This is a genomic window from Bradyrhizobium sp. 18BD (assembly GCF_054185225.1).
Genome location: NZ_JAVAYL010000005.1, coordinates 1 through 115343 on the forward strand (window position 1 = coordinate 1; position 115343 = coordinate 115343).

Genomic DNA, 115343 nt, shown 5'->3' on the forward strand with positions numbered 1-115343 from the left:
ATCGGCCGCAGCGCCTCCGCCCCGCCGGCGCGAAAAAGATCGCGCCATGCATAGAGGTCCTTACGTAACACATTCAGCTCCTGGGAAAGAGCCCTTATGCGCTCACCCGCCAGAATGCGACGGACTGTCTCGAGCTTGAACTCTCGGCTGAAAACACGGGGTGATTTGTTGGGCATACGTTCTCCGTTAGAGAACTGTCCCTAATTTCCCGTGTCTCACTTTTGGGGTGCACTCCATTAGTGGCTCGTACGACCGTCCCGGATTTCGCTCCGCTCATCCGGGCTACGAGAGTTGAGGTTGAGGCAACAAAAAGGGCGGCTGCTTTCGCAACCGCCCTTTCCTGATTGTGGCAACCCGGATTTCGCTGCGCTCCATCCGGGCTACGAGACGGTCGCCTCAACCGTTCTTCACGCGGAACGTCTCGTGGCAGCCGCCGCATTCCTTGCCGACTGCGGGAAACGCCGCCTTGAGCGAATCCAGATCCTTGATCTTGCCCTTGGCGTCGCCGACGACCTTGGCGAAGCTGGCGATCCTGGCGTCGAAGCCGGCCTTGTCCTCCCAGACCTTTGGCGACGCGCTGTAGTCGCCCTCGGGCTTGATGCCCTTGGCGCTGGCCGGAAACAGGTTCGGCAGCTTCTTGGCGGTGTCCTCGAACTGCGCCAGCGCGCTGTCCACGGTGGCCTGGTCGTAGGGCTTCTCGCCCTTGACCATCGCCGCGACCGCGCCGGCGTTCTTGCCGTTGCCCTTCATGAGGGTCTGGACCTCCTTGACGGAATCCTGCTGCGCCCAGACGGCGCCCATGCCGAGCAGCAGCGCGCCCGCAACAACCAACACTCGCTTCATTCGCAAAATCCCTTTCGCTGAGACAGGATCGTGCTGACCCCACCTGAGGCCAACACCGTTAGGCAGGTTTCATTCCATCCCGGGCGCGGCGATCAATCGTCCCACTCGGGATGTTCTGGTTCGGCTTGAACTTACAGGCTGTGACGGCGGTGGTGCTCGTTGATGGCGATCCACACCCGCTCCGGGGTCGCCGGCATGTCGATGTGGTCGATCTTGTATTCGCGCCAGAGCCCGTCGACGATGGCGTTGACGACCGCGGGACAGGAGCCGATCGCGCCGGCCTCGCCCGCGCCCTTCACGCCCATCGGATTGGTCTTGCAGGGGATGTTGTTGGTCTCGAACACGAAGGCGGGACCATCGGCTGCGCGCGGCAACGCGTAGTCCATGAAGGTCGCGGTGATGAGCTGGCCGTCGCCGGCGCCATAGACCACCTGCTCCATCAGCGCCTGGCCGATGCCCTGCATCGCGCCGCCATGCACTTGCCCAGCGAGCAGCAGCGGATTGAGCGTCTTGCCGAAATCGTCGACGATCACGTAGTTGACGATCTTGATGATGCCAGTGGCCGGATCGATCTCGACCTCCGCGACATGGGTGCCGTTGGGATAGGTGCCGTCGGCGCTGGCGAAGGTCGCGCTTGCATTCAGCTTCGACGGATCGGCGCCGGGGCGCCTGGCGAGATCGGCGAACGAAATCGAACGGTCGGTGCCGGCGACGCGCACCACGCCTTCGGAGATCTCGAGGTCGCCGGCGCTCGCTTCCAGCGCCTGCGCCGCGATCTCCTTGAGTTTCTGGCCGAGCTCGCGGGTGGCGCGCTCGACGCTGACGCCGCCCGAGGGGATCGAGGCCGAGCCGCCGGTGCCGAGGCCCGTCGCGATCATCGCGGTGTCGCCCTGGTGGATGTGCACGCGCTCGGGCGCAACGCCGAACTGCTCGGCAACGATCTGTGCATAGGCTGTCTGGTGGCCCTGCCCGCTCGACTGCGTGCCGATCAGCACGGTGATGTCGCCGTTGGGGTCCATCCGCACATTGGCGGTCTCCTCGCCCATGGTGCCGCAGACCTCGACATAGCTCGCAAGCCCAATACCGCGGATCAGGCCATTCTTCTTGGCCGCCTTGGCGCGCTTGGAAAACTCCTTCCAGTCGGCGATCTCCATCGCGCGCTTGAGATGCGCGGCGAAGTCGCCGGAATCATAGACCTTGCCCGTGGCCGTCTTGTAGGGCAGCGCCTTCGGCTGGATGAAATTCTTGCGGCGGATGGCATCCGGCGTCATGTCGAGCTTTCGCGCACAGGCGTCCACAAGGCGCTCGATGACATATGCCGCTTCAGGGCGGCCCGCGCCGCGATAGGCATCGACCGGCACGCTGTTGGTGAAGATGGTGCGCACCCGGCAGTGGAAGGCCTGGATGTCGTAGAGGCCCGGCAGCATGCCGGCGCCGCCGTGGGGAATGTAGGGCCCGAAGGTCGACAGATACGCACCCATGTCGCCCATGAGGTCGCAATCCATCGCGAGGAATTTGCCGTCCTCGGCGAGCGCCATCTTCGCGGTGGTGACGTTGTCGCGGCCCTGCGCATCGCCCATGAAATGCTCGGAGCGGTCGGCGGCCCATTTCACGGCCTTCTTCAGCTTGCGCGCCGCGACCGCCATCAGGGCGTATTCCCTGTACGGAAACAGTTTTGTGCCAAAACCGCCACCGACGTCGGGACAGATCACCCGCATCTTTTCGGTCGGGATGTTGAGCACGTTCTGGCACAGGATGTCGCGCAGGCGGTGGCTGCCCTGGCTGCCGACGGTCAGCGTCAGATGATCGTTCTTGGCGTCGTATTCGCAGACCGCCGCGCGCGTCTCCATGAAGCTCGCGACCACGCGCGGATTGACGATGGAGATCTCGGCGACCGCATGGGCTTTCGCAAAGGCGGCTTCGGTGGCGGCCTTGTCGCCGATCGCAACGTCGAACAGCACGTTGCCGGGCTTGTCCGGCCAGACCTGCGGCGCGCCTTTCTTCACGGCGTTGACGACGCCGGTCACCGACGGCAGCGGGCTCCATTTGACGTCGATCGCCTCGATCGCGTCGCGGGCCTGATCGATGGTCTCGGCAACAACGAAGGCGATGGAATCGCCGACATGCCGCACCTCGTCCTTGGCCAGGATCGGGTAAGGCGGACCGGTGAAGGGATCGGTCTCGAGGTTGAAGAGGCAGGGCAGATTGCCGAGATCCTTAACGTCATCGGCGGTGAGAATCAGCGCGACGCCGGGCAAGCCGCGAGCACGGCCGGCATCAATGGTGAATTTGGCATGCGCATGCGGCGAGCGCAGCATCAGGCAGCGCAAGGCAGCCTGCGGCGCGTAATCGTCGGTATAGCGGCCCTTGCCGCGGATGAGCGCGTCATCCTCTTTGCGCAGCACGCTTTGGCCAACGCCGAACTTGATGGGAGCCGCCATTTTCTTGTCCCGTCCTATGGTTGTTTTGCCGGCATATTGCCGTGGAAAAAGTGGCAAGGCAAACGGGTTTAGGCGGGCTCGGTCCGCGAAAAATTGTCCGGCCCCCGCGCTCAGAGCGGGATCGGACGGAAAGGCCGCAGCGCGGTCATTTCCCCGTGAAGATCGATAATCCCGTGGACGTCTCCAACGCGCTTCGCCCCTGCCAGCTGGCCGATGGCCGAATCGCCGCAGCGCACGCCTGAGAACAAGCAGCCGTACTGACCGCCGCTTGTTCTCAGAGCGCATGTCCACGTCTCGCGTTTGATCATCTACATCCCACCACGGCTCCAGAGATGCCGCGTGCTATCTCGCAGCGTATCGACCGCTCGCTGCGGCGTGAGGTAGTCGATCTCGCCGCGCGTCAAACCGATGTCCCTCAGCTCCCTGTCACTCAGGTCTTGCAGGGAGCGCTGTTGGCCCTGGCGCCGCTGCTGAAACGCACTCCAATATCGCTTGAGCAGACCGAGCACGCTTCGCGCCGCGGGGCCGGCAGCATCCTTGTCAGACAAGGCGTTGTCCAGCGCCGCAGCAGACGCCTTGAGACGTGCCGCCAACGCCTGGTCGACCGCGTCCTTGGCTTGCACGATAGAGAGGTTGAAGCCACGCCTTGCGGCGTCGCCCTCAATCCCGGGTGAGATGTCCGTCAGTTGTGGTGGCATCTTATGCTCCTGCTGTTGTGCCGGCAGGGAGCGTCGCCAAAGAAAAGGCCCCGTCCGATGCCGGCGGGGCCCTTGTGAAAAGATGTCGTCGTCGAATTCCTAGCGCGCGACTCCTCCCACGGCCCAGCCGAAGCGGGTCATGTTGATGCAGTTGAGGTGGCGCGACGATTTGCTCATACGGCGCCAATAGCACGGCAAGCGCACGAAATCAAGGGATGCGCAGAGATCGACTGCATCCTGGGGGCGAGCGCCTCGCTTCGGCGCCTAGCCGCGCACCAGCGAGACCAGCCAGCGGCGGCCGAACAACACCAGGATCGCAAGCGCGTAGACGATCGTGCCTCCGACGGCGAGCAGGACCAATGTCAATTCATCGTGGAAGCGCACCGAGGCCAGAGAAGAAGCACTGACGCGTGCAATCAGCCAGAAAGCCGCGGCGACGATGATGCCGATCAGCAGGAATTTGGCGAGCGACATCAGCCAGGCGCGGTCCAGCACGAGGAAGCCGCGGCGCACGGCGAAGAACAGCACCAGCAGCAGGTTGGTCCAGACGCCAATGGCGGTCGCCAGCGCCAGGCCGATCTGGGCAAGCGATCCCATCAAGGCAACCTTGAGGACGACGTTGACCGCGATGCCGGTCAGCGAAGCCCGCATCGGCGTCGCGGTGTCCTTGCGCGCATAGAAGGTCGCAACCGCGCTGCGGATCAGCACGAAAGGGATGAGGCCGATGGCATAGGCCGACAGCGTAGCACCTGCCGCAACCGCATCGGCCTTCGAGAAGGCACCGCGGGCGAACAGCGCGCGCATGATCTCGTCGGGCACGGTGAGGAAGGCCGCGACGAAGGGCACCGAGAACAGCAGCGTGAAATCGAAAGCGCGGCGCTGCGCCTTCATCGCGCCGTCATGATCATTGGCCGTGATCCGCCGCGACATCTCCGGCAGCAGCACCGTGCCGATGGCGATGCCGATCACGCCGATCGGCAACTGATTGAGTCGGTCGGCGTAATAGAGCGCCGACAGCGCGCCCGCCGGCAGGAACGTCGCGATGATCGTGTCGGCGAACAGGGCGACCTGCGTGCCCATCGAGCCCAGCGTCGCGGGTCCCAGCGCCTTGAAGAAGCTACGGACGTCCTCGTCGAGCTTGAGCGGTGCAAAGCGCGGCAGGCCGCCGTGGCGGGCGAGGTCGCCGGCAAGCAGGAAATATTGCAGGAAGCCGGAGATCAGCACGCCCCAGGCCGCGGCATGGCCCGCGGTCGGAAACCAGGCGGCGAGCGCCAGCGTCATCATCATCGCGACATTGAGGAAGATCGAGGCGGCAGCCGCGCTGGCAAAGCGCTGCATCACGTTGAGCATGCCGCCATAGAGCGTCACCAGCGTGATCAGCAGCAGATAGGGAAAGGTGATCCGGGTCAGCTCGATCGCGAGCTTGCGCTGCTCCGCATCCTCGGAAAAGCCCGGCGCCAGAATGCTCATGGCCTGCGGCATGAACAGCCAGGCGAGGATCAGCAGCACCACCTGAGAGGCCAGCAGCAGCGTGAAGATGCGGTCGGCGAACAGTTTTGCCGCCCCCTCCCCGCGCTCGCCATGGACGTGGGCATAGGCCGGCACCCAGGCCGCGTTGAACGCGCCCTCGGCAAAGATCGCGCGGAAATGATTGGGCAGCCGCAGCGCGACGAAAAAGGCGTCGGCCACGGGGCCGGCGCCGAGGATCGCCGCGAGCATGATGTCGCGGGCAAATCCCGTCAGCCGCGAAAGCAGCGTGTAACCACCAACCGTGAAGATGCGTCCGAGCATGCGTCCCTTCTAGAGACTTATCGGACAGAGGTCGATTGCATCTTGCGATGCGCATTGCTGCGCCCTCTCCCCTTGCGGGAGAGGGCAGCGCCACAGGTAGATACAAACTCAATCGGGTGAGGGGTTTCTCTCCCAGCTTTCGATGCGGAGAGAGACCCCTCACCCGTCTCGCCGCTATCGCGGCGAGCCACCCTCTCCCACAAGGGGAGAGGGTAGAAATCAGCCCGCCAGCGCGCCGTGCACGGCGGCGATGATTCGCTCCTGGTCGGCTTCGGTCAAATAGGCATGCATCGGCAGGCTGATGACGTCCTGCGACAGGCTCTCGCAAGCAGGCAGGCCGCCCTCGGCGACCGGATACTGCTTGTAGGCGGTCTGCTGATGCATCGACTTGCCGTAATAGATCGCGGTCGGCACGCCCTGGGCTTTCAGCGCGGCAGCGAAGCCATCGCGGTCGGTGCCTTTGGGCAAGCGGATCGTGTACTGCGCCCAGACCGAGGTATTGCCGGGGCTAAGGCGCGGCACGGTGACCACGTTGGACAGGCCGCGCGCGTAACGCTCGGCGACCTTATTGCGGGCGGCGATCTCGTCGTCGAAGATCTTCAGCTTCTCGATCAGGATCGCAGCCTGCATGGTGTCGAGCCGCCCGGTCAGGCCGAGGCGGACGTTGTCGTATTTGTCGACGCCCTGCCCGTGCACGCGGATGCTGCGCAGCGTCGCGGCGAGCTCGTCGTCATCGGTGAAGATGGCGCCGCCGTCGCCGAAGCAGCCGAGCGGCTTTGCGGGGAAGAAGCTGGTCGCGGTGGCGAGGCCGAAGGTGCCGAGCTTGCGGCCCTTGTAGCTCGCACCAAAACCCTGCGCGGCATCGTCGAGCACGAACAGGCCTTCGGCATTGGCGATTTCGGCAATGGCGTCGTGATCGGCGGGCTGGCCGAACAGATCGACCGGAATCACGGCGACCGGCTTCAGGCCGGCCTTCCTGGCGGTCGCGATGCCGCGCTTGAGCGAGGCCGGGCTCATGTTGAAGGTCGTCTCATCGACGTCGACATAGATGGGCGTCGCGCCGGTCCGCGCCACCGGCGATGCGGTCGCGATGAAGGTGAAGGATGGACACAGCACGGCATCGCCGGGCCCGACATTCTTCGCCATCATCACCATCAGGATGGCGTCGGTGCCGCTGGCGCAGGCGATGACGTGCTTGGCGCCGCTATAGGCCGCGAGCTGCTTCTCGAGCTCGAAAACCTCGGGGCCGTTGACGAACTGGCAATGGTCGAGCACGCGCTTGACGGCGGCATCGAGCGAGTCACCAAGCCGGCGGCGCTGCGAGGCGACGTCGATGAAGGGAATGGGTTCGGAACGCAGATGCTGGTTCATGGCCTGGTTCTTGACGCCTTCTTGCGTGGTCGACATGGAAAGGATTTTAGCCGGCGATGCGGCGCGGGCCCTTGAGGGCGGCCGATTTGGCTGCGGGCCGCGACGGTGTTTCGAGGCACTGCGTGGCGATCTCGAGGCTGGCGACGCCCTCGTCGCCGGTGACCGCCGGCGTCTCGCCGTTGCGCACCGCCTTGAGGAACGCGATCAGCTCGGCGCGCAGCGGCTCGTCATGGCCGACCGGCAGATGCCGCATCGAATAGCTGCCGTCGGGCTTGAAGCCGAAGCATTCGGTGACCTGGCGCGTCAAGAGATCGCCCATCACGTATTTGTCGCGGGTCGCGACCGTGACGCTGCGCGCCTTGAACGGCGTCAGCCAGTTGGTGTTGATGTGAGCGAGCACGCCGTTGGCGGTGCGGAACTGGAGCAGCGCGATGTCCTCGCGCTCGGCGACCGCGCTCGACAATTGCGGCTGCACCTCGACGATGTCGGATTCGGTGAACCAGCGGATCAGGTCGATGTCGTGCACGGCGAGGTCGATGACGACGCCGACATTGGACATGCGCGGCGGGAACGGACCAACGCGCGTGATCGCGATCGAGAGAATGTCCTCGCCCGCGATCGCCTGCTTGACCGCGGCGACCGCCGGATTGAAGCGCTCGACATGGCCGACCATCAGCGTCACGCCGGCCTTCCGCGCGGCGACGACGATCTCGCGGCCCTCTTCGACCGTCGAGGCGATCGGCTTCTCGACCAGCACGTGGATGTTCTTGGCGATGCAGGCGAGCGCGACCTCGTGATGCAGATGGGTCGGCGCTGCGATGGTGACGGCATCGACGCCCGCGGCGAACAGCTGGTCGAGCGTCTCAAAGCCCTGGCAGTTCGCAAGCTCGATGGTGCGCGCGAGGTGCACCGGCGAGGGATCGACCACGCCGACGAGGGTGACGCCGGGAAGACCGCTCAGCACCCGCGCGTGGTTGCTGCCCATCACGCCCGCGCCAATCACGCCGACGCGCAAGCCGGCCTTTGCCGGTTGTGACCCTTTGGAACTCATCTGAGCAAACCCCGATTCAACGCAAATCCCCGGGCCGCTTCTAGCACGGGTGCCACATTTGTGGCGAATGCCGGCCTGATTAACCGGACACGATTTGATTCAAAAAGTTACACGTTCTCCGGGCCTTAGGCCGCAGAATGCGGGCTTTTCAGGCCCGGATCGCGTGATTCGGAGTTTGCTGGTTACGACCTTTGATAGTCGTCTTCAATCCGGATGATGTCGTCTTCCCCGAGATAGGAGCCGGTCTGGACCTCGATCAACTCCAGCATGATTTTGCCGGGATTCTCCATCCGGTGCACCGCGCCCATCGGGATGTAGATCGACTCGTTCTCGTGCACCGTCTTCACGGTTTCGTTGACGGTGACGCGGGCGGCACCGCGGACCACGATCCAGTGCTCGGCGCGATGATGGTGCTTCTGCAACGACAGGCGCCCGCCCGGCTTCACGACGATGCGCTTGACCTGATGACGCTCGCCATTGTCGACGGACTGGTAGCTGCCCCAGGGCCGGTGCACCTTGAGATGCTCCTCGGTGACCTTGGGCGCGACCGCCTTCAGTTTGGTGACGAGACGCTTGAGGCCATTGGCATCCTTCTGGCGCGACACCAGCACCGCGTCCGCAGTGGCGACCACGACGAGATCGTCGACGCCTTCGAGCGCGACCAGCGCCTGATCGGTGGTGACGTTGCAGTTGCGCGAGTCTTCGAACACGGCCGTGCCGTGCGCGGCATTGCCCTGCGCATCCTTCGGCGACAATTCCCACACCGCGTGCCAGGAGCCGACATCGGACCAGCCGCAGGACACCGGCACCACGGCGGCGCGCGAGGTCTTCTCCATCACGGCATAGTCGATCGAGATCGCCTTCGCCGCGCCGAACGCCTCTGGCTCCAGCGTCACGAAGCCGAGATCGCGGCCGGCATTGGTGACCGCATTGGAGACCGCCTCGACGCTTGCCGCATCGACCCTGCGATATTCGTCGAGCAGGACGCTCGCCGGGAACATGAAGTTGCCGCTGTTCCAGAGATAGCCCGAATTGACGTAGTCGGCGGCCTTCACCGCGTCCGGCTTCTCGACGAAACGCGCGACCGCACGCACCTCACCGGAGATCACCTCGCCCGGACTGATATAGCCGTATTCAGTCGCCGGCCGCTCCGGCTTGACGCCGAAGGTGACGATGCGCCCGGTGCTCGCGGCCGTGAGGCCTTCGCGGCACGCGGCGACGAAAGCCGCGTTGTCCTGCACCACGTGGTCGGCGGCGAGCGCGAGCACGATCGCCTTACTGGCGCGGTTCTGCGCGAACACGGCGCCCGCAGCGATCGCGGGACCGGAGTCGCGGCGCATCGGCTCGAGGATCACGTCGGCCTCGATGCCGATCTCGGCGAGCTGCTCCAGCACCATGAAGCGGTAGGACGCATTGGTGATGACGATCGGACGATCAAACAGCGAAGCGTCGGAGACGCGCAGGAGCGTGTCCTGGAAGGTCGAGCGGGTGCCGAACAGCGGCAGGAATTGCTTGGGGCGCACCTCGCGCGAGGCCGGCCACAGCCGCGTGCCGGCACCGCCGCACATGATCAGGGGGATAATGCGTTTGTCCATCGTCATTTCAAACCTTGAAGTAATCCCGGTTACGAACTCTGTGCGCAATCGGCGTTGACGGTGCAAAGCCGGTGTCGCGCATCAGATCCTCGACATCCGCGAACGTTTCCAAACGTGTCCGGCTGTTGAGATTGTCGAGCCCGACGACCGGCTGGCCTTCGGCCAGAAGCCGCCGGGGCGACGTGAAAGCCGATGAAGTCCGCGGCCCCCGTGACCAAAATCGGCTGATCCGTCATCCTGTTCCCAAGGCTCCCCAGCCCGCAGTGCCTCTTTAGCCGGTATCGCGGGGGCGCAACAGCCTCGCCGAGCGTCATAACGACCGTTCATGACGGCCCGCCGTCACCGCTATTGCAAGATCGGCGCCAAAACCATACCAAAGCGGCCGAATTCGGCGCCCTGCGTCGGGTTGCCTTAAATCTTCGCAAACCCTGCTGATGCGGACGAGATGCGCCGAATCCTGCTGTCGACGGCCAAGATCCTGATTTCCGGAGCGCTGCTCTATTTGGCGCTGCGCAAGGTCGATCTGACCGAGCTATTGTCGCGCTTCACCGCGACCAGCCTGTTCTGGATCGGCATGGCGATCGCGGTGACGTTCCTGCAGATCTTCGTCGGCGTGCTGCGCTGGCGCGAGGTCAGCGCCGCATGCGGTGCCCCGCTCGAGCTCGGCCGTGCCATGCGCTACAACGTGATCGGCGCCTTCTTCAACCAGACCCTGCCCTCCGCGATCGGCGGTGATGCGGTGCGGCTGTGGCTGGTCGCGCGCGCCGGCGCCGGATGGCGCGCGGCCACCTATTCGATCTTCGTCGACCGCGCGATCGGCCTGATCGCGCTCGCGATCGTCGTCATTGCGAGCCTGCCCTGGAGCTACGAGCTCATCACCGATCCGCACGGGCGCTCGGCGCTGCTGCTCGTCGACCTCGCCGCGCTCGCGGGCGGCGCCGGCTTCCTGGTCTTCGGCGCGCTGAAATGGCCGTGGCTGAAGACCTGGTGGGGCACGCACCACATTCACGCCTGCGCGGTGATCGCCAACCGCGTGATCTTCAGTCCCACGCGCGGGCCTGCGATCGCGGTGCTGTCGCTGCTCGTCCACGTGCTCGCCGTCGTCATCGCCTGGTGCGTGGTGCAGTCGATCGCAGCGCCGGTCAGCTTCGGCCAGATCTTCCTGCTGATTCCGCCGGTCATGCTGATCACCCTGATGCCGATCTCGATCGCCGGCTGGGGCGTACGCGAGGCCACCATGGGCCTCGCCTTCGGCTTCGCGGGCCTTGCGGCGAATGAGGGCGTCAACGTCTCCCTGCTGTTCGGCGCCGTGTACTTCATCGTCGGCGCATTCGGCGGCCTGGTCTGGATCCTCAGCGCGGAGAAAGCCGCGCAAGGCTCGACGCCGATCGGGGTGCGTGAATAAGGGTTCACAGGACGAGCTGGAAGCCCTGCGCTCCTCCTGTCGTTGTCTATCATCCCCCGGGTTTGTTTCCTATAATCTCCGGCGCCGTACCCCGGATCCGGAATGAAGATCAGCGTCATCACAGCCAGCTACAATTCAGGGGCGACGATCGGCGCCACCATCGAATCCTTCCTCGGGCAGACCCATCCCGACAAGGAGATGCTGGTCGTCGACGGCGCCTCGAAGGATGCGACGCTGAAGATCGTGGAGTCGTTCGGCTCCAGCGAGATCCGCGTGATCTCCGAGCCCGACAAGGGTGTCTACGACGCCATGAACAAGGGGCTGCACCTGTTCAAGGGCGACGCGATCGGCTTCCTCAATTCGGACGACACGTTCCACGATGACGGCGCGCTGGCGGCGATCGCGGCAGCGCTGGACGCGGCCGACGTGGTCTATGGCGACCTCGACATGGTCGTCGACCATCACTCCAAGACGCTCGTCCGCGCCTGGCGTGGCGGACGCTTCCGCCGCTATTCGTTCCAGCTCGGCTGGGTGCCGCCGCATCCGACGTTCTACATGCGGCGGGCGGTCGCCGAGAAGGTCGGCGACTACGACCTCAGTTACATCACGACCGCCGACTACGATTACATGCTGCGTGCGCTGGCGCTGAACGACTACAGGGTCGCCTACGTTCCGCGCGTCATCGCCGATTTCCAGATAGGCGGCATCAGCACCAGCGGCTGGCGCGTGAGCTTGCGCGCCAATCTGGAGTGTCTGCGATCGCGCCAGCAGCATCTGAACGCGCCGGCGATCGACGCCGCATTCTTCCTGCGCTTTGCCCGGCGGATCTTTCAGCTCCGCTCGCGGGCGTCGCTCAGGATGCAGCGCTCGCGTTGACGCCGAACTCCGGAACGGCATCCTTCAGGATGGTCCTGATCGTGGCGCGATCGTCGTGCACGATGGCGAGTTCGAGCGCGGACATCCATTTGCGCAGCGTCTGCATCGGCGGCTCGTTCGGCTTCGCCGCCATGACGCCAGCGACGCCGATATCGACCGTCGGCTCCTCGGAGGCGAACAGGATTTCGTTCAGCCGCTCGCCCGGCCGCATGCCGCTAAACACGATCTCGATGTCGTGGCCGGGCTGCAATCCCGAAAGCCGGATCATCCGTTCCGCCAGATCAACGATCTTCACCGGCTGGCCCATGTTCAGCACGTAGACCGACACGTCGAAACGCTTGGCGCCGAGCGCGTGGGTGGCCGCCGTGATGACGAGATCGCAGGCTTCGCGAATGGTCATGAAATAACGGACCATGTCCGGATGGGTCACGGTGATCGGGCCGCCGGCCTCGATCTGGGCCTTGAACTTCGGCACGACCGACCCGTTCGACGCCAGCACGTTGCCGAACCGGACCGAGATGAAGCGCATCGCCGGCTTGCCGCCGCCGGCCTGCGCGACGAGGTCGTGGTCGAGCGCCTGGCAATACATCTCCGCGAAACGCTTGGTCAGACCGAGCATCGAGACCGGCTCGATCGCCTTGTCGGTCGAGATCATCACCATGGCCTCGGCGCCCGCCGCAAGCGCGGCATCGGCGACGTTGATCGAACCGAAGATGTTGGTCTTGACGCCCTCGCTCCAGTCCCGTTCCAGGATCGGAACGTGCTTGAGCGCGGCGGCATGGAACACGATGTCCGGCTTGAACTCCGCCATCAGGCGCGCGATGCGCTCGCGGTCGCGGATATCGGCGATCCGGCCCTCGATCTCGGCGCCGGAATGGCGCGCGGCGAGCGCCTCGGTGACCGCATAAAGGGCCGGCTCCGAATTCTCGACGATCAGCAGACGCGCCGCGCCGAACGCCATCACGCGCTCGCAGATCTCCGAGCCGATCGAGCCGCCGCCCCCGGTGACGATCACGCTCTTGCCCTTGATCAGGGCCTCGAGACGCGCATAGTCGATCGTCTCGCTCGGGCGCAGCAGCAGATCCTCGACGGCCACCGAGGTCAGGTGCGGCATGTCCCCCTGCTCGAGCGACGGCAGGCGGCTGACGATCACGCCCAGCCGCCGCGAGCGCATCAGCACGGACTCAGGCCGCGCTTCCGGCTCGAAGGCGGACGGCGTCATCACCACCCGGGCGATCGGTTTGTTGCGCTTGGCGAAGCTGGCGAAGATGTCCTCGATGTCGTCGATCGCGCCGACGACCGGCACGTTGCGGATGAGCTGGCCAAGATCGGCCCGGGACGGCGACAGCACCCCGACCGGCCGCAGGTGCTTGATGGCGCCGCTCTCGACGCCGCGGAGGACGACCTCGGCATCGGCGGCGCGTCCGATCAGGAGCGTCGGTGCGGCATTTTCGGTCCTGACGTGATGCATCACGCGGGTGTAGCGGAAATAGCGGTAGGTCAGCCGCAGCGCGCTCAGCGCCGAGATTTCCAGGAACCAGTAGAGGACGATAGTGATCTTGCCGAGAAAGAAGGTCCCATGCACGTTCGGCGCGACGAAGATGTAGTCGAGCACGAGCAGGGCGACCGCCAGCACCGTGGCGGCACGGATGATGTTCAGCGCATCGGGCAGCGAGATGAAGCGCCACTTCGTCGTCGTCAGGTTGAAGACGAAGAAGACGACCACGCTGAAGGCGAGGAAATAGGGCAGGATCTGCAGCAACAGCGGCAGGCGGGCGGAGAAGTCCGCCCCCCCTTCGAAACGCAGATAGAACGCAACGAACAGGGCCGCGGCCGTCGCCGCCACGTCGTGAACCGCGATCAGGAAATTACGCAAGGTAAGATGCGAAAGACGCGTCATCTGCGGCCGAATATCCCCCAGTTCTGCATACAACCTGACCGCGCTGATAGCGCATCTCGCCGGGACTTGCCAGCGCTCCGAAGCTCAACCGCGAGCTTCTCCCGCGCTCCGACCTGACTTGAGCACCATGCCGCCGGCAACGCCGACGCCAAGCACGTACATCCATCCCTCGTGGAAATCGAAAATATGGGAGTTGAAAAGCGAGGTGAATATGTTCTGGACAACGACCAGCAAGCCGATCCAGTTGGCGAGTTCATCGCCGCGGAACAGGAGCAGATGCAGCCCCCACATCGCGTACAGGATGACGATGCCGAGGACGCCCCATTGCACGGCCACGTTCAGCGTCTGGTTATGGGGATTGCCGATCACCTCGCTTGAGGCCTGGTAGCTGCCGCCGGTCTTGGCCAGCTCGAACAAGCCGCGCGTCGAGCCGGTTCCATGACCGAAAACCGGTGCCTCGACGAAGAAACCCAGCGATTTGCGCCAGAACTCGAGTCGCAGTCCGATCGACGTCGGGAGGCCCCTGTCCCTGTAGAGCTCGTACTGGGTGGAAAATGTTTCGATCGTCGTGTGCAGCTTCGTCGAGGTCTTCCATGCCAACGCGGACAGGGCAACGAGAGCTGCGAGGATGATCAGGATGCTGCGCCACTTCAGATGCAGCAGCCCGAACACCGCCAGCATGATCGGCACGGTCACGAGCGCGGTGCGCGAGATCACCACGAAGGCCATGTTGACGAAGAAGCTGAGCGCGATCGCCGCGAGCAGCGCGGCCAGCCAGACCCTCTTCTGCTGCAGCAGCTTCACGATCGGATACGCGAGCGCGACCGCGCACAGCGTGAACTCCTGGCTCTGGTTGATGTAGTTCTTCACGAAGATGCCGCGCGAGTTGGGTTCGTCGGGCTTCAACGTGAGCGTGGGGTGCAGAAACACCAGCCAGGACATCACCGACAGCAGCGCGCACGACACCAGAAACGCGATGAATACGAGGTGCCCGCGCGACGAGCGCTCGAAATGATAGATCAGGATCGGGAGCACCAGCAGCTTCGCCGTCGGGTTCACGGCGTAGAGGCGCGCGCCCCAGGATGCGTCCGACCACAGCGTGCCGATGAGCGCCAGCAGGAACAGCGCGATCGGCACCGCGCAGACCGGCCGTTTCAGCGACTGCAGGAAGTCCCTGACGTCGAGAAACGGCACCATGCAGATCAGCATCAGGACATTGAAGATCGCCGTGAGCGAGGTCGACCAGGGCAGCGCGGCCGCGGTGAGGATGGCAAACAGGTCCACCGTCTCGGACCATGCCGCCGGACTGCGCAGCCGCCGGTGCACCGTCCCCCACATCGTCTCCCGCGCGAGCTCCGTCACTTGGCCTCTCCGCGCGCGCGATGAACCAGCGCCGTCGTGCTGAAACCCTTGAGGATGTCGACCAGCACGACCACCCCGCCGGCGGCCTCGACCACCTCGTGGCCGACAACCTGCTCGTGGGTGTAGTCGCCGCCCTTCACCAGCACGCTCGGCGTGATGCGGGTGATCAGGTCGATCGGCGTGTCCTGCTCGAAGATGACGACGAGATCGACCGCTTCGAGCGCGGCCAGCACCTCGGCACGTGCGCGCTCGTCCTGGACCGGACGATCCGCGCCCTTCAGCCGGCGCACCGAGGCGTCGCTGTTGAGGCCGACGATCAGACGGTCGCAGGCGGCGCGCGCCGCGGTCAGCACCTTGACGTGGCCGGGATGCAGGATGTCGAAGCAGCCATTGGTGAAGCCGACGCGCAGCCCCTCCCCCTTCCATGCGGCGACCTGGGCCTCGAGCGCGCCGGGCGCGCTCACGACCTTCTCCTCGGCCGCGAGATAGGCATGCGGCAGGATCTTCCGGCGCAGCTCGTCCGCGCTCACGGTGGCGGTGCCCTGCTTGCCGACGGCGACGGCGGCAGCCGCACTCGCCATCCGCAGCGCCGTATCCCAATCCGCGCCCGCCGCGATCGAGACCGCGAGCGCGGCAGCGACCGTGTCACCGGCGCCGGAGACGTCGCGCACCTTCACCGGGACAGCCGGAACGTGGACGGCCTCGCCCTTGCGCGGCACCAGCGTCATGCCGTGCTCGCCTTGCGTGACCAGGATCGCCTCGCAATCGGCAAGTCGCATCACGTCCTCCGAGGCATCGACGATGCTCTGCGGCGTGTCGGCGCGGCTGCGCGTGGCTTCCGAGAACTCCTTGCGATTGGGCGTGAGCAGCGTGGCGCCGCGATAGATCGCCCAGTTCAGGCTCTTGGGGTCGACGATCACGGGCTTGCCGGCTGCTCGCGCGGCATCGATGGTGTGGCGGATCACGCGTGCGGTCAGCACGCCCTTGGCGTAGTCGGACAGCAGCACGATGTCGGCGCGCGCGATCTGCGGCATGATCGCCTCGATCAGCCTGGTCTCGACCTCATCGGAGGCAGGCAACGCCTGCTCCCAATCCGCGCGCAGCATGTGCGTGGAGAAATGCTCGGAGACGAAGCGGACTTTTCGCGTGGTCGGCCGCGACGGGTCGCACACCAGCGCGCTCTCGATGCCGGCATGGTCCGCCAGCGCGGCCTTGAGCCGCGCCCCCGAATCGTCCTCGCCGACGAGGCCGACGAAGACGCAGCGCGCACCGAGGGAAGCGATATTCCGCGCGACGTTGCCGGCGCCGCCGATATGGATCTCGCTGCGCTGGGCCGCGATGACGGGCGTCGGCGCTTCCGGCGAAATCCGCGACACCTCGCCGTAGACGAACTCGTCCAGCATGATGTCGCCGATGCAGAGCACGGTGCGGCCGGAGATGGCTTGCGCGAGGGCGTCGAAATCGAGAATGGGCGTCGGCATGGTCATTGGGGCCTTAACGGAAACGGTCGGGCCGGTCGAGATAGTCCCCGACATAGGCCTTCACCGCGTCCTCGAGTGTCGTGAAGCCGCCGTTATAACCGGCGCGGTGGAGTCGATCGACCTTGCTCTCGGTGAAGTATTGGTAGGCGCCGCGGATAGTCTCGGGCATGTCCACATATTCGATGTTGGGCTTGGCGCCGATCGCAGCGTAGGCCGCCAGCATCAGATCCCTGAAGCTGCGCGCCTTGCCGGTTCCGACATTGAAGAGGCCGGACACCGATGGCGTCGCCAGCAGCCACAGGATCACGCGAACGACGTCGTCAACATAGATGAAATCGCGCCGCTGGTCGCCGTCGGCGATGCCGTCGCGATGCGACTTGAACAGTTGAACCACGCGGCCTGCCTTGACGTCGTCGAAGCGGCGCGCCAGCACGCTCATCATCGTGCCCTTGTGGTATTCGTTGGGGCCGAACACGTTGAAGAATTTTAGGCCCGCCCATTGCGGCGGGAGCGGATCGCCGTTCGCGACGCGTCCGGCGACCGCGAGATCGAATAGCTGCTTGCTCCAGCCGTAGAGATTCATCGGCCGCAGTTTCTTCAGGGCAGGCAGCGAAGCATCGTCGTCAAAACCTTCCGCGCCGTCGCCATAGGTCGCCGCCGAGGACGCGTAGATCAGCGGCACCGCACCCGCCGTGCACCAGTCGAGCAGGCGCATCGAGAAGCGGAAATTGGTCTCGATCACGAGATCGCCGTCGGTCGCGGTGGTCGAGGAAATCGCCCCGAGATGGATCACGGCGTCGAGCTTGCGGCCCTTCAGCCAGTCCGGCAGCTCGGCCGGGGGAACGATATCCACAAGCTGTCGCTTGGCGAGATTGCGCCACTTGCCGTCTGACCCGAGGAGATCGCAGACCACGACGTCGCTGCGGCCGGCATCGTTCAGCGCGGCGACGACATTCGATCCGATAAAACCGGCTCCGCCGGTCACCAGCAACATTCCAATCACCCTGCCCGATTTTTGCGGCCCGATACCTGCCCTAGCGCATCATCTGGCAAAGTGTAAGCATTTTGGGACCGGCGGTTTCCCCGGCTTTACCTGTCGGCCGGGAGCGGCTAACCGAACCGCCACATCAGAGCGCCCGTGGCACAATTAACAAATGAACAAAGATTCACAATTTGGCGGCAATGAGGATCAGAGCGACACCCGCCCGATCCTGATCGTCCCCTATATGTGGATCGGCGATTTCGTCAGGAATCACACCGTCGTCCGGGTTTTGAAGGAGCGCTGGCCGAATCGGCCGGTCGATCTCCTGACCACGTCGCTGTGCGCCCCCCTGGTCGATTACATGCCCGGCGTGCGTCAGGGCATCGTCTGGGACCTGCCCCGCAGCCGCCTCGCCGTGGGCCTCCAGTTCGGCCTGGCGCGGCTCCTGCGCGAGCGGAACTACGGCACGGCCCTGGTTCTGCCACGGACCTGGAAGGCGGCCATTGCGCCCGCGCTGGCCGGCATCCCGGAACGGGTCGGCTTCGTCGGCGAGTTCCGGTTCGGCCTGCTCAACCAGTGGCGCCGGGGCGAGAAGAAGCTGCCCCGTTTCATCGATAAGAATGCCGCCCTCGCCCAGCCCGACGGCGCGCCCCTGCCGCCGGAATGGCCAGTGCCGCAATTGCGGGTCCCGGCTGAAGAGATTGCCCGCTGGCGCCAGGCCAATGGCCTCAGCGCCGGCGCCGCCGTGGCGCTCGCCCCGGGCTCGGTCGGCGTGTCGAAACGCTGGACCTATTATCCCGAGGCCGCCCGCCTGCTGGTCGAGCGCGGGCTGGAGGTCTGGGTGGTCGGCGGCCCCGCCGAAAAAGGCCTCGCCCAGGAGATCGTCGCCGCCGGCGGCGAGCGGGTGCGGGACCTCACCGGCAACGATCTGCGCAACGGCGTCCTCGCCATGGCCGCAGCGGGCGTCGCGATCTCGAACGATTCGGGCCTGATGCATATCGCCGCGGCGCTGGACACGCCCACCATGGGCATCTTCGGCCCGACCAGCCCGTATCTCTGGGCGCCCCTCAACGGCCTCGCCGCGACCGTGGTCCAGAACAAGAGCGTGCTCTCCTGCCAGCCCTGCCAGAGCACGATCTGCAAGATGAACGACCACCGCTGCATGCGGGACATCGCCGCGCACGACGTGGTCGATATCGCAAGAGACGTGCTTGCGAGGACTCAGGGACTGGCAAATGTCTGACAGAAGCACGCCGAAGCCCGCTGCCTTCCTCGATCGCGACGGCGTCATCAATCATGACGATGCCTATATCGGCACGCGCGACCGCATCCGCTGGATGCCCAACGTCGCCAGCGCCATTCGCCGCCTCAACGACGCCGGCTATTTCGTGTTCGTCTTCACCAACCAGTCCGGCGTCGCGCGCGGCCTCTTCACCGAGGATGACGTGAACGCGCTGCACGGCTGGATGCGCGATGAGCTCGCCCGCGACGGCGCGCGGATCGACGACGTCCGCTTCTGTCCGTATCATCCGGAAGGAACGGTCGCCGGCTACATCAGGGAACATGACTGGCGCAAGCCCGCGCCCGGCATGTTGCGCGATCTCGTGCAGCACTGGCCGGTGCAGCTCGACGGCAGTTTCGTGATCGGAGATCAACCGCGGGATCTCGAGGCCGGCAAGGCACTCGGGCTGCCGGGCTTTCTCTTTTCAGGCGGCGACCTCGACGCGTTCGTGACCGACGTGCTCGCTCAGACGAAGCGGCCGTAGACGGCAACGATCCGGCCGGCGTCAAAGTCCAAACTGAGTTTCGGCGGGAGCTTCGCCGCGACCGGATCCCGGACGTCGCAGCACAATCTGCGATGCTGCCCTTATACCCCTGTTTTGCCCGACGAGTCAAACCGACTTCGTAAAATCCGCAACGCCATCGCACGCACGGCCACGCCGTTGATTTCGCTGGCCCCGGCTACTGTGCATGGGGTTGTTTTCGCATTTTTTGTTCGCGGCCGGTGAAAAGCGGCGGCTCAGAGCAGCGGTCGATAGACCTCGCCGATCCGCGCCGCCTCGGCATCGAGGCTGAACTTTGCCAGCACCCGCGCCCGCCCCCGCTCGCCCATCGCCGTTGCGGCAGCGACGTCGCGCATCAGCGGCTCCAGCGCCGCGGCCAGCGCGTCCGCGTCTCCGGTCGGCACCAGCACGCCGGTCACGCCATCCTCGACCACGAGTTCGGCCGCGCCGGCGCGCGCGGCGACCAGCGCGCTGCCAGCCGCCATCGCCTCGATCAGCGTCAGGCCGAAGCCCTCGTTGCGCGAGGTGAAGGCGTAGATCGTCAGCCGCTGATACCAGCGCTGCACCGCTTCGATCGGCAGCTCGCCGGTGATGACGATGCGCGATTGCAGGTCTACGGCTTCGATGCGTTTCTTCAGGTCGTTGGCAAAAGGCGTTTGCTCAGGCGTAACCTGCCCGACGATGACAGCCGTGAAATCCGGATAGCGCGGCAGCAGCCGGCACATCGCATCGACGAACACGTCGGTGCCCTTCTGCGCGCGCACGCGGCCGAAACAGCCGATCGCGTAGCGGCCCGGCAGCGCGGCTTCCGCGAAGGCCGCCGCGCGATCGACCGGTGGCCCGTAGACGTCGGTGTCGACGCCGTGCGGGATCACCGTCGCCTTCACCTTCAGGAACGAGGCCGAGATATCGGATGTCGCGATGATCGCATCCATGCGCCGGACCAGCCAGCGCGTGATCCAGCTATGATGCCGCTGCGCCGCCGAGGTGAACACGAGCTTCAGCCGCCAGCCGAGCGCACGCAGCAGCACGCCTGCGATCATCTCGTTGTTGCGGCGCGCGTGCCAGATCAGGGGCTGCTTGCGGCGCCACAGTTTCAGGAGATCGGCCGTGCTCAGGCGCGCGATCCCCTCCGGCGCGTCCGAGCCGAACCACGCCGCGCGATACAGCCGTGCCAGCCGCGGCGCCACCATCCGGTTGGTCGCGGTGACTCCGGAATAGCGCCTGTGCAGATTTGGCACGATCACTTCGAGATCGCCGGGGGGATTGGCCACGTCACGCTCCATTCAGCAGGCCCCCTATACGCAACATTAAGCATAGTGACCAGTTCAGGGCTGCCGATACCCCCTCTTCACCACGCAGACGCTAGCATCCCGCGTTGATCGAAGACGGGTGAGATCATGACTGTGCTAGTCACCGGCGGTGCCGGCTATATCGGAAGTCACACGGTCCTGGCGCTGGCAGAAGCCGGCGAGGACGTCGTCGTGATCGATGATCTCTCCACCGGTTTCTCCGCCTATCTGCCCGAGGGCGTGCCGCTGTTCATCGGCGATGCCGGCGACGAGAATCTGCTCGAGGGCGTGATCGCCCAGCACAACATCGAGAGCATCATCCATTTCGCAGGCTCCGTCGTCGTGCCGGATTCGATGCGCGATCCGCTCGGTTATTACCGCAACAATTTCACCACCGCGCGCAACCTGCTCAACGTCGCGGTGAAGCGTGGCATCGGCCGCTTCATCTTCTCCTCGACCGCCGCCGTCTACGGCAATCCGGACCAGGTGCCGGTGCCCGAGCACGCGCCGACGCGGCCGCTGTCGCCCTACGGCTCGTCGAAGCTGATGACCGAGATCATGCTGCACGACGTCGCCGCCGCCTACGGCATGCAGTACGTGACCCTGCGCTATTTCAACGTTGCGGGTGCCGACCCGCAGGCCCGCATTGGGCTTGCCACCGTCGGCGCCACGCACCTGCTCAAGATCGCGGTGGAAGCTGCGACCGGCCAGCGCGCCAAGATCGACGTGTTCGGCACCGACTATCCGACCCAGGACGGCAGCTGCATCCGCGACTTCATCCATGTCACTGACCTCTCGCAGGCGCATCGCTCGGCGCTGGCTTACCTGCGCAACGGCGGCACCTCGACGACGCTGAACTGCGGCTATGGCCGCGGCTATTCGGTGCTGGAGACCATCGACGCGGTGCGCCGGGTCTCGGGCCGCAGCTTCGCCGTTCAATACGCCCCGCGCCGGCCCGGCGACATCATGACCATGGTCGCCGACACCAGCCGGATCCGCAGCCTGCTCGACTGGAAGCCGCAATACGAGGACCTCGAGACCATCGCAGCCCATGCGCTGGCCTGGGAGGACAAGCTGTTCCGCGAGCGCCATGGCGAACTCCGCCACGCCGCCTCGGCCTAGATTCCCTTCCAGCGCAAGCCCTTAATTGGGCTTGAAAAGCCCCGCTTTAGCGGGCACAGAGGCCCTTCGATCCCTGACGCGCGGGCAGGCTTTTAGCCTGAGCCGTCAATGGACACCGGATGGCTCAGTTTCCAAAGAAAATCACCGACGATCCCTATGCGGCAGCGGTCCTGATACGCCGCCTGGTCACGGAACAGGGGGTCGTCTACTGGCGGCGCTACCTCGCAGCCTTCGCGCTGATGGCGCTCGCCGCCGGCTCGACCGCCTGCGCGACCTATGTGCTCGGCCAGGTCATCAACCAGGCCTATGTGGACAAGAACATCCCGGGCATCGCGATGTTCTCCGGCATCACGGTGGTCCTGCTGTTCATCAAGGGCGTGGCGACCTACGGCCACATGGTGATCCTGACCAAGATCAGCAACGCGATCCTCGCCACCAACCAGCGCCAGCTGTTCGCCAAGCTGATGCGCGAGAGCGTCGGCTTCTTCTCCGAGCGGCATTCGTCCGAATTTCTGGCGCGGCTGACGGCCGGTGCGAAATCCATCACCGACGTGCTCAACATGCTGGTCAACGCCATCGGGCGCGACTTGCTGATGCTGCTCGCCATGATCGGCGTGATGGTGTGGCAGGATCCGCTGATGTCGTTCATCGGCCTCGTCGCGGTGCCGCCGGCGATGCTGGTGCTGCGCAAGCTGGTCAAGCGCATCAAGGGGCTCGCCTACAACCAGTTCACCGGCACCGCCGACATCATGGAGACGATGCAGGAATCGCTGCAGGGCATCCGCACTGTCAAGGCGTTCACGCTCGAAGACACCATGCAGAGCCGGATCGACGAGAACATCGCGATCGTCGAGCGCAACGCCAACAAGATGGCCCGCGTCGCCAACCGCTCCAACCCGCTGATGGAGATGCTTGGCGGCTTCGCCGTCGCCGGCTGCCTGATGTACGGCGGCTATGCCGTGGTCGCGCTCAACGCCACGCCCGGTGCGTTCTTCTCCTTCATGACCGCGTTCCTGATGGCGACCGAGCCGGCCAAGCGCCTTGCGCGGCTCAACATCGACCTCAACAGCCAGCTCGTCGGCGCGCGCATGCTGCTCGAGATCATCGACAGCCCGGCCAGCGAGTATTCCGACGACGACAAGCCGGCGCTGAAGCTCACCGACGCGCGGATCGAGCTGCGCGACGTCAGCTTCTGCTATCGTGCCAATGAGACCATCCTCAACCGCATGAGCTTCGTCGCCGAGCCCGGCAAGGTCACCGCGCTGGTCGGCCCGTCCGGCGGCGGCAAGTCGACCGTGCTGGCGCTGCTCTTGCGCTTCTACGAGGTGACGCAAGGCGACATCGTGATCGACGGCCAGTCGATCGGCGCGGTCTCGCGTAAATCGCTGCGGGCGCAGACCGCCTATGTCGGCCAGGACGTCTATCTGTTCCGCGACACCATCCGCAGCAACATCGCCTTCGGCAAGCCGGACGCAAGCGAGGACGAGATCATCGAAGCCGCGAAGGCGGCCTGCGCACATGATTTCATCATGGGCTTCCCGCTCGGCTACGACACGCCGGTCGGCGAGCACGGCACGCAGCTCTCCGGCGGCCAGCGCCAGCGCATCGCGGTGGCGCGCGCGCTGATCAAGAACGCGCCGATCATCCTGCTGGACGAAGCCACCGCCGCGCTGGATTCGGAATCCGAGCGGCAGGTGCAGGAAGCGATCGAGCATCTCTGCCAGAACCGCACCACCATCGTGATCGCGCATCGCCTGCACACCATCATGCACGCCGACGCGATCCTGGTGGTCGAGGGCGGCGAGATCGTCGAGCAGGGCCGGCATGACGAGTTGCTCCGCCGCGGCGGGCGCTATGCCTCCTTCTTCCGCCTGCAACATTACGACACCGGCGCTCTGGCGCCGATCAGCGCAACCGCATAGAGTTCCTTCACCCACCAAGAGCAGCGAGACCCGCTCCATGAACGCCGCCTCCTACGTCATTCCGCTTCCGCCCCAGGCTTCGCTTCCCGTCGTCGGCGAGACCGGCCGTTTTCCGGTGCGCCGCATCTGGTGCGTCGGCCGCAACTATCTCGAGCACATCCGAGAGATGGGCAATGACGAGCGCGCACCGCCGTTCTTCTTCGCCAAGCACGCCGACATGCTGGTGCCCGATGGCGCCACCATTCCTTATCCGCCGCTGACCAAGGACCTGCATCACGAGGTCGAACTGATCGTCGCGCTCAAGAGCGGCGGCCTCAACATCCCCGCCGAGAAGGCGCTCGATCACGTCTACGGCTATGCCGTCGGCATCGACCTCACCCGCCGCGACCTCCAGATCGCCTCGCGCAAGAAGGAGCGTCCGTGGGAGATCGGCAAGTCGTTCGACGGTTCGGCGCCGGCATCTGCGGTGCAGCCGGCCTCGAAGATCGGTCATCCCACCAAGGGCAAGATCTGGCTCACGGTGAACGGCAAGGAAGCCCAGACCGGCGACCTCGAGCAGATGATCTGGAACGTGCCGGAGACGATCTGGCAGCTCTCCCAGCAGGTGAAGCTCGCCGCCGGCGACATCATCATGACCGGCACGCCCGCCGGCGTGTCGCAGCTCCAGCCCGGCGACAAGCTCGAATGCGGCGTCGACGGCGTCGGCACGCTGAAGGTGAGCATCGGCCAGCCGGAGTAAGATCGAAGCGCAGGGCGGATTAGCGAAAGCGTAATCCGCTCTGCGTATCGAAGATCAAGGCCCCGGTCGCGTCCGGGGCCTTTTCATTCTCTACCAGGCCTTCACCGGCCGATTGGCGTGGCTCGCCTGCGGCACGCCGCGATTGAGCGACATGTGCGAGTGCACGCACAGCCAGCCATCCGCATTCTTCGAAAAGATCATGGTCGCACGGCCCGGGCGCGGAAACGAACTGCCGTCAGGATGGTAGCCCGTGCTCGTCCACGGCGCGATCACAGTCGCCATCGTGCCGTCGGGTGATGCCAGGATCGAGGTCTGCTCGAGCACGAAGCGGAAGTCGGTCGTCTTCGGCCAGACGTTGTTCCACTGCGTCGAGACCCATTGATCGAGACCGGGGATGACATCGTTGTGGGTGCCGAAGGCAAGCACGTCCGAGTGAAACAGCGGCCGCGCCGAAGCGTAGTCGACCTCGCGGACATAGCCCGAGAAGGTATCCAGCCACGCGCGGAAGAATTGCACGATCTCGGTGTTCGCAAGTGGCAAGGGGGCCATTACCTGCTCCATGTTTGCCGGCTCGATCAAGGCAATCTTGTTGCCATCGGGCGAACCGTCCCGCAAGATATATGAGCACTGGTGCGGATCGCGACGGACGGTGCTGATTTCAGGAAGCCAGACTCATGAGACACCTTCTCCTGCTTGCGGCCACCCTTGTCGTCACATGCAACGCTGCCAGTGCCCAATCCAGACAGCCCTATGCCGGCCTCGAACAGCGCCCCATCAAGGCACTATCACACCAGCAGATCGACGATCTCAAAGCCGGGCGCGGCATGGGCCTCGCACTTGCCGCCGAGCTCAATGGATATCCCGGTCCGAGCCATGTTCTCGAACTCGGCGATCGCCTTGACTTGACGCCGGATCAACGCATCCAGGTTCAACGTCTCTTCGATGCCATGAAGCAGGAGTCGGTCCCGCTGGGTAGCAAGCTTGTCGAGCAAGAGAGAGAGCTGGATCATCTTTTCTCTGCTCGCGTCATAACGTTAGAGTCGCTCAAGGCAGCTCTCGTTTCCATCTCGGAAACCCAGGCACTGCTCCGCGAAAGCCACCTCAAATATCACCTGTCGACCGCCGCTCTGCTCAATTAGGGCCAATTGAAGCGATACGCGGAGCTGCGAGGTTACCAGCGCCCCGACAGCTCCGAAGGACACAAGCACCGTCACTAGAAAATGCTGACTGCGTGCTTCGCTGTCGTTTCGCTTCTCTATGCGACGGTAGGTCAGGCTGGGGGAACGGCATTTCTTGCCTTGATGGCCTTTGCCTCGTTTCCTCCAAACGAGATGCGGCCGACGGCTCTGCTGCTGAATATCGTCGCGGCTACCTACTCCACGTGGCTCTTCAATCGCGGCAGCCATATCGATTGGGCAAAGCTCAAGCCGCTTCTGGTAGCCTCACTGCCGAGCACCCTGATCGGTGCACCCATTGTTCTTGCCGAAGAGATCTACCACACGGTGACGGGGCTCGTGCTCCTGCTCGCCGCTGTCGTCCTGATCGTCGGACGCAGCAGTGGCGATGCTCCGGACCGGATTACACCGCTCTGGGCCGCAATATCCACGGGCGCGGGAGTCGGCTTCGTCTCCGGACTCACCGGCGTCGGCGGCGGTGTTTTCCTCGCACCCATTCTGGTTGGAATGCGTTGGGCATCACCCAAACAGACGGCGGCGCTTTCCGCGCCATTCATCCTCGGAAACTCGGCCATCGGATTGGTTGGCGCGCTCCACGTGGGACAGATGCCATCAACCCAGACTTGGCTGTATGCCTCGGGTGCGCTTGCTGGCGCAATCGTCGGAACCACGATTGGTCTGCGTTGGCTCTCGCAAGCAGCAACGCGCTACATTCTTGCCGCGGTCCTCGGGTCTGCCGCGATTCAACTGGTGGCCTTCACCGCCAGATGAAAGTCGGGACTCGCAGGGCGGACTAGCGAAGCGTAATCCGCCCTGCGCATTCGCCTTACTTCAAGGCCGAAAACACGATGAGGCCAAGCACGAACGCCGTCAGCGAGTACTTCAGCGTGTAGTAGACGTTGCGGTTCCATTCCTTGACCTTGCGGCTGCCGAGATGGATCTCGTAGAGCTTGCCGAACACCTTGTTGAGCGCGCCGACATGCTCGCCGTCGACGTTCTCGGTCGCCGACGCCTTGACGATGTGATGGCTGACCCAGCGATTGATCGCGGTCATGAAGCCGTACTTCATCGGGCGCTCGACGTCGCAGAACAGGATGATGCGGTTGACGTCGGTCTGGTTCTCGGCACTGTGGATGAAGGTCTCGTCGAACATGAAGGCTTCGCCGTCGCGCCAGACGCATTCGACGCCGTCGACCAGGATGCGGCACTTGTTCGAGTTCGGCGTGACGAGGCCGAGGTGATAGCGCAGCGAGCCCGCGAACGGATCGCGGTGCGCACCAAGCTTGCCACCCGGCGGCAGCATCGCGAACATCGCGCCATGCACGTTCGGGATCGACTTGAGCAGCTCCACCGTCTTCGGGCACAGCGTGTTCGCCGACGGCAGGAAGTCGTCGTACCATTTCAGGTAAAAGCGCTTCCAGCCGCTCTTGAAGAACGAATAGAAGCCCCAGTCGTTGTTCTTCGCAGCGGCGCGGATGAAGCCTTCGTCGAACAGGCGCACCGCCTCGTCGCGAATGGTCTCCCAGTTCTCGCTCAGCGGCTTCAGCTCCGGAAACTGCTCGACCGAGATCACCGGCTTGTTCGGCACCGCCGAGCCGGCATACATCAGCACATTATAGGGTGCGAGATAGGTCGAGTGATCGCCGAGCTGGCGCGCGAAGCGCAGCCGCTGCTTGCCGCGGAAGTGAACGTAAATCGTCGAAGCCGCAAGCACATATAAAATGACAAGCTGCGGCGCAAAAAGCTGTTTCAGCATTTCCCCAAGTTCCCAAGTGACCCAGCCGGGAACGTCATCTACTCCGAGCCGGCCCGAGCGGCAAGGTAAAGGCTGTGCATCCTGAGGCTGTTCCGCAGGTCGTGATCGATACGGCCGGAGCCATCCTTGTCACAATTACAGATCGCAGGCGCCCTTCCGTCAATCCCGGCGTTGCAGCCGATTTCGGGCAGATGGTATCCTGGTTCCACAGGGGAACTTGGAATTGGGTCTTGGCGATGTCGCGGCCGTTGGCCCATCATGTCGGCCCCAGCGGGCTCGACAAGAGCGAGCTCTGGACCTACGGGCCCTGGCCGTTCTCGTCCGAGGTGCGGGGCGACCGCGTCACCTCGATCCGGATCAGCGATCCGACCGTCGCAGCAAAGTAGATTCAATTCTAAGCGCGCGCGTCACGCCCGCGATAGCGCCTGCAGACCCTTGAAGGTCAGGCGTTTGGGGTCCCTGACGCCGGCGAGATAGAGCTGACGGATAAAGGCAACGACAGCGTTGCGGTCGCAATCGGTCAACGCCACGACGGCGTCGACCGCGATCTTCTGGGCTTCCATTGGGCTCACCTCGGCCTTGCGAGTAACCCCGGCCGAGACAGGCTAGGACTCATCCGTTAAATCGGCGTTAACCGTTTTGGAACCATCGCCGATTCAGCCGGGCCGCCGTATACGCAAAACAACGCATTGCGAAGGCGCGAAGCAGCTCAGCGCGCGCTGATGCTCTTCTTCAGCAACGCGAACTGCTTCTTCAGCCGGGGCACGGCGAAGTCGGTGAATGCCCGCACCTTGGGCACCGAGAGCCGCCCCTGCGGGCAGATCAGATGCGCGGGCATCTCCGGATCCTCGTCTCCGGCCAGCACGATCTCGAGCTCGCCGCGCGCGACCTGCTCGGCGACCTGGTACGAGTACATCCGCGCGACGCCGCGCCCGGCAACCGCAGAGGCCACCGCCGCATAGGTGCTGTTGACGACGAGCCGCGGCGTGAACTGCACGGTGCGGGCCGCCGACGAGCCGGCCTGCGGCGCAAAGGTCCAGGAATTGGGAAGGTGCGCCATCGCCACGATCTGGTGCTTTGCGAGATCGCCGGGCTCGGTGATGCGCGGATGCTGCTTCAGATAGCGCGGGGCCGCGACGACGACGCGGCTGATCTCGCCGACCCGCATCGCGACCATCGCCGAATCCGCAAGCGGCCCGATGCGAAGCGCGATATCGACGCCCTCCTCGATCAGATTGACCGCGCGGTCGAACAGGAGGAGTTTTGCCGACACGGTCGGATAGGCATCGAGAAACGCATCGAGGATCGGCCGCAGCACCATTTCACCCGACACGACGGGCGCAGTGATCGTGAGCAGGCCGCGCGGCGCGGTGCGCGGTCCGGCCGCGATGTCGTCGGCCTCTTCCAGCTCGGTGAGCACGCGGCGGCAGATCGCGACATAGCGCTCGCCCTCCTCGCTCAGCTTGATCGAGCGCGTGGTCCGGTGCAGCAGCTCGGCACCGACCCGCGCCTCCAGGAAGGCAATGGCCCGGCTGACCGCCGCCGGCGAGCGGCCGAGCTTGCGCCCCGCCGCCGCCAGGCTTCCCTCGTCCACCGCGAGGACGAACACATTCATCGCATCGAGACGATCCATGCCTTTCCGCCGCCCCATCACATTGCGGTGACAAGCTAGGCGTTCGCCCACGCCGCGACAACTGCCGCGGACGCTGTGCGGCATTCGTTCGCGCCGCGTAACAGTGTCTGCCGGACAACGTGTATTCGCAGCCGGGCCCCTACGGCGTACTTCAGACCGCAGGCCAGCCAGTGCCGGCGCAGATTTTCAAGCCAACCAAAGGAGCCTGTCATGGGTATTGAGCAGAAGGTCGCCATCATCACTGGTGCATCGCAGGGTATCGGCGCCGCCCTGGTCCAGGGTTTTCGCGATCGCAACTATCGCGTCGTCGCCACGGCGCGCTCCATCAAGCCGTCGGGCGACGATGACGTCCTCGCCGTTCCCGGCGACATCGCGGACCGTGCCACCGCCGAGCGGATCGTCGCACAGGCCGTCGCGCGCTTCGGACGCGTCGACACGCTGGTCAACAATGCCGGCATCTTCGTCGCAAAGCCGTTCACGCAATATACGGCCGAGGACTATGCGGCGGTGATGGGCACCAACGTCGCCGGCTTCTTCAACATCACGCAGCTCGCCATCGCCGAGATGGAGAAGCAGGGATCGGGCCATGTCGTCCAAATCACGACCACGCTTGTCGACCAGGCCAATTCCAACGTCCCTTCGGTGCTGGCCTCGCTTAGCAAGGGCGGCCTGAGCGCCGCGACTAGGTCGCTGGCGATCGAATACGCCAAGCGCGGCATTCGCGTGAACGCGGTGTCGCCCGGCATCATCAAGTCGCCGATGCACCCGGTTGCGACGCACGCCCAGCTCGGCGCGCTGCACCCGGTCGGCCACATGGGCGAGATGTCCGACATCGTCGATGCCGTGCTCTATCTCGAGAGTGCCTCCTTCGTCACCGGCGAGATCCTGCATGTCGATGGCGGCCAGAGCGCCGGCCACTGAGCAGGGAGCGCCACCGTACCCATCGTCACCATTCAAGTGACCCGCGAGGGAACGGCGCCGCCCGCCCTGGAATTCCGGCGCCGTCGCGCTAGCCCAACAGGATGATCCGCGCGCCGTTGCGCGCAGGAGGATGACATGACCAACGCAAATACGAAGCAACATCTGGAGACCCGGCTGCATCCGCAGCCGGGATCGAGATCGCAAACAACCTGGCGATACGCGGTGGCGGGACTGTCCGCATCGCTGGTCGGGCTTGGCCTCGCGCGGTTCTCCTACACACCGCTGATCCCGGCGTTGATCGCGGCAAAGTGGTTCAGCGCTTCCGACGTTGTCTATCTCGGTGCCGCAAACCTTGCCGGCTATCTCGCCGGCGCGCTCGCGGCGCGCGCTGTGGCCTCTCGCATCGGCGCGGTCCGCGCGCTGCGGGCGATGATGCTGCTCGCCACTCTTTCCTTCTTCGCCAGCTCGACGCCGGTGTCGTTCACCTGGTTCTTCGCGTGGCGCTTCCTCTCCGGCCTCACCGGCGGAATCATCATGGTGCTGGCGGCGTCCGTCATTCTGCCGCACACCTCGGCCGCGCGGCGCGGTATCGTCGGCGGCGTGATCTTTGCCGGCGTCGGCCTCGGCGTCGCCGCGTCGGGCACGCTGGTGCCGCTGCTGCTGCAACAGGGTTTGCAGCAGAGCTGGTATGGCCTCGGCGTGCTCTCAGCAGTGCTGACGCTCGTGAGCTGGTGGCACTGGCCCGCGGAAGCCAAGTCCGATGCTGCTGCGCCCGTGCATCATGCGAAGCCGCATCGGACGCCCACTGCCGCCCGTGCGCTGCTGATCCAGTACGGCCTCAACGCCGTAGCGCTGGTGCCGCACATGGTTTTCATCGTCGATTTCGTGGCGCGCGGCCTCGGCCAGGGCATCGCCGCGGGATCGCGCTACTGGGTGCTGTACGGCCTCGGCGCCATCGTCGGCCCGCTCGTCACCGGCCATCTCGGCGATCGCTCGGGTTTTGGCCCGGCCTTGCGCGCGGCGTTCCTGATCGAGGCGGCTGCCGTGCTGCTGCCGACCGTCAGCACCGCGCCGGTGTCGTTGATCGTGTCGAGCGTCGTGGTCGGCGGCTTCACGCCCGGCATCGTGCCGCTGGTGCTCGGGCGCATCCATGAGCTCGTGCCGCACTCGACGGAGCAGCAGCGCGCGACGTGGAGCCATGCCACCACCAGCTTTGCGCTGTTCCAGGCCGCGGCCGCCTACGGCTTCTCCTGGATCTACGCCCAGACCGGCGGCGACTATCTGGTCCTGTTCGCGCTGGGCGGCGGCGCCGTGGTGCTGGCGCTCGCGATCGACCTTGGCCTCGCGCTCACCACGCGCAAGGCATGACCGCTGGCGGCGGCGTGATCAGGAATACTGCATCACGCCGTCATCGATCCGGCCGAAGCGCAAGGAAACGATGTCGAGCGCGTAGTTCTGGTACAGCCGCCACGGCCGCTTCGAGCCCTGCTTCGGCATTTTTGCGACCGAGCGCTGCACATAGCCCGAGGTGAAAGCGAGCGATGGCTGCGCGGTGATCTCGGGGTCGTCGTTGTGCGGCATGCACTGGCGGAAATTGTGCCGGTCCATGTAGTTGATGAGCCGGCAGACATATTCGCAGGTGAGATCGCATTTCAGCGTCCACGACGCGTTGGTGTAGCCGAAGGCCGAGGCCATGTTCGGCACATCCGCATACATCATGCCCTTGTAGGTTAGCGTCTTCGCGAAATCGACGGTACGGCCGTCAACGCTGACCTCGAGGCCGCCGACGACCTGGAGCACCAGCCCGGTCGCCGTGACGATGATGTCGGCCGCAAGCTCGCTGCCGTCCTTCAGGCGGATGCCGTCGCGGGTAAAGGTGTCGATCTCGTTGGTGACCACGGCGGCGCGCTTTTCGCGGATCGCGCTGAACAGGTCGCCGTCGGGCACAAGGCACAGCCGCTGGTCCCAGGGATTGTAGCGCGGCGTGAAATGGGTCGCGATGTCGTAGTCCGGCCCGAGCGCCATGCGCACGCCACCGAGGATCAGGTTCTTCACCTTGTCCGGCCGCCTCCGGCTGAGCTGGAAGAAGAACATCCCCCACATCACGTTGCGCCAGCGGATGACGTGATAGGCCAGCCGCGTCGGCAGATTGCGGCGGAGCCTGTTGGCGACAGGATCCTGCGCCGGACGCGACACCACGTAAGTCGGCGAGCGCTGCAGCATCGTGACCTGCGCGGCCTTCTTGGCGAGCTCCGGCACCAGGGTCACCGCTGTCGCGCCCGAGCCGATCACGACGACACGCTTGCCCGCATAGTCGATGTCCTCGGTCCATTTCTGGGGGTGTACGATGCGGCCGGCGAAATCCGCAACGCCCGCAAATTCCGGCGTGTAGCCCGCCTCGTATTTGTAATAGCCCGAGCACATGAACAGGAAATTGCAGGTGAAGCGCACCAGTTCGGTTGCGCCCTCGCCGGTGGTGCGCTCGGCCTCGATGGTCCAGCGCGCATCCGGCGTCGACCACGCCGCGCGCTTGACGCGATGACGGAAGCGGATGTGCTTCTCGATACCGTTCTCGGCTGCCGTCTCGCGCACATAGTTCAGGATCTGCGGCCCATCCGCGATCGCCTTCGGATCGGTCCACGGCTTGAAGGAATAGCCGAGCGTGAACATGTCGCTGTCGGAGCGGATGCCGGGATAGCGAAACAGGTCCCAGGTGCCGCCGATGCAGTCGCGCCCCTCCAGAATAACGTAGCTCTTGGTGGGGCACTTGCTCTGCAGATGATAGCCCGCGCCGATGCCTGATAGCCCTGCACCGACGATCAGCACGTCGAAATGTTCTTGTTGCATGGTTTCCTCCGCCGAGGAGGATTGTCCGCCCGCGATTGCTGGCCGTCAATTGGCAATCAGCCGTGCCGCAACCGCAAAGCGAGTTGAATTCCACACGCCGAAACAACGAAGCCCCGGATCGCTCCGGGGCTTCGTGTCGATCGTCGATCGAACCAGTGCTCAGTAGCGGTAGTGGTCCGACTTGTACGGGCCTTCCTGCTTCACGCCGATATAGTCGGCCTGGTCCTTGCGCAGCTCGGTGAGCTTGACGCCGATCTTGGCGAGGTGGAGGCGCGCGACCTTCTCGTCGAGCGACTTCGGCAGCACGTAGACTTCCTTCTTGTACTTGCCGTCCTTGTTGTTGGCGAACAGCTCGATCTGCGCCAGCGTCTGGTTGGTGAAGGACGCCGACATCACGAAGGACGGGTGGCCCATCGCGTTGCCGAGGTTCACGAGGCGACCCTCCGACAGCATGATGATGCGGTGCTTGTCGGGGAACTCGATCTCGTCGACCTGCGGCTTGATGTTGGTCCACTTCAGATTGCGCAGCGACGCGATCTGGATCTCGTTGTCGAAGTGACCGATGTTGCAGACGATGGCGCGATCCTTCATCGCGCGCATGTGCTCGATGGTGATGATGTCCTTGTTGCCGGTGGCGGTGACGAAGATGTCGGCGCGGGGCGCGGCGTCTTCCATGGTCACGACCTCGTAGCCTTCCATCGCCGCCTGCAGCGCGCAGATCGGATCGACTTCCGACACCATCACGCGGCAGCCGGCCTGGCGCAGCGAGGCGGCCGAGCCCTTGCCGACGTCGCCGAAGCCGGCGACCATCGCGACCTTGCCCGACAGCATGACGTCGGTACCGCGGCGGATGCCGTCGACCAACGATTCACGGCAGCCATAGAGGTTGTCGAACTTCGACTTGGTGACGCTGTCGTTGACGTTGATCGCGGGCCACAGCAGCGTCCCGGCCTTCTGCATGTCATAGAGACGATGCACGCCCGTGGTGGTCTCTTCGGAAACGCCCTTGATACTCTCGGCGATCGCGGCGAAGTAGCCCTTCGGCTTCTCCTTGAGCTGCTTCTTCAGAAGCGCGAAGAAGATTTCCTCTTCCTCGGAGCCGGGCTTGTCGAGGAAGGCGGTGTCGCCCTTCTCGGCACGCAGGCCGAGATGGACGTACATGGTGGCATCGCCGCCGTCGTCGAGGATCATGTTGGGGTGACCGCCGCCGTGCCAGTCGAACAGCTTGGCGGTGTAGTCCCAATATTCAGTCAGGCTCTCGCCCTTGACCGCGAACACCGGAATGCCGGCGGCCGCGATCGCAGCAGCCGCGTGGTCCTGGGTCGAATAGATGTTGCAGGAGACCCAGCGGATGTCGGCGCCGAGCGCTGCCAGCGTCTCGATCAGCACGCCGGTCTGGATCGTCATGTGCAGGGAGCCGGCGATGCGCGCGCCCTTGAGCGGCTGCTTCGGGCCGTACTCTTCGCGGGTGGCCATCAGGCCGGGCATCTCGGTCTCGGCGAGCGAGAGCTCCTTGCGGCCGAAATCAGCGAGCGAAATGTCCTTGACGATATAATCGGTGAAGCCGGGCTTCGCGTTCATGTCTGTTTCCTAATCAGTGAGGCTGGCGTGTCAGTAGCAAGGCAAGCTGAACGCTATGTGGCACCATTTCTCCCTCTCCCCGTTCTTACGGGGAGAGGGCTGGGGTGAGGGGCTCTTTCCAAGCACCGAGCTTGCGGAGAGTCCCCTCACCCGCCGCTTCGCGGCGACCTCTCCCCGCAAGCGGGGCGAGGTAAAGAGAGTTAGAGCGCGCGCTTGAGCGGCTCGACGAGATCGGTCTTCTCCCAGGAGAAGCCGCCCTCGTTGTCGGGCGTGCGACCGAAATGGCCGTAGGCCGAGGTGCGCGCGTAGATCGGGCGGTTGAGGTCGAGATGGGTGCGGATGCCGCGCGGGGTCAGGTCCATCGCCTTCGCGGCGGCCTTCTCAAGCTCGTCCTCCGATACCTTACCGGTGCCGTGGGTGTCGATGTAGATCGACAGCGGACGCGCAACGCCGATGGCGTAGGCGAGCTGCAGCGTGCAGCGGTCGGCAAGACCGGCCGCGACGATGTTCTTGGCAACGTAGCGCGCAGCGTAAGCCGCCGAACGGTCGACCTTGGTCGGATCCTTGCCGGAGAACGCGCCGCCGCCATGCGGAGCCGCACCGCCGTAGGTGTCGACGATGATCTTGCGGCCGGTCAAGCCGGAGTCGCCATCGGGACCGCCGATGAAGAACTTGCCGGTCGGGTTGATGTGCCAGATGGTCTTCGGGGTGATCCAGTCCTTCGGCAGCGCGTCGCGCACATAGGGCTCGACGATGTCGCGGATCTGCTTGGACGAGATGTCCTCGACCAGATGCTGGTGCGACACCACGATCTCGCGCACGGCGACCGGCTTGCCGTTCTCGTACTGCACCGTGACCTGGCTCTTGGAGTCCGGGCCGAGCACCTTCTCCTTGCCGGAGTGGCGGGCTTCGGAGATCAGGCGGAGGATCTTGTGGGCGTAGAAGATCGGCGCCGGCATCAGATCCGGCGTCTCGTTGGTGGCGTAACCGAACATGATGCCCTGGTCGCCAGCGCCTTCTTCCTTGACTTCACCGGGCTGCAGCGCGTCGACGCCCTGGGCGATGTCGGCCGACTGCGGATGCAGCAGGATCTCGATGTCGGCCTTCTGCCAGTGGAAGCCTTCCTGCTCGTAGCCGATGTCCTTGATCGCGGCGCGCACGACGCCCTCGATCTGCTCGTTGGTGACCGACTTCGGACCGCGGGTCTCGCCGGCGATCACGACCTTGTTGGTGGTCGCGAGCGTTTCGCAGGCGGCACGGATCTGCCACGGGTCAATGCCGGCTTTCGGCCCCTCGCGGTAGAACAGATCGACGATTTCATCCGAAATCCGGTCGCAGACCTTGTCCGGATGGCCTTCGGACACGGACTCACTGGTGAAGAGATAGGACGCGCGCATCAAGTAACCCCTTGTTCCGCCACTCGACGGCGGTTCGTTTGCGATGTTTACCTTGGATTATGTCAATCACGCCGGCGCGAGATGACGTAGGATTCGTCTAGAAACCAGAGCCCGTTGTATTTTCTCAGCACGTCCCTGGCGGCGTCCAGAGTGCGGCCGTTTTGAGTCATATCTGCCAACCGGTCGTCCTCGATCTGAGCGACATACACCGCCGCATTCCACGCTGCAAAGGCCGTCGAGGTTCCGATGGAGCCGGTGACCTCGTTGGGCAGCGCTTCCATATCATACCTGAAGATCGAGCGGTTATCCGCATAAGCATTAAAATTTAAGTCGCGGCCCAACGAGCCGAGCTCGTACTTCACGGCGCGCAATAGCTCATGACGGCTGACCGAGAAAGGGTTTTCTCCAGGCCAGATCGCCTGGATCATTTCCATGCCCGGATCCCGGCCGTGGGAGTGGATTCCGATCAGGCGGCCGCCCGGCCGCAGGGCCTTGGCCAAGGGCGCTATGATGCGCTTGGCCCGGAAATTGACCGAGGACAGGGCGCGGTATGGCTGGGATGCAATGACGAGGTCGAAATTGGCCTCGGTCTGGCCCGGCCGCGGAATGGTCGAATCCAGCAGGAACCTGTGGTCCTCGCGGTAGAGCACCAGCACGACCGGCCGCTCGTACAGCGGCATGGCCGTTCGCGGGCTGATCGCCGCGCGCCAGTTCTGCTCCAGGAACGGCCGCAGCTCTGCAATCTGGGCCTCGAACTCGCCCGATGAGGCCCCTCGCAGCGGGACCTCGTGCCAGACGGTGGCCGCAGCCGCCGCAGGCGAAGCCGGCGTCAGCCAGGGTGCCTCCGAGTAGAACATGTTGGTGAAGACGAAGACCGACGCCGGATGCTCGAAAATCCGGTCCGGCACCTTCTCCAGCGTCAGGCGCAGATCCTCGAGGCTGAGCTCCTTGCCGGCCACATAGAACGGCATATGGGGATAGCGCTGATGCGTCGCGCGCAGCACCCGCGCCAGCACCGTGCCGTCGCCGACCCCCGCGTCAAAGATGCGCAGCGCCGGCGGTCGCGGATGGATGGCGGCAAGCTCCAGCGCGACCCGGTCCGCGATCACCCGCTTCTCGCTGCAGGTATGGACGAACAGCAGGTATTTCTGCCGGTTCTCGAAGAAGCGGAAATTGCCGCGCGGATCGCGCTTTTCCGGCGGCACTTGCAGGCCACGCGGCGGCGGCAGGCCGCCCGTCGTTGATGCGGCGATATAGGCCTGGATCCGCTCCAGCGTGTCGATGGTGATGCGCTTGCCCTCGCGCAGACGCTGCACGAGCTTCCCATCGTTCACCGCGCGCCGGCCGAAGGTCGATTCCGCCATGCCCGCCTTGCGGCAGAACTCGGTGATTTGGCTGAGGATTTCGTCGTTCTTCATGAGTGGGAAGGCAGTGGGCAGGCCGTTGAGATGGAGGACTTCTAACATCATCTGCCCACCGGGGAAAGCTTAGCGCCCCAATTTGCACAGGTCACACTTACGGATATAGAGAGCGCCTGTTGCGATACTCTGGGGTGCATATGTTCCGGCGAAAATGCCTGACGATCCTGCTGCTCGTTTCGTTCGCAAGTATCGCCCGCGCAAGCGACCCCACCACCGACAATCCGGACCAGGTGTTCGAAGCCGTCTATGCCCGCATCGGGGCAGTGCCGGCCGCGGTCGCGCGCGAACGTCTGATCTGGCTGAAGCTGGAAGAGCTCAAGCGCGAACCATGCGATCAGCGCAGCATCGACGATCTCGCCATGATGCTCGACAGGCGCGGCTACCGTCGGCAAGCCGCCGACGGGCTCTACAAATTCGTCCAGAGCTGCGGAGCGCCGCTGACCGCACTGAACAAGGCGTCCGTCATCTATATGAGCATCACCGACTACCCGAAGGCTGTCGAAGCCGCCGAGGAGTATGTCAAACGCGCGCCGTCCGACCAGAGCGCGCATTATGTCCGCGCCATGGCACTGGACGCTGCCGGCGACTACCGCCGCGCCCTCGCCGACTACTCCGACACGATCGAGCTGTTCAGCGGCGACAAGAAAATGATCTCGGGCGGGATCTTCATGCGCATGGCGAACGCATACGCCGCGCTGAAGCAGTTCTGCGAGGCGACGGCGCCGATCAACCGCTGGGTCGCGCTCGATCCGGCGACGCGCGATAACAGCAAGACGCAGAAGATCATCGCCGACTATGAGCGGCAGGGCAATTGCGTCTCGTCGACCGAGTCCCGGAATGAGAGCTTCCCGATCCACGGGCAGAAGGGGGTCGCCACCGTGAAAGCCGAGATCAACGGCGTGCGCGGGCTGTTCGTGCTCGACACCGGCGCAAGCTATGTGTCCGTGAAATCGGCTTTTGCGAGCAAGGCCAAGATCCCGGACGGCGGCGCCAGCGACATCACGCTGATCACCGCCAACGGCCAGACCAAGGCAAAGCTCTCCAGGGCCGACAAGGTCGTGCTGGGCAAGCTCGAAGCGATGAACGTGCCCGTCGCGGTGCAGGATGGCGACGAGAAGGGATTTGGCGCAGGCATCGACGGCCTGCTCGGCATGAGCTTCCTGTCGCGGTTCGAGGTCCAGATGGCGGGCGGATCGATTGAGGTCCGCACTCGCCAGCCCAGGAAGTGACCGCAGCAGACCATCGCGGCGTGAACCCGAAACGCCGCGCGCGCGACCAAGGGCAGACATTCCCATCACAAACGCCTGCAGCCGAGGTCTCCTTGCGCCGCCTGCTCCTGATCCCCGCCCTTTTGCTCGCTGCCCTGCTCGGGTCCGCGCCGGCCCATGCGCAGGCCCGCAACCAGCTCGGACCGCTCTGCACCACCGAGACCACGCCGGCGGACCAGATGGTCGACGCCTGCAGCAAGATCATTGCGCTGAAGGTATTCAAGGGCGAGCAGCTCGCGACCGTGTATTTCTGGCGCGCCGTCGGCTGGAACAAGAAGGGCGACTACGCCAAGGTCATCGCCGACACCACCGAAGCGATTCGGCTCAAGCCGAGCCAGGCGGTCTATAACCTCAGGGGATCGGCCTATTTCGACAAGGGCGACTACGACATCGCGATCGCCGATTTCGACGATGCGCTGAAGCTCGGCCCGCCCAGCGGCATCATTTTCCACAATCGCGGCAATGCCTGGCGCGGCAAGCGCGACTACGCCAAGGCGGTCGCCGACTACGATGCCGCCATCAAGGCCGACCCGCGATCGACATTCTCGTTCCAGAACCGCGGCATCGCGAAGGAGGCGCTCGGCGAGCTCGACGCCGCACTCGCCGACATCAACCAGGCGATCCGGCTCGACCCGACGCTGCCGCAGCCGCTGATCACCCGCACCTCGATCTGGCGCGCCAAGGGCGATCTCGATCGCGCCATCGCCGACGGCAGCGACGCGATCCGGCTCGCCAAGGAGAAGCCGCCGGTCAACATCATGACGCCGCCGAACAGCGTGCTGATCTCGGGCTACACCCATCGGGCGCTCGCCTATGAAGCGAAGGGCGACTACGCCCGCGCCCGCGAGGACTACATGGCGACGCTCGCGATCGTCGCCTCGGATGCCGGCAGCAAGTCCAACCAGGCGACAGCAAAGGTGCGGCTGGCGCTGATCACGGATGCAGCCGCACCGATCCCGCGCGATGCGCCCTCACCGACGACGGCGACAGCTCCTGCCTCACAGCAGACTGGTGCGGCCCCCGCGCCCTCACCTGCTCCGGCCGTACGCGGTACGCGGATGGCGCTGATCATCGGCAACGGCGCCTATGCGCATGTGAAGGCGCTGCCCAATCCGCCCAACGATGCGCGCGCGGTCGCCAAGAGCCTGCGCGACATCGGCTTCACGGTGTCGGAAGGCGTCGACCTCGACCGCGCGGCAATGCAGAAGATGACACGCGACTTCTTGCGTGACGCGGCGCGGGCGCAAGTTGCGGTGGTGTACTATGCCGGCCACGGCGTGCAGGTCGATGGCCGCAACTATCTCATTCCGGTCGATGTCGAGCTCAAGCCGGGCACAGGCATGACCGAGGCGATGATCGACATGGACACGATCATGGCCGGCCTCGACGACCAGGTCCGCACCAACATCCTGATCTTCGATGCCTGCCGCAACAATCCGATGGCGCAGCAGGTCGCAAGCGCAGGCACCAATCGCGGCATCGAAGGCGCCTCGGGCCTCGCAGCTCCAACGAGCCTCGGCACCGGCGCGACGCTGGGCGCGGGCACGCTGATCGCCTTCGCCACCGCGCCGGGCCAGGTCGCGCTCGACGGCGAAGGCGCCAACTCGCCGTTCTCCGCCGCCCTCTCCCGTCATCTCGGCACACCGGGCCTGGAAGTGCAGCAGATGCTGACGCGGGTGCGGGCCGAGGTGGTCTCGTCCACGAAGAACAAGCAGGTGCCGTGGTCGAACTCGTCGCTGCTGGGTGAGGTCTATCTGGCGGAGAAGTGAGATACTCTCGTGCCCCGGACGCAGCGCAACGCTTCTTCAGCGGTGCGCTGCAGAGCCCGGGGCCCACATCTCCGAAGAGCAAGTCTAGCAGCATAGGTCCCGGCTCTGCGCAGCAACGCAAGAGCGTTGCAGCGCGTCCGGGACACGAGCGAGGCTCAGTTGCCCCACACTTCCTTCGCGATCTCGACCGCGAGGCTCAGTTTCGCCCACTGCTCTTCCTCGGAGAGGATGTTGCCCTCTTCGGTCGAAGCGAAGCCGCATTGCGGGGAGAGCGCGAGCTGCTCCAGCGGAGCGAACTTGGCGGCTTCTTCGAGGCGACGCTTGATGTCGTCCTTCTTCTCGAGCTCGCCGAACTTCGAGGTGATGACGCCGACCACGACGACCTTGTTGCCCTTGGGCAGGAAGCGCAGCGGCTCGAAGCCGCCGGCACGGTCGCTATCGTATTCGAGGAAGTAGCCGTCGTAATTGGTGCCGGCGAGCATGGTCTCGGCCACCGGCTCGTAGCCGCCCGAGGAAATCCAGGTCGAGCGGAAATTGCCGCGGCAGACATGCGTCGTCACCACCATGTCGGCGGGCTTCTCGGCCAGTGCGTAATTGATGATGCGGGCGTAGATCTGCTGCAAGCCATCCGGATTGTCGCCGCGCTCGCGCGCCTTCTGCAATTCGTCCGGCGAGCAGAGATAGGCCCACACGGTGTCGTCGAACTGCAGATAGCGGCAGCCGGCGTCGTAGAACGCCTTGACGGCCTTGCGGTAGGTCTTGCCGAGATCCTCGTAGAAGGCGTCGAGATCGGGATAGACGTCCTTGGAGATCGACTTGCGGCCGCCGCGGAAGTGCAGCACGGCCGGAGACGGGATCGTCATCTTCGCGGTGACGTGGGCCTGGTCGGCGACCTTCTTCAGAAAGCGGAAGTGGTCCAGCATCGGGTGGTCATCGGGAAAGTCGAGCTTGTCGATCACCCGGACCGCGTCGTGACGGGTCTGCACGCCCGTGAACTGGATGCCGGCGTCGGGGTGGAACAGCTCGCAGCCGGTGAGCTTGGCCAGGAAGTCGAAATGCCACCACGAGCGGCGGAATTCACCGTCGGTCGCGAGCTTCAGGCCGACCGAAGCCTGCTTGTGCACGACCTTCTCGATCTCCATGTCCTCGATCTTGCGCAGATCGTCGGCCGAGATCTCGCCCTTCTCGAGCTTCGCGCGGGCTTCCTTGATCTTGGCGGGGCGCAGGAGGCTGCCGACCTCGTCGGCACGGAAGGGGGCTTTGGTTCGCTGCATTTTGTACTCCCGGGATATTTCTTAGTGGGCCGCCGCCCCTGCGACCCCGAGGTGGCGCTCCAGAACCGACGGGTCGGCCTTCAGCGCGGCGCTCGGGGCGTCGTGGACGATCGTTCCGCGTTCCAATATCACAACGCGGTCGGCAAGCCCCAGAATCTTTTGGGCATTCTGCTCGACGATGATCGAGCAGATGCCCCCGGCCCGGGTGATGGTCCCGATCGCCTTCAGCAGCTCCTCGACGATGATGGGGGCCAGGCCCTCGGTCGGTTCGTCCAGCAGCAGGACCTTCGGGTTGAGGGTCAGCGCGCGGCCGATCGCCAGCATCTGCTGCTCGCCCCCGGAGAGCTGGTTGCCGAAATTGGTCCGCCGCTCCTTCAGCCGCGGGAACATCTCGTAGACCTTCTCGACCGTCCAGGGGCCGGGCTGGGCCACCGCGGTCATGTTCTCCTCCACCGTGAGCGAGCGGAAGATGTTGCGCTCCTGCGGCACCCAGCCGATGCCGGCGCGGGCGCGCTGATCGGGCCGGAGCGTGGTGACGTCCGTGCCGCCGAGCGCGACCGTGCCGGAGAAGCGGCGGGTGACGCCGACGATGGAGTTGATCAGCGTCGTCTTGCCGGTGCCGTTGCGGCCGAGCAGCGCCAGCACCTGCCCTTCGGCAAGGCGCAGGCTCATCTTCGGCAGCACCACGGCCTCGCCATAGCCGGCACGCAGGGAATCGATCGCGAGCAGGTCAGACATTGACCGCCTCCTCGCCGAGATAGACGGCCTTCACCTGCGGATCGCGCGCCACCTGCTCGGGCGGCCCCTCGGTGAGCAGCGCGCCGGAGACCAGCACCGAGATGCGGTCGGCGAAAGAGAACACGAGGTCCATGTCATGCTCGATCAGCAGCACCGTGACGTCGCGCGGCAGCGCGCCGACGACGGCGAGAATGTCGTGGCGCTCGCTCTCGGGCACGCCGGCGGCGGGCTCGTCGAGCAGCAGCACGCGCGGCTTGGCGGCGATCGCGACCGCGATCTCGAGCAGGCGCTGCTTGCCGTAAGGCAAGGTCACGGTCTGCTCGTTCATGACGTCGAGCAGGTGGAAGCGGGTCAGAAGATCGGCGATCTCGCCGTTGACGTCGGCGCGCGTGCCCATCCGCCGCCACCAGTCACCGCCATGGCCGAGGCGTTCGGAGACGGCAAGGCCGATGGTCTCGAGCGGAGTTAGATCAGGATAGAGCTGGTTGATCTGGAACGTGCGCGACAGGCCGCGCAACACGCGCTTGTGCACGGGCAGGTCCGTGATGTCCTGGCCTTCGAGCAGGATCCGGCCTGAGTTCGGCTTGAGCACGCCGGTGAGCTGGTTGATCACCGTGGTCTTGCCGGCGCCGTTCGGGCCGATCAGCGCGTGACGGGCGCCCTGCTCGATCCTGAGCGACAGGTCGCGGGTGACGCGCAGGCCGCCAAAGGTCTTCTCGAGATTCCGGGTTTCGAGGGCGATGGTCATGCGTCGCTCTCCGGCGCGGCGACGACGGCCTTACGTCCGGCGACCTGCTTGATGATCAGATTGGGCACATACAGCACCCAGCGATGCAGGCGCTGGCGGCCGACCAGCACGATCACGACCAGCACGAGGCCGATCCAGAACTGCCAGTATTGCGGGGTGATGGCGGAGAAAAACTCCTGCAGCATGCGGAACACCACCGCGCCGATCAATCCGCCATAGAGATAGCCGGTGCCGCCGATGACGAGCACCAGCATCAGATCGGCGGAGCGCTCGAAGGCGAACACGTCGAGCGAGGCGATCGCTGTGGTCTGTGTGAACAGCGCGCCGGCGATCCCGGCATAGAAGGCCGCGAGCGTGTAGATCGCGATCAGGCGACGATTGACGGGGATGCCGATCGCAGCCGCGCGCAGCGGATTGTTCTTGATCGCGCGCAGCGAGAGCCCGAACGGCGAATGCACGACGCGGCGGGCGAACAGGAACAGCAGGAACAGCACGGCCAGCGAATAGAAGAAGCCGGTCTTGCCGAACATGTCGAACGGGATCGCGCCGAAGATCGGCTGCATCTCGATGCCCTGCAGGCCGTCGGTGCCGCCGGTGATGTTGGAGAAGCGCTCGGCGAGCGCCTCCAGCAACAGCGCGATGCCGAGCGTCACCATCAGCCGGGTGAGATCGACGCCGCGGATCACCAGGAAGCTGGTGGCAAAGCCGAGCACCATCGCAGCAAGGCCGGCGACGATCAGCGCCAGCACCGGCTCGTTGATGATGCCGTGCAACGCAAGCAGCCCGGCGGCATAGGCGCCGACGCCGAAGAAGGCGGCATGGCCGAGCGAGACGATACCGGCATAGCCGAGGATCAGATCGAGCGACATCGTGAACAGCGCCAGGCGCAGGATGTCGGTCATGATCAGAAAACGCGTGGGAAACAGGAAGCCGCAGGCCAGCACGACGAGCCAGAAGGCGGCTTCGCCGAAGTGCCAGCGCGCCTGGCGCTGCGCGTGATAACCGACGTCGGAAGAAGCGCTCATCGGCGAACTCAACGCGCGGCCGTGCGGCCGAACAGACCGTTCGGGCGCCAGATCAGGATCACGATCATCATGGTGTAGATCACGAAGGGTCCCATCTTCGGCACGTAATATTTGCCGGCGACGTCACCGATGCCGAGCAGGAGCGAGGCCAGGAACGGCCCGGTGATCGAGGACGAGCCGCCGACGGTGACCACGATCAGGAAGTAGATCATGAACTTCAGCGGGAAGTACGGGTCGAGGCCGAGGATCTCGGCGCTCAGTGCGCCGCCGAGACCGGCAAGGCCGCACCCGAATGCGAATGTGAACGCGAACACCTGCGGCACATTGATGCCGAGGCCGCTCGCCGCGCGCGGATCATCGACCGCGGCGCGCAGCCGGCTGCCGAAACGCGTCTTGGCCAGCACCATCTGGAGGCCGATCGTCAGCAGGCCGCAGATCACGATGATCATTAGCCGGTAGCGGCCGATGCCGACGCCGAACACGTCGAACTGGCCCTGCAGCGCGGCCGGCAGGTTGATGAAGACGCGCGAGGAGCCCTGGATGTAATCCACGGCTGCGACCGACATGAAGGTGAGGCCGATGGTGAACAGCACCTGGTCGAGATGGCTGCGCGTATAGAGGTGACGGTAGAGCGTGCGCTCGAGGAAAATGCCAATCGCGGCCGATGAGACGAAGGCGAGCGGCAGCGCGGCGAAAAACGGCCAGCCCATCCGGTTGACCAGCACCATGCAGACATAGCCACCCGCCATGGCGAAGGCGCCGTGCGCGAGGTTGACGAAGTTCATCAAACCGAGCGTGACCGCGAGCCCGCAGGCAAGCACGAACAGCAGCATGCCGTAGGCAACGCCATCGAACAGGTTGGTGAGGATTGAGGTCATCGAGGGTCGAATATCATCTCAAGTGTAGCCTATTGCCGTGCTGCGCTCCCTCCCCCGCTTGCGGGGGAGGGTTGGGGAGAGGGTGCTTCAACAACGAAGACTCCCCCAGAGGAGAGAGCCCTCACCCGGCGCTTTGCGCCGACCTCTCCCGCAAGCGGGAGAGGTTTAGAAGAGCGGGTCACTTCTTCGTCTTGCCGAGGTCCTTGACGGCTTCGAAGGTCGCGAACTCGACGTTGTAGAGCTCGCCGTCGACCTTCTCGACCTTGCGGATGTAGATGTTCTGCACGATGTCACGGGTCTCGGGATCGATTGAGATCGGGCCGCGCGGGCTTTCCCACTTCTGGCCCTTCATGGCCTCGATCAGCTTGTCGCCGCTGGTGTCGCCATTGGTCTTCTTCAGCGCCTCGTAGATGAGGTGGATGCCGTCATAGCCGCTCACCGCCATGAAGCCCGGGCGATTGCCGAATGCCTTCTTGTAGGCGGCAACGAAATCCTTGTTCATCTGCGAGGGATGCGCCGCCGAATAGAGATGCGCAGTGACGGTGCCGAGCACGGCGTCGCCCATGTTGTTGAGCAGGTCGTCGTCGGTGACGTCGCCGGGTCCAATGACCTTGATGCCGGCCTTGTCGAGACCACGCTCGGCATATTGCTTCATGAAGTTGCCACCCTGTCCGGCCGGCACGAACACGAAGATCGCGTCGGGCTTGGCGTCCTTCATGCGCTGCAGGAACGGCGCGAAGTCGGGGTTGGCGAGAGGCGTCTTCACCTCTTCGACCACTTCACCGCCGCCCGCGGTGAAGTTCTGCTTGAAGAAATTCAGCGCGTCGTTGCCCGGTGCGTAGTCCGAGGTCAGCGTCGCCACCTTCTTGATGCCGTTCTTCACCGCCCAGTCCGCGATGATGGTCGAGGACTGCGCCAGGGTGAAGCTGGTGCGCACGATATAGGGCGAGCGCTCGGTGATGATGGAGGTGCCGGCCGCCATCACGACTTCCGGGATCTTGGCCTGCGTCGCCAGCGGCGCGGCCGCGAGCGCGGCGGGCGTCACGCCGAAGCCGGCGATGAAATTGACCTTGTCGTTGACGATCAGCTCCTGCGCGGCGGTCTTGGTCTTGTCGGGAATCGCAGCGTCGTCCTTGAGGATGATCTCGACCTTCTTGCCGGCGACGGTGTCGCCCTTCTGCTGCATGTAGAGCTTGATCGCGTTCTCGATCTGCTTGCCGGTCGAGGCCTGGCCGCCGGTCATCGGCAGGATCAGGCCGACCTTGACGGTGTCTTCGGCCTTGGCCGGCACGATCGCCGCGAGACCTGCGATTGCGGCCGCTGCTGCGGTGCGCGAAAACATTTTACGTTCGAACATCAGATGTCCCTCCCCTTCATTCCTGACCTCTTATGCGCCGGACCGAGTGCCCGGTCCTTGCTTCAGCTTAGCTCACGCGCGCACGATGTCGCGCGCCACAAGGCGTCTTTCGCGCCCTCATTGTCAATCGGACGTTTGGCGACCATTCGGCGCAAGCCGAGCGTTCCGATTAGCAAGGGCGAAGAGCGGTGTCGCGGTTACGTTGGGGTAACCCGAGCGCCCGATCTTCGTCGGCTTTCCAGCCGTCATTTGCACGAATGTACAAATAAAATGGACCTGTCAACGAAAAACCCCCGGTGCCGACCAAGCCAGATTGTCGCGAGCGGGCAGTGTAGGAAAGCGGTGCACCGGGTGGATGGAGGATTTCGTCTTCCATTTGCAGAATTTGAACATCGCGAGCGGTCGCAATCCGGTATGTTCGTACCTACCTCGAATAAGCCAATTTTACCTTGTTGAAGGCTACCCTCGTTAAACGCCGGTCATCCGGCACCCTCCTGTTTTTCTGCCCGGCGCGTCCACACGATGATCATGCGGTTTCGGTCCCTTCTGCTTCTCCTCGCGGCGACCGCGGGGCTGTCGGGCTGCGGCACGGTCAACGAGAGACTGTCGGCCGGGATGGGCGATTATGTCCCGCAATGGGCGGGCGGCCTACCGGCGGACGCCCCGCCGCGGCCGGGCACGGCGCAGTACGATGCATGGATGAAGGAACGGGAGCAGAAGCGGCTCCAGCCCGCAGCACCACGCGACGAGTCCAAAACCGGCCAGAACAAGCTTGACCCCACGCAACAGCGTTGATTGTAAACGGCGGTTGAGGGCGGAAGAGCAGCATGCTGGACAGCAGCACAGGCAAGCAGACGGAATGTCTCGTGATCGGCGGCAGCGGACTGGTCGGCGGCTATCTCGTCGATCATCTCGCCCGCCGACACGGGCGTGTCTTTGCAGTCTCCCGCTCCCCCCGCAGCACGACCGCCAGCGTGGCGTGGATTCAGGCCGACCTGACGCAGCCGGACACTCTGAAATTTCCTGACGTCACGACGCTGTACTGTACCGCCGACGCAATTCAGCTGGCCAAGGCATTGCCCGTCATCCTCGCATCCCCGGTCAAACGCGTCGTGGCATTGAGCTCAACCAGCGTGCTCACCAAGCAGGATACTGAAGTTGCGGAAGAGCGCGAGACCATCCGAAACCTGACCGAAGCCGAGCAGATCATCGCCAGGCTTTGCCAAGAGCGCGAGGTCAGCTGGACCATCTTGCGACCGACCCTGATCTACGCAGAAGGACGGGACACCAACATCACGCCGTTGTCGCGGCTGATTCGGCGGGCCGGCTTCATGCCGATCGTCGGTGGCGCGAAGGGTCTTCGGCAGCCGGTGCACGCGGAGGATCTCGCGATCGGCGCGATCGCTGCAGCCGAGAGCCCGGCAGCACGCAACAAATTCTATTCGCTACCGGGCGCGGAAACGCTGCCTTATAGCGAAATGATCGGCCGGGTGTTTGACGGCATGGGACGCCCTCGCCGGCTCATTTCCGTCTCCCCATGGCTGTGGCGCGTTATCTTCGCGATGGCGAAACCGCTGTATCCCACGGCCAACGTGGCGATGGGCTTGCGCATGATGAAGGACATGACCTTCGATGCAACGCCGGCGATCGAGGATTTCGGCTGGAATCCTCGGCGCTTCCATCCGGTTTTCGATTAAGCCGGATCGATTCAGGCGTCGGGCGTGAGCGCGGGATTGCGCTTCAGGTCTTGACGATCTGGTCGACGCCGACGCCCTGCCCGCGCAACGTCGCCCAGATCAGCCCGAGATCGCCAATGAAGCTTTGGGATTTGACGTATTGGGCATCGAGTTCGGCCAGCCGCTCCGGGTTCGACATGTCGACGCCGCGAACCTGGGCCAGCCCGGTGATGCCGGGACGCACGCTGAACACCCCGAGCTTGCGCCGCGCCTCGACAAGCTCGACCTGCGACGGCAGGCACGGCCGCGGACCGACCAGGCTCATGTCACCGGCCAATACGTTGAAGGCCTGCGGCAGTTCATCGACCTTGAAACGCCGCATGTGATAGCCCAGCCGCGTGACCTTCGCCGCCGAGACCTGATGGGTCGGAAGATCGCCCGTGTCCGAGGCCATCGTCCGGAATTTGTAACAGGTGAATGGCTGCCCGTTCCGCCCGACCCGAACCTGCCGGAAAATCGCGTCGCCCCGGCTATCGAGCCGGATGGCAACAGCGACAATCAGCAAGATCGGCCAGAGCAGGAGCAGGAGCACCGCGCAGACCGCTACATCGAGCAAACGCTTCATTTGGAAGACGCTCGCACCATCGCGCGCAGGCCATCCTTTGTATGCACGCGGGGAGACCATCCGACGCTCTGAAGATCGGCTGAGCTTGCGACAAGCTCGCGTCCGATGCGATCCCAAAGCCCGCGGTGGCCGGCAGCAAAAACCAGCGCCCGCACGGCAGCCGGTGGGATCGGAACCAAATTGCGCGGCCGCCCAGTAGCCTCGCGCAGCGTCCCGATCATTTCAGCCAGCGTGATCGGCTCGGGATCACAGACGATGAAAGTCCGATTGATCGTGTCCTGATTGCCGAGGCAGAACATCACCGCCTGCACGAGATTGTCGATCGAGAGCAGCGAACGGCGATTCTGGAAGGAGCCAAACGGGAGCGGCACGGGCAGCGACGCAATCTTCATCATCATGGCCATGTTGGCCTTGGCTCCCGGGCCATAGACGATGACCGGCCGCAGAATGGTGAACGGTACGCCAGAAAGACGAACTTCCTCTTCCGCCGCGAGCTTGGCCCGGTCATAGGCCGTCATGGGCCACGGCTCGTCCTTCTCGGTGACGACATGGTCGGCAGCGGAGCCCGCCTGCGCGCCAATCGACGACATGAAGATGAGACGCTTGATCCCGCGCTGCGCACAGGCCTGGACCAGGTGCGCCGTCGCCTCGCGATTGGCCCTTGTGTACTGGCCGCTGTCGATGTGAGTGCGATGAGCGATGGCCGCGAGGTGAATGACGGTATCGATGCCATCAAGAAGGGGGGCCCAATCCACATCGCGCTCAAGATCGGACAGCTCCGCCCATTCGCTTCCCGGCGCATTGGCAAGCGAGGTCGGCTTGCGGGACGCCGCCCGGACGAAGTGGCCGTCGTTTGCGAGCGCATTGGTCAGGGTAGACCCTATGAAGCCAGAAGCGCCGGTTACCAATATCCGCAACGACATCCGCTCGCTCGCCCCAACGGCCGGAAAGACAGAGGCTTCCGCTCGGCCAAAATGTTCCACTAGGTGGTGCACGCGAACCGCCCCCGGACGATGATTCTCATCATTCTCATCACCCTTGCGGCGCCGGCACAACGGCAGACGCTACAATTTGCTGCACCGCAGCAGAAGACGAAAACATCGAGCGCCCCAATTCCCGACCGCGCTCCGACATCGAACGACGCAATACGTCGTCATCCATAAGTTGTTCTGCGAGTTCCTTCAACTCGTTAACGGAATTCCCAACATATACCTTCCCCACCTGCTCGGCCTCGATCAGCCTCATCAGGTCGGTGCCCGGATTCACCCGCGCGAGGACCGGCACCCCATATTGCACGTAGGAGACGAACTTGCCCGGAATATTGTGGGTTTTATGGTCGGGATGCAGTGCGACCATGCCGACATGGCACTGCGCGAGAAGGCCCGGAATCTCGGTCGAATCGATCTCGCCGAAGAACAGCGCGTTGCTGAGATCGCGCGAGGCTTTCTCGGCCTCGAGGCGCGCGAACTCGGTACCGCGCCCGACGAACAGGAACCCGATATCTGTGCGGTCGCGCAGGCCGTGGATCAGATCGATGAAGATATCCATGCCCTGGGCCACGCCCATATTGCCGATGTAGACGAAGATCTTGCGGCCGGCGAGCGGCGTATTCTTCACAACGATGCTGCTGCCGATATCAGGCGTCACCTCGAGCCAGTTGCGCAGCACCTCGATGCGGCGCGGGGCGCGATCCCACTTTTCGAGGTAGCGGAGATTGGACTCAGTCTGCACGCCGATCACCTGGGCGACGCTGTACTGGAATGCCGCAATGGCCTTGAAGACCAGGTAGACCGGGCCTCGCCGGACCAGGCCGAGGTCGACCGCCCATTCCGGAAAGATATCGCGCAGGATGAGATAGGTCCTCGGCTTGTTCTTGCCCTTCGATTTGCGCCGCAATTTCGCAATCAGCGGACCGAAGAAGATCGGTGGTGAATACCACACCAGAAGGTCCCAATTCGCCGCGGCAAACGGGCTGCGTCGGATGTTGAGATACATGGCGAACGGTAGCCACATCTCGGCGATGGCCCGCCGGACGAACGACGGAGAGCGCGTCGGCGGCGCAGCCACGCGCAACACCTCGACCCCGTCGAATTGCTCCACCACCCACGGCTTATCCGACATCGGCGACGGAACGATGACGACCGGCCTATGCCCCTGCGCCGCAAACTCCCGTGAGAGATCCCGCAACTGCACCGCCGCGGACGTCCGCAGGGGCGGATAGTCCGTCGAGATCAGCGCAATCAGCAGGCCACGGCTCATGTCGGTGCTTCACAGTATCAGCGGCGGCGGGTCACCGCCGCTCGCTGCGAGGCTCAGAAGAAGTTCGTGATCTTGGTGCGGATCGCATTCACCACCACGGACGAGGGCGAATAATCCTCCTCGAACTCGTAGCGCGCGCTCCAGGGCAGGCTGACCGCCAGCGTCACCGCCTCGACGATGTTCTCGGCCTCCATGCCCGAAACGATCGTGGCACCGCTCTCGAGCGTCTCCATGCGCTCGGTCGCCATGCGCAGGCTGACATTGGGCACCTTGTAGAACAGCCCCTCCTCGGCCGCGGTGCCGGAATCGGAGAGCACCACGTAGGACTGCTTCAGCAACTGGTTGAAATCGTAGAAGCCGAGCGGTGCCATGATCCGGATGTTCGGCGGCACGTCGATGTTCTTCAGCTTGCTGGTCGTGCGCGGATGCATCGGGAAGATGATCTCACGCTTGAGCCGCTGGTTGAGGACGCCGAGCGCTTTGAAGATGTTGGCGAGATTCTGCGGATCGTCGACGTTCTCGCTGCGGTGCGCCGTTACCAGGATGTAGCCCTTCGGCTCGAGGCCGAGGCGCTTGAGAATGTCGCTTTTCTCGATCTCCGGCATGAAGGCCCGCATCGCCTCGAAGGTCGTATTGCCGGTCACGATGATCTTCGAAGGGTGGATGCCCTCGCGCAGCAGGTTCTCGCGATGATAGTGGTTATAGGGCAGCAGAATATTGCTGATGTGATCGATCAGAATGCGGTTGCGCTGCTCGGGCATGCGGCGATCCCATGCGCGCAGGCCGGCCTCCATGTGGAAGATCTTGATGCCGCGGTGCGACGCAGGCAGCACGCTCAGGCCGCTATAGGTGTCACCGAGGATCAGCAGCGCGTCGGGCTTCACCTTCTCCATCAGCGCGTCGGACTTCTTGATCACGTCCGCGACTTCGGGGCCGTAGCCCGAGGTGTCGATGTCCAGCTCGTAGTCCGGCTTCCTGAGCTTGAGATCCTTGAAGAAGAATTCGCGCAGCTCCGGCGTGAAATTCTGGCCGGTGTGGACCATCACATGATCGAAATTGTAGTCGTCGAGCTTCTTCAGCGTTGACCACATCTTGATCATTTCCGGCCGCGTACCGAAAATCGACATCACCTTCATTTGCGTGTTCCGTATGGCTTTCGTTGAACCGGTGCTTGAGAGCGAGAGCTTAGGCCGCGGACGGCGGGAAGATCGAGACCCTGGGCAGCGGCAGGATCATCCGGCCGCCCTTCTCCAGATAGGCCGCGTTCCTCTTCCTGATCTCGTCGAAGAAACTCCAGGCGAAGACCAGGAGATAATCCGGCGGATTGTCACTGCCGAGAATCGTGCTCGGATGAATCTGGAAGTGCGATTTCGGCGTGTAGAACCCCGCCTTCGCCGGTGCATCGTCGATCATGTAGTCGAGGTGATCGTGGCTGATGCCGCACCACTGGATCATGGTGTTGGCGCGACCTGACGCACCGTAGCCGGCGATACGCTTGCCCTCGGCCCGCAGACGGTTCAACAGAGAGATCAGCTCATCGCGGTGGGCCGCGACGGTCGCGGAAAACGCCTGGAAGGTCTCGAAGCGATCGAACCCGCGCGCACGTTCCTCCGCCTCGAGCGCCTTGACCGCGGGCGAAACGGACGCGCTGTGCTTGCTGCCCTTCTTGCAGGTGTAGAAACGGATCGAGCCGGCGTGGATCGGGATCGGCTTGATGTCGAACACCATCATGTCGTAGCGGGCGAGATGGTTCATCACCGACAGCAGCGAGTAGTAATAGAGGTGCTCGTGATAGACCATGTCGTATTGCAGCTCGTCGATCACCTTGCCGAGGTAGTGCACCTCGAAGGCGAACACGCCATCCGGACCGAGCGCCGCGGCAACCGCGCGCGTCGTGCCCTGGATGTCTGGAATGTGCGCATAGACGTTGTTGGCCATGATCAGATCGACGCCGCCGTGCTCGGCAGCGACGCGGCGCGCCACGCTCTCGGTGAAGTAGTCGTTGACCACCTTGATGCGCGGATCATTGATGGTCGCGACCACGTTGGAAGCCGGATCGACGCCGATCACGGTGCGAATACCCTGGTCCGCGAGCGGACGCAGCAGCACGCCGTCATTGCAGCCGAACTCGAGAACCGTCGCCTTGGCCGGATCGAGAAAGCGCCTGGTGACCTCGCCCGCATAGTCGCGGAAATGATCGCGCAGGGTGCCGATCGACGACGAGAAGTAGAAATAGTCCTTGAACATCACGTCGGCCGGCACCTTGTCGGTCACCTGCACGGCGTAGCAGTCCTTGCAGAAATGCAGGCGCATCGGGACGGTGGGTTCGGCCGCGAACTGCTCAGGCTTCAGGAAGCCGCCCGCGAGGCCGACCCTGCCGAAATCCATCACCAGTCCGAGCCGCCGGCTGTCGCAGAACGCGCAGCAAGGCTGGACGGAATCACCCGGTTCCATCGCGAAAAGTCCCCTGTTCCCTGCCTTCGGCAGTGACCTTGGCACAACCGTCGGTAACGGAGGTGCGAGGTAGCATAATCATTTCGTCAGGTCGATAACCCGGGAAAAAACTAGATCTCTGCAATTTCGCCGTCCGCGCCTCGCAAATGCCGCTGGATGAAATCCAGCTTGAGCAGCAGCGCCTTGACACCGTCAACGGTCAAACGTTCGGTATTATGGGACGTATAGTCGTCGAGGGTAGAGATCTCCCGCTGGCCGTCGGTGAAATACATCGCATAGTTGAGATCGCGATTGTCGGCCGGGATCCGGTAGTAGCGGTCCATGTCCTGGACGCGGGCCATCTCCTCGCGTGAAACAAGCGATTCGTACAGTTTTTCGCCGTGACGCGTGCCGACGATCTGGACCGGGTTGTCGGCGTTGAAGAGCTCCTTGAGCGCCTGAACGAGGTCGGCGATCGTGGCCGCGGGCGCCTTCTGCACAAAGATGTCGCCCTGCTGGCCGTGCTCATAGGCATGCAGAACCAGCTCGACGGAATCGTCGAGCGACATCAGGAAGCGCGTCATGTTCGGATCGGTCAAGGTCAGCGGCTTGCCGGCCTTGATCTGCTGAACGAACAGCGGGATCACCGAACCGCGCGACACCATGACGTTGCCATAACGGGTCGCGCACAACAGCGTCTCGGATGGCGACTGCTGACGCGCCTTCGCCACCATCACCTTCTCCATCAGCGCCTTAGTCTGCCCCATGGCGTTGATCGGATAGACCGCCTTGTCGGTCGAGAGCACGACGACTTTCTCGACATTGTTGGCGATCGCCGCGCTCATGACGTTCTCGGTGCCGAGAACGTTGGTGCGGACCGCCTCCAGCGGATAGAACTCGCAAGACGGCACCTGCTTCAGCGCGGCGGCGTGAAACACGTAGTGTGCGCCCTTCAGCGCCTGATGAATGGAATCGTAGGCACGAACGTCGCCGATGTAGAATTTCAGGCGGCTGTTGTTGAACGCCGTGCGCATCTCCTCCTGCTTCTTCTCGTCGCGGCTGAAGATGCGTATCTCGGCAACGTCAGTCGACAGGAAGCCCCTGAGGATGTGCTGGCCGAACGACCCCGTTCCGCCCGTGATGACTACAACCTTATCCTTGAACATCGCGTCCCACCGAATTGAATTTGTCGCGGTACATTGCATCAACCAGCGCCGGCCAGTCCGGCGGCTTGTACCCGGTCGCCCGCTCGAAACGATCCGCAACCAGCGAGCGATCCGGCGCCTGCCGGTCATCCGCGACCAATTTGATCCTTTTGCCGTAACGCTCGGCCACCAGCAATAGCAGATCGAACTTCGAGATCGGCCGGGTCGCAACGTGATAAATGCCGCAAAGATCGGCCCGCGGGATCACGACGTCCCGGATCATATCCGCCAGCACGATCGTCGGGAAGCCGGAGAAGATCGCCCGCGTGAAGGCGCGGCATTCGTCCTGCTGTGACAGGAACCATTCCAGTAACCCGCTTCCAGGCTGCAATTCGTGGCCGATGATCGACGTCCGCAGGGTGACCGCGTGCGGCGCATCGACCTCGCCGAGGAACTTCGATGTCCCATAGACGTCATCGGCATCCGGCACGTCGGCCTCGGTATAGGCGCCCCGGTGGCCCGCGAACACGCCGTCCGAGCTGATCTGGACGAGGCGGGCTCCTGCGCGCCTGCACAGATACGACAGGCGTTGCGGCAGCACCGCGTAGACGGCAACCGACCGCATGGGGTCGGCAGGCGCGGGCCGGCCAACCGCAATGCAATTGACGACGACGTCGGGGCGAACCGCCTCGAAAAGCTCCGCCTGCTGCCCTGGGTCCTCAATGTTGCCGACCACGGCGAGACGCCCAGCATCTGCGGGATCGAACAGCTTCCGGCTCGCGTCCTGCCGAACCGTCCCCGTCACCTGCGCGCCAGGCATCCTCGACAGGCTGCGAAACATTGCATTGCCGAGCAGACCGGTGGCTCCGAGCACGAGCACCTTCACGGCATGCTCCATCGGGGCCCGGACATCATGCGAGCTGGACCAGGCTCTGCAGCAGCTGGTCGCGTTCCTTGATGGTGGGATAATTCACCAGCACCGCGCGGTAGACGCCCTTGAAGACGAAGAGACTGCCGGCGGCGATACCGATGACGCCGAAATTGCGGATCAGCTCCTCGATATGGGCGAGCGAACCAGCACCGCCCAGGATGGTGACCGGCACCTTCGAGGCCGCATTGATCTGCCGCGCCAGCTCGAGATCGTAGCCCTTCATCTGACCGTCCTTCTCGATCGCGTTGACCACGATCTCTCCGGCCCCGAGCTTCTCGGCTTCGGCTGCGACTTCGAGCATGGTCCGCTTGGTGTTGACCTTGCCGTTGTGCGTCCAGACCTCGTAAACGCTGCTGCGCGGACGCGGCTTGACGTCGAGCACGACGACGACGCTCTGGCTGCCGACCGCTTCAGCGGCGTCGGCGATCAGCTTCGGATTGGCGACCGCAGCCGAGCTGATCGCGACCTTCTCGATGCCTAGACCGATGATGGTCTTGACCTGCTCCACCGTCTTCACGCCACCGCCGTAGCAGAGCGGCATGCGCGATTCGACGGCGAGGTTCTCGAGCATGCGATAGTCGGGCTCATGCCCGCGCACGGTCGCGTCGATGTCGTAGATCGCAAGCTCGTCGACCAATTTCTCGTTGAAGATGCGGACGACGTTGATTGGATCGCCGACATATTTCGGACTGGAGAATCCGACCGTCTTAACGAGGCCCTTGTCCTGGACAAGCAGCGAGGGAATGATACGGGGGCGCAGCACGGATCAAAGCTCGGCGAAGTTCTTGAGAAGCCGCATGCCGTAATTGTGGCTCTTCTCGGGATGGAACTGGACGCCGTAGATGTTGTTCGCGCCTACGGCACAATTGAAGGCCATGCCGTACTCGGACGTGGCCAGGACGTTGTCGTTGGAGGCGCAATCGAAATAGTAGGAGTGCAGGAAATAGAAGCGGGAATCCTGTTCGAGACCGTCGAACAACCGCGCGCCGTTCTTCGGCACCACGTCATTCCAGCCCATGTGCGGCAGGCGCGCCGGGCGCGGCAGCCGGCTTTCGTCGAAACGCCGCACCCGCCCCTCGATCCAGCCGAGGCCGGCGAGCTTTCCTTCGTCGCTCGAGCCGGCGAGGATCTGCATGCCGACGCAGACGCCGAGCACAGGGACCTTCCGGTTCATCACGAGATCGTCGACCGTGTCGCGCATGCCCGAGGCGTCGAGCAGCTCGATGGCATGGTCGAAGGCGCCGACCCCCGGCAGAATCAGCTTGGTTGCACCATCGAGGTCGGTGGCGCCGGTCGCGATCTTCGCCGGGACGTTCATCCGCTTGTAGAGGTTGGCGAAGGCCTGGACGTTGCCGAGCCCGTAATTGATGATGGTGATCATCGGAATATCCGGTTGTCCAATCCGAGCACGTTCGAGATCTTGGCACCGAGGGTGATCATGAACAGGTTGTTCTTGTAGTCGTGGAACGACTTGTTCGGGCCGTCGAAGATTTTCTGGAACTCGGCGACGGTCCAGCCGAGCTTGGTCGCCACATACTCGAATTCGTGGCGCAGCGTCTCCTCGTCGAGCTCGGGCTTTTCGAGGCGCTTGAGCGCTTCGTCACGCGTCATCTGACCGGTCAGGATCTCGCTCGAGAAATAAGCGCGGCGCTTGTCATAGCCGAACTTCCGCGGGGTCCAATAGGCCTCATAGAAGCGGGTGAAGCGCGACTCGTAGTGCTTCTGCGGATAGGGCTGCCAGCCGAATTTCTCGGTCAGTTCGCGAATCGCATCCTTCTTGATGAAGGGAACGCTGTCTAGCAGCTTGATGACCCGCATGCCCTTCACCAGGCGATAATACAGCCGGTACTTCAGAATATCGCAGGTCGGAAACGTCTTGAGCTCGCGCGCGCCGAACTTCTTGTGGATGTCGTGCACGTGCACCATGTCGGTCGAGAAATAGGTCCACTCGATCGATTCTCGCACGCACTCGGTCGAATTGTTGCCGCCCGTGATGACGTATTTGAAGCCGTTCTTGGCAGCGAAATTGTACATCGCCGAGAACAGCGCCAGATCCTGCGGCTGGTCCTGAAAGGCGACCTGGGACAGGAAGAAGGCCCGCTGCAGGTCCTTCATCTCCTCCCAGTTGACCACTTCGGTCACCAGGTCGAGGTGCAGGCCTTCGATGATCTTCTGGATATTGCTGACGCCGAGATCGGAGTTCCAACCGGTGTCGCAATGGAACATCAGGGGCCGCAGCCCGAACTTTTCCTTGGCGACGTAGGTGACATAGGAGCTGTCGAGGCCGCCACTGATGCCGATGATGCAGTCGTGGTCGCGGCCCTTGCCCTCTTCCTTGATCTTCTCGATGAGCGGCATGATCTCCTGGGTGCCGCGCTCATTGGGGTGCCAGTTCGGCTTGATATTCTCATGAAAGTTGCAGCAGTACTGGCACCAGCCGCGCCCATCGAACTGAAGTGTCGAGTCGCTGGTGTCCATGACGCAGTTTGCGCAGATCTGGTAGGGTCGGGCCGCCATTCGGGAATGCTCTAAGAAACTCGTGTTCCGGGTACGTCAATTCGGTCGCCAGGGTACGTTGTCCCCTTTAGTCGGTCTGGCATAGCAGATAAATACCTATTGCAGGCGGGACCCGGACCTATTTTTGCACCCGCGGCGTTATGCCCGGCTAAACGGCCATTTCCCGGCGGGTGCGCGCCCGCCGAAAGGCCAGATCACGCCGGCAGCCGGCGTCGGCGAGCCTCCAGCTCGGCCATGCTGCGAAGGAATATCCAGCGGGACCATAGCTTGCGGGACAACGGACGATTCGACACCGTGCTGGTGGTGTTGCTGTCGTGCCGCCGCTTGCGGAGCGTCTTGTCGTCGATGTGGAGGTTGGAGCCGATCTGGTTGGCCGCCAGGGCAATCCAGAGGTCATGGGACTCCACATAGGCCGGAATCGGCACAATCAGCGGGACCAGCCTGCGCTGGAAAGCCATGGCGCAGCCGAAATAGTTGGTTTTGCCGACGAAAATCTCGAGAATGTTGCTCCAGTGCCGTTTCGACGCCTGCGACGATACGCCATCGAAAGGGACGTCCAGCGGCCGTTCGTCCGCATCCATCCATTCGAAATTGCTCGACACCAGGGCCGCCCCCGACGTCCGCAGGCTCTCCACCATCCGATCGAGCCGGCCCGGCAGCCAGATGTCATCCTGGTCGGATAGGAAGATGGTATCGCCCTGCGCAAGCTCGATGGCCCGGCCGAACGAATAGATTTCGCGCCGGTTGACGGGGTTCCGATGGACCGCAATGCGGGCGTCCCCGATGCCTTCGATGACCTCGACCGTCCGGTCGCGGGAGCAATCATCGACGACGATGACCTCGTCGTCGGGGCCGATCTGCTCGAGGATCGAGCGCAATTGCCGCTCGACATAGGCCTCGCCCTGATACGTCGCGATGCAGACGCTGACCTTCATTCCGGCGACCCTGCCCGGGACGCGGCGCTGTCAGAACCAGTCCAGATCAACCAAAAGCACATCATCATCACCAGGGCGCCATGGTGCCTAGCAGCTATGCGTGCGAAACCAAATAGCGATTGTTGAACGTCGACAGTTCCTTTAAGCCGTCCGCGGATCGTTGCAACGCAAATTGGCGAATGAATTCAGGCTTTCTGACCTCGAACTTGCGAAGGCTGGCGAACCGCAACGCGATCGGGGCCGCCACCGCCCTGACGATGCAGATCGCCGGTGCCGCATTGTCGCTCCTGCTGAGCCTGCTGCTGGCCAAGCTGATCGGGGCCGCAGGCCTCGGTCTTTATTTCCTGAGTGTGACAAGCACCGAGGTATTTTCCACAATTTCGCGGCTGGGACTGGAGACTTCCGCCCTGAAATTCATCTCGATCGCCAGAGCCGGCGCCGAGCCCGGGACTGTCGCGACCGTGTATCGCAAATGCGTCGGGATCGCTGCGCTCTCGGCCGGCCTGATGGTCCTTCCGGCCTGGCTGATCCTGACCTGGGCGCCGATCGGGGCGAGCGAACACGCTGAGTTCGCAGCGCTCGTGCCGCTCCTGTTGATCGCACTGATCCCGGTGACCGTCCTGTCCGTGCAAACTGAAGCCTTCAAGGCGCTCGGGCGCCCGGGGACCGCCGTCTTCACCCAAACCGTCCTTCCGCAGTCGACGCTGCTGCTGCTGTCGCTGGTCCTGGCCTGGCAAGGCCTGGCAACGACCGCCAACATCCTCGCGTCCTACGCCTGCGCATTCCTCGTCGCGATGCTTCTTGCGCTCCTGCGCTGGAAGATCGCCGTCAAGGATGTCTGGCGGAAGGCGAACTTCTCGACCGCACTCCTGCTCCGCACCAGCCTGCCGATCCTCATCGTGACGAGCCTGAACCTCGTGATGGCCTGGACCGACACGCTTGTGCTCGGCATTCTGTCGACCCCCGACCAGGTCGGCGTCTATGGCGTGGCGCTTCGCGTTTCGATGACGAGCGCGTTCGTTCTGATCGCGATCGGCAGCGTCGTCACGCCGCAATTCGCCGCACTCCATGCCAGCGGACGGCATACGGAACTGGAGGCGCTGGCCCGCCGAAGCTCCTTCTGGGCCACGGCCATCGCGTTGCCCCTGATCCTGGTCTTCGTGCTGTTTCCCGCGGAAATCCTCGGTCTCTTCGGCCACCAGTTCGTGGTCGGGATCTGGCCGCTCAGGCTGCTTGCCCTGGCGCAATTCGTCAATGTTTCGACTGGACAGCTCACTTCCCTGTTGATTATGACCGGCCACGAGAAGCTCATGCGCAACAACATGATCTTCTCGGCGTTCCTGAACCTGGTGGGCAATCTCGTGCTGGTCCCCCCACTCGGCGCACTTGGCGCGGCGATCAGCACGGCGATCTCAGTATCGGTGATGAAGATTATCGCCTGGTGGATCGTACGGCAAAAGCTTCGGATTAATACGATCGGTTATCTGAAACTCAATTCATTGAAGTGATGCCGGCATTCGTGTCGGGCAGTCACAGGCGGACAGAGACACATTATGCGGAACCCCGTGATCTTCATCGGAATGCATCGTTCCGGGACCAGCATGCTCGGACGCTTGCTGGAAGACCTCGGCATGTTCTTCGGCACACGGAAGGATGAGAACAACGAGGCCCTGTTCTTCCAGGATTTGAACGAATGGCTGCTGAGCCAGTGCGGCGGCCGCTGGGACTACCCGGCGCCATTCAACGAATATTTCTGGCGCAACGACGACGTCGCCAAATGGACCGACATCTATCTTCGTAACCTCCTGGCGAGCCCGCGGTCGATCCAGTTTCTCGGGCTGCGACGATTTCTGTCGGGCCGGATGAACGGCCTCAACGGACCATGGGGCTGGAAGGACCCGCGCAACACCTTCACGCTCCCGATCTGGCTGAGGATCTATCCGAACGCGAAGGTCGTCTCCATCGAGAGGAACGGCGTCGACGTCGCGCAATCCCTGTTCGCCCGGGAAATCAAGGTGCTCAAGGAGGCACCGGATTTCTATCGGCGCTACCGCGCGATCTTCTTCCTGCATCCGCGCCGCGCCGGCTTCGCACACTCCCCGCGATGCCTTTCGCTCGAGGATGCGTTCTCGCTCTGGGAGGAATACACGACGCAGGCTGACGCGGTGACGGCCAGCCTGCCACAGGAGCGCGTGCTGACGCTGCGTTACGAGGAGGTGCTGGCCGATCCCGTCAAATGGCTCACCAGGACCGCCGCGTTCTGCGATATGGATGCCTCGAGCGCCCAGATCGAACAAACGGTCAAGAGCATCCGCGCCGACCGTGCCCAGGCCTACGAGTCCAATCCCGAGCTCAAGAGGTTCGCGGCCAGCCGCGCCGAAGCGCTGGCGGCGCGCGGCTATCAAATCCCAAGCGTGGCTTCGCCGGCGATCAACAGCAAATAAGGCTGCCTCCGATCGGCGCATGCCGCAGACAACGGACCGCGCGTACCCGTCCGGCGACAGACGGGAACATGTCGCAACCGCTTCACAACGATGTGTATTTGATCGATAGTGTCCACGGGACGGCTATTTCGCAAAATGGGGGCTGAGCGCATTGATCCGGTCGGGAGAACGAGGCAACGGAAGCAAGGAAAGGGTCTTCAGCCAGGAGCTGGCGCTGGCAATTTTCGACCACATTTGGTTCCTGGCAATTGGATCAATAGCAGCGGCCCTGATCGCATACGTTACTGTGTCGCAGGCGCAGCCTCGATACCGAAGCAGTGCATTGTTGCGGATCGACAAGCCTAGCGCCAGATCGATGGAGCAGTTGGTGACGTCACCGCCCGTGGCGCACCAGATCCTCTCCAAACATGGAGCCGGCGGCGACATCCCCGACACGCAAGCGCTGTTCCTCACTCAGAACTTTCATCTCATCGACCCTGAGCCCGGCATCGAGCGTCCTGGAGATCGCCTGTATCGCCTGGATCTCGATGATTCCGATCCTCGGCGCGCGCAGGCGATTGCGACCGATCTGATTCAGACATGGCTGGCCTCGACGCGTCCCGTGGGGACAGCTCGCGACTCTCTCGAGGCTGAACTGGAGCGCAACAAGCTCGCCGCCACCGAGAATACGAAGTTGCTTGATGAGCTGCAAAAGGAGACGACCAAGCTCCTGGCGCCAAACAGCTTGTCCGGCGAACTGGCGACCCCCATTTCCGCCCTCATCACCAAACGCGACCAGAATTTGTCGACAGTGAACAGGCTGAGCGATCAATTGAAAGGCGTCACTGCAGACGTGATTGTGGTTCCGCCTCACCTGCCCCAGATTGCGATACCGACGCGTGCGAGAGCCAGCGCCGTGCTCTTCGGCATCGCGGCTCTGCCCCTATTGCTGGCGCTCGTTCTCCTGGGCCGCTATCTGGCACCTGGACGATCGCCGTATCAGGTGCTTCTGCGTCGCTCTCGACCGATGGGGTGACCGGACGAAGCATGCTCAAGAATCCCTTTCTCGTCTATATAGCGGCATTCGGATCCGCGATTGCGATCTATCAGCTCGGCTGGTCCGATCTCTATCCGCCCTTGACGCGGGATCTTCTGCTGTTCTTCGGCTTTACGTTTCTCGCCTCTGTGCTGCTGGCGCGGTTGATCGGGCCGTTCATCAACCAGACGCAGCACTACACTCCCGGACTGCTGTCCGATTATGCCACGTTGTTCGTGATCGGAACCTTTATCGGCGAGATTGCGCTCAATGGCATACCGCTCATCTACGTTCTCCGCGGTGCCAAATTCTACGCGCTTGAGGCAAAGGCCAGCCATCTTCACGCGTTCACATTCTGGAGCGTTTTCTCGGCCATCCGCTTTGCCGATTTTCTGTATTCGCGGCGTTATCGCTATCTGGCCGAAGCTGCATTGCCCATGCTCTTCTACATCTTGTTCGTCTATCGCGGGCCCGCCATCATGTGCCTGCTGTCATGGATGTTCATTTTCGTCACCTGGAAGGGGGCATTCAAGCGCAAGCACATCGTGTTCGGAACGGCGGCTTTGGTGCTCGCCGGCTACCTCAACGGAATCATGGGCGATGTCCGCTCGCCGGGGCAGGAGAAAGTCGGTGGGCCATCGGCCGCGTTTCAGGATTCGGGGGTACCTCGAACCTACTTCTGGACGTATCTCTACGCGACTTCCCCGCTCGCCAATTTCCAATTGGCGGTCTCAACGACCCCACCCGGGCAAGGCACCGTCCTCGAGTTCATAGCCAGCGAGTTGTTGCCCGACACCCTGTCCAAGAAAATCCTGCCGATGCTCAACGACAGGATCCAGACCGGAAGCGGAAATCTTGCCACGCGAGACGACCTCTATAGCTGGAATCTGCCGCAGGTCGCCGCCGGCATCAACATCGCGACGTTGTTTGGACGATCCTACGGTTATTTCGGCTGGATCGGTCCGGTCATCATGTTCGCCATGCTGTCCGCGCTCATAATTATTTATGCGATCCTGATCCGGAACTCGCCCTATCGCGTGCCTGCGCTTGCGCTGTTGAACGTTCTCGTCGTCTTCTGCTTGTTCAACAACATGCTGGCGTCCGCCGCCATGCTTCCACAGCTCGTATGGCCACTCCTGATCCCGCCCTGGCGGCATCGCGAGGCCCGCGCTGACGATACGGCATCCGAGGAAGTCCACGCTGTCTAGTCCAGGCGCAGAATGATCCTTGCCGGTCAGTCCGAGCGCGACGGCTCGCCCCAAAATGCCATCGGCTCGTAATCCGCGTAGGGCATCTCGCCGTATTTCGGCCTGATGCTCCAGCCGTTCTGGCTGATCCTGGTCTCGACGAACTCGCGGACCGAAATCGGGTGGCCCGAGCAGACGTTCACCGGTCCACGCTCGGCCGGCGCGAGCGCGAGCGCCACCAGGCGGCGCGCGACCTCGTCGACCGGCAGATAGTCGCGCAGTTGCTCGCCGCCGGACATCGGAAACTCCGCCCGGCCCGCGAGGGCGGCGGCCTTCAGGGACGGCCACAGCGACGTTGCAGGCTGGTCGTCACCATACATGTAGAACAGCCGGGCCCAGGTCAGGCGGAAGGGACAGTCGGCTTGCAGGGCCTGCAATCGCCGGCGGAGGGTGTCCTTGGCCGCCCCGTAAGGCGTGGTCGGGCGTGTCTCGGCTGCGGCCGCAAGCGCTCCTGACTGCAAGCCATATTCGAGACAGGTGCCTGCAACCACGAGCGTGGACAGGCCATTGCGGACGGCGTTCTCGAGCAGGGCAACATGGCGCGGCAACTCGGTCTCGACGTGATATTGCGAGCGATAATGGGGCAAGCCGCCCCAGGCGAGATGCAGCCACACGTCCGCTCGGTCGAGCGCCGCAAAACAATCCGCCGGCGGATCGGCAAGATCGAGCGGCAGCCACCGAAGCTTTACCGTCCCCGATCCCGCCAACGCGCCTCCGGGCCGCCCGCTGGCGACGACTTCGACATCGTGACGGGCAAGCTCGGCCAGCACATGCCGACCGACAAAGCCTCGTGCGCCGGTGACAGCAACCTTCATCAGACCGTCCACTGCAAGAGGCGCATCATTGCCACTGCCCGCTCAGACAACATCCAGCGCCGGCACCGCGGTGACGAAACGCGTGTCGGACAACCCCGCGCTTCGCAACTGATCCATCACTTCGGACTTCAGATTCCACGGCAGGATCACGACGTAGTCGGGCCGCTCAGTGAGCAGCTTTGCTTCGTCGACGATCGGAATCCGGCTGCCGGGCATATACCTGTCCTGCTTCGCCGGATTGCGATCGACCACATAAGCGATGAGGTCGCGGCGGACACCGGCAAAATTCAACAATGTGTTGCCCTTGGCCGCCGCGCCATAGGCGGCCACGCGCTTGCCCGCGCGCTTCGCCTCGATCAGGAAGCCGAGCAGGTCATCCTTCACCTTTTCGGCGCGCGATCGGAAACCGCTGTAGCCGGCCGCGGAGGAAAGTCCGGCGGCGGACTCGCGCGCCAGGAGCTGCGCGATGCGGTCGGTGACCACGTGGCTGCCGGATGCCGCGCGTTGCGTGAACACGCGCAAGCTGCCGCCATGGGTCGGCAACTCCTCGACATCGAACATGGCGAGCCCGTTGTGGCGGAAGATCTTCTCCAGCGCCGTCAGCGACAGGTAGGAGAAGTGCTCGTGATAGATCGTGTCGAACTGGTTTTCTTCGATCAGCCGCAGCAGATGCGGAAACTCGAATGTCGCAACACCGCCCGGCTTGAGCAGATTGGCGAAGCCCGCGAGAAATCCGTTGATGTCGGGCACATGGGCGAGAACATTGTTGGCCGCCATCAGATCGGCCTGCTTGCCCGCAGCCGCGAGCCGGGCGCCGACTTCCGCACCGAAAAACTCTTCCAGCGTCTCGATCCCCTTCTCGCGCGAGGCGCGCGCCGTGGAGGCGGTCGGCTCGATGCCGAGACAGGGGATGCCGCAGCCCTTCACATATTGCAGCAGATAGCCGTCATTGGATGCGATCTCGACCACATGGCTGTCGCGTCCCAGATGGAAACGTTCCACCATGTCGGCAACATATCGCTCGGCATGCTGCAACCAGGTCGTCGAGAAGCTGCTGAAATAGGCATATTCCGCCGAGAACAGCTCGTCGGCCTGCGCGAAATCCAGCGTCTGCGCCAACCAGCACTGCTCGCAGACCATGACCTTGAGCGGATAGGTCTTCTCTGGCCCGAGCAGGCCTGCCGCAGACAGATAGGCGTTCGACGGCGGCGAGCTGCCGAGGTCGATCAGTTCGAGCTTGAGCCTTGCGGCGCAGTGCCGACAATTCATGATGTTATCCCATCAAACGACGGCGGCAGCAGGGGATGGCGACGGTCGCGCTCTGACAATTCGGCCAGCGGCAGCGGCCACGCGATGCCGACGCGCGGGTCCTCAACGTGAATCGCGCCCTCGCTCACCGGAGCATAGGCGCAACTGTGAAAATAGAGCAGCTCGCTGTCCGGCATCAGCGTCTGGAAGCCGTGCGCGAACCCTTCCGGGATCAGCAAGGCGCGGCCGTTGTCCTCGGACAATTCCACACCGTGCCATTTCAGGAATGTCGGCGAGCCCTGGCGCAAGTCCACCGCTACGTCGAATACCTTGCCGCGGATGCAGTTGACGAGCTTCATTTCGGCGTGCGGTGGATGCTGAAAATGCAGGCCGCGCACCGCGCCGCGCGTACGTGTCAGCGTCTGATTGATCTGGGCGATGGCTTTGCTCCAGCCGGCCGCAGCCAGCTCCTCGGCGCAGAACAGGCGGCTCAGAAAGCCGCGCGCGTCCGACAGCCGGCCGCGCTCGACGAGCTTCAGGCCTGCAAGCGGCGTGTCGGTGACCGTGAAGCGGCTCATGCGGACGGTCTCCGCGCGGCCATCTCGAAATCCGCAATGTCCTGCAGGCAGAGGCTTCGCGCGTCCTGCCGCTCCTCGCTGCGCCGATACCAGGTCAACGTCCGTTCGACCGATTGTCCAAGCTGCCAGCGCGGCGCAATGCCGAGCGTGTGCCGGGCCTTCGCCGTCTCCAGCGCAAGCCAGCCGGCCTCATGAGGACCTTCCTGGCCCCCTCCCCACGTCACCTCGCCCTTGCCATAGGTTTGCCGCGCAAGTTCCACGACGGTGCGGACGCTGGCCGCTTCGGACGTATCAGGACCGAAATTATAGGCACCCGCGAGGTCCGGGCGCAGCCAAAGGCGCTCGGCCAGCCGTAGATATCCCGCTAGCGGCTCGAGCACATGCTGCCAGGGCCGGAACGCATCCGGCCGCCGCACGATCAGGGACTGGATCGAGCTCCAGGCACGCACCGCATCGGGGATCAGGCGGTCGTCGGACCAATCGCCGCCACCGATCACATTGCCGGCGCGGGCCGAGGCCAGCGCCACGCCGGCGTTGGCAAGGTAGGAATCGCGATAGCTGGCGATCACGATCTCGGCGGCAGCCTTGCTGGCGCTGTACGGATCGTGCCCACCCAGCGCATCCGTCTCCCGATAGGGATAGACGTCCTCGATGTTGCGGTAGACCTTGTCTGTAGTGATTGCGACCACCACGCGCACGGACGTCGTTGCACGAACGGCTTCCAGCAGGTTCGCGGTGCCCTGTACGTTGGTTGCGAACGTCTGCAACGGCTCGCGATAGCTCGTCCGTACCAGCGCCTGTGCCGCGAGGTGCAACACCACTTCGGGCTTGGCAGCCTGAACGCGCTCCGCGAGCAGCTCGGCGTCACGGATGTCGATCGAATGACCTTCGATCAGTTCATCGATACCGGCGAGCGCAGCAAGACTCGGCGTCGTGGACGGCGGCAGGCTGACGCCGACCACGCGCGCACCGAGCCGGTGCAGCCAGAGCGCGAGCCAAGCCCCCTTGAAGCCGGTATGTCCCGTCAGCAGGACACGCCGGCCCGTCCAAAATGAAGGATCGGGATTGATCTGCCCGGTCATCTACCAGATCTTCCACGGCGCCTTGCCGCTCGCCCACAGTTCTTCCAGCAGGTTCTTTTCGCGGAGCGTGTCCATCGGCTGCCAGAAGCCATGATGCGGATAGGCCATCAACTCGCCGCGCGCGGCGAGCTCGGTCAAAGGCTGGTTCTCCCAGGACACCTGATCGTCGGCGACGAGATCGATGCAGGCGGGCGACAGCACGAAGAACCCGCCATTGATGACGGCGCCGTCGCCGCGGGGCTTTTCGGCAAATGCCGTCACACGATCGCCCGACCGCTCCAGTGCGCCGTATCGTCCAGGCGGAGTGACAGCGGTGATCGTCGCGAGCTTGCCGTGGCCGAGATGGAAGTCGATCGAGCCACGGATATCGACGTTGCTCAGGCCATCGCCATAGGTAAAGCAGAACGCCTTTTCGTCCCTGAGATGGTCGGCGACGCGCTTCAACCGGCCCCCGGTCATGGTGTCGTCGCCGGTGTCGATCAGCGTGACGCGCCAAGGCTCGGCTTTGCGCTGATGAACTTCCATATGGTTCTTCGTCATGTCGAACGTGACATCGGACATATGAAGGAAGTAGTTCGCAAAGTACTCCTTGATCACGTAGCCCTTGTAGCCGCAGCAGATCACGAAGTCGTTCACGCCGTGCGCGGAATACAGCTTCAGGATGTGCCACAGGATTGGGCGGCCGCCAATTTCGACCATCGGTTTCGGCCTGACGGAAGTCTCCTCGGAAATTCTGGTTCCGAGGCCGCCTGCTAGAATAACGGCTTTCACAAGTGGTATCCCGTTCCCCTCGTATCGGGCAGGTAGTGGGTCAAATCGACGCGGATTGTCAATACCGGAGCATTGATCGATTGGTCTCGTCAATGCGCACGCCGCCAGTCACTTTCGGCCGCGGCCGGCCCCAAAGTTTCGGCAGGTGCGAGTTTACCATGGGCCTGGATTAGCTGAAACTGCGCGGCGTGGGCGTGTCGTCGTCCCAGTTCCAGGGATGAACCCAACTGAGCTTCTCCAGATATTGGCGGTGCGCAGGGCTCGCCTCGCTGAAGTTCGCTGTGCGATTGTCCGCAACGAGAAGATTTTCCTGCTCGCCCACCCGGAATGTGGAAGACGATTTCCATTCCGGTATTCGATACACCCTGCCGTGCCGATCGATGACAACGGGCTGTAAGCCCTGTGTCAGGATCTGCTTCGTCATGGAGCGGCGCCCGCTCTCGAATCCGTAGGTATCGGATTTCGATTTGAAGCTTGGCAAGTCCAGCGTGAGGAAGCGAGCCCGGTCCATCATGAACGCATTCGTTCGAAGATGGGGGTTGGGAAACCGGCCAAAGCGATAATACCTGACCGCGTAGTCGAACGGAGCGGAGAGATACAGTTTCGCAGCACGTCCCCTGCCCCCGCGCGCGTTGCCGCCGTCAAGCGGCACATGCTCGACGGATTGATGAAGCTGAGCCGGCAAGCCGAGCATCCTCCGCACCAGGAAAACCATCGTCGCCTCCGGGCCGGCGGTGTTCGCCGCCCAGGAGCCCGTCGCACCGACCACACCGACTTCGGGACGATCCAGAGCCCGATCGAAATGCTCTAACCAGTTGTCCGCCAGGATCCGGCTGAACGTATTGAGGAACACCAGACGGCGGTTGGACACGAGCCTGGCCGCCTTCACATACGCGCCGACGTCAAAGCCCAGATCGTCCACTTCCACGGCGTTGATGGGAACGCCGGCAAACAACGTCCGGGCTCGCGCCAGACTTTCCCGATCCGGAAATCCCTTGAAGACGACAGTCAGGTCGTGATCCCGGCCGGCGGGATGACCAAGATAGCTCTCCAGAAAACGATGAACCGGTCGCTCTCCCTCGGCGAAGCGACAAAGATAGATGATCCCTACGTCCCGCACGGCAGTTCCTGTATCCATCGATACGGCATCCCGCACCATGCCGTTGACCTACACAAGACGCGCAGCATCGCCAACCCGATTCAGTGCTTGTCGGCGATTTCTTCCGCCCGTATGTTCCGCCCCGGACGATCTCAGAGGCCAGCGTCAGCTCCCGGCTCTCGATTCCCAGCCACGACAGAGCAAGCCCATGTGACGGGCGGCCAGGACGCCGTCCTCCTTCCGGAGTCAAATGAAGACATTTCGCCGGTACTTGAACCGCAACTCCATCGGGGCTGCCAGCGTTTTTTCCGCGATGGTTGCCGGTGCGGGCTTCTCGTTCCTGTTCAATGTGCTGCTGGCACGCATGATCGGCGCCTCCGGAGTCGGCCTCTATTTCATCTCGACGACCATCGTTGACATCGGGGCGACCATCTCGCGTCTCGGCCTGGAGAGCGCCGTTCTCCGCTTCACGGCCATCGCGAATGATCGCGGCGACCGGGCCAGCCTCGCCGCGCTCTATCGAAAGAGCCTGGGGTTGGCCATCGGCGCCGCAATCATCATTGCCGTTCCCGCCTGGCTGATCATTTCAATGATCGGTCTCGGCGGAGAGAGGGCCGGCGAGCTGCGCGCCATGCTTCCGCTGGTGGTGCTCTCGTTCGCCCCCGTCGCCGTGCGTGCCATCCAGGCCGAATTCTACAAGGGAATTGGTGCGCCCGGGACCGGCGCCATGGTCCACTCGGTGCTGCCGCCACTCGTGTTGCTGATCGGGGGCGGAGTTCTCTGGCAGACCGCCGCGATCGATTTCCAGGAAGTGATCGTCACTTACGTTGTCGTGGCCTTCGCTTGCATGATCGTCGGCTTCGCGCTCTGGAACCGCCGCATGCCCGGCCTGTGGCGGCAGCAAGGCGCGTTCGACACGCGGCTTCTGCTGCGAACCAGCCTGCCGCTGCTGTTCGTGAGCTTCGGCTATCTTGCGATGAACTGGACGGACATCCTGGCTCTCGGCAGCTTCGCCAGCCCGAGTGAAGTCGGCGTCTATGGCGTGGCGCGGCGTCTTACAATCCTGACGACGACCTTCGTGATGGCCTCCGTGAGCAGCGTCGCGGGGCCGCAGTTCGCGGCTCTGCACGCCCAGCACGACACCGCAGCACTGGCGCGATTTGTACGCCAGTGCACATTCTGGATGCTGGCGGCCACCCTTCCCGTCATCCTGGCGCTCCTGATCTTCCCGGGCCTCGTTCTCGGGCTTTTCGGCCCGCAGTTCGAAGAGGGAGCGTGGCCACTTCGCATCCTCGCGTTTGGTCAGCTCGCCATGATCGTGGTTGGCCCGGTCGAAAGCCTGCTCATCATGACCGGCCATGGAAAGCAGATGCGCAACATCATCGGAGCGACGGCGATTGCCAACGTCATCGGCAATCTGCTGCTGGTCCCGTCATACGGAGCCATCGGCGCGGCATCCAGCACTTCGGCTTGTCTGATCGGGATGGAGATCGCTTGTCTATTGATGGTCAGAAGGAAACTGAACATCACGACATGGAGCGCCCGGGTCCGACAGCCGGATCGCGAACGGCAATCAGCCGCAGCGCCTTAGGACTCCTGCCGCCGATTTGACCGAACGAGCACCCGTCAGCTCATTCCGCATGCATCCAGAAGCGGCGGTACATCCCCCACAGTGGGATCGCGGTCCGGCGCATTGGCGACATGTTGAGCACCTCGACGAGCTTGATCGGCAGCGACTCGCGGATCGAGGCGGCCAGCGCGGGCTCGCGCTTGCCAAGCGACGCGACGATCTTGTCCGCGGCCCCGGCATCAATCCTGCGGCCCATCTGACACGCTTCCAGCAGCGCCAGGATGTACAGGTTTCGATGATATCTGTGCATGAAGCCGGCAAAGTGCTTCGACACCACGGACCGAGCGTCGGCATCCGACACGATGTAGGAGTCGACAAAATCCGCGAACTGATTGAGTCCGAACAGCAGAGAGGGCCAGGCCGCCGGCTGCGTGGTCGATTCTTTTCGAGGGTGCATCCGGATCGCGCAGAGGTCGGCCGGGTCGAACGCCTTGTAGCCGCCCTGCATCAAGGACAACCACAGCGCATCATCCGCGAAAAAGAGCCGCTCAAAATGCGGGATGCCGCCGATCCGATCATAGTCATCCGAACGCATGACGACTCCGGTCCCGCTGACGTCACGCTGGTAAGTCAACCGGCCTTCCAGATATTGCGCCGGAGTCTCTCGCTCAGGGACGGGCCGACACGCGCGAATCGTCTGGCCAGCGGTGTCGATGAAGCGAAAGCCGGTCTGATAGAGCTTCGCATCGGGGAACCGCTCGATGGTGCGATTGATCGTGAGCAGGAAGTCGGGATCGAGCAGATCGTCGTGCCCGATCAACGTCATGTATTCCCGCTTCTCGACCCCGACAGCGCGCGCCCAGCTATCGACGATCGAGAGCGACGACGACGAGCCGTAGAGGCGAATGCGGCCGTCCTTCAGGGACCTGAGCCAGGGAACGGTGCCGTCGGTGCTTTGATTATCCAGGACGATTAATTCGAAATCCGGGTGGGACTGGGCCAGAATGCTCTGGACGCATTCCTGGACATACGGCCAGCCGTTACGAACGGGTAGGATGACACTGAAGCTCGCCACAGCATTGAATCCCGGGTCGCACGCAGTAAGCGCCCGACAATATCGTGCTCAACCTGGAGCATCCACAAAAAGACCGCTTTTCGGCACGAGGCAGGATCAGCGGCCGGCCTTGATATCCACACCTCCCTCACAAATGCAAGTTGCATGATTGCAATCAATTGTGTCGCTTAATTCGGCACTTCGGGTCCGGCAGTCTCGTTCAGTCATCTCGGCCCGCAGATAGCAAAAAGCCTCCGAGAAAGCCGCTCCCACAAGGCCGATCGTGTCACAGGGCGCGCCTCGGCAGGCGTTCCCGCCCCGGAGGGGAACGAGGCTTGATTCAGCCTCCGGTACGAGGATAGGTTCGCCGCCACTCGGAGGAAACCGTTCCTATGCTCGCCAATCCGTTCCTGATTTACATTCTCACCTTTGGCAGCGCGCTTGCGATCTATCAGTTGGGATGGTCCGAAGTGTATCCCCCGACGACACGGGGCATTGTGCTGTTCTTTGCATTCAGCTTTTGCGTTGCGGGCGCCGTTGGCTGGCTGGCGCAATCCCGCGTTCGCTCGATACGGGCATACCGTCCAGGTCTGCTGCCGGGCTGGGCGATCGTCGTGCCTCTCGCCTGTTTTGCGGCCGACCTCATCTATGCGGGCAGCGTTCCCCTGATCGACTTGGTCCGCGGGCAGTTCCACTACACGTCCTTCCGAGGCATGCCCTCGCTGCATGTTTTCGCGGTCACGTTCGGCAGCGTGTTTTCCACCATCCGCTTCGCCGACTTCCTCTATGAGACGGACCGCGTGCGCTGGCGCTATCTTGGCGAGGCTGCGATTCCGATCATCTTCCTTCTTTCGATCGTCTATCGCGGACCGGCACTGATCGTGCTGACGTCATGGGTTTTCGTCTTCCTCATTTATCTGCCGCGCATCCGCGTGAGCCATGTCGTGAGTATGATCGCTCTCGGAGGACTGCTGCTCTTTGGTGCGGCCAAATTAGGCGAGGCGCGAAGCGGCAATGTCAATGGCCTGGGACATGCGACTGAAGCATTCCACGGATCAAACGTTGGACCTGTCGCGTTCTGGCTGTTTCTCTATTCAACCGGCCCGCTCGCCAATTTTCAGTACGCTGTCTCGACGGTCAAGCCGGCCCATGATCTGAACAGAATTCCAGAGTACATCGTGAGCGAACTGCTGCCGGATACGATTTCGCATCGAATTCTACCCCGGCTCGGTGCAAGCCCGGACAGGAACATTCCCGAGTTCTCGGACAACTTCAACGTTTCGAGCATATTCAGCCGATCGTGGATATTCTTCGGATGGATCAGCATCCTGACAACGTTCGCTGTGTTCATCTTCATCTTATACGCCTATCTCGGCGTGATCCGCACTCTGCCGCTGGCCGTTCCCAGTCTGGCGCTGCTCAACACATTCGTGGTCTACAATCTGTTCGACAACATGATTGCGACGACGAGCATAGGCATTCAGCTCTTGTGGCCGCTTCTCCTCGGCCTGCTCCTGAAGAAGCGAGCCTCATTCGAGGCGGCCCCATTGCGGGCCTGACACAAGGCGGCCAGCGAATTTGGTCGATAACCTCAGTGCGTTAGCGTTCTTCGCTGCGGGCGAACAACGCTTCCCGCGGCATCAGGTACCAAAGCAAAAAGAGCAAAACTCCGCCATGCGTCAGCAAGGTCGTCGAAAGCGGGGCGTTCAGGAGATTTTGCGCAAGCATGGCGCCGGAGACCAGAACGAACGACGACGGCAAGCCGGCCGAAGCGCGATTGCCGAAGGCGATCACCAGACCACACAGGAAGACTGTGACCGGCGCATACAACCAGCCCACGGAGGCGATTCCCTCGGTCGCAAGTAGCGAAGCGTTGTAGGTCCCGCCGCCCGGAAAGTAATTCAACATCACTACCCCCAACTGGTCTTGATAAGGGCAGCCGATGATGGGCTTCAACAATTTGATCTGGCAGAAATGGGTAAGCTCATGCTGGGAGAAGAACTCGTTGTAGAGGTCGAGTGCAAGCGAAGGAACCGCGAGCAAGCGGAAGTTCACCAGGAAGTGGTAGGCACCCACGAATCTGACAACCGGACCTTGGCCACCGAGGAAGGTGAACATCAGCACGCCCGCCAGGATCGGCAGCAACAATGACAGGACAACCACGATCCTGGCCTCGAACAACCTGGCAAGCACGGCCATCACGATCAGCCAGACGGGCGCGAAGAACGTCATCTTGCTGACGGCGACCGGGTAGTAGAGCAGCATCAACACCACGACTGCGCCTGCCTGCCAGAAAGCCCTCCGCCCGATGCAGTATGCGAACACGAACGGCAGGAGCGAGCCCGACGTCATGCCGATCAGATAATTGAGACTCGTCGGAAGCGCGTCGGTCCGCAGCGTGGATGCCTCACCGGGCGATACGAACCTGAAGTTATAGGCCGCCCCGACCGCGACAGTTGCCACGCAGACCAAAAGAATCGCCAGGAGCAGGCGGTCGAATGCTCTGATGGACAGCTTTCGAATCTGCGGCAAAGGCGAGGATATGAACAGCACCGGCAAGAGGAAGACGATCACCGATATCGCCGCGGACAGCCTTGCCGCCTCGTGGTCATAGCTGCGAAGCGAGAAGAACGACAGCCACAGATAGCCGAGCACCGCGCCACAGAGATAGAAGCCCACGAGGTAGCCAATGCTGAACTCGGCGACGACGAAAAGCAGAAAGACCGGCGCGAAGATCGCGACCGTGACCACGGCCGATGTCAGCGTAAAGGTGTCATAGGCGATGCGATAATCGACATAGAGCTTCGCGACGTTTGCGGCGGACACGCAGAAAGCAACCACTGAAAGCGCGATCAGCAGCGCCAGGACCGGGCGCGTCGACCAAGCCCCGTTCATGGAGCCGGAACCCGACGGAGCATTGACGTCATTCTCCTTCAATAGGTCTAATCCACGAACACGACTGTCTTGCGGCCGTTGAGGATCACGCGGTCGTCGAGGTGGTAGCGGATCGCCCGCGCCAGCACGCGGCGCTCGATGTCACGGCCCTTGCGGACGAGATCCTCCGGCGTATCCCGGTGGCTGATGCGCTCGACGTCCTGGTCGATGATCGGACCCTCGTCGAGGTCGCGCGTGACGTAATGGGCGGTCGCGCCGATCAGCTTCACACCGCGCTCATGGGCCTGGTGATAGGGCTTCGCGCCCTTGAAGCCCGGCAGGAACGAGTGATGGATGTTGATGCAGCGGCCGGACAGCTTGGCCGACAGGTCATCCGACAGGATCTGCATGTAGCGGGCGAGCACCACGAGATCGGTTCCGGTCTTGGCGACGAGATCGAGGATCTGCGCCTCCTGCTCGCTCTTGGTCTCCCTGGTCACAGGCAGATAGTGGAACGGGATGCTGCCGAAATCGAGCCCGGCATAGACCTCACGGGGATGGTTGGAGAGGATCGCGGCCAGGGTCATCGGCAATTCGCCGGTGCGCCAGCGGTAGAGGATGTCGACGAGGCAGTGGTCGGACTTCGACACCAGCAGCATCACCTTGCGATGCGCGGCGCGGTCGCGCATCTGCCACTCCATGCCGAAACGCTCGGCGATCGCGGCAAAGCCGGTCTGGAGCGCGGACAGTTCCACGGCAAGATCGGCCGCGGTGAACACGACGCGCATGAAGAACTTCCTGGTCTCGACATCATCGAACTGCTGGGCGTCGAGAATGTTCTGTCCGGAATTCGCCAGGAAGGTCGACACGGCCGAGACGATGCCGGGGCGATCCGGACAGGACAGGGTCAGAACATATTGATGATCGGGCATGGCGCTGACTGAACTTTGGGCAAGGACCTTGGACAAGTCGATGAAAATCTGGATTCGCACCCTGCTCTATCATCGGGAGCGCCGCCGGGCCAACCTCTTAGATGACTGCAATATTACCAGGGACATGATGGCGGCTGTCCCCACCAGCCCGTATTACGGGCACCGACCTCCACGATGCACATCGCGGGCAGACCGGGCTTCTTGAAGTGATAGCGCAGTCCGTAGCTCTTGCCATCGACCGATACGTAACGGGCCGCCGGGTCGGGATCGCTGAATTTGACGCGAGAGCCAAATACCGCGCTGCTGTTCGCCAGCACCTCGGTGACCGCGGCAACAGGGACATCATATTTTTGCAGAACCGGATAGAGAGCCGGATAAGCTCCCTTTGTCGTGTGATAGTCGTCCAGCAGGCTCATCAGCACGCGTGCGTCGCGGACCCGCGGTTCGAAGAACTCCAGCCGGTGCAGATACAAATATCCGAAATAGGCAGCCAGGACCGCCACGACAACGACGGCTATTCTGAGGAACTCTCGCATAGCTTGCTGTATCATCGTTGGTGACCTTGCGCCAATCCCACGCCCGGAGGCAGGATGAAGCGCCCACTGCACTGGAGCACGCCCATGGCCGACCGTTTGACCGGCACCCGCATCCTGATCCTGGAAACCCGCGAGGAGGCGCAGTTCTCCAAACTCCTGGCCGAGCAAGGCGCCGAGGTCGTGCAATGCCCGATGTTCACCATCCAGGATGCGCCGGACCCTGCCCCGGTCGAGGCCTGGATCCGCCGCACCATCGACAAGCCGTTTGACGACCTCATGCTGATGACCGGCGAGGGTCTGCGGCGGATCGTGAAGCTTGCGCGCGCGCGCCAGATCGACCAGGCCTTTGTCGCGGCACTCGCCACAACGCGAAAATTCACGCGCGGGCCGAAGCCCGGCAAGGCGCTGCGCGAAATCGGGCTCGAGGCCCAGCAGACCACGGAGAAGCCGACCACCGAGGGTGTGATCGAGATGCTGGGCAAACTCGACCTGAAGGGACGCCGCCTCGGGCTTCAGCTTTATCCGGACAAGGACCATAGCGTGCTGACCGGTGCGCTGGCCGCGCAAGGCGCCGAGGTCGTTACCGTGTTGCCTTACGTCTACGATTCCAAGGCGGCGGACGCCAACATCGTCGCCGCCATCGACGATATGGCGGAGGGGCGGATCGATTCCATCGCGCTGACCAATCTCGGCCAGGTCCGCCGCCTGATCGAGGCGGCGAAGGCGCATGGCAGCGAGGCCAAGCTGCGCGCGGGATTCGAGCGCACGCTGATCGCCTCGGTTGGACCGGCAGTCTCGGGCGAACTCGCCACGCATGGCTTGCGCACCGATATCTCGCCCGCGGATGAGGCCTATTTCATGCGTCCGCTGATCTCGGCGATGGCAGCGGCGCTCGCAGAGCGCAAGCCGAGAGCTGCGACGAGGTAAGAGCCCGGCGCAGAGGCGGCCCGCGGCGGCTGCGATTGACACGCAGATCGCCAGCGCTACGTTGCCGAACAGAAACAAGAAGCAGCAAGGGCAAGGGAAGCGCCGTGACACGCGTCATCGCGTTGTGAGCGCAGCCGCACGGCGTTCGGCGCTCGCACCATTTCGCATCCGCAACTATCGTTTCCAGTGGCCCTCCGACCTGCTCACCTCCTGGGCGTTCGAGGTCGAAACGCTTGTGCTCGGCTGGTACATCCTGGTCGAGACCGGTTCGGTGCTGCTGCTGACCATTCTGGCATCGCTGCAATATGTCGGAACGCTGGTCGCACCGGTGCTCGGGATGGTCGGCGACCGCATCGGTCACCGCGACCTCCTGGTCGTGCTCCGCCTCGCCTATACGGCGCTCGCCTCGACCATCATGGCGCTGGCGCTGACCGGCCATCTGGCACCGCTCAACGTCATGATCATCGTGGCGATCATGGGCCTGATCCGCTCCTCGGATCTCGGCATTCGCAGCGCCCTGCTCGCCGACATCATGCCGGCCGAGCAGCTGGTGGGGGCGATCAGCCTGTCGCGGACAACGCAGGACAGCGCGCGCATCGCCGGCGCGCTGACGGGCGCCGGGCTGTTCGCCGTGCTCGGCATCGGGCTCGTCTATGCGGCGGTCGCCTGTCTTTATCTCATGTCCACGGCGCTGATGCTGTGCGTGACCCGGCCGGCAAAGTCACTGGCAGCGGATCACGCCACCGGCGAACACGCCAGCTTAAAGCTGCTGCGCGACCTCAAGGAGGGAATCGTTTACGCGTGGAACGGACCCGGGATGGGCGCGGCGCTGTGCGTCGCATTCCTCGCCAACCTCACCGCGTTTCCGTTCACGCACGGACTGCTGCCCTTCGTCGCGCGGGACATCTTCCATACCGACCAGACCGGCCTCGGCTATCTCTCGGCGAGCTTCGCCGTCGGCTCGCTGATCGGCTCCATCACGCTCAGCCTCGTCAGCGGGCTGCGCATTGCCCGGCTTCTGATCGGCGCAACGCTGGCCTGGTACACGATGCTGCTCGTGTTCGTCGAGATCAGGACCATGCCGGTGGCGATGGCCTGCCTCGTGCTCGCCGGCATCGCCCAGAGCATGTCGATGATCTCGGCGGCTGTGATCCTGATGCGGACGGCCAGCGCCCATTTGCGCGGCCGCGTGATGGGCGTGCGCATGATGGTGATCTACGGGCTCCCGCTCGGGTTGCTGGCGGCCGGCAGCCTGATCGACATCATCGGCTATTCCGCGACAGGATCGCTCTACGCGGTCGCGGGCATCATCGCGATGCTGGCGATTGCAATCCGCTGGCGCGCCGACCTCTGGCCGGTGCACGCGCCCGCCAATGCGCGCTAATCCCCGTAGCCGCGCAGCCGCTCGACATCGAGGATGGTGACGCCACCATATTCCAGCCGGAGCAGCCCCTCCTTCTCCAGCCGGTTGAGCGCGCGGTTGGCATTCTGGCGCGACATGCCGGACAGCGCCCCGATCTCCTCCTGGGTGATCTCCAGATGCGCCGTCGATTCCGGATAGAGGATCGGGTTGAACAGCGAAGCGATGCTGCGGGCGAGACGCGAGGTGGCATCCAGCGTCCGGTTGACCTCGAGCATGCCGATGAACTGGCCGAGCCGCTCGTTGAGCTGGCGCACCAGGAAGCGGTTGAAGCCGACGCTGTTCTCGAACAGCCACATGAAGGCGGTACGATCCATCAGCGCGACGCGGCTGTTGCGCAGCGCGACCACGTCATAGCGGCGCGGCTCGTTCTTGAGCACGCTGCCCTCGCCGAACCAGGCCCCGGCCGTCAGCCCGGCCAGGCTGGTCTCCTTGCCGTCGCGCGAGACCCCGCCCATCCGGGCTAGGCCAAAGACCATGCCGGCCCAATAATCGAACGTGTCGCCGCGCATGAACACGGTCTCGCCGGTGCCGTAGGACCGCTCGGTGATTCCGCAGCGGGCGACCTCGATCTCCGCTTGCGTGAGCTCGCGCGACCACGCGGCGACGCGCTTCAGATGATCCTCTGAAATCATGATCCCGAAGCCAGCCGCACCGTCTCGTCACCCCGTCCTTTTGCTGCAACGCAACATGCTCGCTTCGACCGCCATCCGACGAAAGACGGAGGCCGCTGCCGCCCGAAAAACTTTGTCGCAGAATTGTCAGGCGGGAGACATTTCAAGATAGCGCTTTCCCCTATTGAGGACCACCTCGGGCGATGCGGCTTTTGATCCCAACAGGAACGAAAGTGCGCGGCTCCGGTGGAGACCATCTGCTGCATGGCCTCGCCGGCAAGGCCGTATTAGGATCGCCCGACAGGAAACCGACGAAGAGCGCCGCAGAATGCGCCATCACCGGGAGGGATTTGTTTGGTGGCTACCAGTCTCGAAGTGCGCGGCGTGTCCCTGCGATTCGGCGGCGTTCGCGCTCTGACCGATGTCAGCTTCGCCATCAACGAGGGCGAGCTGTTCTCGATCATCGGCCCCAACGGCGCCGGCAAGACCTCGATCGTCAATTGTATTTCCGGTCGCTACAAGCCGACCGAAGGGCAGCTCGTCTATGGCGGTCGCGATATCACCGGCCTGACGCCGAACGCGCGTGCCTCGCTCGGCATCGGCCGCACCTTCCAGAATCTGGCGCTGTTCCACCACATGAGCGTGCTCGATAACATCATGGTCGGCCGCCATCACCTGCTGAAGAACAATTTCCTCACGGGATCGCTCTACTGGCTCACCGGCGCGCGCAAGGAAGAGCTCGCGCACCGCCGCAAGGTCGAGGAGATCATCGACTTCCTCGACCTCCAGTCGGTGCGCAAGGCGACCGCCGGGACCCTCTCCTACGGCCTGCGCAAGCGCGTGGAGCTTGCGCGTGCCATGGCGCTGGAGCCGCGCCTCATCCTTCTCGACGAGCCGATGGCCGGTATGAATTTCGAGGAGAAGGAGGACATGGCCCGCTACATCGTCGACCTCAACGAGGAGTTCGGCATGACGGTGGTGATGATCGAGCACGACATGGGCGTGGTGATGGACATCTCCCACCGCGTCATGGTGCTGGATTTCGGCCGCAAGATCGCCGAGGGCGATCCGGGTGCCGTTCTGGCCGATCCTCACGTCAAGCGCGCCTATCTCGGCGAAGAGGACGAGACGCTGGTCGATCCCGACGATGCGCCGCCGGCGCAGGAGAGCGCGGCATGATGGATTATGCGGGCCGCGTCGCGCAGGCCGACACCTATCCAAAAATGCTCCGGCTGAACGCGAAGGAGCACGGCAACGAGATCGCGCTGCGCGAAAAGGATCTCGGGCTCTGGCGCATCTTCACCTGGAACGACTACCACACCCGCGTGCGCGATTTCGCGCTCGGTCTGATCGAGCTCGGTCTTGGCCGCGACGACGTCATCAGCATCATCGGCGACAACCGGCCGGACTGGGTCGCGGCGGAAGTCGCGACGCATGCGATCGGCGGATTGAGCCTCGGGCTGTATCGCGACGTGCTGGACGAAGAGGCCGCCTATCTCCTCACCTATGGCGAGGCGCAGCTCGTCTTCGCCGAAGATGAGGAGCAGGTCGACAAGCTGCTCGCGCTCGCCGAGCGCGTGCCGAAACTCAAGCACATCATCTATTCCGATCCGCGCGGCATGCGGAAATATGACGATCCGCGCCTGATGTCGGCGGAAACTTTCGCCGAGCTTGGGCGTGCCCGCGCCACGCGCGAGCCCGACCTGTACGACAGGCTGGTCGATGCCACCAAGGGCGAGGACGTCGCGATCCTCTGCACCACGTCGGGCACCACTTCGCATCCCAAACTCGCGATGCTCGCCGCCGGCCGCGTGCTCGGACATTGCGCGACCTATCTCGCCTTCGACCCCAAAGGCCCCGACGACGAATATGTCTCGGTGCTGCCGCTGCCCTGGATCATGGAGCAGGTCTACGTGCTCGGCAAAGGCCTGCTCTGCCGGATGAAGATCAACTTCGTCGAAGAGCCCGACACGATGATGAACGATCTGCGCGAGATCGCGCCGACATTCGTGCTCTTTGCCCCACGGGTCTGGGAATCGATCGCTGCCGACGTCCGCGCCAAGGTGATGGACGCAACGCCCTTCAAGCAGCGGCTGTTCGATATCGGCATGAAGTCGGGCCTTGCCGCGCTGGCAGCGGGCAAGCGTTCCGGTTTTGCCGACGCGATCCTGTTCCGCGCGCTGCGCGACCGGCTCGGCTTCACCCGGCTGCGCTCGGCCGCCACCGGCGGCGCGGCGCTTGGGCCTGATACGTTCAAGTTCTTCCAGGCCATGGGCGTGCCGCTGCGCACGCTCTACGGCCAGACCGAGCTGCTCGGGGCCTACACGCTGCATCCCGCGGGCAAGGTCGACCCTGACACGACCGGCGTGCCGATGGCCGAGAGCGTCGAGATCCGCATCGACAATGCCGACGTCCACGGCGTCGGCGAGATCGTGGTGCGGCATCCCAACATGTTCCTCGGCTATTACAAGAACCCCGAGGCGAGCGTTGCCGACATCAGGGACGGCTGGATGCTGTCGGGCGATGCCGGCTATTTCAACGCGAACCGCCAGCTCGTCGTCATCGACCGCATCAAGGACCTCGCCGAGACCTCGCGCGGTGAGCGCTTCTCGCCGCAATTCATCGAGAACAAGCTGAAATTTTCGCCCTATATCGCGGAAGCCGTGGTGCTTGGCGCCGGCCGCGACGCGCTCGCCGCGATGATCTGCATCCGCTACTCCATCATCTCGAAATGGGCGGAGAAGAACCGCCTCTCCTTCACGACCTACAGCGATCTCGCCTCGCGGCCGGAGGTCTATACGCTGCTCCAGAAGGAGGTCGAGACCGTCAACGCCACACTGCCGCCGGCCCAGCGCATCTCGCGCTTCCTGCTGCTTTACAAGGAGCTGGACGCCGACGATGGCGAGCTCACCCGCACCCGAAAAGTGCGCCGCGGCGTCATCAACGAGAAATACGAAGGCATCATCGACGCCATCTACCGCGGCGATGCCGACATCCCCGTCGACACCGTGATCCGCTTCCAGGACGGCACCACGCAAAGAGTGCGCACGACGCTCCGGGTCGTGGATCTCGGCGGACACGGGCACATGGCGGAGGCCGCGGAGTGAGACAGGTATCCGTCGCGAACGGTGCTACCCTTCGCCTCTCCCCGCTTGCGGGGAGAGGCCGGAGCGCGTCAGCGATCCGGGTGAGGGGGAGCCTCCGCGAGGGCGGTGACAATCGTTTCGAGAACCCCGACCAGATTGCTCGACACATCGTTGTTCCAGAACCGCAGGATTCGATAGTTTCGATCGGCCAGCCATTTGTCGCGCACGGCGTCGCGCCGGCTGTCGGCGTGCTGGCCACCATCCACCTCGACGATCAACCGCGCCTCGCGGCAAATGAAGTCGACCGTGTACGGGCCGATCGGCTCCTGCCGAACGAATTTGTAGCCGCTCAGCCTACGGGCGCGCAGGCGATACCAGAGTTTTCCTTCCGCATCCGTCAACGCCGTTCGCAAATGTCTGGCGCGTTCGGTCTTGGATTCATCAGCACCTCGCATGCGGAGACTCCCCCTCTCCCGCCGCGCGTTCCGCGCGTCGGCCTCTCCCCGCAAGCGGGGAGAGGCGAAGATAACACGGAACCGACATGAACACCGCCTTCCTCATCCAGCTCCTGGTCAACGGCCTCGTGGTCGGCACGCTCTATGGCGTGGTCGCGATGTCGTTCGTGCTGATCTACAAGGCGACGCAGGTCGTCAATTTCGCGCAAGGTGAATTGCTGCTGGTCGGCGCCTGGGTGTGTTGGGCGCTGCTCGCCAAATACCAGGTGCCGTTCTGGATCGGCATGCCGCTGACGCTGGTGTTCATGTTCGTGTTCGGCATCGCGGTCCAGGTCCTGATCCTGCGGCCGATGATCGGCGAGCCCATTATCTCTGTCATCATGGTGACCATCGGCCTCTCCACCGTGCTGCAGGCGACGCTGAAATGGATGTTCGGCGTCAACCCGCAGCCGTTCCCGCGCGTGTTCGAGAGCCAGTCGGTCGGCCTGTTCGGCCTCCAGATCCAGACGGTCTATGTCATGAGCCTCGTGGTCTCGGTCGCGATGATGATCGGCATGGCCTGGTTCTTCCGCGCCTCGAAATACGGCCTTGCGATGCGCGCCACCGCGTTCAACCAGCAGGTGGCGCAGTCGCTCGGCATCTCCGTGAAGAGCGTGTTCGCGATGGCCTGGGCGATCTCGGCGACGGTCTCCGCGGTCGCAGGCGTCGTCGTCGCCGTCGTCAACGGCGTGTCCTCGGGCCTTGCCGCCTACGGCATCAAGGTGTTTCCGGCGGCAATCCTTGGCGGGCTCGATTCCGTCGGCGGCGCGGTGCTCGGCGGCATCATCATCGGGCTGCTCGAGAACGTCGCGCAATATGTCGACAGCGAGTATCTGCACTGGGGCAATCTCTACGAGATCGCGCCGTTCTACGTCCTCATCATCGTGCTGATGATCAAGCCTTACGGCCTGTTCGGCACCCACGACATCGAGCGGATCTGATCCATGGCCGGCCCTGCCCTCATCCCCGCTGGTGATTTCCGCACCTCCTATGCGGCTGACACCACGATCTTCCCGACCTCCACCAGCCGCAACTTCGCGATAGCAGGCGTGGCGCTGCTGTGCCTCGCGCCACAATTCTTCAGCGGCTACTGGCTCAGCATCCTGATCCAGATCGGCATCTTCTCGATCGCCGCGCTCGGCCTGAACATCCTGGTCGGCTTCACCGGCCAGATCTCGATCGGCCACGCCGCCTTCTTCCTGCTCGGGGCCTTTACCTCGGCCTACATCTCGAACAATGCGCCGATCCCGGTGTTCTTCGCGATTCCGCTCGCGGGCGTGGTCACCGCGCTGGTCGGGCTGATCTTCGGCATTCCCGCGGCACGACTGAAGGGGCTTTATCTCGTCATCGCGACGCTGGCGGCGCAGTACATCCTGCTCGACTTCTTCTCCCGCGCCGAGTGGTTCACCGGCGGGTCGGTGCCGGCGAGCGCCAATCCGTTCTCGATCTTCGGCTACACGCTGCGCGGCGATAAGCAGTATTTCTACGTCGTGCTGGCCTATGTGCTGGCGAGCTACATCCTCGTCACCAATCTGATGCGCACGCGCGACGGCCGCGCGCTGGTGGCGATCCGCGACCATTATCTCTCCGCGGAGATCATGGGCATCAACCTCACCAAATACCGGACGCTGTCGTTCGGCCTTGCCGCCTTCTTCGCCGGTATCGCCGGCGCGCTCTATGCACACTATCAGCTCGTGGTGTCGCAGGAAGGTTTCGGCATCGAGCGCTCGATCCTGTTCCTTGCCATGATCATCATCGGCGGCACCGGCTCGATCATGGGCACGCTGATGGGCACCGCCTTCGTGGTGCTGCTGCCCGAGGGGATGGAGTTCATCAGCCACTATTTGAAGGGCGGCGCGATCGACAAGGCGCTGTCGCTCAACACCAACATCACCTTCCTGCGGGAGATCGCGATCGGGGTGATCATCATCGCTTTCCTGATGTTCGAGCCCGATGGCCTCGCGCATCGCTGGCGGCAGATCAAGGCGTACTGGAAACTCTACCCGTTCTCGCACTGAGCGCGGGCAACTTCACTTAAACAATAAACAGGAGGAACCGACCCATGAAGAAAAAATCCCTTTTAGGCACCGCATCGCTCGCCCTCGTGATCGCCGCATTCTCGGCGAGCGCGCAGGCGCAGATCGCGATCGGCCACCTCGCCGATTATTCCGGCGGCACCTCCGACGTCGGCACGCCCTACGGCCAGGCCGTCGCCGACACGTTCGCATGGGTCAACAAGAACGGCGGCGTCGGCGGCAAGCAGATCAATGTCGATACCAACGATTACGGCTACCAGGTACCGCGCGCGATCGCGCTGTACAAGAAATGGTCGGCACCGGACAGCAAGGTCGCGGCGATCATGGGCTGGGGCACCGCAGATACCGAAGCGCTGACCGGCTTCCTCGCCCAGGACAAGATCCCCGATCTCTCCGGCTCCTACGCCGCGGCGCTGACCGACCCCGAAGGCGTCAGCGGCAAGGCCAAGCCCGCGCCCTATAATTTCTTCTACGGCCCGAGCTATTCGGACTCGCTGCGCGCGATGCTGATCTGGGCGGCCGAGGACTGGAAGACCAAGGGCAAGCCCGGCAAGCCGAAATTCGTGCACATGGGCGCCAACCATCCCTATCCGAACGCGCCGAAGGCCGCCGGCGAAGCCATGGCGCAGGAGCTCGGCTTCGAGGTGCTGCCGCCGCTGGTGTTCGCGCTCGCGCCCGGCGACTACAGCGCACAGTGCCTGAGCCTGAAATCCTCCGGCGCCAACTACGCCTATCTCGGCAACACCGCGGCCTCCAACATCTCGGTGATGAAGGCCTGCAAGACCGCCGGCGCCGAGGTGCAGTTCCTCGGCAATGTCTGGGGCATGGATGAGAACGCCGCCAAGACCGCGGGCGACGCCGCCAATGGCGTGATCTTCCCGCTGCGCACCGCGGTGAGCTGGGGCGGCGATGCGCCCGGCATGAAGACGGTGATGGAGATCTCCAAGATCTCCGACCCCACCGGCAAGGTCTATCGCCCCGTGCATTACATCGCCGCAGTCTGCTCGGCGCTGTACATGAAGGAGGCGCTCGACTGGGCTATCAAGAACGGCGGCGCCACCGGCGAGAACGTCGCCAAGGGCTTCTACCAGAAGAAGGACTGGGTGCCCGCCGGCATGGAAGGCGTTTGCAATCCCTCGACCTGGACCGACAAGGACCATCGCGGCACGCTGAAGGTCGATCTCTACCGCACCAAGATCTCCGGCGCGACCGACGGCGAGCTCAACGACCTCATGGCCAAGGGCACGATTAAGCTCGAGAAGGTCAAGACCGTCGAGCTGCCGCGCAAGCCGGAACTGCTGGGCTGGTGAGCCCGGCTCTCACCATACGCACAACTGTCATCCCCCGCGAAGGCGGGGGATCCAGTACGCCGCGGCTTCTCGGTGAAGCTTCGGCGCCTCTGGAATACTGGGTCGCCCGGTCAAGCCGGGCGACGACAGCGGAGAATGATGACGCATGACCGACACTCTGGAAGCATCCCGCGCCAAGCCAACGGCCGTGGCCCCCGCCCCCCTCCTCGCCGTGCGCAACATCGAGGTCGTCTATGACGACGTCATCCTGGTGCTGCGCGGCCTCAGCCTCGACGTGCCCAAGGGCGCGATCGTGGCGCTGCTGGGTGCCAACGGCGCCGGCAAGTCGACGACGCTGAAGGCGATCTCGGGGCTGCTCAAGACCGAGGACGGAGAAGTCACGCGTGGCGAGATCCTGTTCGAGGGCGAGCGGGTCAACGGCATTGATCCCGACAAGATCGTCCGGCGCGGCATCTTCCAGGTGATGGAGGGCCGCCGCATCGTCGCCGACATGACATCGCTGGAAAACCTCAAGCTCGGCGCCTTCACCCGCAGGGACCGCGAGGTCGATGCCGATCTCGACATGGTTTTCAATTACTTCCCGCGCCTGAAGGAGCGTACGGGCCTCGCCGGCTATCTCTCCGGCGGCGAGCAGCAGATGCTCGCAATCGGCCGCGCCTTGATGGCGCGTCCGAAGATGATCCTGATGGACGAGCCGTCGATGGGCCTGTCACCGCTGCTGGTGAAAGAGGTGTTTTCCATCATCCAGAAGATCAACCGCGACCTCGGCGTCACCATCCTGCTGGTCGAGCAGAACGCACGCGCCGCGCTGTCGGTGGCGAGCCACGGCTACATCATGGAGCAGGGCAAGGTCGTGCTCGACGGCACCGCCGACGATTTGCGCGACAACGAGGACGTCAAGGAATTCTACCTCGGCGGCGCCGGCGACCAGCGCAAGAGTTTTAAAAACCTCAAGAGTTTTAAGCGGCGCAAACGGTGGCTATAGCGTTTTCGAGCGAAGTGGGAACCGGTTCGCGTGAAGAAAACGCGTCAAAACAAAAGCGCCTCAACTCAGCACCTGGTCCGCTTCCGTGACTGCGCAGAGAACATGATAGAACGACGACGCAGGAATGGTGTCGACCAGCGATTTGCCGTCGCGATCGAACTGGTCGTACCAGCCGCCCTTCACGGGATGGCTGAGGTAATGCCGTTCGAGCCGCACCAGCGCCGCGCGCGCTTCGTCCGCCGCGCCCGCCTCGCCGGATTCGGCCTGCGCGATCCACGCCTTCGCCATCTCAGTCTGCGGCCACAGCCGGCGCGTCGCGCGGCGGATGTTACCGGCGGCATCGCCCTCGTCCGTGAGGCAGCCGGTCGCCTCGTCGCGATAGCGCAGCGCAGTCTCAAGCAGCTCGGCGCGGCGCTGCCCCGTGGGGCATCCCGTGATGCGTTCAAATCCCTTCAGCAGCCAGACCCATTCCGCCTGATGGCCGGCCTCGACGCTGACCGGCTCGATCTTGGACCAGTCTTCCTCGAAGTACTCGGTCAGGATGTGCTTCTGCTTGTCGTAGAGGTTGGCGAGGAACAACGCGAAGAACTCGCCGGCGCGGTTCTGGAACGACAGATCATGGGTCGCGTCGAAACACGCGATCATCGCCTCGAACAGATGCATGTGCGGGTTCTGCCGGCGCGGCAGCGAGACGGGCAAGCTCTCGTGGACGCCGCCATGCGGCGAGCGCAGATGGCCGTCGAGGAAGGCGAGCAGCGCGTCGATCTCGGCGCGAATCTGCGCGTCCTGGTCGAGCGCGTAGACGGTCGCGAGCGCAAACAGGATGAAGGCGTGGTCATAGGCGTCGCGCCGCGCGTCCAGCACCGCCCCCTCCGGCGTCAGCCGGTGCACATAGCCGGGCTTGCCGTCAGGCGCCTTCGCCTTGCTGAGCAGATGCTCCAGCCCCTTCAGCGCGATGGCGCGGCCCTGCGGATACCAGCCCATCTGCGCCGCCTTGGCGTAGCACCAGATCTGGCGGGCCTGCACGAACACGCGCCGCGGCGCGGCCACGTCCGCCGTGCCGTCGCGATGCAATCGGTCGATGAAGCCGCCCGCGCCACGGTCCCAGCCGAGGCTGGACCACAACGGCAGCGCATCCTCGATCATGCGGCGCTTCAGGCGCGCGACGACGTCGACGGCCTCGCCCGCCGCAATGATTTCCTCGTCCGCCATCGCGTCCTCTTCAAGCCTCGCCCATTGCCGTCTGATACCCATGCCGGCGGCGGCGTGCAACGGATGCCAACCCGGAAAGATCAGCCATGACCGCCCATTACGATGCCCTTGAGACGCGCGAGGCCGCCGCGCGCGAGGCCGATCTGTTCTCCCGCCTGCCGGACGTGCTGCGCAGCGCCATGGCTGCGCCGGCCTATGCGGAGCGGCTCAGGGGTCTCGATCCCGCCTCCGTGACCTCCAGGGCGGCGCTGGCGGGCCTGCCGGTGCTGCGCAAGTCCGAGCTGCCGGCCCTGCACAAGGCCTCCGCCCCCTTCGGCGGCTTCGTGGCGGCAGCGCCGGGGTCGTTCGCCCGCCTGTTCACCTCCCCGGGGCCGATCTTCGAGCCTGAGGGGCGGCAGGCCGATCCCTGGCGCGGCGCGCGGGCGCTGTTCGCGGCCGGGTTCCGCGAGGGCGACATCGTGCTCAACACCTTCAGCTACCACCTCACCCCCGGCGGCTTCATCTTCGACGCCTCGGCGCGCGCACTTGGCTGCGCCGTGATCCCGGCCGGCCCGGGCAATGCCGAGCAGCAATTCGAGCTGATCGAGGCCTATCGTCCGGTCGGCTACAGCGGCACGCCGGACTTTTTGAAGATCCTGCTCGATGCCGCCGCGACCGCAGGCCGCGATGTCTCCTCGATCAAGCGCGCGCTGGTCTCGGGCGCGGCTTTCCCGCCGTCGCTGCAGGCCGAGATCAAGGCGCGCGGCATCGACGCCTACCAGGCCTTCGGCACCGCCGATCTCGGCCTGATCGCGTTCGAGACCGAGGCGCGCGACGGCATGGTCGTGAACGAGGATCTGATCATGGAGATCGTCAGGCCCGGGACCGGCGATCCCGTGACGCCGGGCGACGTCGGCGAGATCGTCGTCACCTCGCTCGATCCGCACCATCCCTGGATCCGCCTGGCGCTCGGGGACCTCACCGCAACACTGCCGGGCCCGGGCAAATGCGGCCGCACCAACATGCGCATCAAGGGCTGGATGGGCCGCGCCGACCAGACCACCAAGGTCAAGGGCATGTTCGTCCGCCCCGAGCAGATCGCCGAGATCAGCAAGCGCCATTCCGCGCTCGGCCGTCTGCGTCTCGTCGTCACCCGCCAGGGCGAGACCGACACGATGACGCTGAGGGCGGAAACGTCGGCCGCGAGCGATGCGCTGCGTGATGAGATCGCGAGCAGCCTGCGGGCCGTGACGAAGCTCGGCGGCGCCGTCGAGCTGGTCAGCCCCGGCGCGCTGCCGAACGACGGCAAGGTGATCGCGGACGAACGGTAAGCTCTGCTCGACTTCGCGAACCGTTCAGCTTCGCCGATCTTGCTTGCGTTGAATGACGTCGGATGTTGCAGGTGCCGGCACCTGCGTCCGAGTGGGCAAGCGGAAGATTCGTGACGAATTTGCCGCCAGCCACCGGTAGAGCCGGCAATCAAGCAGCCCGAAGGCGTAACCTGCGATCAGACCGATCGCAAAATACAGCGGGAGCCAGGCAAGCCCCTGCACATGCAATACGCGCACAGCGATAATGATCGCCGGAAAGTGCAGCAAATAAATCCCGTATGACGCATCGCCCAACGTCGCAACGAGACGCGATTTCAAATCGAGATCGGCAACGGCGAGCAACAGAATCGTCGCCGCCACGCCCAGAAAAAGCAGCTTGTGCGAACTGTACTCGGGAAATGCAAAGCTCACGCAAAATGCAACTAGTGCCGCTGCAAGCCCTGCCAGCCGGGGCACCTTTCTGAGGGCGTCGAAATGAATCCCGCAGATGACGCCCATCGGAAAAACCTGCACCGCCGGCGACCACAAAATGCCGGGAAAGCCTGGAAAGGTGTACCTGCCGACATCAGGCGCGGCCGCAATGAGATTGACGACTACAATCCAGATGGCGGCAAGAATGGTCAGGGTGCGATCGCTGAGGCGCGCCCGATAAGCGGCGGACGCCAGAGCGTAGAAGATAATTTCGAATGCCAGGGTCCAGTAGGGAATCGTCAGCGTGCTGTTACTGACGGTCGAGGGATACAGCAACAGCGATGATGCGCTCGCACTGACCGGCGAATGAATCGCGGCGAGCCCAATCGCGGCAACGATCATGGCCAGCCAATAACTCGGATAGATCCGCAACAATCGATGCCGCGCGAAGTCCGTCCAGCTCTTCGTTCGCTGCAGCGAGATCACGAACCCGGAAATCGCAAAAAACAGCACGACTCCGAACGAAGTCATGCGGATGGGCGTGTAGTGGTTTGCGACATAGGCCGCGTGTTCGCCGACGACCAGAATTGCCGCCACGGCCCTCAGCGCATGTATCCCACCGAAAAATCGCGGCGATGCAGTCATCTCGGGAGTCTACCTTGGAACCGACGATGCTCCGGGATGGAAGCGGACCCGAAAGCCAGTGCGCGCCGATCGATTACCCAGGCCGTGGTCATATCTGAATGCGCCGCTCCCTGCCAAGACGGCTCTCGATGTTTGAAGCAATCGAGAAGCGCATCGAACTCGGTATGCCCGGAGAGAGTCGCGCCGCGGACATGCTCTCCAGCAAGAGAGCCTCGAGTGCCTTGATAGACTTTCGAAATGGAATACGGCGCCTCCAGCTCGAACTGAAAGACCGCTACAATCATTGTTGCCAGGCCGGAACAGGCGGGATATCAGCTCGATTTCACGACCTTGGTGAGTACTCATGTCGACCGCAAGAGGATCAATTTCGGCCTTGGACATGTCCGACCACCACCGAACGCGCGCCTCAAGCACCCACTGATGCGCGTTCTCATCCTCAACGCGGATTATCAGCGATTTCTCGCCTGGCTGTACCGACGCCATCCGGGCCTCGAGAATTCGGACTACGACGCGCAGATGGCCGCGCGCAGCGCCAGTCTGTTCGGCGTGGCCGATTTCTATTCGCGCAATTTCGAAGCCCTCGGGCACGCCGCCGCCAATATCCACGTCAACAACGGCTGGATGCAGACGGCATGGGCGCGCGAACACGGCATGAGCGTGACCCCATCACCGCCGCCGGGCGCCGCCGTGAGCGATGCTATCCCGGGATGGCTGCAACGCGCCGTCGCGCCATTCAAGCCGGTGTTGAGACCCCTCGCCCGCAAGATCGGCCTGAGCCCGCGCCTCGATGCGCAGTCGGAACAGATCCTGCTGGCGCAGATCGAGGACTTCAAGCCGGACCTGATTCTCAACCAGGATCTGTTCCACGTCGACACACGCCTGGTGCGGCGGATCAAGCAGATCTGCCGTCCCACCATGGTCGGCCAGGTCGGAATCGTGCCCTCGCGCGGCGAAGACTGGTCAGTCTACGATCTGCTGGTCTCACAAATCGCCGCGGTGGTGGATTTCTTTCGTCAGCAAGGCGCTCGCTCGGAGGTCGTCCATCTCGGGTTCGAGCCCGCGATCCTCGACGTTCTTCCGCCCGCACCAGCGCGCAACATCGACGTCTCGTTCGTGGGCGCCGTATCGGCCGATCACCAGCAACGCGTGGCGCAGCTGGAAGCTGTCGCGCGGCGCTACGATCTGAAGCTGTTCGGCAGCGGCCTGCACACACTGCCCGCCTCGTCGCCGCTTCACCGCTGCTACCAGGGCGAGGTGTGGGGCGTGGAAATGTATCAGGCGCTGCGAGCCTCGCGCGTGACGCTCAACTCGCATATCGACATGGCCGGCCCCGAAGCCGGCAATGCGCGCCTGTTCGAGGCAACTGGTGTCGGCGCCTTCCTGCTCACGGACTTCAAGGACAATCTTCACACGCTGTTCGAGCCCGGCCGCGAGGTCGCTGCCTGGCGTTCGGCCGACGACTGCATCGCGCTGATCGATCGCTATCTCAACGATGAGCCGGCGCGCATGGCGATCGCTGCAGCCGGGCAGGCACGTACGCATTCGACCCACACGTTCCGCCAACGTGTCAGCACGATCTTGCAGCTCGCCGGCCGCGCGTAGGAGCGGCCGGCCCGCCCTTGACGGTGTGGGGCAAAATGGCCAAAGTGCCCTTGTGTGACGTTATGTCACTATAATTACAGCGCTTTTTGTCGAGGCCCGTGATGGAACACGTCGAACATGTTCGATTCGGCGACCAGCTCTATGCGATCATCGTGCGCGCCTCGTTCCGCGAGCCGGGTATCCACTTTTTTTCGTCGCCCGAACTGTCACAGCAGCTCGCCTATATGAGCCATCCGAAGGGCAAGAGCATCGAGCCGCATCGCCACAACAAAGTGACGCGGGAAGTGCACTACACCCAGGAAGTGCTGCTGATTCAGAAGGGCAAGCTCCAGGTCGACTTCTACACCGTCGAAGAAAAATATCTGGAGAGCCGCGTCCTCGGTGCCGGCGACATCATCCTGCTGTGCAGCGGCGCCCACGGCTTCCACGTGCTCGAACCGCTCGAGATGTTCGAGATCAAGCAGGGCCCGTATTCCGGCGAGAACGACAAGACCCGCTTTGCCGAAGCGCCCGCATCCGAAATCCGGATCAAGGGTCCAGGCCTGTGAGCGCGCCGTTCATTCCCGTCAACACGCCGCTGCTTGACGGCAACGAGGCCGACTATCTCGCCGAATGCATCCGCACCGGATGGATTTCCTCGGAAGGTCCGTTCATCAAGCGCTTCGAGCAGGCGATGGCCGCGGCCGCGGGGCGGCGCCACGGCGTCGCCGTGACCAACGGCTCGGTTGCGCTCGACATCGCCGTCCACGCGCTGGGGCTCGCGGAAGGCTCCGAGGTCATCATCCCGACCTTCACCATCATCAGCTGCGCTGCCGCAATCGTGCGCGCCGGCCTCGTCCCCGTCGGGGTCGACTGCGATGCCGCGACCTGGAACATGACGGCCGAAGGCGTGGAGGCTGCGATCACGCCGCGTACGCGCGCGATCATGCTGGTGCACATCTACGGCCTGCCGGTCGATCTCGAACCGATCATGGCGCTTGCGCGCAAGCACGATCTGAAGGTGATCGAGGATGCCGCCGAGATGCACGGTCAGACCTATCGCGGCGCGCCCTGCGGCAGCTTCGGCGACGTCTCGACCTTCAGCTTCTACCCCAACAAGCATGTCACCACCGGCGAAGGCGGCATGATCCTCACCGACGACGACGCTCTCGCCGATCGCCTGCAGGGCTATCGCAATCTCTGCTTCCAGCCGCAGCAGCGCTTCGTTCACGAGGAGTTCGGCTGGAACGCGCGCATGACCAACCTCCAGGCGGCGCTCGGCGTCGCCCAGGTCGAGCGCCTGTCGCGCACGGTCGAGCTCAAGCGCCGGATCGGCCGGCTCTATGACGAGCATCTGGCGGGCGTCGACCGCATCCGCTGCCCGGTCGCCCGGACCGGCTATGCGGACAACATCTACTGGGTCTACGGCATCGTGCTGAACGACGACGTCCCGTTCGACGCCAAGGAGGCGATGCGCCGCCTCGGCGAGAAGGGCATCGGCACGCGGCCGTTCTTCTGGTGCATGCACGAGCAGCCGGTGCTGCGCCGGATGGGCCTGATGCTCGACGAATCCCATCCGAACGCAGAATACATCGCGCGCCGCGGTTTTTACCTGCCGAGCGGCCTTGCTCTGACCGATGGCGAGATCGCTCGCGCGGCGCAGGCGCTGGAGGAGATTTTGGCGTGACGGTGTTTGCCGACTACGCGCCCTGGTACGATCTCCTCTACCAGGACAAGGATTACGCGGCGGAGACGGCATTCGTCGAAGCGCGCCTGCGTGACCACGGCGCCTCCTCGGGCAGGCTGCTCGATCTCGGCTGCGGCACCGGCCTGCACGCACTCGTCTTCGCCCGCCATGGCTGGACCGTTGCCGGCATCGATCTCAGCCATGAGATGATCGCGAGTGCCGAGGCCCGCGCCGAACAGGCCGGGCTGTCGATTCCGTTCCGGCAGGGCGATGCCCGCGAGGCCGGTCCCGAGCGCGATTTCGATGCGGTGGTGTCGCTGTTCCACGTCGCGAGCTACCAGACCAGCCGCGATGCGCTGGCGGCGATGTTCCGCACCGCGCACGCCGCGCTGAAACCGGGCGGCGTGTTCTTCTTCGACTATTGGTATGGCGGCGCCGTGCTGGCGCAGGGCGTCGAGACACGAGTCAAGGTGATCGAGCAGACGCCGCTCCGCCTTACCCGCATCGCGCAATCCGACCACGACGAGCAGGCCGCGACCGTCACCGTGAACTACACGCTGTTCTGCGAGGACACGAACCGCGCCACCATCCGGCGTGTCGATGAAGCGCACCACATGCGCTACTGGTTTCCGTTCGAGATCGACGCAGCGCTCGAGGCGGCCGGCTTTGGGCCCGCCACGCATGCCGCATGGCTGACGCAGGACGCTCCAAACACGAAAAGCTGGGCAGCCTACACGGTCGCCAGAAAGAGTGGCGCGCCGTGAGACCGCTGCGGCTCGCCGTGATGCTGGAGCAGGCGCTGGAGGTCGGCGGCGGCTTCCAGCAGCCGCTCAACGATTTGCTCTGGCTGCGCGACTGGGCCGCCAAGTCCGGCAACGAGATCGTGGTGTACTCGCCCTATCCGAAGACGCTGGAGATCCTGAAGGAGTTCGGCGTCACCGCCCGCCTGCTCAAGTTCGGCGTGCTCGACTATCTCTTCCTGTTCCTGAAATATTGCGGACCGTTCGATCTGGTCCAGATCGCGCTGAAGTGGAAATCGCCGTTCGAGCGCGCGCTGATCCGCGACGGCATCGACGTCGTGCATTTCACCTCGACCTCGAAGCGGCACCTGCTGCTCTACGAGCTGCCCTTCATCATCACGATCTTCGACGGCTGCCATCGCGATGCACCGGAATTTCCGGAGGTCCGCACCTTCGGCGAATTCGAGCGCCGCGAGATCCTGTTCGGCCTTGCGAGCACCAAGGCGGCGGTTGTGATCGTGAATGCGCCCGAGCTGATCGAGGATCTCTCCCGCCGCTACGCCATGGAGCGGGATCGCGCGGTCTGCATCCCGTTCTCGCCCTCCGCCTATGTCAGCCAGTCCGCGCCCGCCTCGGTCGACGATGCGGCGGTCTTGGCAAAGTACCGGCTCGAGCCCGGCTATCTGTTCTATCCGGCGCAGTTCTGGCCGCACAAGAACCACATGACGCTGCTCGCAGCGCTGGCAGGCCTGCGCGAGCGGGGGATCACCGAACGGCTGGTGCTGTGCGGCTCGGATCGCGGCGGCCGCGACAAGATCGATGCGGCGATCCGCACCTATGGCCTGTCGGACCAGATCTCCATCGTCGGCTTCGTCGAATCCGCCGAGCTCGGTGCGCTCTATCGCGGCGCCGCCGCGCTGGTGATGCCGAGCTATTTCGGCCCGACCAACCTGCCCCCGCTGGAAGCCTGGGCGGTCGGCACGCCCGTGATCTATCCCGAAGCCTTCAAGGCCCAGGCCGGCGACGCCGCGCTCCTGTTCGACTATGACGACCCGCGCTCACTCGCAGACGCCATAGTCACCCTCCGCACCGACGGCACGCGCGAGCGACTGAGCATGGCTGGCCATCAGCGGCTCGCGCAGTTTGCCGAGGAGACCAAGGTCGGCCACCAGCAATTCGCCCGCCACCTCGAACGGCTGAAGCACCGGCTGGCGCTGACGGCACGCTGAGATCGTCGGCTACGCCGGGACCAACGCCCGCAGGCGCTCGCGTAGCGCTGCGTTCAACAGCGGGCTTGCGAGCCCACCGACCACCACCACCCAGATCGCGCATTCCAGCAGGAAATGCACGAGCCCGCTCCCCGGTACGAGCATGGTGATGGCCGATCCGATCAGCCAGACGGGTGCCACGATCCCCACGGCGATGAGCATCAGGAACGCGATGTGCCTGAGCGGGTGGCGCAGGGTTTGCCATATGATGACCAGCGCGAGCAGCCCGAACTGAACGACGATGTCGCTCGCCACCACCGCAATCGCCGCGCCGAGCGGTCCGAGCCTCGGGATCAGGACGAAGGACAGCAGCAGGAAGACGACGAACTGGAGCCCCTTGGTCCGGATCAGAAGCGTGCCGCGATCGCTGTGATTGGCAAAGACCAGCGCCATCAGCGACGGCGCGCCTGCGGCCGAGCCGAGCAGCAGCGTCACCGCAAGCGGCCCGTCATAGGGGATGCTGCCATGGGTCCACAATGCGAAGAAATCGGGCCAGAACGGCAAAAAGCCCGCGACGACCAGGCAAGCCAGCCCGGTGACGAACGCCGATCCATAGGCATAAAATCGGCGGAGCCGCTCAGTGTCGCCGATGGCGTGATCGTGCCCGAGCTCGGCACCGAGCGGCAACGCGATCTGGAGACAGAGCCCGCGCACCAGGCTCGCGATCACGCGCGTCAGCCCCCATTGCACGACCGCGACGCGATCGGCGATGAGCGCGGAGACGAGCAGGACCGGAACGTTGACGAGTGCGAGCTCGGTGATGTTGGCGATCGCGAAGGGCAGCGCGCGGCCGAGCTGGCCGATGCTCCAGCGCCAGGATGGCGCCACGAACGGCGGCCTCGCGGCACGGCGCAGGAACGGAAAACGGCGCGGTGCATCGAAGCCGACGATGAAGATCGTGAAGAGGAGCTGCGTCGATACGAAGGCGATCGCCACCGCGAGCAGGCTTCCGAACATGGCGAGCGCGGCGAGCTGCACGATCTGGCCGAGCAGCAGTGCGGCGTTTTGCAGCCACACGGCCCGGCTGTACTGGCCGCGGACGCGATAGAGGCCGGAGCCGAGGTTGGCGGGGAGGCTCAGCAGCGTTCCCAGCGTCATCACCAGCATCGCCGCGTCGAATGTGGGCATCCCACGAAAACCGAACACGGCCGACGGCGGCGCGAGATAGCCGGCCGCACAGAGCAGGACGCCGAGCCCGGCGACGATGGCAAGATAGATCCGCAGCATGCCGTGGTAGACGCTCGCCGTGCGGCCGTCACAATCGACACAGGACTTGAAGGCGAGAAACCGGTTGACGGCGCGAAGCTGCAATCCGGCATCCGCCACGATGACGAGGCTTCCGGCGGCGTAGATCGCAAGCCACGCCGCAAGCACATCGCCGCTCCAGACGTGCAGGAACGCGGGAATCAGCAGCAATTGCTGGGTCAGTCCCAGCACCATCTGGACCAGGTTCGCCGACCAGCCGCGAACGAGCCGGCCGGCTCGGCCGGCGCCGCCCGGCACCTCGGCCTTGCCGGGCGCGTCAGTCTGCGTGTCGGTCAAACCGCATCCTTCCCGGCAGCGCTCAGAGCCCGTCCGGCAGGCCGTTCTTGGGCGTGGACCGCGGCACGAAGGGCGCAAACGACGGGCCCCCCGGGGTCGGCGTTATCGGCTGGCCGCCGCCATTCAGAATCGCCAACCCGGGCGCGCTTGGGGGAGCGGACGCGGCCTCCGCCGGCCGCTGGAGTCCCAGCACCTCGCTGCGATCGCCCTGCTTGAATGTCACCTCGCGCGGCTGGACCTGATCCAGCGACCAGCCGTCCAGCGATTCGCCTTGCCGCAGACGAACAATCTTCTGGTTGGAGCGGTTGACGAGGATCGCGATTGCGTCACCCTCGCCCACCACGGCCCCGACCAGCGTCAGCGGCGGCGGCCCCTCGATCGGCTTCGGCGGCGGCGGCGCCGGGGCCTCTTCGACCGGAGCGGCTGCAACCGCGCGCGGCGGCGGCCGCCGCGTCGCCGAGAAGATCGGGCGCTCCTGGGTCCCGGTCAGCGCCGACAGCGGCACCGACCACAGCGGATTGCCGCGAGGCGTGGGCTTGTTCGCGGCCGGCGCGGGCCGGACAATCGGCCTGACCGCACCGACATCGACGCTCTCGGCAGGACTGCCGGCGGCATCGTCAGACAGGATGTCCATGCGCGACGAGGTGGCCGCCAGGCTTCCGGTGATGCCGAGGACCGTGCAAACCACAGCCAATCCAGCCGATCTCAGCCACCCGGACATCGAAGCTCCCCTGCGACCGGCGGCCGCGCCAGCGCGCGGCAAGCCCGAGGCAGCAAACTAGTTCTGATGGGTCTCACGATCAACCCGCCGCCGACCCTTTGGCCTGCCCGCCGGAGCTGCGGCCGTCTGGCATGTTGCGGCGCATGAAATTGTTGCCCAACGGCCACGATGGCTGAAATTGCAAAGGAAACGGGCGGGAACTCTATGCAAATCAATGGCCGTTCATTGCGGCTGGCCGCGACGCCGTGAGATCATGGAATCGGGGCAGCGTCTCGCCACGCGCCCCAGTTGCACACACGATGATTTCTTTGCTGATTTGAGAAGACCGGAATGGCTGGATCGAGAATGGCTGTTGGACGGATCGGATATGGGCTGCGATCCGTCGTGCGCCACTCCCTGGCGACCCTGCTGGCGACCACGGCGCTCGGCGTCGTCGCCGCGCACGCTGTCGACGGCACCTGGACCGGCGCCTCGAGCAGCGATTGGACGGACGGCGCAAACTGGAATCCGACGGTGCCGGACGTCACGGCCACCTTCACCAACACGGGCACGACCACCGTCGATAGCAACGGTCTCGTCAATATCGGCGCCGTGGTGTTCACGGCGGCACCCAGCGCGCAGGCCTACACCGTCAACATCAACGACATCTTCGTCGTGAACGGCACCGGCGTCTCGAACAACTCGGCCAACCCGCAGGTGTTCAACGTCAGCGCCACCATGGTCTTCTCGAATTTGAGCAGCGCCAGCGGCGGCACCAATGTCGTGACGTACAATGTCAACGGCGGCGCGATGAGTTTCAACGGCACCTCGACCGCTGGCACATCCAACATCACCAACAACGGCGACGTCGAGTTCAACGGCAGCAGCAATGCCGGAACCGCGACGATCACGAACAACATCGTGATGAACTTCAACGACACGAGTTCTGCCGCCAGCGCCAACATCACGAACGCTGCCGCCGGCTTCCTCACGTTCACCAGCACGGCCACAGCCGGCACTGCGACGATCGACAACAGCGGCACGCTGAACTTCACCAATTCCGCCACCGCCGGCAGCGCCACCATCACCACCCAGAACGGCGGCACCACCAGCTTCACCGGAACGTCGACCGGCGGCAACGCCCGCTTGATCACCAACGCCGGCGGCACGGTCGACATCTCCGGCCTGACCAGCGGCAGCATGACGGCGGGTTCGATCGAAGGCGCAGGCAACTACGTGCTCGGCGCCAACACGCTCATCACCGGCAGCAACAACGCCTCGACCACGGTCGACGGCGTGATCTCCGGCACCGGTGGCGGCCTGACCAAGGTCGGCACCGGCACGATGACGCTGACCAACATCAACACCTATACCGGCGCGATGACGGTCTCGGGCGGAACGCTGGCGCTGACGGGCTTCGGCGACATCTCGAGTTCCAGCGTCGTGACGGTCGATGCGACGTTGGACGCCTCAGCATCTGCCTTCTCGTTCAACGTCCTCACGACGCTCGCCGGCAGTTCCTCCGGTGTCGTCAACATGGGCAGCAACGGGCTCGTGATCGCCAACGGCTCGACGGAATTCGCGGGCGTAATCCAAGGCACCGGTGGGCTCGAGGTCGTCGCGGGAACGCAGACGCTGTCCGGTGTGAACACCTACACCAACGCGACCCAGATCGACGGCCTCGCCACGCTGGCGCTCAAGGGCGGCGGCTCGATCGCGAATTCGCTCTACGTCGCCTTCGCGGGCGCAGGCGCAACGCTCGATATTTCGCAGACCACGTCCGGCGCATCGGTTTCACAGCTGTTCTCGTACGGCAACTTCGGCGTCGTCGCGCTCGGATCGAAGACGCTGACGCTCACGGCTGGCAGCGGCACGGCCTTCGGCGGCGCGATCCAGGACGGCGGCATCGCCGGTGGCACCGGCGGCAACCTTGTGATCGCAAATGGGGCCGTGGCGCAGTTCTACGGCACCAACACCTATACCGGCACCACGACGATCGTGAGCGGCGGCGAACTCGACCTCATCAATTTCGGCGGCAGCGACGGCAGCATCGCGGGCTCGAGCAATGTCGTCGCCAACGGCATCTTCGACATCCAGAATCTGAGCACCGGCACCTCGATCGCGTCGCTGGCAGGCTCGGGCAACGTCAATCTCGGCGCCAATACGCTGACGATCACCAACGGCATCGGCAATTTCTCGGGCGTGATCGACGACGCCGGTGCGGGCGGCGGCCTGACCGTGGCCGGCGGCACGCAGACGCTGTCCGGCGCCAACACCTATAGCGGCGCCACGACCGTGAACGGCGGCACGCTGGTCGTGGACGGCTCGATCCTGAGCGCGACCACCGTCAACGCCGGCGGCACGCTCGCCGGCAGCGGCACCGTTGCAGGTGTCGCGGTCAACGGCGGCACGCTCGCGCCGGGCAGCGCGGCGAACCCGTTCGGCACGCTGACGATCAACGGATCGCTGACCTTCACCGCCGCCTCGACCTATCTGGTGCAGGTCTCCCCGACCAGCAACAGCCTCACCAGCGTCACAGGCGCGGCCAATCTCGGCAACGCGACGGTGAACGCGAACTTCACCTCCGGCACGGTCAAGAAGCAGTACACGATCCTGACCGCGGCCAGCGGCCTCACCGGCACCACGTTCAATCCGAACGTCGTCTCCAACATGTCGACGCTGAACGCGACGCTGAGCTACGACACCAACAATGTTTTCCTCAACGTCAACGTCAACTTCACGCCCAGCGGCGGCCTCAACATCAACCAGCAGAACGTCGCCAATACGCTGACGAATTTCTTCAACACGACCGGCGGCATCCCTGCGGCCTTCGCATCACTGGGGCCGGCCGGACTGACCGCCGCCTCGGGCGAGCTCGGCACCGGCATCATCCAGTCCGCGATCAACGCTGACGGCCAGTTCCTCAATTTGATGCTCGACCCGACCATCATCGGCCGCTCCGGCGGCTTCGCCAAGGCGGGCAGCGTCGCGCAATTCGCCGAGAGCGATGACGCGTCCGCCTATGCCACCATGCGCCCGGCCAATGCGCGCGAGCGCGAGGCCTATGCGATGGCAACCAAGGCGCCGCTGCTGTCCTCGCAGCCGGCCAATCGCTGGAGCGTCTGGGCGGCCGGCTATGGCGGCTCGGCCGACGTCGGCGGCAACACCGCGGTCGGCTCGCAGGACCTGACCGCGCGGGTCTGGGGCGGCGCGGCCGGCGCCGACTACCGGCTTTCGGTGGACACGCTGGTCGGCTTCGCGCTCGGCGGCGGCGGTCTGAATTACTCGCTCGCCAATGCGATGGGCTCGGGTTCGGCCGACCTGTTCCAGGCCGGCGTCTATGGCCGGCACAATTTCGGCCCGGCCTACATCTCGGCCGCGCTCGCCTATGGCTGGCACGACGTCACCACCAACCGCACCGTGGCGCCCGGCGGCTTCGACCAGCTCCAGGGCCGCTTCAAGGCCGACACCTTCTCGGCCCGCTTCGAGGGCGGCTATCGGTTCGCGACGCCCTGGATCGGTATCACGCCTTACGCGGCGGCGCAGGTGAGCAACTTCAACCTGCCGAACTACTCCGAAACCAGCCTCAATGGCGGCGGCCTGTTCGCGCTGAACTACGCGTCGCAATCCCTCACCGACACCCGCTCCGAACTCGGCCTGCGCACCGACAAATCCTACGCGATGCAGAACGGCGTGCTGACCTTGCGCGGCCGCGCCGCCTGGGCCCACGACTACAATCCGAGCCGCGCCGTCACCGCGCTGTTCCAGACCCTGCCCGGCACCAGCTTCGTGGTGAACGGCGCCAGGGTCGACGCCGACTCCGCGCTGGTCAGCGCCAGCGCCGAGATGAAATGGCTGAGCGGCTTCTCGATCGCCGGCACTTTCGACGGCGAGTTCTCCGGCAACGTCACCAGCTATTCCGGCAAGGGCGTGTTCAAGTACAGCTGGTGAGACGCGGCTGCCCTACTTCCCCGCCTGCCACTGGCCGGAGACGCCCAGGATCACCCTGACGCGGCCGGTGGGGGCGTCGCTCAGCGCGGTGGTCTGCGGCACCTGGACGTCGAGCTGGTCGACGAACAAAAACGGCATGCCGGCTTCGAGATCGTAAAGCAGCTTTTGCAGCGCGGGCTGCTCCAGCTCGCAGCTCACGACGAGGCCGACGAAGCCGTCCTTCGCTTGCGCGCCGGCAACGTCGACCTGCGAGGACTGCACCGAGCCGCCGACATTGCCGACCGCGGCCGCGACCCGCTGCAGCAGATTGGCGCCCGCGACCGTCACGGTCGGCCCCTCCAGGAACGGCGTACCAGGATGCTCGGCCGAAACCGCCGCGGCATTCTTGGCGCTGCCCTTGCGGCCACGAAGCTGGTCGAGCAGATCAGAGGTCTGCGCCAGCGCCTGGCGGTGCGCGATGACATCCGCGATCGACAGGCCCGCCATCAGCAACAGCCCGCCGGCAATGACGAGATAGAGCGTGACCGCGATCAGCGGCGAGCCGGTCAGCGCCCGCGTCACCGCGTTTCCGCCGCCAAGCTTGGTGCGGCTCATGGTGTCGCTCATGGCGCGTTCCTCGGCTCGACCTGCGCCTCGATGTGGAAGCGCTCGCCGGGATCGGTGGAGCTCCGCGTCGTCGGGGCATAGAAGGTCGCGCGGGTGAAATGCTGGGACTGCTCGATCAGCGGGATCAGCGAGGGCGCATCGCGGGTGATGCCGCCGATCTGGATCTTGTTGCCGGCAAGATGCAGCTCGGTGACATAGGTGTGGTCAGGCAATATCCGGCTCAGCGATTCCAGCACGATCACGCTCGCCGGCGTCTCGTATTTGCGCCGCTCCAGCAGCGCGAGCGGCGATCGCTCGCCGCCGTCGCTGCCCCGGAGCGCGGCACGGCGCTGGGTGATCTGCCGCTCGAGCTCGCTCTCCTGCGCACTGAGGCTGTCGGCGAGATATCCCGCCGCGACCGACCCGACCACGGCCGCGACCGCGGCGAGGGCCAGCACGGCTTGCAGGATCCGGCCGAGCCGTGCCGGGTCGATCGCGCCGCGGGAGCGCTGCTCGAACACCTTGATGCGCCCGCCCCCGCCCGCCTCGGTCACGATCGCGATCGCCGACGGATGGAACAAAGACACCGCATCGACATAGCTCATCGCCAGCCGGCGCGGCGCCGCTGCGATCTCGGTGCTGATGCTCTCGCTGCCATGCGCCACCGGCGCGCTGCAGCCGAACACGGCCTCGGCCGCGCTCCACGGTGTCAGCCGGTCGATCTGCGCCCGCACGATGCCCTCGATGAACTCGGCCGCGCGGGCCGGCAGCTCCAGCGGACGGAACAGGAAGCGAGCCGGCCGCAGCACGATCTCGACGCGGCTGCCGCGGAAGATCTGCGCCAGATTGCCGCCCTCGAACTTGCCGTCCTCGAACGCGATCTGCTTTCCGCCGTTGTCCTGCTTCGCAGCCTCGAGCGTGAACGCGCCGGCCTCGGTTTCGACCAGCCGCACCACGCGCGGCGCCACCATCCGCTCCAGGGCGGCGACGATCGTGCCGGCCACGGTGCCGGTCCAGGCATCGAGAATGCCGCGAAGGGAATTGAGCGAGCTCATCTCACAGAGGCTTTCCAGCGGAGCCGTCGAAGGCGTTATGCCACGACAATACACGATAGGGCTCATCGCCGCTTTCGAGAAGCAGGATGACGATTTCGGCCGAGCTGCGGCGATGCGAGGGTGCCTCGACGGCGACCGTCACCCGGTAGGCCCGCGAGCCTTCGGCCGTCGCGTTGGCGTTGCCGGCGACGGTGACCAGCGATCGCGGATCGATATTGGGGTCGGCGCGGTCGCGCAGCACCTGCTGCAGCTTCTCCGGCGTCATGCCGGGCAACGCCGCCACCACCTGGGGCGCGGCGTCCACCACGTTGACGGTCCGCATATTGCTGAACACGGTGACGAAGGGCAGCACACGCTCCACGACCGCGGACGGGATGCCGCGCACCAGCCAAAGCTCGTCACTGTGCGGAAACGGCGCATGCCGCGGCAGATAGGGTGCGCCGAGCGTGCGATAGTAGGTATCTTCCGGATTGTCCTGGCCCGGCTCCGTCGACGAGCGCCAGCCGAGGATGCGATCGGCGTAGAGCGGCGCATCCGCCGCGGAGACGCCGAGCGCCGTCATCAGGCCGATGAGCACCGGCTTCGGCGCCATGTTGAGATCGATCCGTGCGGCTTCCGAGCGGAAGGTGACACCCACGCGGCCGGCCCCGACCCGCGCATTGAAGGTGCCGCTGGTCGGGCGCGTCGCCTCGTTCTGCGCCGTCAGCCGGTACGCTGCGAGCTCGAGCCCGGCGTTCACCAGCGCATCCTCCTGCAACCGGTCGGCGTTGACGGCCACGGTGACCGCGGTGTTGGTGACATAGGTCAGGTAGATCAGCGCGAGCGCGGCGAGCGCCGCCAGCATCCACAGCACGGCGACGACGATGAAGCCGCGGCCGTCGCGAAGGCTCGCATGGTCGGGCCTCGCACCGCTCACAGCTGCGGCTCCTCTTTGCCGGCCTGTTGCGGCCGGGTGCGCGCCGTGACGCACGTCGCCGGATTCTTGGCGCGCGCGCATTCGGCCGGCGCCGTGATGTGCGGGATCGCCGCGGCCGACACGGCCAGCACCTGGCCGGTGGCGCCGTCGCGCACGGTGATGCGGATGCGGTCCGGCAGCTGCGTCTGGCCGCGCCAGGTCGGCTGCCACTGTCCGTCCGGTCCGGCATAGGCGAAGCTGAGGCGAAACGGCGCGCGGATCAGCACGACCTGGTCGACGAAGCGGATCTGTCCGTCGGTCGGCATCGGCTGGAACGGCGCGCGCTCGCGCACCAGCGCGAGTCCCTGCGCATCGGCCTTCTCGATCAGGCGGATGAATTCGAGACCCGGGCGCGCGCTCGGGCCGAGCGCCGTGCGCAGGAACGTCACCGACAATTCGGCGCCGTCGAACAGCGGCACCTTGGCATCGCCATTGACGGTCATCTGCTCGGCGACCGACAGGTCGGCGACGATGCGATCGAGGCCGGTCGCGAGCCGCTCGGCCCGCTGCACGCGGGCAATGCCGCGATTCCAGTTCGGCAGCCATTGCGCCGTCACCGTCGCCAGCGCCGCCAGGATCACGGTCATCAGCAGCGTCGCAAGCAACACCTCCAGCAGGGTGAAGCCCGCCTCGTCGGCAAGCGCATGGCGCAGGCGCGTCATAGTGCGGCCCGTCACTGCGAAGCCCTCGGCACCAGCTTCACCGTCGTGATCTGGATCGCAGCTCCGTCGGCGCGCTGAAGGCGCAGATTGACCGCCAACGGCACGAAGCGATCGGTGGCGGGATCGCCGCCCGGCACGTTCATCGGCGCGACGTCGACCCGCCAGCGGCTGCCGGCGAGCTGGCCGCTCTGCCGCCCGGGCTTGAGCAGCCCGCGCGCCGGCAGATCAGCAAGCAGGGTCTCGGCCGTGCCTGATAGCGCCAGGCGCTGCTCGATCGTGCGCGTCCCCTTGGTCGTCGTGGCGATGACCGAGCCGATCGTCCCGAGCACGACCGCGATGATCGCGAGCGCGACCAGCGCCTCGATCAGGGTAAAGCCGGCGGCGTCAGAGCAGCTTCTGCGGGACAATCTCGACGCCTCCGGTCAGCCAGTTGACGCGCACCTCATAGCCCATGCCGGGCCGCGCCAGCGCGATCGTCCCGCCGCACGACATGCCCGACGGAAAGAAGTCGATCGACCGCCCGCTCGCGCGATCGGCACAGCGCGAGGCCAGCGTCGCCTGCACGACCACGTCGCCAGGCAGGCGGATGGTGCGTCCGGTGACGCCGGAGCGGATCGCGCGCGCCTCCGCGTCCACCTGGGTCGTCACCCGCACTTGCCGGCGCAGCGCCGCGTTGCGGTCGGCCTTCAGCAGCGCCGCCATCTCGACCGCATAGCTTTCCAGCCTGGCGCGCGTCGTCGAGCGCGGGATCGCCGGCAGGATGATCGCCGCGAGCAGGCCGATGATCGCGAGCACGCACAGGATCTCGATCAGCGCGAAGCCGCGCGCCTCACGGAGACCTTCAGCGCGTTCCGCTGACAATGTCGGCCGCCGTTCCACTGCCGCCTTCCTGACCGTCCGATCCGAGCGAGATGATCTCGTAGGGCGCGCTCGCGCCCGGCGAGCGATAGACATAGATGTGGCCCCAGGGATCGTTCGGCACCGCGCCGCCGCGCAGATACGGTCCGTTCCAGCCGGTCTGGTTGGTGTTGCGGGTCAGTGCGGCGAGGCCCTCGTTGGAAGTCGGATAGCGTCCGAGATCGAGATAATAGAGATCGAGCGCGCTGGAGAAGCTCTCGATCTGGATCTTCGCCGCCTTCGCCTTGGACTCGCTGAGATAGTTCAGCACCCGTGGGCCGACCAGCGCCATGATCATCCCGATGATGGTGATGACGACCAGCATCTCGACCAGGGTGAAGCCGGCCTCCCCCCGCCGCGCGCGCCGCCGGCCGCACCTTAACGATTGACGTTTGGTCACTTCGAACCCTCCCTAACCAACTATCTGGCTCACCGACATCAGCGCCGTCATCACCGAGGTGATCAGGCCGCCGACGACGAGCGAAATCGCAATGATCGCTGCCGGCCCCGCAATGCCGACCGCCCGGTCGAGCGTCCGCTGCAGCTTGACCTCGTAGAATTCGGCAACGCGTCCCGACAGCATCGGCAATTGCCCGGTTTCGTCGCCGAGCCGGAGCATGCGCACCGCCATCGGCGGCAGCGCCTCCGTCTCGGCCAGCGCATCGGAGAGCTTCGAGCCATGGCGGACGCGATCGGCGGCATCGCTCCAGACCGCGGACGGGCCGGTCGTCGCCATCATGTCGATCAGGATGCGCAGCGTGGTGGTGAGATTGACGCCGCTGCCGAGCAGCAGGCCGAGATTGCGGCAGAACAGCGCCGTGCGGTACGCCCGCATGATGTTGCGGATCGCCGGCAGCCTTACGATCGCATTGGTGATGCCGCGGCGGATGCGCTCCTGCCGCAGCACGAGCCATGTCGCGGCGATGGTGATCGCAAGCCCCGCCAGCACCGCATCGGAATTGCCGCGCAGGAAGGTCGAGATGTTGAGGAAGACTCCGACGACCGGATCGACCTTGGCACCGAAATCCTGCAGCACGCTGGCGAACTGCGGCAGCACGAAGGTGAGGAAGAACAGCAGCACGCAGCCGGCCGCACCCAGCACGAACAGCGGATAGCGGATCGCATCCGACAGCCGGCGCCGCAGGGCTTCACCGCGCGCACGTTCGCCGGCCAGCACCTCCAGCACCTGATCGAGCGATCCCGAGGCCTCGCCGACGCGCACCAGCGCAATATACATCGGTGGAAACAGCCCCTCATGCCGCGCCAGCGCCTCGGCAAAGCTCTCGCCCGAGACGACGCGCGAACGGATGTCGGCGACGACCGGACGCAGCCGGCCGAAATCGGGATCGGCCGCGAGCAGCTCCAGTCCATCATTGATGCGGGCGCCGGCGCGCAGCAGCAGCGCAAGATCGCGGGTGAAGATGGTGACGTCTTCCGGCTTCGGCCGGTTGAAGATGCTGAGCACGCTGCCGGCCGCGCCGCCCTCTTCCGGCGTGACGTTGTCGACCAGCACGAGGCCAAGCCGCTCGATCCGCTGCGCGACGTCGCCGGGCCCGGGCGCGGCGATGGCTCCGGAGACCAGTTCGCCGTTGGCATTGAGCGCGCGGTAGCGATAGTTCGGCATGCGTTAGCGCACCGTCGTGACGCGGAAGACCTCGGGCACGGTGGTGAGGCCGGCCCGGCACTTGGCGACCGCATCCTCCAGCATCGTCGTCATGCCGCCCCGCATCGCGGCGGCATCGATCGAATGGGAGTCGGTCTGCGGTCCGATCAGCGTGCGGACCTCGTCGGACATTTCCAGGATCTCGAACACGCCGTTGCGGCCGCGATAACCGGTGCCACCGCAACGCTCGCAGCCGCCCGCCTCGTGCACGACCTCGCCGCACTTGAAGCCGATTACCGCAAAGCGCGGGTCCTTGGCGATGTCGGCCTCGCTCAGCGTGTGCGGCACCTTGCAGCGGTCGCAGAGCATGCGCACGAGGCGCTGCGCCACCACCGCGCGCAGCGTGGACTTGAGCAGAAATCCCTCGATGCCGAGATCGATCAGGCGCGGCACGGCGGCCGCCGCCGTCTCGGTGTGCAGCGTCGTCAGCACCAGATGGCCGGTCAGCGCGGCATGGATCGCGATATGAGCGGTCTCGGCGTCGCGGACCTCACCGACCATGATCACGTCGGGGTCCTGGCGCACGAAGGCGCGCATGGCGGAGGCAAAGGTCAATCCGATCGACGGCTTGACCTGGGACTGGTTGATGCCGGGGATCTCGTATTCGACGGGGTCCTCGATGGTGAGGATCTTGCGCGTCGGCTCGTTGAGGATCGACAGCATGGTGGCGAGCGTCGTGGTCTTGCCGCTGCCGGTCGGGCCGGTGACCACGATCATGCCGTGCGGCATCGCCAGCAGCCGCGTCATCGCGCTCTCGTCGCGCGCGCCGAGCCCGAGCTTGCTCATCTCCAGCAGACCACGATCGCGCGGCAACAGGCGGATGACGGCGCTCTCGCCATGCTGCGTCGGCATGGTCGCGACGCGGACGTCGATCTCGCTGCGTCCGACGCGAACGCGCGCGGCGCCGTCCTGCGGCAGCCGGCGCTCGGCGATGTTGAGGCTGGCGAGAATCTTGATGCGCGAGATCAGCGCCTGCGGCGGGATGCCGTGCGGCGACGGCAGCGCGCGCAAGAGACCGTCGACGCGCATGCGCACCGCAAGTCCCGCGCGAAACGGCTCGACGTGAATGTCACTCGCGCGCAAATCCACCGCGCGCTCCAGCAGGTCGTTGAGCGCACGCACCACCGGCGCGCCGCTGGCGAGATCGCGCAGGCTTTCGATGTCGTCGTCGGACTGCTGCGCAACGCTCCTGCCGCTTCGATCGGCATGCGCGTCATCGACCTCGGCCCGTTGATCGAGGACCGTCGTAATGTCCTCATATGACGCCACGACGACATCGACCGGCGCTCCGAACACGATTTCGGCGGCGCGCGTGGCGGCCGTGTCGGAGGGGTCGGCGACAGCCAGCCGAAAACCCTCATCCGGCGCGATGAAAGGAAAAATGGTGGATTCGCGCAGGAAGCGGCGTGAAAAGCCGTCCAGCCGAGGTGTCGCCGCGAGCAGTTGCGGAAGGTTCAGCCGCGGCAGATCGAAATAATCGGAGACTTCGTCCGCGAACTCGGCCGCGGACAGTTCGGTCGCCTCCCACAATTCGCGCAAGGGGCGCGTCAGCGCGGGATTGGCCGACTTGTCCACATGGGCGTGCGCCCGCAACGGCAGCGAATATTTGTCCAGAAGGTACTGCCGGAAGCTATCTGCGGAGCGGTCGCGCATCGCATTCACAGCGTTGACCTTGTTACCTGAATGCAACAACTTCGGCGGGGGCGGAAGGCCCTTTGCCCTTGACTTATTTCTTAGCAAAAACATAATCGTGGCGCAAACTTTTGCGCGTCCGAACCGAGGGGGATCGGATGCAATTTCCGATCAATTCTAGCGTTGGCAGGCGTATTTTGTTTGAGGGTGTCCAGCCGCTTTTGCGCCTTCGCTCAGCGTTGCCTGGAATGCTCGTGCTGTTGTCGGCGGCCTTCATGCTTGGCGCCTGCATCGTCACCGCCGATCAATCGATAGAATCCGATCCGAAGGATCCGCGCGCCCAGGACATCGCCGACAAGATCCGCTCCCTCGATCTGCAGCCGCGGCAACCCGCGGATACGGGATCGGGCGGCATTGCCCAGGCGAAATCGTCCAAGCCCGCGATCTATCTCAGCGATGGTGCAACGCCGCAAGGCGGCGCGCTGGTAGAGCGGGACGATAACGGCGGCAGCGGTTACGACCTCAATTTCGAGAACGCGCCGGTCGCGACCGTCGCAAAGGTCATTCTTGGCGACGTACTCAATGTCGGCTACACGATCGACCCGCGCGTCCAGGGTACCGTGACGCTGGCCTCGGTGCGCCCCGTGCCCAAGGCGGACGCGCTCTACGTGCTGGAGAACGCGCTGCGCATGTCCGGTGTCGCGTTGGTCCGCGACCGCACCGGCTACCGCCTGCTGCCGGCGCCGGAGGCCGGTCCCGGCGGTATCGACCGCGCGGTGAACGCGGCGGCCGGCCAGGGCATCACGGTGGTGCCGCTGCGCTATGTCTCGGCTCAGAACATCTTCAAGCTGCTCGACTCCTTCGGCGTCAAGGCTGCGACCATGCGCGCCGACAACACCCGCAACACGTTGATCGTCAGCGGCAGCGGCACCGACCGGGCCACTGCCGTCGACACTATTCTCTCGTTCGACGCCGACTGGATGCGCGGACAGTCCGTCGGCGTCTTCCCAGTACGCAATTCCGCGCCCGAGCCCGTCATCTCCGAGATCGAGAAGATCATGGATTCCGGTGAAGGCGGCATGAGCCAGAACGTGATCAAGCTGCAGCCGATCGCGCGGCTCAACTCGATCCTCGTGGTCACGCAGAAGCCGGAATATCTGAAGCGCGCGCAGACGTGGATCGCGCGGCTCGACCGCTCCGACACCGACGGGGTGAACCTGAAGTCCTATCCGCTGCGCTACGGCAATTCCAAGGTGGTCGTGGCGCTGCTGAACGAGATGCTGTTCAGCCAGAGCGCGACCAGCAACTCGTCGCTCGACAGCGCGTCGAGCCAGCTTTCGCCGGGCTCCGGGATGTCGACGTCGACCTCCACCAATCCCGTCGCCTCGCTGAGCGCGATGCCGACCGCCGCCGCCGGAGCGACGACGCCGGTCAGTGGCCCCGCCGGCTCGGCGCTCGGTGCTCGCCCCGCTCCGGCCGCCTCAGCCAGCCCGACGCCGGCGCAGGACTCCGGCCTCGGCGGACTGGGCGGCAATGGGAAGCCCGGCGTCAACGCCCTCCTCCAGAACGTGCGGGTCACCGCCGACGTCACCAACAACGCCGTGCTGGTCTACGCCAACCAGGAGGCGCAGCGCATCGTCGAGCAGACCATCCGCCAGATCGACCGGCCGCAGCGCCAGATCGCGATCGAGGCGACCATCGCCGAGGTGACGCTGAACAACCAGTTGAACTATGGCGTGCAGTTCTTCCTGGCGAGCCAGAAAGGCTCGATCTCCAACACCATTTCGGGCATCAGCAACAGCGCCACGATCGGCAGCAACACCGAGGCGACGAGCAACGCGGTCAATGCCGCGGCGGGCGCCCTGCTCGGCCGCGCACTGCCCGGCTTCAATTTCCTGATCGGCTCGGAAAATTCGCCGCGTGTCGTGCTCGATGCACTTCACAACATCACCGACGTCAAGGTGCTGTCGAACCCCTCGCTGGTGGTGCTGGACAACCAGGCCGCGACCTTGCAGGTCGGCGACCAGGTGCCGTTCTCGACCGGCACCGCGACCGTGCTGACCGCCAACAACACCGTGGTCAACACCATCGACTACAAGAACACCGGCATCATCCTGCGCGTGCTGCCGCGCGCCAATGCCAACGGCAACGTCGTGCTCGACATCGAGCAGGAAATCTCGAGCGTCGCCGCCGGCAGCACCAACTCGCTGACGCCGACGATCTCGCAGCGCCGGGTCAAGAGCTCGATCGCGGTGACCAGCGGGCAGACGGTGCTGCTCGCCGGCCTGATCAGCGAGACCGAGAACAGGCAGCGCCAGGGCATTCCGATCCTTGATTCAATCCCCGGCATGGGCGACGCCTTCTCGCACCAGACCAATACGCGGGCCCGCACCGAGCTGATCCTGTTCATCCGCCCGACCGTCATCAAGGACGGCGTCGATGCGCATGTCATCGCCGAAGAGATGCGCACCAAGATGAACGGCCGCCTGGTCGGCACCAGCAATCCCGTCGTCACCGTGAGCCCGCCGAAGGCGGCGCGCTAGAGCATGATCCGGACCCGAAGGGCCGCGTCAGCGCAAAGTGCGCAGCGGTTTTCCGGAAAGACCATGCTCAGACAATTACCGTGACGGATCAGGTGACGAACGAAGAGACGGGCCCTTCGCTCGCACTCGGCATCGCCCTGCTGCTCGGGGTGTTCGCAAGCCTGGTGACCGCGCCTGGCGCCGAAGGCCTCTATGGCGCGTTTCTGGCCGCTCTGATGCTTGCAATCGCGGTGTACGATGCCCGCCACTACCTCATTCCCAACGAGCTGACGGGGGCCGCTTTCGCCCTCGCCTTGCTTCGCGCCGCCGCGTTCGTGCCCGACATCGGCATCGAGGCGCTGCTGTGGCCGCTGGCCCGCGCTGCGGCCGTGGCGCTGCCGCTGCTGCTGCTGATGGCGCTCTACCGGCGCTGGCGCGGCCGCGACGGGCTCGGGCTCGGCGATGTCAAGCTGGCCGCGGTCTGCGGCGCCTGGCTCGATCTTGCGACCGTGGTCGCGGTGATCGAGCTGGCGGCACTGCTCGCGATCGCCGCCTATGCCGTCAATGCTGCACGACGAAGAAGACCGCTGCGCGCGACCGCCTACCTGCCGTTCGGATTGTTCCTGGCACCCGCCGTCTGGGTCGGTTGGCTGGGCGAGACCTGGTACGCGAACTGGCTCGGCGGCTGGCCCGGCTGAGGCCAAGCCTGCGTCACAGCGCTCCGTCGGGTTGCCCGCGGTGGCAGCTGCCGTTCTGCCGAAATGAACAGCGGAAAACCCGCGCTTGGGGCGGGACACCGCTGCCATCCAGATCCGTCCTTGAGGCCGGCCATCGCCCCGACGAACCCGGCAGGAGCGCCGGGCATCCCCCCGCCGGGGGTGACCCTGCCCAAGGTACTATAACACCTCGATAAATCGCCATCCCCACGCCGACACATGACGCCGCGTCTGCTGGCCTCCCCTACTGTGCATGGGGTTGTTTTGGACTTTTTTGCCGGACGGGCCCGTGGAACCCCCACGGTCATCCTGGTCGTGACTGCAAACCCCTTGCAGGCACCAGACCGTTGCACACCTCAAAGTCTCGAGCGGGCGCACCGCCGAGGAATCGCGACCATTGCCGTGCCTGCATATCTTGATGAAACCTCACGAAACGGGGCGAGGACAACGTGTCTGCGAAACCATCCGCAATGGTCTCGCGGGTTGACAGCAATTCCTTTCTACTCCTAATAGACCAATCGTTTCCGGAAGTTTTCAATCATGTCCAATGCAACGGAGCTCGTCTCCGAAATTTCATCGAAGATCGGGAACGCAGCCAAGGTCGTAGCGTTGCGTGCGCGCCGCAGCTTTTCTCAGGGCGGCAAGATCCGTCCCGGCTTTTTCGATCAATATCCCCAGTTCTTCGAGACCAGCGAAACGACGGCATTCGCGAACCGCTTGAACGAGCGTTATCGCGCCATCATCGATTTCAGCCGCAACGCGATCTCCGGAAAGCGCGTCCTCGATATCGCCAGCCATGACGGCCGCTGGAGCTTCGCCGCGCTGAGCGCGGGCGCGAGCCACGTCACGGGCATCGAAGCCCGGGCGCATCTGGTTCAGTCGGCTGGAGACAATCTCCAACAACTCGGAATGTCGCGCGACAAGTTTCAGTTCATCCAGGGCAATGCGTTCAGCGCGCTGGATCAGATCGCGCCGGGACAAATCGACACGGTGATGTGCCTCGGTTTCTTCTATCACGTCACCGATCACATGGCGCTGCTGGCCCAGATCGAGCGACTGAAGCCGGCGCACGTCATCATCGATACCGCGGTCGCGGCCGATCCGCGGAACGTGGTCGTCTGGCAGGTCGAGAACCACGATTTCGAGAGCGACGCGGCCAAGACCTCGGACGCGCAGAAGATGGTCCTGGCCGGCATCCCGAGCAAGGCTGCGCTCGATTTGATGCTGAAGAGCCTGGGCTGGAAGCCCCAGTATTACGACTGGGGCAATGCCGGCATCCAGAACTGGACTCACATCGAGGACTACCAGGAAGGCACGCGCGTGACGCTGCGTGTCGACGTGAGCAAGTAGCCCGCAACGCCTCGCGGGCGGATCGCGTTCGCGCGTTTCGCGGCCAGATCTATACCAGCAAGTGGAAGTCGTGTCCGATGCTGCCAGCCAAAAGGTTGCCGGCGTCGAGATCTATGTTGGCGGGCGCCGCCGCTTGCGAGGCAGGCGGGGCCGCGCTCACGGCGGTGTTGACGTGGAAGTAGCTGTAGTAGCCGCCGCCTGAATAGGCCTGGCCATCATAGGCCTTCACGTAGAGGTCGTCGGACGTTCCGCCATTTCCCGCAACAAAGGTGGTCTGCGCAAGCTGCGCAGCCGTCACCGCATACGCGGTCTGGGCCGGCACGGTCGTCCCATTGACGACGAAGTGCCCGCTGCCCGCCGACGGGCTGTCGTCGTAGAGATAATAGGTCAGCGGGTCGTTGTCGGCGTCGCTGGCGCTGAACAGGCTCGACGCCGTGAACGTCTGGCCGGCAGTGGCCGAGATCACCGTCTGCGGCACCGTCACGACGGGGGCATGGTTGGCAACGTTGGCGGCGGTCGTGTTGACGTGGAAATAGCTGTAGTAGCCATTGCCCGAATAGGCTTGGCCGTCATAGGCCTTCACGTAGAGATCGTCGGACGTTCCGCTGCTTCCCGCAACGAACGTCGTTTGCGCAAGCTGCGCCGCCGTCACGATATAGGCGGTCTGGGCCGGCACGATCGTCCCGTTGACGACAAAGTGCCCGCTGCTCGCCGACGCGCTGTCGTCGTAGAGATAGTAGGTCAGCGGGTCGTTATCGGCGTCGCTGGCGCTGAACAGGCTCGATGCCGCGAACGTCTGGCCGGAGGTCGCCGAGATCACCATCTGCGGCACCGTCACGACCGGGGCATGGTCGACGCCGTTTGCGCCGGTCGTGTTGACGTGGAAATAGCTGTAGTAGCCATTGCCCGAATAGACTTGGCCGTCATAGGCCTTCACGTAGAGATCGTCGGACGTTCCGCTGCTTCCTGCAATATAGGTCGTCTGCGCGAGCTGCGCCGCCGTCACCGCATATGCCGTCTGCGCCGGAACGATCGCCCCATTGACGATAAAGTACCCACTGCTTGCCGACGGGCTGTCGTCGTAGAGATAGTAGGTCAGCGTATCGCCGTCGGCGTCGGTGGCGCTGAACAGGCTCGATGCCGTGAACGCCTGGCCCG

The 115343-nt window shown here is 64.3% G+C and carries 104 protein-coding genes and 1 pseudogene (1 of these 105 running past the window's edge); 40 read left to right on the forward strand and 65 right to left on the reverse strand.

Annotation, left to right across the window (positions count from 1 at the left end; translation table 11 throughout):
- From RAD16_RS10570 to RAD16_RS10610, 9 genes and pseudogenes are all read right to left on the reverse strand, one after another.
- The coding region (locus RAD16_RS10570; RefSeq protein ID WP_458158183.1) for a helix-turn-helix domain-containing protein at nucleotides 1-176 on the reverse strand (176 nt) is incomplete at its 3' end.
- A gap of 220 nt (nucleotides 177-396) precedes the next feature.
- Nucleotides 397-843 (reverse strand): c-type cytochrome, encoded by a 447-nt coding sequence (locus tag RAD16_RS10575; RefSeq protein WP_458157810.1) that lies wholly within the window; start codon nucleotides 841-843, stop codon nucleotides 397-399.
- Between the two features lie 131 nt (nucleotides 844-974).
- Nucleotides 975-3284, reverse strand: coding sequence for a xanthine dehydrogenase family protein molybdopterin-binding subunit (locus tag RAD16_RS10580; RefSeq protein ID WP_458157811.1), 2310 nt, complete (start codon nucleotides 3282-3284; stop codon nucleotides 975-977).
- Nucleotides 3285-3592: 308 nt separating this feature from the next.
- Nucleotides 3593-3982, reverse strand: a complete 390-nt coding sequence (locus tag RAD16_RS10585; protein ID WP_458157812.1) for a DUF1127 domain-containing protein — start codon at nucleotides 3980-3982, stop codon at nucleotides 3593-3595.
- A 264-nt stretch (nucleotides 3983-4246) separates the two neighbouring features.
- Nucleotides 4247-5773: a murein biosynthesis integral membrane protein MurJ gene (gene murJ / locus RAD16_RS10590; protein WP_458157813.1), complete on the reverse strand. Its 1527-nt coding sequence runs from the start codon at nucleotides 5771-5773 to the stop codon at nucleotides 4247-4249.
- Nucleotides 5774-5992: 219 nt separating this feature from the next.
- Complete coding sequence (locus tag RAD16_RS10595; RefSeq protein WP_458157814.1) at nucleotides 5993-7180, reverse strand: DegT/DnrJ/EryC1/StrS family aminotransferase; 1188 nt, start codon at nucleotides 7178-7180, stop codon at nucleotides 5993-5995.
- A gap of 10 nt (nucleotides 7181-7190) precedes the next feature.
- Nucleotides 7191-8195 (reverse strand): Gfo/Idh/MocA family oxidoreductase, encoded by a 1005-nt coding sequence (locus tag RAD16_RS10600; protein ID WP_458157815.1) that lies wholly within the window; start codon nucleotides 8193-8195, stop codon nucleotides 7191-7193.
- A gap of 182 nt (nucleotides 8196-8377) precedes the next feature.
- Nucleotides 8378-9790 (reverse strand): mannose-1-phosphate guanylyltransferase/mannose-6-phosphate isomerase, encoded by a 1413-nt coding sequence (locus RAD16_RS10605; protein ID WP_458157816.1) that lies wholly within the window; start codon nucleotides 9788-9790, stop codon nucleotides 8378-8380.
- 91 nt (nucleotides 9791-9881) lie between these two features.
- Nucleotides 9882-10026, reverse strand: a pseudogene (locus tag RAD16_RS10610) (NAD-dependent epimerase/dehydratase family protein); the annotation flags it as partial.
- A 209-nt stretch (nucleotides 10027-10235) separates the two neighbouring features.
- On the opposite strand from RAD16_RS10610, the gene RAD16_RS10615 reads away from it, so the two are divergent.
- Together RAD16_RS10615 and RAD16_RS10620 are read left to right on the forward strand one after the other, a co-directional pair.
- Nucleotides 10236-11195, forward strand: a complete 960-nt coding sequence (locus RAD16_RS10615; RefSeq protein ID WP_458157817.1) for a lysylphosphatidylglycerol synthase transmembrane domain-containing protein — start codon at nucleotides 10236-10238, stop codon at nucleotides 11193-11195.
- A gap of 102 nt (nucleotides 11196-11297) precedes the next feature.
- Nucleotides 11298-12071: a glycosyltransferase family 2 protein gene (locus RAD16_RS10620; RefSeq protein ID WP_458157818.1), complete on the forward strand. Its 774-nt coding sequence runs from the start codon at nucleotides 11298-11300 to the stop codon at nucleotides 12069-12071.
- On the opposite strand, the gene RAD16_RS10625 is transcribed toward RAD16_RS10620, so the two are convergent.
- The 4 genes from RAD16_RS10625 to rfaD all read right to left on the reverse strand — a co-directional run bounded on the left by RAD16_RS10625 (nucleotide 12049) and on the right by rfaD (nucleotide 17808).
- Nucleotides 12049-13971, reverse strand: coding sequence for an SDR family NAD(P)-dependent oxidoreductase (locus tag RAD16_RS10625; RefSeq protein ID WP_458157819.1), 1923 nt, complete (start codon nucleotides 13969-13971; stop codon nucleotides 12049-12051). The genes RAD16_RS10620 and RAD16_RS10625 overlap by 23 nt on opposite strands.
- Nucleotides 13972-14055: 84 nt before the next feature.
- Complete coding sequence (locus tag RAD16_RS10630) at nucleotides 14056-15333, reverse strand: O-antigen ligase family protein (protein WP_458157820.1); 1278 nt, start codon at nucleotides 15331-15333, stop codon at nucleotides 14056-14058.
- Nucleotides 15330-16814 (reverse strand): D-glycero-beta-D-manno-heptose-7-phosphate kinase, encoded by a 1485-nt coding sequence (gene rfaE1 / locus RAD16_RS10635; RefSeq protein WP_458157821.1) that lies wholly within the window; start codon nucleotides 16812-16814, stop codon nucleotides 15330-15332. Before rfaE1 ends, RAD16_RS10630 begins: the two co-directional genes overlap by 4 nt.
- A 13-nt stretch (nucleotides 16815-16827) precedes the next feature.
- Complete coding sequence (gene rfaD, locus RAD16_RS10640; RefSeq protein WP_458157822.1) at nucleotides 16828-17808, reverse strand: ADP-glyceromanno-heptose 6-epimerase; 981 nt, start codon at nucleotides 17806-17808, stop codon at nucleotides 16828-16830.
- Nucleotides 17809-17968: 160 nt separating this feature from the next.
- Between rfaD and waaF the strand changes: the two genes are divergently transcribed.
- Nucleotides 17969-19039, forward strand: coding sequence for a lipopolysaccharide heptosyltransferase II (gene waaF, locus RAD16_RS10645; RefSeq protein WP_458157823.1), 1071 nt, complete (start codon nucleotides 17969-17971; stop codon nucleotides 19037-19039).
- Nucleotides 19032-19562, forward strand: a complete 531-nt coding sequence (locus tag RAD16_RS10650) for a D-glycero-alpha-D-manno-heptose-1,7-bisphosphate 7-phosphatase (protein ID WP_458157824.1) — start codon at nucleotides 19032-19034, stop codon at nucleotides 19560-19562. The genes waaF and RAD16_RS10650 overlap by 8 nt, the downstream gene beginning before the upstream one ends.
- Nucleotides 19563-19816: 254 nt before the next feature.
- Here RAD16_RS10650 and RAD16_RS10655 read toward each other — a convergent pair whose 3' ends face one another.
- Nucleotides 19817-20854, reverse strand: a complete 1038-nt coding sequence (locus RAD16_RS10655; protein WP_458157825.1) for a glycosyltransferase family 4 protein — start codon at nucleotides 20852-20854, stop codon at nucleotides 19817-19819.
- A gap of 126 nt (nucleotides 20855-20980) precedes the next feature.
- On the opposite strand from RAD16_RS10655, the gene galE reads away from it, so the two are divergent.
- The 3 genes from galE (at nucleotide 20981) to RAD16_RS10670 (ending at nucleotide 24655) form a co-directional block, all read left to right on the forward strand.
- The gene (galE, locus tag RAD16_RS10660; protein ID WP_458157826.1) at nucleotides 20981-21994 is read left to right on the forward strand and encodes a UDP-glucose 4-epimerase GalE; all 1014 of its coding nucleotides are present in this window, start codon (nucleotides 20981-20983) and stop codon (nucleotides 21992-21994) included.
- A gap of 119 nt (nucleotides 21995-22113) precedes the next feature.
- Nucleotides 22114-23916, forward strand: a complete 1803-nt coding sequence (locus tag RAD16_RS10665) for an ABC transporter ATP-binding protein (RefSeq protein ID WP_458157827.1) — start codon at nucleotides 22114-22116, stop codon at nucleotides 23914-23916.
- Between the two features lie 37 nt (nucleotides 23917-23953).
- Complete coding sequence (locus RAD16_RS10670; RefSeq protein ID WP_326898401.1) at nucleotides 23954-24655, forward strand: fumarylacetoacetate hydrolase family protein; 702 nt, start codon at nucleotides 23954-23956, stop codon at nucleotides 24653-24655.
- A gap of 90 nt (nucleotides 24656-24745) precedes the next feature.
- On the opposite strand, the gene RAD16_RS10675 is transcribed toward RAD16_RS10670, so the two are convergent.
- Nucleotides 24746-25204: a YybH family protein gene (locus RAD16_RS10675; RefSeq protein ID WP_458157828.1), complete on the reverse strand. Its 459-nt coding sequence runs from the start codon at nucleotides 25202-25204 to the stop codon at nucleotides 24746-24748.
- A gap of 125 nt (nucleotides 25205-25329) precedes the next feature.
- Here RAD16_RS10675 and RAD16_RS10680 point away from each other — a divergent pair, with 125 nt between their 5' ends.
- Entirely contained in the window at nucleotides 25330-25794 is a 465-nt protein-coding gene (locus RAD16_RS10680; RefSeq protein ID WP_458157829.1) for a hypothetical protein, read from the forward strand.
- 81 nt (nucleotides 25795-25875) lie between these two features.
- The gene (locus tag RAD16_RS10685) at nucleotides 25876-26601 is read left to right on the forward strand and encodes a sulfite exporter TauE/SafE family protein (protein ID WP_458157830.1); all 726 of its coding nucleotides are present in this window, start codon (nucleotides 25876-25878) and stop codon (nucleotides 26599-26601) included.
- A gap of 55 nt (nucleotides 26602-26656) precedes the next feature.
- On the opposite strand, the gene RAD16_RS10690 is transcribed toward RAD16_RS10685, so the two are convergent.
- Nucleotides 26657-27586, reverse strand: coding sequence for an aspartyl/asparaginyl beta-hydroxylase domain-containing protein (locus RAD16_RS10690; protein ID WP_458157831.1), 930 nt, complete (start codon nucleotides 27584-27586; stop codon nucleotides 26657-26659).
- Between the two features lie 236 nt (nucleotides 27587-27822).
- On the opposite strand from RAD16_RS10690, the gene RAD16_RS10695 reads away from it, so the two are divergent.
- On the forward strand, nucleotides 27823-27972 hold the full coding sequence (locus RAD16_RS10695; RefSeq protein ID WP_458157832.1) for a hypothetical protein: 150 nt from the start codon (nucleotides 27823-27825) through the stop codon (nucleotides 27970-27972).
- Between the two features lie 21 nt (nucleotides 27973-27993).
- Here RAD16_RS10695 and RAD16_RS10700 read toward each other — a convergent pair whose 3' ends face one another.
- Together RAD16_RS10700 and RAD16_RS10705 are read right to left on the reverse strand one after the other, a co-directional pair.
- Nucleotides 27994-28149, reverse strand: a complete 156-nt coding sequence (locus RAD16_RS10700; RefSeq protein ID WP_458157833.1) for a hypothetical protein — start codon at nucleotides 28147-28149, stop codon at nucleotides 27994-27996.
- Between the two features lie 146 nt (nucleotides 28150-28295).
- Nucleotides 28296-29219: a LysR family transcriptional regulator gene (locus RAD16_RS10705; RefSeq protein ID WP_458157834.1), complete on the reverse strand. Its 924-nt coding sequence runs from the start codon at nucleotides 29217-29219 to the stop codon at nucleotides 28296-28298.
- Between the two features lie 210 nt (nucleotides 29220-29429).
- Between RAD16_RS10705 and RAD16_RS10710 the strand changes: the two genes are divergently transcribed.
- Both RAD16_RS10710 and RAD16_RS10715 read left to right on the forward strand, forming a co-directional pair.
- Nucleotides 29430-30140, forward strand: coding sequence for an SDR family NAD(P)-dependent oxidoreductase (locus tag RAD16_RS10710; RefSeq protein WP_458157835.1), 711 nt, complete (start codon nucleotides 29430-29432; stop codon nucleotides 30138-30140).
- 135 nt (nucleotides 30141-30275) lie between these two features.
- The gene (locus RAD16_RS10715; protein ID WP_458157836.1) at nucleotides 30276-31508 is read left to right on the forward strand and encodes a YbfB/YjiJ family MFS transporter; all 1233 of its coding nucleotides are present in this window, start codon (nucleotides 30276-30278) and stop codon (nucleotides 31506-31508) included.
- A gap of 18 nt (nucleotides 31509-31526) precedes the next feature.
- On the opposite strand, the gene RAD16_RS10720 is transcribed toward RAD16_RS10715, so the two are convergent.
- The 4 genes from RAD16_RS10720 to RAD16_RS10735 form a co-directional block, all read right to left on the reverse strand.
- Nucleotides 31527-32987 carry a flavin-containing monooxygenase gene (locus RAD16_RS10720; RefSeq protein ID WP_458157837.1) on the reverse strand — a complete coding sequence of 487 codons (1461 nt, stop codon included), beginning with the start codon at nucleotides 32985-32987 and terminating at the stop codon, nucleotides 31527-31529.
- A gap of 159 nt (nucleotides 32988-33146) precedes the next feature.
- Nucleotides 33147-34568, reverse strand: coding sequence for an adenosylhomocysteinase (ahcY, locus tag RAD16_RS10725; RefSeq protein WP_458157838.1), 1422 nt, complete (start codon nucleotides 34566-34568; stop codon nucleotides 33147-33149).
- 200 nt (nucleotides 34569-34768) lie between these two features.
- Nucleotides 34769-35965 carry a methionine adenosyltransferase gene (metK, locus tag RAD16_RS10730; RefSeq protein ID WP_458157839.1) on the reverse strand — a complete coding sequence of 399 codons (1197 nt, stop codon included), beginning with the start codon at nucleotides 35963-35965 and terminating at the stop codon, nucleotides 34769-34771.
- A 62-nt stretch (nucleotides 35966-36027) separates the two neighbouring features.
- On the reverse strand, nucleotides 36028-37383 hold the full coding sequence (locus RAD16_RS10735) for a hypothetical protein (RefSeq protein ID WP_458158184.1): 1356 nt from the start codon (nucleotides 37381-37383) through the stop codon (nucleotides 36028-36030).
- Between the two features lie 140 nt (nucleotides 37384-37523).
- Between RAD16_RS10735 and RAD16_RS10740 the strand changes: the two genes are divergently transcribed.
- Together RAD16_RS10740 and RAD16_RS10745 are read left to right on the forward strand one after the other, a co-directional pair.
- Entirely contained in the window at nucleotides 37524-38615 is a 1092-nt protein-coding gene (locus RAD16_RS10740) for an aspartyl protease family protein (protein WP_458157840.1), read from the forward strand.
- A gap of 92 nt (nucleotides 38616-38707) precedes the next feature.
- A complete protein-coding gene (locus tag RAD16_RS10745; protein WP_458157841.1) occupies nucleotides 38708-40423 on the forward strand; it encodes a caspase family protein in 1716 nt (571 codons plus the stop codon).
- 155 nt (nucleotides 40424-40578) lie between these two features.
- Here RAD16_RS10745 and RAD16_RS10750 read toward each other — a convergent pair whose 3' ends face one another.
- The 6 genes from RAD16_RS10750 to RAD16_RS10775 all read right to left on the reverse strand — a co-directional run bounded on the left by RAD16_RS10750 (nucleotide 40579) and on the right by RAD16_RS10775 (nucleotide 46443).
- Nucleotides 40579-41697, reverse strand: a complete 1119-nt coding sequence (locus RAD16_RS10750) for a cobalamin-independent methionine synthase II family protein (protein WP_458157842.1) — start codon at nucleotides 41695-41697, stop codon at nucleotides 40579-40581.
- Nucleotides 41698-41718: 21 nt separating this feature from the next.
- The gene (locus RAD16_RS10755) at nucleotides 41719-42435 is read right to left on the reverse strand and encodes an ABC transporter ATP-binding protein (RefSeq protein WP_458157843.1); all 717 of its coding nucleotides are present in this window, start codon (nucleotides 42433-42435) and stop codon (nucleotides 41719-41721) included.
- Complete coding sequence (locus RAD16_RS10760; RefSeq protein ID WP_326898382.1) at nucleotides 42428-43183, reverse strand: ABC transporter ATP-binding protein; 756 nt, start codon at nucleotides 43181-43183, stop codon at nucleotides 42428-42430. The genes RAD16_RS10755 and RAD16_RS10760 overlap by 8 nt, the downstream gene beginning before the upstream one ends.
- Complete coding sequence (locus tag RAD16_RS10765) at nucleotides 43180-44208, reverse strand: branched-chain amino acid ABC transporter permease (RefSeq protein WP_458157844.1); 1029 nt, start codon at nucleotides 44206-44208, stop codon at nucleotides 43180-43182. The genes RAD16_RS10760 and RAD16_RS10765 overlap by 4 nt, the downstream gene beginning before the upstream one ends.
- 8 nt (nucleotides 44209-44216) lie before the next feature.
- A complete protein-coding gene (locus tag RAD16_RS10770; protein WP_458157845.1) occupies nucleotides 44217-45086 on the reverse strand; it encodes a branched-chain amino acid ABC transporter permease in 870 nt (289 codons plus the stop codon).
- Nucleotides 45087-45264: 178 nt separating this feature from the next.
- Nucleotides 45265-46443, reverse strand: a complete 1179-nt coding sequence (locus RAD16_RS10775) for an ABC transporter substrate-binding protein (RefSeq protein ID WP_458157846.1) — start codon at nucleotides 46441-46443, stop codon at nucleotides 45265-45267.
- 522 nt (nucleotides 46444-46965) lie between these two features.
- Between RAD16_RS10775 and RAD16_RS10780 the strand changes: the two genes are divergently transcribed.
- Nucleotides 46966-47238, forward strand: coding sequence for a hypothetical protein (locus tag RAD16_RS10780; RefSeq protein ID WP_458157847.1), 273 nt, complete (start codon nucleotides 46966-46968; stop codon nucleotides 47236-47238).
- Between the two features lie 32 nt (nucleotides 47239-47270).
- A complete protein-coding gene (locus RAD16_RS10785) occupies nucleotides 47271-48140 on the forward strand; it encodes an NAD-dependent epimerase/dehydratase family protein (protein WP_458157848.1) in 870 nt (289 codons plus the stop codon).
- Between the two features lie 43 nt (nucleotides 48141-48183).
- On the opposite strand, the gene RAD16_RS10790 is transcribed toward RAD16_RS10785, so the two are convergent.
- The 11 genes from RAD16_RS10790 to RAD16_RS10840 all read right to left on the reverse strand — a co-directional run bounded on the left by RAD16_RS10790 (nucleotide 48184) and on the right by RAD16_RS10840 (nucleotide 58964).
- Entirely contained in the window at nucleotides 48184-48744 is a 561-nt protein-coding gene (locus RAD16_RS10790) for a sugar transferase (RefSeq protein WP_458157849.1), read from the reverse strand.
- Nucleotides 48741-49667 carry an NAD-dependent epimerase/dehydratase family protein gene (locus tag RAD16_RS10795; RefSeq protein ID WP_458157850.1) on the reverse strand — a complete coding sequence of 309 codons (927 nt, stop codon included), beginning with the start codon at nucleotides 49665-49667 and terminating at the stop codon, nucleotides 48741-48743. Before RAD16_RS10795 ends, RAD16_RS10790 begins: the two co-directional genes overlap by 4 nt.
- A 109-nt stretch (nucleotides 49668-49776) precedes the next feature.
- A complete protein-coding gene (locus tag RAD16_RS10800; RefSeq protein ID WP_458157851.1) occupies nucleotides 49777-51003 on the reverse strand; it encodes a glycosyltransferase family 4 protein in 1227 nt (408 codons plus the stop codon).
- Nucleotides 51004-51056: 53 nt separating this feature from the next.
- Nucleotides 51057-52139, reverse strand: coding sequence for a non-hydrolyzing UDP-N-acetylglucosamine 2-epimerase (gene wecB, locus RAD16_RS10805; protein ID WP_326898371.1), 1083 nt, complete (start codon nucleotides 52137-52139; stop codon nucleotides 51057-51059).
- A gap of 49 nt (nucleotides 52140-52188) precedes the next feature.
- On the reverse strand, nucleotides 52189-53457 hold the full coding sequence (locus tag RAD16_RS10810) for a methyltransferase domain-containing protein (protein WP_458157852.1): 1269 nt from the start codon (nucleotides 53455-53457) through the stop codon (nucleotides 52189-52191).
- A 110-nt stretch (nucleotides 53458-53567) separates the two neighbouring features.
- Complete coding sequence (locus RAD16_RS10815) at nucleotides 53568-54602, reverse strand: polysaccharide biosynthesis protein (RefSeq protein ID WP_354130719.1); 1035 nt, start codon at nucleotides 54600-54602, stop codon at nucleotides 53568-53570.
- The gene (locus RAD16_RS10820) at nucleotides 54589-55467 is read right to left on the reverse strand and encodes a dTDP-4-dehydrorhamnose reductase family protein (RefSeq protein WP_458157853.1); all 879 of its coding nucleotides are present in this window, start codon (nucleotides 55465-55467) and stop codon (nucleotides 54589-54591) included. Before RAD16_RS10820 ends, RAD16_RS10815 begins: the two co-directional genes overlap by 14 nt.
- Nucleotides 55468-55492: 25 nt before the next feature.
- Nucleotides 55493-56275 carry an AglZ/HisF2 family acetamidino modification protein gene (locus tag RAD16_RS10825; RefSeq protein WP_458157854.1) on the reverse strand — a complete coding sequence of 261 codons (783 nt, stop codon included), beginning with the start codon at nucleotides 56273-56275 and terminating at the stop codon, nucleotides 55493-55495.
- Between the two features lie 3 nt (nucleotides 56276-56278).
- Nucleotides 56279-56893, reverse strand: a complete 615-nt coding sequence (hisH, locus tag RAD16_RS10830; protein ID WP_458157855.1) for an imidazole glycerol phosphate synthase subunit HisH — start codon at nucleotides 56891-56893, stop codon at nucleotides 56279-56281.
- Entirely contained in the window at nucleotides 56890-58029 is a 1140-nt protein-coding gene (locus RAD16_RS10835) for an N-acetyl sugar amidotransferase (RefSeq protein ID WP_458157856.1), read from the reverse strand. The genes hisH and RAD16_RS10835 overlap by 4 nt, the downstream gene beginning before the upstream one ends.
- 194 nt (nucleotides 58030-58223) lie before the next feature.
- Nucleotides 58224-58964, reverse strand: a complete 741-nt coding sequence (locus tag RAD16_RS10840; RefSeq protein WP_458157857.1) for a glycosyltransferase — start codon at nucleotides 58962-58964, stop codon at nucleotides 58224-58226.
- Between the two features lie 179 nt (nucleotides 58965-59143).
- On the opposite strand from RAD16_RS10840, the gene RAD16_RS10845 reads away from it, so the two are divergent.
- The 4 genes from RAD16_RS10845 to RAD16_RS10860 all read left to right on the forward strand — a co-directional run bounded on the left by RAD16_RS10845 (nucleotide 59144) and on the right by RAD16_RS10860 (nucleotide 63631).
- Entirely contained in the window at nucleotides 59144-60472 is a 1329-nt protein-coding gene (locus tag RAD16_RS10845) for an oligosaccharide flippase family protein (protein ID WP_458157858.1), read from the forward strand.
- 45 nt (nucleotides 60473-60517) lie between these two features.
- Nucleotides 60518-61408: a sulfotransferase gene (locus RAD16_RS10850; RefSeq protein WP_458157859.1), complete on the forward strand. Its 891-nt coding sequence runs from the start codon at nucleotides 60518-60520 to the stop codon at nucleotides 61406-61408.
- A 151-nt stretch (nucleotides 61409-61559) separates the two neighbouring features.
- Complete coding sequence (locus tag RAD16_RS10855) at nucleotides 61560-62423, forward strand: hypothetical protein (protein ID WP_458157860.1); 864 nt, start codon at nucleotides 61560-61562, stop codon at nucleotides 62421-62423.
- An 11-nt stretch (nucleotides 62424-62434) separates the two neighbouring features.
- Nucleotides 62435-63631 (forward strand): hypothetical protein, encoded by a 1197-nt coding sequence (locus RAD16_RS10860; protein WP_458157861.1) that lies wholly within the window; start codon nucleotides 62435-62437, stop codon nucleotides 63629-63631.
- Nucleotides 63632-63657: 26 nt separating this feature from the next.
- Here the strand turns inward: RAD16_RS10860 and RAD16_RS10865 are convergent, their stop codons facing one another.
- From RAD16_RS10865 to RAD16_RS10890, 6 genes are all read right to left on the reverse strand, one after another.
- Nucleotides 63658-64485, reverse strand: coding sequence for an NAD-dependent epimerase/dehydratase family protein (locus RAD16_RS10865; RefSeq protein ID WP_458157862.1), 828 nt, complete (start codon nucleotides 64483-64485; stop codon nucleotides 63658-63660).
- Between the two features lie 42 nt (nucleotides 64486-64527).
- On the reverse strand, nucleotides 64528-65754 hold the full coding sequence (locus tag RAD16_RS10870; protein WP_458157863.1) for a methyltransferase domain-containing protein: 1227 nt from the start codon (nucleotides 65752-65754) through the stop codon (nucleotides 64528-64530).
- The gene (locus RAD16_RS10875; RefSeq protein ID WP_458157864.1) at nucleotides 65751-66311 is read right to left on the reverse strand and encodes a dTDP-4-dehydrorhamnose 3,5-epimerase family protein; all 561 of its coding nucleotides are present in this window, start codon (nucleotides 66309-66311) and stop codon (nucleotides 65751-65753) included. Before RAD16_RS10875 ends, RAD16_RS10870 begins: the two co-directional genes overlap by 4 nt.
- Entirely contained in the window at nucleotides 66308-67393 is a 1086-nt protein-coding gene (gene rfbG, locus RAD16_RS10880) for a CDP-glucose 4,6-dehydratase (protein ID WP_458157865.1), read from the reverse strand. The genes RAD16_RS10875 and rfbG overlap by 4 nt, the downstream gene beginning before the upstream one ends.
- Complete coding sequence (gene rfbF / locus RAD16_RS10885; protein WP_458157866.1) at nucleotides 67394-68164, reverse strand: glucose-1-phosphate cytidylyltransferase; 771 nt, start codon at nucleotides 68162-68164, stop codon at nucleotides 67394-67396.
- A 169-nt stretch (nucleotides 68165-68333) separates the two neighbouring features.
- Entirely contained in the window at nucleotides 68334-69323 is a 990-nt protein-coding gene (locus RAD16_RS10890) for a hypothetical protein (RefSeq protein ID WP_458157867.1), read from the reverse strand.
- 190 nt (nucleotides 69324-69513) lie between these two features.
- On the opposite strand from RAD16_RS10890, the gene RAD16_RS10895 reads away from it, so the two are divergent.
- On the forward strand, nucleotides 69514-70854 hold the full coding sequence (locus RAD16_RS10895) for an oligosaccharide flippase family protein (RefSeq protein WP_458157868.1): 1341 nt from the start codon (nucleotides 69514-69516) through the stop codon (nucleotides 70852-70854).
- A 40-nt stretch (nucleotides 70855-70894) separates the two neighbouring features.
- On the opposite strand, the gene RAD16_RS10900 is transcribed toward RAD16_RS10895, so the two are convergent.
- Entirely contained in the window at nucleotides 70895-71908 is a 1014-nt protein-coding gene (locus RAD16_RS10900) for a glycosyltransferase family 2 protein (RefSeq protein ID WP_458157869.1), read from the reverse strand.
- A gap of 371 nt (nucleotides 71909-72279) precedes the next feature.
- On the opposite strand from RAD16_RS10900, the gene RAD16_RS10905 reads away from it, so the two are divergent.
- A complete protein-coding gene (locus tag RAD16_RS10905) occupies nucleotides 72280-73446 on the forward strand; it encodes a hypothetical protein (RefSeq protein ID WP_458157870.1) in 1167 nt (388 codons plus the stop codon).
- A gap of 40 nt (nucleotides 73447-73486) precedes the next feature.
- Here the strand turns inward: RAD16_RS10905 and RAD16_RS10910 are convergent, their stop codons facing one another.
- The 3 genes from RAD16_RS10910 to RAD16_RS10920 all read right to left on the reverse strand — a co-directional run bounded on the left by RAD16_RS10910 (nucleotide 73487) and on the right by RAD16_RS10920 (nucleotide 76229).
- A complete protein-coding gene (locus tag RAD16_RS10910; protein ID WP_458157871.1) occupies nucleotides 73487-74824 on the reverse strand; it encodes a hypothetical protein in 1338 nt (445 codons plus the stop codon).
- A 5-nt stretch (nucleotides 74825-74829) separates the two neighbouring features.
- Nucleotides 74830-75693: a formyltetrahydrofolate deformylase gene (purU, locus tag RAD16_RS10915; RefSeq protein WP_458158185.1), complete on the reverse strand. Its 864-nt coding sequence runs from the start codon at nucleotides 75691-75693 to the stop codon at nucleotides 74830-74832.
- A 113-nt stretch (nucleotides 75694-75806) separates the two neighbouring features.
- Nucleotides 75807-76229: a hypothetical protein gene (locus RAD16_RS10920; protein ID WP_458157872.1), complete on the reverse strand. Its 423-nt coding sequence runs from the start codon at nucleotides 76227-76229 to the stop codon at nucleotides 75807-75809.
- Between the two features lie 84 nt (nucleotides 76230-76313).
- On the opposite strand from RAD16_RS10920, the gene RAD16_RS10925 reads away from it, so the two are divergent.
- Both RAD16_RS10925 and RAD16_RS10930 read left to right on the forward strand, forming a co-directional pair.
- Nucleotides 76314-77156, forward strand: coding sequence for a uroporphyrinogen-III synthase (locus RAD16_RS10925; RefSeq protein WP_458157873.1), 843 nt, complete (start codon nucleotides 76314-76316; stop codon nucleotides 77154-77156).
- A gap of 124 nt (nucleotides 77157-77280) precedes the next feature.
- The gene (locus RAD16_RS10930; protein WP_458157874.1) at nucleotides 77281-78540 is read left to right on the forward strand and encodes an MFS transporter; all 1260 of its coding nucleotides are present in this window, start codon (nucleotides 77281-77283) and stop codon (nucleotides 78538-78540) included.
- Here RAD16_RS10930 and RAD16_RS10935 read toward each other — a convergent pair.
- Complete coding sequence (locus RAD16_RS10935; protein WP_458157875.1) at nucleotides 78537-79211, reverse strand: Crp/Fnr family transcriptional regulator; 675 nt, start codon at nucleotides 79209-79211, stop codon at nucleotides 78537-78539. The two genes, RAD16_RS10930 and RAD16_RS10935, sit on opposite strands and share 4 nt — an antisense overlap.
- A 336-nt stretch (nucleotides 79212-79547) precedes the next feature.
- Between RAD16_RS10935 and RAD16_RS10940 the strand changes: the two genes are divergently transcribed.
- Nucleotides 79548-80369 (forward strand): ABC transporter ATP-binding protein, encoded by an 822-nt coding sequence (locus RAD16_RS10940; protein ID WP_458157876.1) that lies wholly within the window; start codon nucleotides 79548-79550, stop codon nucleotides 80367-80369.
- Nucleotides 80366-82297, forward strand: a complete 1932-nt coding sequence (locus tag RAD16_RS10945; protein WP_458157877.1) for an AMP-binding protein — start codon at nucleotides 80366-80368, stop codon at nucleotides 82295-82297. The genes RAD16_RS10940 and RAD16_RS10945 overlap by 4 nt, the downstream gene beginning before the upstream one ends.
- A gap of 68 nt (nucleotides 82298-82365) precedes the next feature.
- Here the strand turns inward: RAD16_RS10945 and RAD16_RS10950 are convergent, their stop codons facing one another.
- Nucleotides 82366-82731, reverse strand: coding sequence for an endonuclease domain-containing protein (locus RAD16_RS10950; RefSeq protein ID WP_458157878.1), 366 nt, complete (start codon nucleotides 82729-82731; stop codon nucleotides 82366-82368).
- Between the two features lie 86 nt (nucleotides 82732-82817).
- Here RAD16_RS10950 and RAD16_RS10955 point away from each other — a divergent pair, with 86 nt between their 5' ends.
- From RAD16_RS10955 to RAD16_RS10970, 4 genes are all read left to right on the forward strand, one after another.
- Entirely contained in the window at nucleotides 82818-83711 is an 894-nt protein-coding gene (locus RAD16_RS10955; protein ID WP_458157879.1) for a branched-chain amino acid ABC transporter permease, read from the forward strand.
- 3 nt (nucleotides 83712-83714) lie between these two features.
- Nucleotides 83715-84788: a branched-chain amino acid ABC transporter permease gene (locus tag RAD16_RS10960; RefSeq protein WP_458157880.1), complete on the forward strand. Its 1074-nt coding sequence runs from the start codon at nucleotides 83715-83717 to the stop codon at nucleotides 84786-84788.
- A gap of 44 nt (nucleotides 84789-84832) precedes the next feature.
- Nucleotides 84833-86116, forward strand: a complete 1284-nt coding sequence (locus RAD16_RS10965; protein ID WP_458157881.1) for an ABC transporter substrate-binding protein — start codon at nucleotides 84833-84835, stop codon at nucleotides 86114-86116.
- 145 nt (nucleotides 86117-86261) lie between these two features.
- The gene (locus tag RAD16_RS10970) at nucleotides 86262-87101 is read left to right on the forward strand and encodes an ABC transporter ATP-binding protein (protein ID WP_458157882.1); all 840 of its coding nucleotides are present in this window, start codon (nucleotides 86262-86264) and stop codon (nucleotides 87099-87101) included.
- Nucleotides 87102-87161: 60 nt separating this feature from the next.
- Here the strand turns inward: RAD16_RS10970 and RAD16_RS10975 are convergent, their stop codons facing one another.
- Nucleotides 87162-88313, reverse strand: coding sequence for an AGE family epimerase/isomerase (locus RAD16_RS10975; protein WP_458157883.1), 1152 nt, complete (start codon nucleotides 88311-88313; stop codon nucleotides 87162-87164).
- 86 nt (nucleotides 88314-88399) lie between these two features.
- On the opposite strand from RAD16_RS10975, the gene RAD16_RS10980 reads away from it, so the two are divergent.
- Nucleotides 88400-89623 carry a phenylacetate--CoA ligase family protein gene (locus RAD16_RS10980; protein ID WP_458157884.1) on the forward strand — a complete coding sequence of 408 codons (1224 nt, stop codon included), beginning with the start codon at nucleotides 88400-88402 and terminating at the stop codon, nucleotides 89621-89623.
- Nucleotides 89624-89647: 24 nt separating this feature from the next.
- Here the strand turns inward: RAD16_RS10980 and RAD16_RS10985 are convergent, their stop codons facing one another.
- A complete protein-coding gene (locus tag RAD16_RS10985; RefSeq protein ID WP_458157885.1) occupies nucleotides 89648-90679 on the reverse strand; it encodes an acyltransferase family protein in 1032 nt (343 codons plus the stop codon).
- A 420-nt stretch (nucleotides 90680-91099) separates the two neighbouring features.
- Between RAD16_RS10985 and RAD16_RS10990 the strand changes: the two genes are divergently transcribed.
- The 5 genes from RAD16_RS10990 to RAD16_RS11010 all read left to right on the forward strand — a co-directional run bounded on the left by RAD16_RS10990 (nucleotide 91100) and on the right by RAD16_RS11010 (nucleotide 95916).
- Nucleotides 91100-92281 (forward strand): CgeB family protein, encoded by a 1182-nt coding sequence (locus tag RAD16_RS10990; RefSeq protein WP_458157886.1) that lies wholly within the window; start codon nucleotides 91100-91102, stop codon nucleotides 92279-92281.
- Nucleotides 92282-92382: 101 nt separating this feature from the next.
- A complete protein-coding gene (locus tag RAD16_RS10995; protein ID WP_458157887.1) occupies nucleotides 92383-92829 on the forward strand; it encodes a hypothetical protein in 447 nt (148 codons plus the stop codon).
- Nucleotides 92826-93947, forward strand: a complete 1122-nt coding sequence (locus RAD16_RS11000; protein WP_458157888.1) for a DegT/DnrJ/EryC1/StrS family aminotransferase — start codon at nucleotides 92826-92828, stop codon at nucleotides 93945-93947. Before RAD16_RS10995 ends, RAD16_RS11000 begins: the two co-directional genes overlap by 4 nt.
- Nucleotides 93944-94711 carry a class I SAM-dependent DNA methyltransferase gene (locus RAD16_RS11005; RefSeq protein WP_458157889.1) on the forward strand — a complete coding sequence of 256 codons (768 nt, stop codon included), beginning with the start codon at nucleotides 93944-93946 and terminating at the stop codon, nucleotides 94709-94711. Before RAD16_RS11000 ends, RAD16_RS11005 begins: the two co-directional genes overlap by 4 nt.
- Nucleotides 94708-95916: a glycosyltransferase family 4 protein gene (locus RAD16_RS11010; protein ID WP_458157890.1), complete on the forward strand. Its 1209-nt coding sequence runs from the start codon at nucleotides 94708-94710 to the stop codon at nucleotides 95914-95916. The genes RAD16_RS11005 and RAD16_RS11010 overlap by 4 nt, the downstream gene beginning before the upstream one ends.
- 9 nt (nucleotides 95917-95925) lie before the next feature.
- Here RAD16_RS11010 and RAD16_RS11015 read toward each other — a convergent pair whose 3' ends face one another.
- The gene (locus RAD16_RS11015; RefSeq protein ID WP_458157891.1) at nucleotides 95926-97497 is read right to left on the reverse strand and encodes a lipopolysaccharide biosynthesis protein; all 1572 of its coding nucleotides are present in this window, start codon (nucleotides 97495-97497) and stop codon (nucleotides 95926-95928) included.
- A gap of 22 nt (nucleotides 97498-97519) precedes the next feature.
- Nucleotides 97520-98185, reverse strand: coding sequence for a hypothetical protein (locus tag RAD16_RS11020; protein ID WP_458157892.1), 666 nt, complete (start codon nucleotides 98183-98185; stop codon nucleotides 97520-97522).
- Between the two features lie 363 nt (nucleotides 98186-98548).
- Here RAD16_RS11020 and RAD16_RS11025 point away from each other — a divergent pair, with 363 nt between their 5' ends.
- Nucleotides 98549-102148, forward strand: a complete 3600-nt coding sequence (locus tag RAD16_RS11025) for an autotransporter domain-containing protein (protein ID WP_458157893.1) — start codon at nucleotides 98549-98551, stop codon at nucleotides 102146-102148.
- 12 nt (nucleotides 102149-102160) lie between these two features.
- On the opposite strand, the gene gspM is transcribed toward RAD16_RS11025, so the two are convergent.
- The 9 genes from gspM to RAD16_RS11070 are packed head-to-tail and all read right to left on the reverse strand — an operon-like array spanning nucleotide 102161 to nucleotide 109618.
- A complete protein-coding gene (gene gspM / locus RAD16_RS11030; RefSeq protein ID WP_458157894.1) occupies nucleotides 102161-102754 on the reverse strand; it encodes a type II secretion system protein GspM in 594 nt (197 codons plus the stop codon).
- The gene (locus tag RAD16_RS11035) at nucleotides 102751-103788 is read right to left on the reverse strand and encodes a PilN domain-containing protein (protein ID WP_458157895.1); all 1038 of its coding nucleotides are present in this window, start codon (nucleotides 103786-103788) and stop codon (nucleotides 102751-102753) included. Before RAD16_RS11035 ends, gspM begins: the two co-directional genes overlap by 4 nt.
- Before the next feature lies 1 nt (nucleotide 103789).
- A complete protein-coding gene (locus RAD16_RS11040; protein ID WP_458157896.1) occupies nucleotides 103790-104704 on the reverse strand; it encodes a general secretion pathway protein GspK in 915 nt (304 codons plus the stop codon).
- Nucleotides 104701-105420 (reverse strand): hypothetical protein, encoded by a 720-nt coding sequence (locus RAD16_RS11045; RefSeq protein ID WP_458157897.1) that lies wholly within the window; start codon nucleotides 105418-105420, stop codon nucleotides 104701-104703. The genes RAD16_RS11040 and RAD16_RS11045 overlap by 4 nt, the downstream gene beginning before the upstream one ends.
- A complete protein-coding gene (locus RAD16_RS11050) occupies nucleotides 105417-105812 on the reverse strand; it encodes a type IV pilus modification PilV family protein (protein ID WP_458157898.1) in 396 nt (131 codons plus the stop codon). Before RAD16_RS11050 ends, RAD16_RS11045 begins: the two co-directional genes overlap by 4 nt.
- Nucleotides 105790-106284 (reverse strand): pilus assembly FimT family protein, encoded by a 495-nt coding sequence (locus RAD16_RS11055; RefSeq protein WP_458157899.1) that lies wholly within the window; start codon nucleotides 106282-106284, stop codon nucleotides 105790-105792. The genes RAD16_RS11050 and RAD16_RS11055 overlap by 23 nt, the downstream gene beginning before the upstream one ends.
- Complete coding sequence (gene gspG, locus RAD16_RS11060; RefSeq protein ID WP_458157900.1) at nucleotides 106247-106702, reverse strand: type II secretion system major pseudopilin GspG; 456 nt, start codon at nucleotides 106700-106702, stop codon at nucleotides 106247-106249. The genes RAD16_RS11055 and gspG overlap by 38 nt, the downstream gene beginning before the upstream one ends.
- Before the next feature lie 12 nt (nucleotides 106703-106714).
- Nucleotides 106715-107926 carry a type II secretion system F family protein gene (locus RAD16_RS11065; protein WP_458157901.1) on the reverse strand — a complete coding sequence of 404 codons (1212 nt, stop codon included), beginning with the start codon at nucleotides 107924-107926 and terminating at the stop codon, nucleotides 106715-106717.
- Between the two features lie 3 nt (nucleotides 107927-107929).
- Nucleotides 107930-109618: a GspE/PulE family protein gene (locus tag RAD16_RS11070; RefSeq protein ID WP_458157902.1), complete on the reverse strand. Its 1689-nt coding sequence runs from the start codon at nucleotides 109616-109618 to the stop codon at nucleotides 107930-107932.
- A gap of 137 nt (nucleotides 109619-109755) precedes the next feature.
- Between RAD16_RS11070 and gspD the strand changes: the two genes are divergently transcribed.
- From gspD to RAD16_RS11085, 3 genes are all read left to right on the forward strand, one after another.
- Nucleotides 109756-112140 carry a type II secretion system secretin GspD gene (gene gspD / locus RAD16_RS11075; RefSeq protein ID WP_458157903.1) on the forward strand — a complete coding sequence of 795 codons (2385 nt, stop codon included), beginning with the start codon at nucleotides 109756-109758 and terminating at the stop codon, nucleotides 112138-112140.
- A gap of 80 nt (nucleotides 112141-112220) precedes the next feature.
- Entirely contained in the window at nucleotides 112221-112817 is a 597-nt protein-coding gene (locus RAD16_RS11080; RefSeq protein WP_458157904.1) for a prepilin peptidase, read from the forward strand.
- 558 nt (nucleotides 112818-113375) lie between these two features.
- Nucleotides 113376-114185, forward strand: a complete 810-nt coding sequence (locus tag RAD16_RS11085; protein ID WP_458157905.1) for a class I SAM-dependent methyltransferase — start codon at nucleotides 113376-113378, stop codon at nucleotides 114183-114185.
- Between the two features lie 49 nt (nucleotides 114186-114234).
- Here the strand turns inward: RAD16_RS11085 and RAD16_RS11090 are convergent, their stop codons facing one another.
- Nucleotides 114235-115343, reverse strand: the 3' end of a protein-coding gene (locus RAD16_RS11090; protein WP_458157906.1) for a M10 family metallopeptidase C-terminal domain-containing protein. The gene runs 1831 nt beyond the window's last position; only the last 1109 of its 2940 coding nucleotides appear in the window; its start codon lies beyond the right edge, outside the window — the gene reads right to left on this strand; its stop codon occupies nucleotides 114235-114237.

Bases quoted from the DNA above. Each gene is read 5' to 3' on its own strand.
- RAD16_RS10575 (WP_458157810.1), bottom strand. From the start codon at position 843: ATGAAGCGAGTGTTGGTTGTTGCGGGCGCGCTGCTGCTCGGCATGGGC.
- RAD16_RS10580 (WP_458157811.1), bottom strand. From the start codon at position 3,284: ATGGCGGCTCCCATCAAGTTCGGCGTTGGCCAAAGCGTGCTGCGCAAA.
- RAD16_RS10585 (WP_458157812.1), bottom strand. From the start codon at position 3,982: ATGCCACCACAACTGACGGACATCTCACCCGGGATTGAGGGCGACGCC.
- murJ (WP_458157813.1), bottom strand. From the start codon at position 5,773: ATGCTCGGACGCATCTTCACGGTTGGTGGTTACACGCTGCTTTCGCGG.
- RAD16_RS10595 (WP_458157814.1), bottom strand. From the start codon at position 7,180: ATGTCGACCACGCAAGAAGGCGTCAAGAACCAGGCCATGAACCAGCAT.
- RAD16_RS10600 (WP_458157815.1), bottom strand. From the start codon at position 8,195: ATGAGTTCCAAAGGGTCACAACCGGCAAAGGCCGGCTTGCGCGTCGGC.
- RAD16_RS10605 (WP_458157816.1), bottom strand. From the start codon at position 9,790: ATGGACAAACGCATTATCCCCCTGATCATGTGCGGCGGTGCCGGCACG.
- RAD16_RS10615 (WP_458157817.1), top strand. From the start codon at position 10,236: ATGCGCCGAATCCTGCTGTCGACGGCCAAGATCCTGATTTCCGGAGCG.
- RAD16_RS10620 (WP_458157818.1), top strand. From the start codon at position 11,298: ATGAAGATCAGCGTCATCACAGCCAGCTACAATTCAGGGGCGACGATC.
- RAD16_RS10625 (WP_458157819.1), bottom strand. From the start codon at position 13,971: ATGACGCGTCTTTCGCATCTTACCTTGCGTAATTTCCTGATCGCGGTT.
- rfaE1 (WP_458157821.1), bottom strand. From the start codon at position 16,814: ATGCCGACGCCCATTCTCGATTTCGACGCCCTCGCGCAAGCCATCTCC.
- rfaD (WP_458157822.1), bottom strand. From the start codon at position 17,808: ATGTTGCTGGTGACCGGCGGAGCCGGTTTTATCGGATCGAATGTCGTC.
- waaF (WP_458157823.1), top strand. From the start codon at position 17,969: ATGAACAAAGATTCACAATTTGGCGGCAATGAGGATCAGAGCGACACC.
- RAD16_RS10650 (WP_458157824.1), top strand. From the start codon at position 19,032: ATGTCTGACAGAAGCACGCCGAAGCCCGCTGCCTTCCTCGATCGCGAC.
- galE (WP_458157826.1), top strand. From the start codon at position 20,981: ATGACTGTGCTAGTCACCGGCGGTGCCGGCTATATCGGAAGTCACACG.
- RAD16_RS10665 (WP_458157827.1), top strand. From the start codon at position 22,114: ATGGCTCAGTTTCCAAAGAAAATCACCGACGATCCCTATGCGGCAGCG.
- RAD16_RS10670 (WP_326898401.1), top strand. From the start codon at position 23,954: ATGAACGCCGCCTCCTACGTCATTCCGCTTCCGCCCCAGGCTTCGCTT.
- RAD16_RS10675 (WP_458157828.1), bottom strand. From the start codon at position 25,204: ATGGCCCCCTTGCCACTTGCGAACACCGAGATCGTGCAATTCTTCCGC.
- RAD16_RS10680 (WP_458157829.1), top strand. From the start codon at position 25,330: ATGAGACACCTTCTCCTGCTTGCGGCCACCCTTGTCGTCACATGCAAC.
- RAD16_RS10685 (WP_458157830.1), top strand. From the start codon at position 25,876: ATGCTGACTGCGTGCTTCGCTGTCGTTTCGCTTCTCTATGCGACGGTA.
- RAD16_RS10690 (WP_458157831.1), bottom strand. From the start codon at position 27,586: ATGCTGAAACAGCTTTTTGCGCCGCAGCTTGTCATTTTATATGTGCTT.
- RAD16_RS10695 (WP_458157832.1), top strand. From the start codon at position 27,823: ATGTCGCGGCCGTTGGCCCATCATGTCGGCCCCAGCGGGCTCGACAAG.
- RAD16_RS10700 (WP_458157833.1), bottom strand. From the start codon at position 28,149: ATGGAAGCCCAGAAGATCGCGGTCGACGCCGTCGTGGCGTTGACCGAT.
- RAD16_RS10705 (WP_458157834.1), bottom strand. From the start codon at position 29,219: ATGGATCGTCTCGATGCGATGAATGTGTTCGTCCTCGCGGTGGACGAG.
- RAD16_RS10710 (WP_458157835.1), top strand. From the start codon at position 29,430: ATGGGTATTGAGCAGAAGGTCGCCATCATCACTGGTGCATCGCAGGGT.
- RAD16_RS10715 (WP_458157836.1), top strand. From the start codon at position 30,276: ATGACCAACGCAAATACGAAGCAACATCTGGAGACCCGGCTGCATCCG.
- RAD16_RS10720 (WP_458157837.1), bottom strand. From the start codon at position 32,987: ATGCAACAAGAACATTTCGACGTGCTGATCGTCGGTGCAGGGCTATCA.
- ahcY (WP_458157838.1), bottom strand. From the start codon at position 34,568: ATGAACGCGAAGCCCGGCTTCACCGATTATATCGTCAAGGACATTTCG.
- metK (WP_458157839.1), bottom strand. From the start codon at position 35,965: ATGCGCGCGTCCTATCTCTTCACCAGTGAGTCCGTGTCCGAAGGCCAT.
- RAD16_RS10735 (WP_458158184.1), bottom strand. From the start codon at position 37,383: ATGAAGAACGACGAAATCCTCAGCCAAATCACCGAGTTCTGCCGCAAG.
- RAD16_RS10740 (WP_458157840.1), top strand. From the start codon at position 37,524: ATGTTCCGGCGAAAATGCCTGACGATCCTGCTGCTCGTTTCGTTCGCA.
- RAD16_RS10750 (WP_458157842.1), bottom strand. From the start codon at position 41,697: ATGCAGCGAACCAAAGCCCCCTTCCGTGCCGACGAGGTCGGCAGCCTC.
- RAD16_RS10755 (WP_458157843.1), bottom strand. From the start codon at position 42,435: ATGTCTGACCTGCTCGCGATCGATTCCCTGCGTGCCGGCTATGGCGAG.
- RAD16_RS10760 (WP_326898382.1), bottom strand. From the start codon at position 43,183: ATGACCATCGCCCTCGAAACCCGGAATCTCGAGAAGACCTTTGGCGGC.
- RAD16_RS10765 (WP_458157844.1), bottom strand. From the start codon at position 44,208: ATGAGCGCTTCTTCCGACGTCGGTTATCACGCGCAGCGCCAGGCGCGC.
- RAD16_RS10770 (WP_458157845.1), bottom strand. From the start codon at position 45,086: ATGACCTCAATCCTCACCAACCTGTTCGATGGCGTTGCCTACGGCATG.
- RAD16_RS10775 (WP_458157846.1), bottom strand. From the start codon at position 46,443: ATGTTCGAACGTAAAATGTTTTCGCGCACCGCAGCAGCGGCCGCAATC.
- RAD16_RS10780 (WP_458157847.1), top strand. From the start codon at position 46,966: ATGATCATGCGGTTTCGGTCCCTTCTGCTTCTCCTCGCGGCGACCGCG.
- RAD16_RS10785 (WP_458157848.1), top strand. From the start codon at position 47,271: ATGCTGGACAGCAGCACAGGCAAGCAGACGGAATGTCTCGTGATCGGC.
- RAD16_RS10790 (WP_458157849.1), bottom strand. From the start codon at position 48,744: ATGAAGCGTTTGCTCGATGTAGCGGTCTGCGCGGTGCTCCTGCTCCTG.
- RAD16_RS10795 (WP_458157850.1), bottom strand. From the start codon at position 49,667: ATGTCGTTGCGGATATTGGTAACCGGCGCTTCTGGCTTCATAGGGTCT.
- RAD16_RS10800 (WP_458157851.1), bottom strand. From the start codon at position 51,003: ATGAGCCGTGGCCTGCTGATTGCGCTGATCTCGACGGACTATCCGCCC.
- wecB (WP_326898371.1), bottom strand. From the start codon at position 52,139: ATGAAGGTGATGTCGATTTTCGGTACGCGGCCGGAAATGATCAAGATG.
- RAD16_RS10810 (WP_458157852.1), bottom strand. From the start codon at position 53,457: ATGGAACCGGGTGATTCCGTCCAGCCTTGCTGCGCGTTCTGCGACAGC.
- RAD16_RS10815 (WP_354130719.1), bottom strand. From the start codon at position 54,602: ATGTTCAAGGATAAGGTTGTAGTCATCACGGGCGGAACGGGGTCGTTC.
- hisH (WP_458157855.1), bottom strand. From the start codon at position 56,893: ATGATCACCATCATCAATTACGGGCTCGGCAACGTCCAGGCCTTCGCC.
- RAD16_RS10835 (WP_458157856.1), bottom strand. From the start codon at position 58,029: ATGGCGGCCCGACCCTACCAGATCTGCGCAAACTGCGTCATGGACACC.
- RAD16_RS10840 (WP_458157857.1), bottom strand. From the start codon at position 58,964: ATGAAGGTCAGCGTCTGCATCGCGACGTATCAGGGCGAGGCCTATGTC.
- RAD16_RS10845 (WP_458157858.1), top strand. From the start codon at position 59,144: ATGAATTCAGGCTTTCTGACCTCGAACTTGCGAAGGCTGGCGAACCGC.
- RAD16_RS10850 (WP_458157859.1), top strand. From the start codon at position 60,518: ATGCGGAACCCCGTGATCTTCATCGGAATGCATCGTTCCGGGACCAGC.
- RAD16_RS10860 (WP_458157861.1), top strand. From the start codon at position 62,435: ATGCTCAAGAATCCCTTTCTCGTCTATATAGCGGCATTCGGATCCGCG.
- RAD16_RS10865 (WP_458157862.1), bottom strand. From the start codon at position 64,485: ATGAAGGTTGCTGTCACCGGCGCACGAGGCTTTGTCGGTCGGCATGTG.
- RAD16_RS10870 (WP_458157863.1), bottom strand. From the start codon at position 65,754: ATGAATTGTCGGCACTGCGCCGCAAGGCTCAAGCTCGAACTGATCGAC.
- RAD16_RS10875 (WP_458157864.1), bottom strand. From the start codon at position 66,311: ATGAGCCGCTTCACGGTCACCGACACGCCGCTTGCAGGCCTGAAGCTC.
- rfbG (WP_458157865.1), bottom strand. From the start codon at position 67,393: ATGACCGGGCAGATCAATCCCGATCCTTCATTTTGGACGGGCCGGCGT.
- RAD16_RS10890 (WP_458157867.1), bottom strand. From the start codon at position 69,323: ATGGTGCGGGATGCCGTATCGATGGATACAGGAACTGCCGTGCGGGAC.
- RAD16_RS10895 (WP_458157868.1), top strand. From the start codon at position 69,514: ATGAAGACATTTCGCCGGTACTTGAACCGCAACTCCATCGGGGCTGCC.
- RAD16_RS10905 (WP_458157870.1), top strand. From the start codon at position 72,280: ATGCTCGCCAATCCGTTCCTGATTTACATTCTCACCTTTGGCAGCGCG.
- purU (WP_458158185.1), bottom strand. From the start codon at position 75,693: ATGCCCGATCATCAATATGTTCTGACCCTGTCCTGTCCGGATCGCCCC.
- RAD16_RS10920 (WP_458157872.1), bottom strand. From the start codon at position 76,229: ATGCGAGAGTTCCTCAGAATAGCCGTCGTTGTCGTGGCGGTCCTGGCT.
- RAD16_RS10925 (WP_458157873.1), top strand. From the start codon at position 76,314: ATGGCCGACCGTTTGACCGGCACCCGCATCCTGATCCTGGAAACCCGC.
- RAD16_RS10935 (WP_458157875.1), bottom strand. From the start codon at position 79,211: ATGATTTCAGAGGATCATCTGAAGCGCGTCGCCGCGTGGTCGCGCGAG.
- RAD16_RS10945 (WP_458157877.1), top strand. From the start codon at position 80,366: ATGATGGATTATGCGGGCCGCGTCGCGCAGGCCGACACCTATCCAAAA.
- RAD16_RS10950 (WP_458157878.1), bottom strand. From the start codon at position 82,731: ATGCGAGGTGCTGATGAATCCAAGACCGAACGCGCCAGACATTTGCGA.
- RAD16_RS10955 (WP_458157879.1), top strand. From the start codon at position 82,818: ATGAACACCGCCTTCCTCATCCAGCTCCTGGTCAACGGCCTCGTGGTC.
- RAD16_RS10960 (WP_458157880.1), top strand. From the start codon at position 83,715: ATGGCCGGCCCTGCCCTCATCCCCGCTGGTGATTTCCGCACCTCCTAT.
- RAD16_RS10965 (WP_458157881.1), top strand. From the start codon at position 84,833: ATGAAGAAAAAATCCCTTTTAGGCACCGCATCGCTCGCCCTCGTGATC.
- RAD16_RS10970 (WP_458157882.1), top strand. From the start codon at position 86,262: ATGACCGACACTCTGGAAGCATCCCGCGCCAAGCCAACGGCCGTGGCC.
- RAD16_RS10975 (WP_458157883.1), bottom strand. From the start codon at position 88,313: ATGGCGGACGAGGAAATCATTGCGGCGGGCGAGGCCGTCGACGTCGTC.
- RAD16_RS10980 (WP_458157884.1), top strand. From the start codon at position 88,400: ATGACCGCCCATTACGATGCCCTTGAGACGCGCGAGGCCGCCGCGCGC.
- RAD16_RS10985 (WP_458157885.1), bottom strand. From the start codon at position 90,679: ATGACTGCATCGCCGCGATTTTTCGGTGGGATACATGCGCTGAGGGCC.
- RAD16_RS10990 (WP_458157886.1), top strand. From the start codon at position 91,100: ATGCGCGTTCTCATCCTCAACGCGGATTATCAGCGATTTCTCGCCTGG.
- RAD16_RS10995 (WP_458157887.1), top strand. From the start codon at position 92,383: ATGGAACACGTCGAACATGTTCGATTCGGCGACCAGCTCTATGCGATC.
- RAD16_RS11025 (WP_458157893.1), top strand. From the start codon at position 98,549: ATGGCTGGATCGAGAATGGCTGTTGGACGGATCGGATATGGGCTGCGA.
- gspM (WP_458157894.1), bottom strand. From the start codon at position 102,754: ATGAGCGACACCATGAGCCGCACCAAGCTTGGCGGCGGAAACGCGGTG.
- RAD16_RS11035 (WP_458157895.1), bottom strand. From the start codon at position 103,788: ATGAGCTCGCTCAATTCCCTTCGCGGCATTCTCGATGCCTGGACCGGC.
- RAD16_RS11065 (WP_458157901.1), bottom strand. From the start codon at position 107,926: ATGCCGAACTATCGCTACCGCGCGCTCAATGCCAACGGCGAACTGGTC.
- RAD16_RS11070 (WP_458157902.1), bottom strand. From the start codon at position 109,618: ATGCGCGACCGCTCCGCAGATAGCTTCCGGCAGTACCTTCTGGACAAA.
- gspD (WP_458157903.1), top strand. From the start codon at position 109,756: ATGCAATTTCCGATCAATTCTAGCGTTGGCAGGCGTATTTTGTTTGAG.
- RAD16_RS11085 (WP_458157905.1), top strand. From the start codon at position 113,376: ATGTCCAATGCAACGGAGCTCGTCTCCGAAATTTCATCGAAGATCGGG.